Genomic DNA, 114689 nt, shown 5'->3' on the forward strand with positions numbered 1-114689 from the left:
CCTCCGGGCGGAGGGCGCCCCTCGTCGTCGTTCAGCCGGCCGGCCGGGGAGGCTTACGGGAACTTCCCGCCGTTGCCGTTCCCGCCGCCGTTCTCGTTGCCCTGGATGAAGCCCTCGGGGAGCGTGAACGTGGGCTGCGGGTCTGTGCCGCCGGTCGTGCCGCCGGTGTCCGTGCCTCCGGTGTCGGTGCCGCCGATCAGGCCGCCGATGAGACCGCCGTTGCCATGGCCGTTGCCCGGCTTGTCGTCGCCGTTGCCGCCGCCGTCGTGATCGCGCCCCTTGTCCTTGTCCTGCTCGGGGTCGGGGATGTTGATCAGGTTGAAGTCCGGCGCGGGCCGGCCGTCCAGCGCGCCGGCCATCATGCTCTTCCAGATCGGTCCGGGGACCTCACCGCCGTACACCTTGTCGTGCCAGACGCCGCCGATGGAGATCTGCTGCATCTTCCGGTCGTGGGCCGGGTCGCCGACCCACACCGCGCCGGCCATGTTGGGCGTGTACCCGACGAACCAGGCCGAGTAGCGCTCGTCCGTCGTACCCGTCTTACCGGCGCTGGGGCGGCTGCCGAGACCCGCCTGCCGGCCCGTGCCGTCCTCGACGACGCCCCGCAGGAGCGTGTTGATCGTGTCGGCGGTGGTCTCGGACATCGCGCGCGAGCAGGTCGACTTCGGGACCGGCAGCGACTTGGTCTGGTCGCCGATGCGCTGGCTGATCGACTCGATGGCGACGGGCGTGCAGTACATGCCGCGCGAGGCGAAGGTCGCATACGCGTTCGCCATGGTCAGGGGGGACATCACCGCGGTGCCGAGGGCGAGTGAGGGGCTCTGGTCCAGCGCGCGGCCGTCGGCCCGCTCGACGCCCATCTTCTTCGTCATGTCGATCACCGGGCAGATGCCGATGTCTCCGATCATCTCCACGAAGTAGGTGTTGACCGACTTGGCCATCGCCTCCTTCATGGCGTACGGGCCCGACTCGGACTCGTTCTCGTTGGTCAGGGTCTCGCCCTTGAGGTTCTGCCACGTCTTGCCGTCGCACGCCTGGACAGGGCTCGGGTACTCCATCTTGTACGGCGAGCCGTAGACCTTCGTCGCCGGCATGCCGCCCTCGATGGCGGCGGCGGCCACGAACGGCTTGAAGGTGGAACCGGGCTGGTACCCGATGCCGCCGCCCTGCGCCCGGTCGACCGAGAGGTTGATCTGCGTCTCGTTCTTGCCGAAGCCGTACGGCCGGGACTGGCCCATGGCGAGGATCTTGCCGGTGCCGGGCTCGACGATGCTGGCGGCGGTCGCCACCTCGTCGTCCTTGTAGACGTGCTCCTTGACCGAGTCCTGGAGCGAGTCCTGGGCCTGCGGGTCGAGGGTGGTACGGATGGTCAGGCCGCCCTGGTTCCAGATCTTGGCGCGGGCCGCGCGGGTCTTGCCGAAGACCGGGTCGGTGAGGAAGATCTCGCGGACGTAGTCGCAGAAGAAGCCGGCGCCCTTCACGGCGGTGATGCAGCCGTTCTTGGGCTTGCTGACCTTCAGGCCGAGCGGCTGCTTCTTCGCCTGGTCGGCGTCGGCCTGGGAGATGTCACCGACCTCGGCCATGCGCTGCAGGACGACGTTGCGCCGCTTGGTGGCCTCCGCCTCGTCGTTGACCGGGTCGTACCGGCTGGGGGACTGCACGATGCCGGCCAGCAGGGCGGCCTCGGGGAGGGTGAGGTCCTTGGCGTGCTTGGAGAAGTAGCGCTGGGCCGCGGCCTCGACGCCGTAGGCCTGCTCGCCGAAGAACGTGATGTTCAGGTAGTTCTCGAGGATCCGCTTCTTGCCCAGCTCCTCCTCGACCTGGATCGCGTACTTCAGCTCGCGGATCTTGCGGCCGATGGTCTGCTGGGTGGCCTGGGCGACCTTGGTGGGGTCGTCGCCGGCCTCCTCCACGAAGACGTTCTTCACGTACTGCTGGGTCAGCGTGGACGCGCCCTGGGCCACGCCGCCGCTCTGCGCGTTCTTGTTCAGCGCGCGCAGGACACCCTTGAGGTCGATCGCGCCGTGCTGGTAGAAGCGCGAGTCCTCGATCGCGACGATCGCCTTCTGCATGTACGGCGAGATGTTCTTCAGCGGCACGACCGTGCGGTCGCGGGAGAAGACCGTGGCGATCTGGCCGCCGTCGGCGTCGAGGATGGTGGTGCGCTGGCTCAGCGGTGGCGTCTTCATGTTCACGGGGAGCTCGTCGAAGCTCTCCACCGATCCCTTGGCGGCCAGGCCCAGCGCGCCGACGGCGGGCATCGCGATGCCGGCCAGCACCGCTCCGGCGAGCACACTGACACCGAGGAACTTGGCGGCCTGCTGCGTTGGCGACAGACCACCGCCCGAGCGCTTCTTTGGCATGAGGGCAGCCTAATCCGTACTCCAGAGCCTTCCGAAGGAGCGGTCGCTCCTCGGTATGTTCGCGACCGGTCGGCGGTGCGCCCACCGCTGCTACGTCTACCCCCTGGTCGGCGGCCATGCCGACGCCCGTGCTCCAATCGGCCCCGGCGGTCGGCGCGCCGCCCTCCGGCCCGCCCGGAACCGGACGTGTCCCGCCTCGCCGATGACGGCGCGGCAAAGTGAGGGCGGCGGGGTTCGCATTCGCCGGACACGCGTGCAGGCCTTGGCCTAAGCTGCTCTCAACTGTCACAGCAGTGCGGTCACGTATCAATACGTCCGGCGACCCCGAATCGTTCCGGAGGTACCCGACTTTCTGGTGGGGACGTGTCCGAATCCGCCTCGTGTGTCATCCGTCGTCCGTTGTGACGCGGCGCGACTGCCCCGTTTTGCCGGGATGATCACGCATGTCGCCACCTCACTCCCCCGGGTGATCTGCCGCTTACCCATAGTCCGTTCGGACCATTCAAGATTGGGCCCGCTGGGGGTGTTGCGCTGTCCCCACCTTCCGTAACGTCCTCAACTGGCGGCGGTGAATATGCCGCTGCCGCCGTGGGGGAGCCTCGATTCGGGAGAGGACGGCGCCGGTATGGGCTGGGTAACCGACTGGAGTGCGCAGGCGGCCTGCCGCACTACCGATCCGGATGAACTGTTCGTTCAAGGAGCAGCGCAGAACAGGGCCAAGGCGGTGTGCACCGGATGCCCGGTGCGGACCGAGTGCCTGGCCGACGCGCTGGACAACCGCGTCGAGTTCGGCGTGTGGGGAGGCATGACGGAGCGGGAGCGCCGCGCACTGCTGCGCAGGCGGCCGACCGTCACCTCGTGGCGCCGGCTCCTGGAGACCGCGCGCACGGAGTACGAGCGCGGCGTGGGCATCGTGCCGCTCGACGACGACCAGGTGTACGAGAACTACGCGGCGGTGAGCTGAGGCCACCTCTCGGCGTCCACGGGCTCGGCGACCGCCACGTCCGCGCGACGACACCGACACGCTTCGGCGCGGGTCCACGCCCGCGCAGCACCGCCGTACCCGCGCGGCACCGCGCGGGCGGTCACCGACGTGGGCTCACGCCCCCGCCCCGGCCGGGCCCTCGCTGCTTTCCGGCAGCTCCGGGCGGTTGGCCGCGAGGCGGTTTCCGATGTCCCGCAGGCCCGCGAGGTCGTGTACGTCGCCGGGCAGCGCGGCCACTTCGGCCACCGCGACCTCGGGGTGCAGCGCGGTGAAACGGTCACGGGTGCGCCGCTCGCGGGAGAGCAGCTGCATCCGCTCGGCGTGCAGCCGCAGCAGCCCCGCGGTCAGCTCGTCGACGCCGCCGTCCGCGCGGTCCGGGTGATCCGTGGCGCGCGTGCCGTCCGCCGTATCAGCCGCCGCATCGTCAGCTGCCGCGTCCGCAGCCGCCGTATCGTCCGCAGCCGTGTCAGCCGCCGTATCGTCCGCACGCTCCGTGGCCGCCTCCGTGGCGGGGGAGCCGGGGCCGGAGGTCGACGCGGGTGCGGAGGGTTCCGCGTGATCTGAACTGCCGTACGTGTCGGGAGAGTTACGAAGTCCAGCTTTCCCGCCGTCCTGATCCACAATGCGGCGCTCGTCAAGATTTTCCGCGGCGGCGAGCGCCCGCTCGGCCGACAGCTGGGCGGCGCCGCTGCCGTGCACCCGGTTGAGCACCAGACCGGCCAGCGGCATCCTCTCCGCCGCCAGCCGCTCGACGAAGTACGCCGCCTCCCGCAGCGCGTCCCGCTCCGGCGCCGCCACCACCAGGAACGCGGTCCCCGGCGCCTGGAGCAGCTTGTACGTGGCGTCCGCGCGGGTGCGGAACCCGCCGAAGGTGGTGTCCATCGCCGCCACGAACGTCTGGACGTCCTTCAGCAGCTGACCGCCGAGCAGCTTGCCGAGCGTGCCGGTCATCATCGACATGCCGACGTTCAGGAACTTCATCCCGGCCCGCCCGCCCAGCTTGGCCGGCGCGGTCAGCAGCCGGATCAGCCGGCCGTCGAGGAAGGAACCGAGCCGCTTGGGCGCGTCCAGGAAGTCCAGCGCGGAGCGCGAGGGCGGGGTGTCGACGACGATGAGGTCCCACTCGTCCCGCGCCCGCAGCTGCCCCAGCTTCTCCATCGCCATGTACTCCTGCGTGCCCGCGAAGCCCGCCGAGAGCGACTGGTAGAAGGGGTTGCCCAGGATCGCGGCGGCCCGCTCGGGATCCGCGTGCGCCTCGACGATCTCGTCGAAGGTGCGCTTCATGTCGAGCATCATCGCGTGCAGCTCGCCGCCCGCGGCGTCCTCGATGCCCTTCACCCGGCGCGGCACGTTGTCCAGCGAGTCGATGCCCATGGACTGGGCGAGCCGGCGGGCCGGGTCGATGGTGAGGACGACGACCTTGCGGCCCCGCTCGGCGGCGCGCAGGCCGAGCGCCGCCGCCGTGGTCGTCTTGCCGACGCCGCCCGAGCCGCAGCACACCACGATCCGGGTCTTCGGGTCGTCCAGCAGCGGGTCGAGGTCGAGCACGCGCGCGGGGGAGAGACGGTGACGGGTGCCCTCCCGCGCGCCCTCCTGGGCCAGGGCCGGCTCCGGACTCATGACATCCCCTGCTTCCGCAGCTCGGTGGCGAGTTCGTACAGGCCCGCCAGGTCCATGCCCTCGGCGAGCAGCGGCAGTTCGTGCAGCGGCAGGCCCAGCTCGCCGAGGACCGCCCGCTGCTCGTGCTCCAGCGCGTACCGCTCGGCGTATTCCTCGGCCTGGCGCAGCAGCGGGTCCACCAGCCGCTCCGCGTGCCCGCCGCGCCGCGCCCCGCCGAGCCCGGCCGCCGACAGCGAACGGGCCACGGCCGTACGAGGTGTGCTGCGGACGAGTTCCAGCTCGGCGGCGTCCAACACCTCCGGCCGCACCATGTTCACGATGACCCGGCCCACCGGCAGCCTGGCCGCGCGCAGTTCGGCGATGCCGTCGGCGGTCTCCTGGACCGGCATCTCCTCCAGCAGCGTCACCAGGTGCACGGCCGTCTCCGCCGACTTCAGCACCCGCATCACGGCCTGCGCCTGATTGTGTATCGGGCCGATCTTCGCCAGGCCCGCCACCTCGTCGTTGACGTTGAGGAAGCGGGTGATGCGGCCCGTGGGCGGCGCGTCCATGACCACGTAGTCATAGACGAAACGTCCTGACTTGTCCTTTCTGCGCACCGCCTCGCACGCCTTGCCGGTGAGGAGTACGTCCCTCAGTCCGGGCGCGATGGTGGTGGCGAAGTCGATCGCGCCGAGCTTCTTCAGCGCCCGGCCCGCGCCGCCCAGCTTGTAGAACATCTGGAGGTAGTCCAGAAGGGCCAGTTCGGGATCTATGGCCAGGGCGAACACCTCGCCGCCCCCTGGCGCGACGGCGATCTTCCGCTCCTCATAAGGCAGCGCCTCCGTCTCGAAGAGCTGTGCGATGCCCTGCCGGCCCTCGACCTCGACGAGAAGCGTCCGCTTCCCCTCCGTCGCGAGGGCCAGCGCGAGGGCGGCGGCGACCGTCGTCTTTCCGGTCCCGCCCTTGCCGCTGACGACCTGGAGCCTGCTCACGTCTTCGAGCGTAACCAGTCCGTGCCGCGCACGGACGGGAGGCTGTGGATAACACCCCAGGAACACCGCTCGCGGTCGGCCGGCTGCCCCACCGGCCACAGCGGCTACAGTCGCCCCATGAAGAAGTGGGAATACGCCACCGTGCCGCTGCTCGTCCACGCCACGAAGCAGATCCTGGACACCTGGGGCGAGGACGGCTGGGAGCTCGTCCAGGTCGTGCCCGGCCCCAACAACCCCGAGCAGCTGGTGGCCTACCTGAAGCGGGAGAAGCAGGCATGAGCGCGGTCGAGGCGAAGCTCGCCGAACTCGGACTGACCCTGCCGGAGGTCGTGCCGCCGCTGGCCGCCTACCAGCCGGCGGTCCAGTCGGGGCCGTACGTGTACACGGCCGGCCAGCTGCCGATGGTCGAGGGCAAGCTGCCCGTCACCGGCAAGGTCGGTGCCGAGGTCACGCCCGAGGAGGCCAAGGACCTGGCCCGCACCTGCGCGCTGAACGCGCTCGCCGCGGTCAAGTCCGTCGCCGGTGACCTGGACCGCGTCGCGCGCGTGGTGAAGGTCGTCGGCTTCGTCGCCTCCGCGGCCGACTTCACCGGGCAGCCCGCCGTCCTCAACGGCGCCAGCGAACTCCTCGGCGCGGTCTTCGGCGACAAGGGCGTGCACGCGCGCAGCGCGGTCGGCGTGGCGGTGCTGCCGCTGGACGCGCCGGTGGAGGTCGAGGTCCAGGTCGAGCTGGCCCCCTGAGGTCCCTTCCGGGGGCCCTGAGGTCCCTCCCCGTAGGCCCTGAGCGCCCCCGCTCTCGATCACCTCTCGAACATTCGCCCAGCACGGGATAGCCTCCGGCCATGGCGAATGGGCAGTGGTATCCACCGGAATGGCCGGACCGGATCCGCGCGCTCGCGGCCGGCACCCTCACGCCGGTCGCGGCCCGGCGCGCGGCGACGGTGATGCTCCTGCGGGACACCGACGGCGGCCCCGCCGTCCACATGCTGCGCCGACGCGCCTCCATGGCCTTCGCCGGAGGCGCGTACGCCTACCCCGGCGGCGGCGTCGACCCGCGCGACGACGACCATCTGGTGCGCTGGGCGGGCCCCACGCGCGCGTGGTGGGCGCAGCGGCTCGGTGTCGACGACGAGACGGAGGCCCAGGCCATCGTCTGCGCGGCGGTCCGCGAGACCTACGAGGAGGCCGGCGTCCTGCTGGCCGGCCCCGCCCCGGACACCGTCGTCGGCGACACCACCGGCGCCGACTGGGAGGCCGACCGCGCCGCCCTGGTCGCCCGCGAGACCTCCTTCGCCGAGTTCCTGGACCGGCGCGGCCTGGTGCTGCGCTCGGACCTGCTGGGCGCCTGGACCCGCTGGATCACCCCCGAGTTCGAGCCGCGCCGCTACGACACCTGGTTCTTCGTCGCCTCCCTCCCGGCTGGCCAGCGCACCCGCAACGCCTCCGGCGAGGCCGACCGCACCGTGTGGATCCGGCCCGGGGACGCCGCCGACGGCTACGACAAGGGCGAGCTGCTGATGATGCCGCCCACCATCGCCACCCTGCGCCAGCTCACGCCGTACGCCACCGCCGCCGAGGCGCTGGCCGCCGCACCCGCCCGCGACCTGACGCCCGTCCTCGCCCAGGCGCGTCTGGTCGACGGCGAGGTCGTGCTGTCCTGGCCGGGCCACGACGAGTTCACCAAGCACATCCCGACCGGGGGAGCCTCCGCATGACCGACGCCAGCGCACTTCCCGGCCGGCCGCGCGGCGGGGTCACCACCGGGCCCGTCACCGAGCGCGCGGTGAACGTCCTCGCGCCCAACCCGTCCGCGATGACCCTGGACGGCACGAACACCTGGATCGTCTCCGAGCCCGGCTCCGACCTCGCCGTCGTGATCGACCCGGGCCCGCTGGACGAGGGGCACCTGCGCGCGGTCGTCGACACCGCCGAGAAGGCCGGCCGGCGCGTCGCCCTCACCCTGCTCACCCACGGCCACCCGGACCACGCCGAGGGCGCCGGCCGGTTCGCCGAGATGACCGGTACGCGCGTGCGTGCCCTCGACCCGGCGCTGCGGCTCGGTGACGAGGGCCTGTCCGCCGGGGACGTGATCACGGTCGGTGGCCTGGAGCTGCGCGTCGTACCGACCCCCGGCCACACCGCGGACTCGCTCTGCTTCCATCTGCCGGCCGACCGGGCGGTCCTCACCGGCGACACGGTCCTCGGCCGCGGCACGACCGTCGTCGCGCACCCCGACGGCCGGCTCGGCGACTACCTGGACTCCCTGCGCCGCCTGAGGTCCCTCACGGTCGACGACGGCGTCCACACGGTCCTGCCGGGCCACGGACCCGTCCTGGACGACGCCCAGGGCGCCGTCGAGTTCTACCTCGCCCACCGCGCCCACCGGCTCGCCCAGGTCGAGACGGCCGTCGAGGACGGCTACCGCACGCCCTCCGAGGTCGTCGCCCACGTGTACGCCGACGTGGACCGCTCGCTGTGGCCGGCGGCGGAACTGTCGGTACGGGCCCAGCTGGAGTACCTGGAGGAGCACGGCCTGATCTAAGGGCGCTCTCGTCCGTCCCGGGGCGTCCCGTCCGCCGGGGGCCGCCTCTCGTCCGCCGGGGGCCCCTCGTCCGCGCGGAGCGCCTTGACGCCGTGCACGCGCGCGTACTCCGCCGCCAGCCAGGGCCCGAGGTCGTCGACGTACGACCGCAGGACCTCCGGGTCGCCGACGGGCTCGTGGCCGCGTACGGCAGCGGCGCGCAGCTGGCCGGCCCGCCGCGGGTAGTACGCCCCGAACACCTCGGCCATCTCGCCGAGGTCGCTGGTCCACCCGTTCCAGCGGGGCATGACCAGGGTGAACCCGGTGCGGACGAGGTGCCGTGACATGAAGCGCACGAGCGGGCGCCGGGCCTCCTCGGTGTCCCCGGCCGCGGCGATCCGCTCCCGCCAGCGCGGCAGGATCCGGCCGAGGTCGCCGTTGGTCTCGCGGGCGAGCCGGGAATCGGGCCGGTAGCGCGGCAGGCGCGCAGCGAGGTCCTCGCCCAGCAGCGGGGTGCACAGGCAGGCGACGAACCAGCCCAGGTCGTACCGCTCGGCCTCGCTCAGCAGCCGCGCCCGGCTGTACAGAAGCGTGCCGACGCCGTCGATCTGCGGGAACTCCCGGTCGACGGCCTCCCCGAGCGCCCGTACGGCGTCCCGGTCGGCGTCGGCCGGCTCCTCCCGCAGCGCGACCAGCAGGTCCAGGTCGCTGCGGCCCACGCGCGCGGTGCCGCGCGGGATCGAGCCGTACAGGTACGCGCTGTCCAGCCGCGCCCCGAACAGAGCGGTCAGCCGGTCACGCGCGACGGCGACCACCGGGCGGAAGGCGTGCGGCACGCGCGCGAGGGAGCCCTCCCGGGCGAGGAAGCCCTCGGGGTCGAGGCCTTGGGGGCGGGCGGTGTGGGGCATCGCCCCACTGTGCCGTGACGGCGGCCCGGCCGGGACTGATTTTCCCGCGCAGGCCGCCGCCCCTGTCGTACGCGTCAGCGCTTCGTCGTACGGGTCGGCACCTGTCGTCCGCCTCAGCGCCTCGTCGTCCGCGTCAGCGGCTTGCTGTCCGCGTCAGCGCCTTGTCGTCCGCGTCAGCGGGAACGCTTCGCGAGGCGCTCCACGTCCAGCAGGATCACCGCGCGGGCCTCCAGGCGCAGCCAGCCGCGCTGGGCGAAGTCGGCGAGCGCCTTGTTGACCGTCTCACGGGAGGCGCCGACCAGCTGGGCCAGCTCCTCCTGCGTCAGGTCGTGCACGACGTGGATGCCCTCCTCGGACTGCACGCCGAAGCGGCGCGACAGGTCCAGCAGAGCGCGTGCCACGCGGCCCGGGACGTCGGAGAAGACCAGGTCCGACATGGCGTCGTTGGTCTTGCGCAGGCGGCGGGCGACGGCGCGCAGCAGCGCGGCTGCCACCTCGGGCCGGGCGTTCAGCCAGGGCTGGAGGTCGCCGTGGCCCAGGCCCAGCAGCTTGACCTCGGTCAGCGCGGTCGCGGTCGCGGTGCGCGGGCCCGGGTCGAACAGCGACAGCTCGCCGATCAGCTCGCCGGGGCCCACCACGGCGAGCATGTTCTCGCGGCCGTCGGGGGAGGTGCGGTGCAGCTTGACCTTGCCCTCGGTCACCACGTACAGCCGGTCGCCCGGGTCGCCCTCGTGGAACAGGGAGTCGCCGCGTGCCAGGGTCACCTCACTCATGGAGGCGCGAAGCTCCGCGGCCTGCTCGTCGTCGAGAGCCGCGAAGAGCGGGTTGCGCCGCAGAACGTCGTCCACGAGTTCTCTCCTTGTCGACCTGCTCAGGGGATCTTGGTCCCCGGGGGTACAGGGGACCGTGGTGCCCATTTTGCCGGACGGTCCAAACAGTGTGATCTGTCACAAGGATGCCGTACACGCGTCCGGAGGTAAGCGGCAGGGGGCCAATTGGGCGCCGATCTTCCGGGTCCGGGGCGGATGTCGGTGCCGGGCTCTAGGCTGGCCGGGTGTCCAAATCGCCGGTGAGAGCACAGGCCAAGGGGGCTGAGCTGGTGGTTGTACGTCGGGATTCCGCTGTGGGCGAACAGGAGTCCGGCGGGGGTGAGAAAGCGGCGAAAGTCGCGAAGAAGACATCAGGGAAAAGGGCGGCACCTGTGAAGAAGTCGGCCGCGGCACAGAAGTCGGCCGCCACGAAGAAGGCCACGACGTCCAAGAAGGCCACAACGGCCAAGAAGGCGGCCACGTCCGCCAAGAAGGCCGCCCCCGCGAAGAAGGCCCCGGCGAAGAAGGCCGCGACCGCCTCCGCCAAGCTCAAGAAAGCCGTCGTCGCGCCCAAGAAGGCCACCGCCGCCGTCAAGGGCGTCGCCCCTGCGCAGCCCGTCTCCGCCTCCCGGCCCCGCAAGGAGGAGTCCCGTACGGCCCTCGTCCGCCGCGCCCGCCGGATCAACCGTGAGCTGGCCGAGGTCTTTCCGTACGCCCACCCGGAGCTGGACTTCGTCAACCCCTTCCAGCTGATCGTCGCCACGGTCCTGTCCGCCCAGACCACCGACCTGCGCGTCAACCAGACCACCCCGGCCCTCTTCGCCAAGTACCCCACCCCCGAGGACCTGGCCGCCGCCAACCCCGAGGAGGTCGAGGAGATCCTGCGCCCCTGCGGCTTCTTCCGGGCGAAGACCAGGTCGGTCATAGGGCTGTCCAAGGCCCTGGTGGAGGAGTACGGCGGTGAGGTCCCCGGCCGTCTGGAGGACCTGGTCAAGCTGCCCGGCGTCGGCCGCAAGACCGCGTTCGTCGTGCTCGGCAACGCCTTCGGCCGGCCCGGCATCACCGTGGACACGCACTTCCAGCGGCTGGTGCGGCGCTGGCAGTGGACCGACGAGACGGAGCCGGACAAGATCGAGGCCGCCGTCGGCGCGCTGTTCCCCAAGAGCGACTGGACCGACCTCTCGCACCACGTGATCTGGCACGGCCGCCGGATCTGCCACGCCCGCAAACCGGCGTGCGGAGCCTGCCCCATCGCCCCGCTCTGCCCGGCGTACGGCGAGGGCGAGACGGACCCGGAGAAGGCGAAGAAGCTGCTGAAGTACGAGAAGGGCGGCTTCCCCGGCCAGCGTCTGAACCCCCCGCAGGCCTACCTGGACGCGGGCGGGAAACCCGCCCCGCCACTGGGGGCCGGATGACGGAACGATCTCGGTGGGGCCGGGCGTTGGACAAGGTGGAACGGGGGTGGAGATGACGCGCGCGAGCGACACACAGGGCGGGCCGGTGACGTTGTCCAAGGAGGGCCTGCCCGGCTGGCTCGACCCGGTGGTGCGGGCCGCCGAGACGATCGAGCCGCTGCAGCTGAGCCGCTTCCTGCCGCCCGCCGACGGGGCGGGGCGGCAGTCCGCGGTGCTCATCCTGTTCGGCGAGGGCGCGCGCGGGCCCGAGCTGCTGCTGATGGAGCGGGCCGGGTCGCTGAGATCGCATGCCGGGCAGCCGTCGTTCCCCGGCGGCGCGCTCGACCCGGAGGACGGCGATCCGCACGGCGACGGGCCGCTGCGGGCCGCGCTGCGCGAGGCCGAGGAGGAGACCGGCCTGGACCCGGCCGGCGTGCAGCTCTTCGGCGTGCTGCCCAAGCTGTACATCCCGGTCAGTGGTTTCGTGGTCACCCCGGTGCTGGGCTGGTGGCGCGAGCCCAGCCCGGTCGGCGTCGTCGACCCGAACGAGACCGCGCGGGTCTTCACCGTCCCCGTGGCGGATCTCACGGACCCCGCCCACCGCGCCACCACCGTCCACCCCAGCGGCCACCGCGGCCCGGCGTTCCTGGTCGAATCGGCCCTGGTCTGGGGTTTCACGGCCGGTGTGATCGACCGCCTGCTGCACTTCGCGGGCTGGGAGCGCCCCTGGAACCGCGACCGGCAGGTCCCGCTGGACTGGCGGTCGTGACAGGGTTGCCCCCGTGCCGTGGTGTCCGGGGGCTGGAGTCCGTTTGCCGCTGAGCGGCGGGCCGGAGACCCCGGCCGACCTGGTGTGATCGCGTAGTGACGAGGCGAGGCTTGAAGCGGTGAACGTGCTGGACATCCTGTTGCTGATCGCGGCCGTGTGGTTCGCGGTCGTCGGCTACCGGCAGGGCTTCGTCGTCGGCATCCTGTCGGTGATCGGCTTCCTCGGCGGTGGCCTCGTCGCCGTGTACCTGCTGCCCGTGATCTGGGACGCCCTCACGGACAACTCCGAGGTCAGCACCACCGCCGCGGTCGTCGCGGTGATCGTCGTGATCGTCTGCGCCTCGGTCGGCCAGGCCCTGACCACCCACCTGGGCAACAAGCTGCGCCGCTACATCACCTGGTCCCCGGCCCGCGCCCTGGACGCCACGGGCGGCGCCCTGGTCAACGTCGTCGCGATGCTGCTGGTGGCCTGGCTGATCGGCTCGGCCCTCGCGGGGACGACCCTGCCGACACTGGGCAAGGAGGTCCGCAACTCCAAGGTGCTGCTCGGCGTCTCGCGGGCCCTGCCGGACGCGGCGGACACGTGGTTCGCCGACTTCTCCTCGGTCCTCGCGCAGAACGGCTTCCCGCAGGTCTTCAGCCCCTTCTCCAACGAGCCGATCACCGACGTCCAGCCGCCCGACCCGGCGCTCGCGGGCAGCCCCGTCGCCGCGCGCGCCCAGCGGTCCATCGTGAAGGTGATGGGCACCGCGCCGAGCTGCGGCAAGGTGCTGGAGGGCACCGGCTTCGTCTTCGCCGACCGCCGCGTCATGACGAACGCGCACGTGGTGGGCGGCGTGGACGAGCCCACCGTGCAGATAGGGGGCGAGGGCCGCAAGTACGACGCGACGGTCGTCCTGTACGACTGGCGGCGCGACATCGCCGTACTCGACGTGCCCGGCCTGAAGGCGCCCGCGCTGAAGTTCACCGCGAAGGACGCGGCCAGCGGCGACGACGCGATCGTGGCCGGCTTCCCGCAGAACGGCTCGTACGACGTGCGCGCCGCCCGCGTGCGCGGCCGGATCTCGGCCAACGGCCCGGACATCTACCACCGCGGCACCGTCCGCCGCGATGTGTACTCGCTGTACGCGACCGTCCGCCAGGGCAACTCCGGCGGCCCGCTGCTCACGCCCGACGGGCAGGTCTACGGCGTGGTGTTCGCCAAGTCCCTCGACGACGCCGACACCGGGTACGCGCTGACCGCGGACGAGATCAAGGAAGACATCGCCCGGGGTCGTACGGCGAACGAACAGGTGGACAGCGACAGTTGCGCCCTGTGAGGCGCCCGGCCGGGGACCCGGCGGGTCAGCCGCGCGGGTGACGCAGGCGCACCGAGACCCAGCGGGCCCGGCGGCGCAGGATGCGCGGGATCCCCACCCGCGGGTCGGTGCTCGTCATCTGCGGAGCACCACCGCGCTGATGGGAGCTCAGCCCGGCGGCCGAGCGGCGGTTGCGTGCTGCGTCACTGTAGTCGTGCGTCCAGCCCATACCCCGACGTCTGCCCCCGCCCCAAGGTCGATAACCGCTCCCACAGCCCCCAATTGGCCTATGCGCCGGGCAATTGGCCGTTCGTAGGACAGGTGTACGGCGTTCGGATACCGGGCGCTCCGGGGTGGTCACCGAACGGGATCGGAGGGCGGGCCGAGCGGCCCGCGGCGGTCACCGGTCGGGCTCGGGATCCTTCAGCCAGTTGACCAGTTCGGTGGAGAACGCGACCGGGTCCTCCTCGTGCGGGAAGTGCCCGAGCCCGTCGAACAGCCGCCAGCGGTACGGCGCTTCGACGTACTCCCCGGAGCCGGCCGCGCTGCGGGTGCGCATCACCGGGTCGAGGGAGCCGTGCAGATGCAGCGTCGGCACCCGCACCGGCCGCTTCATCCGCCGGTAGAACTGCACGCCGTCGGGGCGGGCGAGCGAGCGCACCAGCCAGCGGTACGGTTCGACCGCGCAGTGCGCTGTCGAGGGGATGCACATCGCCCGCTGGTACGTGCGCACCGCCTCCTCCTCCGGCGGGCGCGGCCCGGACCACTCCCGGATCAGACGGCCCACCAGCGCGCCGTCGTCCGCGGTGAGCTGCCGCTCGGGGATCCACGGCCGCTGGAAGCCCCAGATGTGGGATCCGGCGCGGGTCTGCTTGAGGTCGGCGAGCATCGCCGAGCGCCAGCGCCGCGGGTGCGGCATCGAGGCGACGGCGAGGCGCCGGACCAGCTTGGGCCGCATCACGGCCGCCGTCCACGCCAGGTATCCGCCGAGGTCGTGGCCGACCAGCGCGGCGTCCGGCTCGCCGAGGGAGCGGATCACGCCGGTGATGTCCAGGGCGAGGCCCGCGGGGTCGTAGCCGCGCGGGGTGCGGTCGGAGCCGCCGACGCCGCGCAGGTCCATGGCGACGGCCCGGTAGCCGGCGTCGGCGAGCGCGACCAGCTGGTGCCGCCAGGTCCACCAGAACTGCGGGAAGCCGTGCACCAGCATCACCAGCGGCCCGTCGCCCACTTCGGCGATGTGGAAGCGGGCGCCGTTGGCGGCGACGTCCCGGTGCGTCACCTCTCTCCCGCCGGGGATGCCGATGCGTACGGGGGAGGCCGGCTGCGCCGGAGGAGTGGCGGGGTCCGTCATGAGGACGAGCGTGCCACAGCCTCGATGGCCTCGGGCGCGCGCTCCTCCAGCGCGGGTCGCTCCGGGCGGGGGTGCGGCTTGGCGTTCTGCAGGACGCCCGCGGACTCCTTCATGGACGCGGCGACCTTCTGCGGGCCCTTGCCCTTCTGCGCCTTCTTGGCGAAGGAGACGCCGATCAGGGCGAGCAGGCCGGCGACCAGGACGTTCGCGGCGAAGGACAGCAGGAAGCAGACCGCGAGGTTCCAGTGGCTCCAGGTCCGGATGCCATACGCCAGCGCGAAGTTCAGCATCGGCAGGGAGAACACGAAGACGACGCCGGCCGCGGAGAACGCGCCGCCGCTCACCGCCCCCCGCTTGACGTCCTGCTTGAGCTGGGCCTTCGCCAGTGCGATCTCGTCGTGCACCAGCGCCGACAATTCGGTCGTCGCCGAGGCGAACAGCTGGCCGATGCTGCGTTCGGCGCCGACCGGGCTGCCGTCGGGTGCGCTCATCGCGGTCTCCCTCGTGTGCGTCGGTGTCCGTGCGCCTCCTGGCCGCGCGGGCTCCGTCCTTTTGTACCGTCCCGTCAGATCATGCCGGACGGTCGCCTTCCTTGCCCGCCCCGCCCGTCACTTCCGTGGGCGCGTGCCGCGCGGCGGTCATCTCGCCGGCGATCCTGCGGTGCTCGGCGGCCCTGCGCTCCAGGAGGTCGGCCATCCGCAGGTGGTACTCCGGCTGGTCCTCCTCGTAGATGTCCGGGATGCCGTCGCGGTCCTCGTCGCGCTCCTCGGTCTCGCACAGCTTGCGGTACTTGGCGTTCCGCATCTTCAGCAGGACCGTGGCGAGGACGGCGGCGATCAGGGAGCCGGTCAGTACGGCGGCCTTGACCTCGCCGGTCAGTACGGCGTCGCCCTCGAAGGCCAGCTCGCCGATGAGCAGCGACACGGTGAAGCCGATGCCGGCGAGCGAGGCCACCGCGAAGACGTCGGCCCAGGCCAGGTCCTCGCTGAGGGACGCCCGGGTGAAGCGTGCGGTGAGCCAGGTGCCGCCGAAGATGCCGACCGTCTTGCCGACGACGAGTCCGAGGACCACGCCGAGCGTCTCGGGTCGGGTGAACACCTCCGCGAGCGCGTGGTGGTCGACCGGCACACCCGCGCTGAACAGCGCGAACAGCGGTACCGCGAGCCCTGCCGACAGCGGTCTGACCAGGTGCTCGATGTGCTCGCCGGGGGAGTGCTCCTCGCCCTCGCGGGGCGTGCAGCGCAGCATCAGGCCCATCGCGACGCCGGCGATGGTGGCGTGGACGCCGCTGTTGTACATCAGCCCCCAGATCACCAGCGCGAGCGGCACGTACACGTACCAGCCGCGCACGCCCCACCGCAGCAGCGCCCAGAAGAGGGCGAGGCCGACGACGGCGCCCGCGAGGGCGAGGAAGTCGAGGTCGGAGGTGAAGAAGACCGCGATGATGAGGATCGCGAACAGGTCGTCGACGACGGCGAGGGTGAGCAGGAAGGCGCGCAGCGCGCTGGGCAGCGAAGTGCCGATGACGGCCAGCACGGCGAGCGCGAAGGCGATGTCGGTGGCGGTCGGCACCGCCCAGCCCGCGAGGGAACCGCCGCCGGCCGCGTTGGTGAGTGTGTAGACGAGCGCGGGCACCGCCATGCCGCACAGCGCCGCCACCACGGGCAGCGCGGCGGCCTTGGGATCGCGCAGGTCACCGGCGGTCAGCTCGCGCTTCAGCTCGATGCCGGCGACGAAGAAGAAGATCGCCAGCAGGCCGTCGGCGGCCCAGTGGGCGACGGACAAGTGCAGCCCTAGGGCCTCGGGGCCGAAGTGGAAGTGCGCGGTCTTCTCGTAGCCGGAGTGCAGTGCCGGGATGTTCGCCCAGACCAGCGCGGTGATCGCGGCGACGAGCAGGAGGACACCGCCGACCGTCTCGGTGCGCAGCGCGTCGGTGACGAAGGTCCGCTCCGGCAGGGAGAGCCGCCCGAGCACCTTGCGGTTGCCGCTGCGGGTGGTCGTACGGGGCGCGGTCACGGGGGAGACCTCCGGTCGATGGGCAGCACGGAACACATGCCGACCAGACTTCCCGGCGCACCTCGACTCACTGTTGTTTTGCTTAGGTTACCTAACGTGCGGCCACCGGGACAGGTGATCTTCACGCTATACGCAACGGGGGCACCCGGCATGGCGTCGCCGGGTGCCCCTCGGTGCGCTGTGCCGGGTCAGTCCTCGCTGGGCGCGGCGGGCAGCTTGGCCTGGATCAGCTCCATCACGGTGGAGTCGGTCAGGGTGGTGACATCGCCCAGGGCACGGTTCTCCGCGACGTCCCGCAGCAGACGGCGCATGATCTTGCCGGAGCGGGTCTTGGGCAGCTCGCCCACCGGCAGGATCCGCTTCGGCTTGGCGATCGGCCCGAGGGTGGCGCCGACGTGGTTGCGCAACTCGTTGACCAGGCTCTCGTCCTCCGACGCCGTACCGCGCAGGATCACGAAGGCGACGATCGCCTGACCGGTGGTCTCGTCGGCCGCGCCGACCACGGCCGCCTCGGCGACGGACGGGTGGGAGACCAGCGCCGACTCCACCTCGGTGGTGGAGATGTTGTGCCCGGAGACGAGCATGACGTCGTCGACCCGGCCGAGCAGCCAGATGTCGCCGTCGTCGTCCTTCTTCGCCCCGTCACCGGCGAAGTACCTGCCCTCGAAGCGGGACCAGTACGTGTCGATGAACCGCTGGTCGTCGCCCCAGATCGTGCGCAGCATCGACGGCCACGGCTCGGTCAGCACCAGGTAGCCGCCACCGCCGTTGGGCACCTCGTTCGCCTCGTCGTCGACGACGGTCGCCGAGATGCCGGGCAGCGGGCGCTGCGCGGAGCCCGGCTTGGCCTCGGTGACACCCGGCAGCGGGGAGATCATCATCGCGCCGGTCTCGGTCTGCCACCAGGTGTCCACGACCGGCGTGCGGTCGGCGCCGATGTGCTTGCGGTACCAGATCCACGCCTCCGGGTTGATCGGCTCCCCGACGGAGCCGAGGACGCGCAGGGAGGACAGGTCGAACTTGGCGGGGATGTCGTCGCCCCACTTCATGAACGTACGGATGGCCGTGGGCGCCGTGTAGAGGATGGTGACCCCGTACTTCTGCACGATCTCCCAGAAGCGCCCCTGGTGCGGGGTGTCCGGGGTGCCCTCGTACATCACCTGGGTGGCGCCGTTGGCCAGCGGTCCGTACACGATGTAGGAGTGCCCGGTCACCCAGCCGACGTCGGCCGTGCACCAGTAGACGTCCGTCTCCGGCTTGAGGTCGAAGACCGCGTGGTGGGTGTAGGCGGTCTGGGTGAGGTAGCCGCCGGAGGTGTGCAGGATGCCCTTCGGCTTCCCCGTCGTACCGGACGTGTACAGGATGAACAGCGGGTGCTCCGCCTCGAACGCCTCCGGGGTGTGCTCCGCCGGCTGGCGGTCCACCAGGTCGTGCCACCACTGGTCACGGCCCTCGGTCCAGGCGACGTCCTGGCCGGTACGGCGCACCACGAGCACGTGCTCGACGTTGCCCGCCTTCTCGATCGCCTCGTCCACGGCGGGCTTGAGCGCGGACGGCTTGCCGCGCCGCCAGCCGCCGTCGGCGGTGACGACGACCCGCGCGTCCGCGTCCTGGATCCGGGTGGCGAGCGCGTCGGAGGAGAAACCGCCGAAGACCACCGAGTGGGCGGCGCCGATCCGGGCGCAGGCCAGCATCGCGATCGCGGTCTCCGGGATCATCGGCATGTAGACGGCGACCCGGTCGCCCTTGCGCACGCCCAGCTCCAGCAGCGCGTTGGCCGCCTTGGAGACCTCGTCCTTCAGCTCGGCGTAGGTGATGGCGCGGCTGTCGCCGGGCTCGCCCTCGAAGTGGATCGCGACCCGGTCGCCGTGCCCGGCCTCCACATGGCGGTCGACGCAGTTGTACGCGACGTTGAGCGTGCCGTCCTTGAACCACTTGGCGAACGGCGGGTTCGACCAGTCCAGCGTCTCGGTCGGCTCCTTGGCCCAGGTCAGCCGGCGGGCCTGCTCGGCCCAGAAGCCGAGCCTGTCAGCCTTGGCCTGTTCGTACGCCTCTGCCGTGACGTTGGCGTTCGCGGCCAGGTCAGCGGGCGGCGCGAAGCGTCGCTCCTCCTTCAAGAGGTTGGCCAGGCTTTCGTTGCTCACGACATCTCCCTTTCCCAGGGTGTCCGTTGTGTCCCAGGCCACAGCTCATCAGACCCGGGGGGCCGATGACAAGGGTCGACAGGAAATTGGTTTAGACCTGTCGTGGATGCTGTTCCGTGGCGGTGTTCCGAGGTCATCCGTACCCACGGACCAGGCCGGGGGTGAGTTCAACGCCTGTAACGCGCTTCACACTCCTCCGTACGGCTGACCGGCCCGGGCCGGGGCTGGGGCGCCCCGAACCCGGGCCGTGCCGCGCCGACTGTTCGGCTCGCAGCGGCTGTCCGGTTCACACCGCCACGTCGTCTTCCTCCCTCACGTGATCGAACACCTGCTCCTCCTCGGCCCCGGTGAGCAGGTAGGCCTGCGCCTCGCCCACGTGGAAGTACATCCCGTGCAGCTCCAGCGCCCCGGCGGCCAGCGCCCGCGCCACCGACTCGTGCGCCCGCAGGTGCTCCAGCTGCTGCACCACGTTGGTCAGGCACAGCTGCTCCACCGCGTCGGCCGGCCGCCTCCCGGCCAGCCGGGCCCACGGACGGCTGTCGTCCGCCATCCGCTCCAGGCTCGGCCGCCCGTGCCGCAGCCACCGCCGCAGCGGCGTCTGCGCCCCGCCCGGTTCGGAGCCGAGCAGCGCCTGCATGGCCCCGCACCCGGAGTGCCCGCACACGGTGATGGACCGCACCTGCAGCACCTCGACGGCGTACTCGATGGCGGCCGCCACCGAGTCGTCGCCGCTCTCCGCACCCGGCAGCGGCACCAGGTTGCCGACGTTGCGTACCACGAACAGGTCGCCCGGACCACTGGAGGTGATCATCGACGTGACCAGCCGCGAATCGGCGCAGGTCAGGAAGAGCTGCGACGGCCGCTGTCCCTCCCGGGCCAGCCGCGCCAGCTCACCCCGCACCAGGGGCGCGGTGTTGCGCTGGAAGGCGCTGATGCCCCGGGCCAGCCGGTGCCCGCCCCGACCGGGGGTGGGGGGAGCGGCCGGGCGGCCGTCCGGCTGCTTGCCGGTGCCGGTGCCGGTGCTGGTGTCCGTGTCGGCGCCGGTGCCCGCGCCGGGGGTGGCTCCGGCGTCGGCGGTGGCGGGCAGTGCGGACTCCAGGGTGGTCGGCGGGCCCTCGCACTGGTGGTTGCGCCAGGGCGTCCAGGGTCGGCAGCGGCAGCCGGTGGCGGCGGACAGCCCGGCCGGTCCCGCCACCTCGGCCGGTCCGGTCACCTCGGTCATCCCGGAGGCGTCGGCTTGGTCCCCCGGCGTGAGGGAGAGCCCGCCACGGCGGCCGGTGAACTCGGCGGTGCCGCCCTGCGCGGTGTGCGTCTTCTGCCAGTCCTGCAAGGCCTCGTACGCCGCGTGGTCCATGAACGACCCGTCCAACTCCACGACGGCGTGGGCGCCATGGGGTACGAGATGCAGGGCCCGGCTCAGCCGTGGCACCGCGAGGAACGTCAACTGGCCTCGGACTCGGACGTGATGGACTCCTTCCTGCTCGTCATGGGTGATGCGGGTGCGGGTGAGGCGGTGCAGGGCGGTGGCGACGGCGACGGCGATCCCCAGCGCCACGCCCTGCAGGACGCCGAGGAGGACCACGCCGAGGGTGGTGGCGGCGTACACCAGCACCTCGCGGTGGCGCGTCACCGTGCGGATGTGGTGCAGGGACACCATCTGGATGCCGACGGCCATCACCAGGGCGGCGAGCGAGGCGAGCGGGATGAACTCCAGGACCGGGACCATCAGCAGCGCGGCGACTACTACGAGAACGCCGTGCAGCATCGTGGAGTTCCGGCTCACGGCACCCGAGTTCACATTCGCCGTGCTGCGCACCGCCACCCCCGCGACCGGCAGCCCGCCGAGCGCCCCGGAGACGATGTTGGCGGCGCCCTGACCGAGCAGTTCGCGGTCCAGGTCGGAGCGGTGGACCCGGACCGCGGGGCCCGACCGGGAGGCGACCAGCTTGTCCACGGCGACCGCGCCGAGCAGTGACTGCACGCTGCACACCAGCGTGATGGTGAGAACGGCGGCGACGAGGCCGAGCGCCGGACCCTCCGGGAGGCCGGCCAGGGCGTGGCTGCGCCAGGAGGGCAGCTCCACCCTGGGCAGGGTCAGACCGGTGAGCGACGCGGTCGCGGTGGCGCCGGCGACGGCGACGAGTGGCGCGGGCAGCTTGCGCAGCAGGCGTCCGGCCGGGCCGGGCAGCCGCGGCCAGAGCAGCAGCAGGGTCAGGGTCAGCGCGCTGACCGCGACCGCCGCCGGTTGCAGCTGGGCCAACTGGGCGGGCAGCGCCCGTACGTTGTCGAGCACGGAGCTCTGCGGGCTGCCGCCGAGGACGATGTGCAGCTGGGCGACGGCGATGGTGACACCGATGCCGGCGAGCATGCCGTGCACGATGGCGGGGCTCACGGCGAGCGCGGTGCGCGCCACCCGCAGGCAGCCCAGGCCGAGCTGAGCCAGGCCGGCCAGCACGGTGATGGCGCACGTCGTACGCCACCCGTAGCGCTGGATGAGGTCGGCGGTGACGACGGTGAGGCCCGCGGCGGGCCCGCTGACCTGCAACGGGCTGCCGCCGAGCCGTCCGGCGACGAGTCCGCCGACGGCCGCGGCGACGAGGCCGGCCTGCAGGGGGGCGCCGGTGGCGAGGGCGATGCCGAGGGACAGGGGCAGCGCGATCAGGAACACCGCGATCGAGGCGGACACGTCCTCGCCCGCGACGCGGAAGCGCCGGCGCGGGGCCGGGGGCGGGCTGTGCGGCGGGTGGGCGCGGTGGGTGGGGGTCGGGTCGGAAGGGCGTGTGGGGGTGCAGGCTGACATGTTCCCGTCTCCTCCGGGGCAGCGCGGTCGCGGAACTGGTGGGCCCCCGCGTGTCGGCGGGGGTCGGGTCGCGGCCGTGGGTCACGGCGTACAGCGGCGGGATGAATCAACGCTCGGTAAACGGATCGTAATGCAGAGTAAAGGCCGGGCATGGATTTTCGGTGCAAATGGGTTAAAAGCCCACTCCTTGGAGTGAAGCGGCAATTTGATCGGCTTGTCGTACTAATCCCTTCTCTCGTCCATGCGACCTTGACGGCGCTGTCGGCACGTCCCGGCACATCACCGACAAGACGCTTCACCGGCGTTGGCCTCGAGAGAAGGAAGAAGGTGGGCGGAAGATGGCCGCCACCGCAAGGATCGCCACGGGCGCCGTAATCGCCGCGGCAGTTGCCGCATCGCTGGCCGGTTGCACGACGGGGCCCGGTGGTCCCGGTGGCGCCGGGGACGGTGCTCCGGGGCCGCAGAAGGCGAAGCCGGCCCCCGCGCCGAAGCACGTGGTCCGGCTGATCGGCGACGGATCGACCGCGTTCACCGGGGCGCAGCCGCATCTGCCGAGGCCCGAGCGGCTGAAGCCGGGTCAGAAGCCCCCGCAGTTCGTCGTGTTCTCCTGGGACGGCGCTGGCGAGGACAGCCAGAAGCTGTTCTCCCACTTCCGCGAGGTCGCCAAGGAGAACAACGCGACCATGACGTACTTCCTCAGCGGGGTGTACATGCTGCCGGAGGAGAAGCGCGACCTGTACCGGCCGCCGCAGCACTCACCTGGCCGCTCCGACATCGGCTTCAACGACGAGCAGGGCATCGCCGACACCGTCAAGCAGCTGCGGCTGGCCTGGCTGGAGGGCAACGAGATCGGCACCCACTTCAACGGCCACTTCTGCGGCAAGGGCGGCGGCGTCGGCGAGTGGTCGGTGGAGGAGTGGAAGGACGAGATCGCTCAGGCCAAGCAGTTCGTCAAGACCTGGAAGACCAACACGGGTCTGACGGACGCGGCACCGCTGCCCTTCGACTACGACAAGGAGCTGATCGGCGCCCGCACCCCCTGCCTGGAGGGCCAGCGCAACTTCATGCGGGCCGCCCGCGAGCTGGGCTTCCGCTACGACACCAGCGGCGTCAACAACCAGGTCTGGCCGAAGAAGAAGGAAGGCCTGTGGGACCTGTCCATGCAGCTCGTGCCCTTCCCGGGCCACTCCTACGAGCAGCTGACCATGGACTACAACTTCATGGTCAACCAGTCCGGCACCAAGACCCAGGGCGACCCCGCCAAGTACGACTACTGGGGCCACCAGATGCGTGACGGCCTGCTCAGCGGCTTCCGGCGGGCCTACGACGGCAACCGCGCCCCGCTGGTCATCGGCAACCACTTCGAGTCGTGGAACGGCGGCACCTACATGCGGGCCGTCGAGGAGGTCGTCGAGACCGTCTGCAACAAGCCCGACGTGCGCTGTGTCTCCTTCCGGCAGCTCGCCGACTGGCTCGACGCCCAGGACCCGCAGGTCCTGGCCAAGCTGCGCAGCCTGCAGGTCGGCGAGGCCCCGAAGCAGGGCTGGGAGTCCTTCCTGTCGACCCGCCCCGCCCCGGCCCCGAAGGGCGCGCCCGGGGCGCCGGCGGGTCGGCAGTAGCGGGCGTCACGCCGGGGCGGTGACGCTCTCGCCGAGCACGAAACCGGGGTCGACCTGCGCCGCCAGGTCGGCTCCGGTGCGCTCGTTCCCCCAGGACCGGGCGTTCTTCAGGTGGAAGTGGACCATCTGGCGCGTGTAGCGGTCCCAGTCGCGCAGCTCGTACGTCTCGTCGACGGCCGTCTGCAGCCGGTGCAGGGCGCGGCGGTTGGCGTCCTCCAGCAGCTCGAACCGGGGCGGGCGGCCCTTCTCCATGGCGCGCACCCAGTCCGAGTGCCCGACGGTCACCAGCAGGTCGTCGCCGACCTCGGCGCGTAGGAAGTCGAGGTCGTCCTGGCCCTGCACCTTGTTGCCGACGACCTTCAGGGCGACGCCGAAGTCGCGGGCGTACTCCTTGTACTGGCGGTAGACGGAGACCCCCTTCCGGGTCGGCTCGGCGACGAGGAACGTGATGTCGAAACGGGTGAACATGCCGGAGGCGAAGGAGTCCGAGCCCGCCGTCATGTCCACCACGACGTACTCGTCGCGCCCGTCCACCAGGTGGTTCAGGCACAGCTCCACCGCTCCCGTCTTGGAGTGGTAGCAGGCGACCCCGAGATCCGCCTCGGTGAAGGGGCCGGTGACCATCAAACGGACGGCGTCGCCGTCGAGTTCCACCTCCCGGGCGCAGGCGTCGTAGACCGGGTTGGTCTCCCGCACCCGCAGCAGCCGCGAGCCCTCGCCGGGCGGCGTCGTCTTGATCATCGTCTCGGCGGAGGCGATGCGCGGGTTGGAGCCGCGCAGGTAGTCCTTGATCAGCGGCAGCCGCTCGCCCATCGCGGGCAGCCCGGCGGCCTCCTCCTCGTCCAGGCCGAGCGCGGCCCCGAGGTGCTGGTTGATGTCGGCGTCGATCGCGACGACGGGTGCGCCGGTGGTCGCGAGGTGGCGGATGAACAGGGAGGACAGGGTGGTCTTGCCGCTGCCGCCCTTCCCGACGAAAGCAATTTTCATGTTCACCAAGCGTAGTGGCGTGGTAGCTGTAGGTGGCAGCCGGACGTGAAGAAGACCACTCCTTCGTGGGGTGCGGGCCGGGGGTGCGTACTGTCGTACTCATGAGTACGACAGGCGCGACCGCCGACCCCCTCGCGGCCCTGGGCACCCTGCCCGGAGTGCCGGAGTCCGTGGAGTCCGTACGCAAGGCCGTGGACCGGGTCTATGGGCACCGGATCATGCGGCGCCGCAGCAACGAGATCACCTCCGAGGCGGCGCTGCGCGGGGCGCGCGGCTCCGCGGCGCTGTCGGGCGCCGACTGGGCGCTGGAGGAGGTGCGGCGGCGTAGCGACTTCTCCGGCGACGACGAGGCGCGCGTGGTGGGCGCGGCGCTCCGGCTGACCGCCGAGGCCGGCCAGCTGCTGTCCATCTGGCGGCAGTCGCCCCTCAGGGTGCTGGCCCGGCTGCACCTGGTCGCGGCGGCGACCCAGGGCGACGAGGTGGGCCGGCCCCGGCAGGAGGGCGAGAGCGTCGACGAGCCGCTGGTGGAGCTGGCGCTGCCGAACGCGGCGGAGGTCTCCGGGCGGCTGGAGGGGCTGGCCGAGCTGATCATCGCGGGCAGCTCCGCCCCGGCGCTGGTGACGGCCGCGGTCGTGCACGGCGAACTGCTCGCGCTGCGGCCCTTCGCCTCGCACAACGGGCTGATCGCCCGCACCGCCGAGCGCATCGTCCTGGTCGGCAGCGGTCTCGACCCCAAGTCGATCTGCCCCGCCGAGGTGGGCCACGCGGAGCTGGGCCGGGCGGCGTACCTGGCGGCGCTGGACGGCTATGTCTCCGGCACGCCCGAGGGCATGGCGGCCTGGATCGCCCACTGCGGTCGCGCCGTCGAGCTGGGGGCGCGCGAGTCGACGGCGGTCTGCGAGGCGCTCCAGCGCGGCGCCGCCTGACATCCCCGGGACGGAAAAATGCGGCGGTACGAATCCTCGTACCGCCGCTGGCATGCTCACCGGGGTACCAAGCGTCCTCGATTCATGCCCATCAGGTCGGGGTCTTTGCCCGTCACCTGGTGCGGCTGGCCCGTAATCGACGGGTCGACGTCGCGTGGGTGCCCGGTGTTCATGCTCGGTCCGTGGGGCCAGATGCGTTGGTGAAGGTGATCCTCTCGGATGTCCTTGGTCTCGCGGGCCGTTGAATCCTTTGTACTCCAGGACCCCGGCAAGCGAAAGCCCAGCCCGCGCTTCTTTACTTTTGCCCTCAAACACTGCCCAAACGGGACAGCTCACGCGCTCGCGGGGCGGCGCCGGCTCGCGTACCAGACGAGGCCCGCTGTCGCCGCCGCGGCCGCGACGGCGACCGCCGCGACGAGCGCGGGACGCGTCGGCACCGACAGTCCCGGAATGCGCTTCTTGAGCCGGACCGGGCGGTGGAAGTCGAGGATCGGCCACCCGCGTGCGACGGCCTCGCGGCGCAGCGCGCGGTCCGGGTTCACGGCGTGCGGGTACCCGACGGACTCCAGCATCGGCAGGTCCGTCGCCGAGTCGCTGTAGGCGTAGCAGCGGGCGAGGTCGTACCCCTCGGACGCGGCGAGTTCCTTGATCGCCTCCGCCTTGGTGGGGCCGTAGGCGTAGTACTCCACCTCGCCGGTGAAGCAGCCGTCCTCGCCCACGACCATGCGGGTGGCCACGACCCGGTCGGCGCCGAGCAGTTCGCCGATGGGTTCGACCACCTCCGCGCCCGACGTGGACACGATCACGACGTCCCGTCCGGCGGTGTGGTGCTCCTCGATGAGGGAGGCGGCCTCGTCGTAGATGATCGGGTCGATCAGGTCGTGCAGGGTCTCGGCGACGAGTTCCTTCACCTGCTGCACGTTCCACCCGCGGCACAGCGCCGAGAGGTACTCGCGCATCCGCTCCATCTGGTCGTGGTCGGCGCCGCCCGCGAGGAAGACGAACTGGGCATATGCGGTACGCAGCACGGCTCGGCGGTTGATCAGTCCGCCCTGGTAGAAGGACTTGCTGAAGGTGAGCGTGCTCGACTTCGCAATGACCGTCTTGTCCAGATCAAAGAAGGCCGCTGTGCGGGGCAAGGAGTGGTTTTCCACGCCCCTGAGCATAGGTGCAGCCCATTCGGCGTAAGGTGGGCGCGTGGGTTTGCCTGAGAGGCCTCTCGGGTACACCATGGAAGTCACGGATCGTTCGCGACCGTGCTAACCCGGTCCGACTCCTCCCCCCCCGAGTCGGCCGTGGAGACGACCCCCGCTCTCCCCCCCGGCGGGGGTCGTCGCATGTCCGGGTGGGTTTCTCATGGGGCTCCTCCCCCTCTCCGCAGTCCTCGCACGCGCCGGGCCACAGGGTCCGGCCCTTCCGTCATGCCCATGATCCCTAACGCTGTGTAGTCAGTGGGCTGCTCTGTGGAAGTCGTACACGCACCAGTACAGGGGTCACCGGTTTGGGTGACGGCGATATTCACAACCACCGAGTTGTCCACAGTTATCGACCAAGATCCACACGATTTCCGGGATCGCTGCACCGTGATTCCCAACGCGTCCGGCCGACGGCCAGTTCCGGCCGGATCCGATTGCCGGACGCGTATGGCCGGTTTCCGTCGGCCGTTCATATGGAGGCCGCTTGCCGGTTCTTCACACGTTTGGGAATCGCGGGGCCCCAGGGGCCGCGCGACACGCAGCGAAGGGGGAAGCAAACCGTGCCCGGAACCGTCACACACGACCCGCCGCCCGCCACCGGAGGCCGGCCCGGCCGGCCGCTGATCGTCACCGAGGACGCCGAACTCCTCGACGACCTGCTACGCCTGTGCGCGGCCGCCGGCGCCACACCCGAGGTCCACCACGGCCTGCCGGAACCCCGGGGGAACTGGGAGGCGGCACCCCTCGTCCTGGTCGGCGACGACGCCGCGGGCCGGGTCCGCGGGGCCGTCCGCCGCCGCGGCGTGGTGCTGGTCGGCCGCGACCAGGACGACTCCGGGGTCTGGCGCAGAGCGGTCGAGATCGGCGCCGACCACGTCCTGATGCTCCCCGACGGGGAGCAGTGGCTCGTCGACCGCATCGCCGACGTCGCCGAGGGCGTCGGCCGGCCCGCCCTCACCGTCGGCGTCATCGGCGGACGCGGCGGCGCAGGCGCCTCCACGCTGGCCTGCGCGCTCGCCGTCACCTCCGCGCGGGAGGGCCTGCGCACCCTGCTCGTCGACGCGGATCCGCTCGGCGGCGGACTCGACGTCCTGCTTGGCGGTGAGACCGCCGAAGGCCTGCGCTGGCCCGCCTTCGCCGCCTCCCGCGGCAGGGTCGGCGGCGGCGCCCTGGAGGAGTCGCTGCCCGAGCTGCACTCCCTGCGGGTCCTCAGCTGGGACCGGGGCGACCGCATCGACGTTCCGCCCCAGGCCGTACGGGCGGTGCTCGCCGCGGCCCGGCGCCGGGGCGGCACGGTCGTCGTCGACCTGCCCCGCCGCATCGACGGCGGCGTCACCGAGGTCCTCGCCCAGCTCGACCTCGCCCTCCTCGTCGTCCCCGGCGAACTGCGCGCCGTCGCCGCGGCCGGCCGGATCGCCTCCGCCGTCGGCATGGTCCTGCGCGATCTGCGCGTGGCGGTCCGCGCGCCCTACACGCCCGGACTCGACGACCGCGAAGTCGCCCGCCTGCTGCACCTCCCGCTGGCCGGAGAGGTACCCGTCGAGCCGGCCCTGCTGCGCCCCCGCGAGGGCAGCGCACCGCCCGGCGCGGCCCCGCGCGGCCCGCTCGCCCGCTTCTGCAAGGAGTTCTGGGAGCGCGCCCTGGTCGAGGCAGGTGGCGTATGACCGGCCTCACCCCCACGGCCACACCCGACCTGCTCGACGGCGTACGGCAGTGGCTCGCCGCGAGCGGAGCGGAACCCACCCCCGCGCGCGTGGCGCAGGCGCTGCGCGAACAGGGACGGGTGCTCGGCGACCGGGAAGTCCTCGGCACGGCCGAACGGCTGCGTTCCGAACTGGTCGGCACCGGCCCTCTGGAGCCCCTGCTCGCCGACCCGTCGGTCACCGACGTCCTGGTGACCGCACCGGACCGGGTCTGGACCGACCGCGGCGGCGGCCTGGAACGGGCCCCGGTGTCCTTCCCCGACGCGGCGTCCGTACGGCGCCTCGCCCAGCGCCTCGCCGCGGTCGCCGGACGCCGGCTCGACGACGCCCACCCGTGGGCCGACGCCCGGCTGCCGGACGGCACCCGGCTGCACGCGGTGCTGCCCCCGGTCGCCGTCGGCTGCACCTGCCTGTCACTGCGGGTGGTACGGCCGCGTGCCTTCACCCTCGCCGAACTGGTCGCGGCGGGCACCGTGCCGCCGGGCGGGGACCGGCTGCTGCGGGCGCTGGTCGACGCGCGGCTGTCGTTCCTGATCAGCGGCGGCACCGGCAGCGGCAAGACCACCCTGCTCAGCGCGCTGCTGGGGCTCGTCGGGCCGGGGGAGCGAATCGTCCTCGCCGAGGACTCCGCCGAGCTGCGCCCCGACCACCCGCACGTCGTCCGCCTGGAGACCCGGCCCGCCAACCAGGAGGGCGCCGGTCTCGTCACCCTGGAGGACCTGGTCCGGCAGGCGCTGCGCATGCGGCCCGACCGGCTGGTCGTCGGCGAGGTGCGCGGCCCGGAGGTCGTCCATCTGCTGGCCGCCCTGAACACGGGCCACGAAGGGGGCTGCGGCACGGTCCACGCCAACGCCGCGGGTGACGTGCCGGCCCGCCTGGAGGCGCTCGGCACGGCAGCCGGGCTGGACCGGGCCGCCCTGCACAGCCAGCTGGCCGCGGCCCTGTCCGTGGTGCTGCACCTCGTCCGCGACCGCACCGGACGGCGCCGCATCGCCGAGGTGCACGTCCTCGAACGGGACTCGTCGGGGCTGGTGCGGACGGTACCGGCACTGCGGTGGGGCGAGGAGGCGTTCGTGCGGGAGCCCCGCTGGGAGCGGCTGCGGGGGCTGCTTCGGGGGCAGGGGGCGGTGACGGTGGGCTCGGGAGAGGAGACGACGGGTTCGGGGGGCTTGCAGGGTTCCGGGGGTTCCGGGGGTGTCGGGGGCTCGCGGGGCTTGCAGGGTTCTGGGGGTGTCAGGGGCTCGCGGGGCGCTGAGGGCTCGGTGGGCTCTGCGGACGCGGCGGACTTGCCGGGCTCGGCGGGCTGGCCTCGCTCTGTCGGTGAGGAGCGGCGTCATGGATGAGACGCCGTGGGGCGCCGGACTGAGCGGTGCGGGTGCGGTGCCGTGGGGCGCCGGGGGGAGTGGTGCCGGGGTGTGGGGCGCGGGGGCCGGCGGTATGGCCGGGGCGTCCTGGAGCGCGGCCGTGGCGTGTCTGGGCGTGGCGGCGCTGCTGCTGAGCGGCGGCGGGTTCGGGGCGCGACGGGCGCGGCTGGTGCTGGCGGGCGGTGGTGTCGTGGTCCCCGGGCCGCCCACCTGGCCGGACGTCGCCGAGGAACTGCGGCGGATCCGCGGGCGCTGGCGCCCGGAGTGGTGGTCGGTCGTCGCCGGGCTGGTCCTCGCCGTGCTGGGTGCCTCGGTGCTGCCCGTCCTCGCGGGGATGGCAGGAGTGCCGTTGCTGAGGCGGGTGCGACGGGCCGCCGAGGCACGGCGCGCCCGGGAGCGGCGTGCCGACGCGGTCATCGCGCTCTGCGCGGCCCTGGCGGGGGAGGTGCGGTCCGGGCGGCAGCCGGGCGGCGCGCTGCTGCGGGCGGCGCGCGACTCCGGGGGCCTCGGCGAGGCCCAGGCGGCGGTGCTGGCCGCGGCACGGTTCGGCGGCGACGTCCCCGCCGCGCTCGCCCAGGCGGCGCGGCAACCGGGCGCCGACGGCCTGCTGGGCCTCGCGGCCTGCTGGCGGGTCGCCGTGGACCAGGGCGCGGGACTCGCGGCCGGGCTCGACCGGCTCGAAGCCGCCCTGCGCGCCGAGCGGGATCAGCGTGCCGACCTGAGAGCCCAGTTGGCGGGCCCGCGGGCGACCGCCGTGATGCTCGCCGCGCTACCGGTGCTCGGCCTGCTCCTCGGCACCGCGATGGGCGCGGACCCGCTGCACGTGCTGCTCCACACCCCGGCGGGCCTCGGCTGCCTGCTGGTCGGTGGCCTGCTGGAGGGCGCCGGGCTGTGGTGGGCGCTGCGGATCGTACGACGGGCGGAGGGCGTGGCATGAGCGCGGAAGTTGTCCACAGGCTGGGGGTGGCGGTGGGGATCGTGCTCCTACTCGGATGGGCGGCGTCGCGGCTGGAGGAGGCGCGGCGCAGACGACGGACACGGCGGCGCGTGGCCGAACTGCTCGGCCTGCGGACCGTCGCTGCCGGTCCCCGGCTGCGGGTGCGGGGAGGCGTGTGGCGGTGGCTGCCCGTGGTGGGCGTGGTGGGCGCCGGGTGGGTGCTCGTCGGCGGGGTCGCGGGCGTGGCGGTGGGAAGCGCCGGTGCCGTCGTACTCGGGTGGTGGCGCCAGCGTCAGGCGGCGGCCGACGGCTCCGCCGAGAAGGCCGACGCGCAGCGGGCGGCACGCCAACTCCCGCTCGCCGCCGATCTCCTGGCCGCGTGCATCGCCGCGGGCGCCGGACCGGTCGTCGCCGCCCGGGCCGTCGGCGAGGCGGTCGGCGGACCGGTGGGCGACGCGCTGGCCCACGGTGCGGCTGAGGTACGGCTCGGCGGCGAACCGGCCGAGGCCTGGCGAAGGTTGGGCGCCCTGCCGGGTGCCGAACCACTGGCCCGGCTGCTGGAGCGGGCCGGAGAGACGGGACTGCCCGCCGCGGGCCCGGTCGCCCGGCTAGCCGCCGACGCCCGGGCCGGCTGGACCCGCACCGCCACGGAACGCGCGAGACGGGCCGCCGTCACGGTCACCGCGCCGGTGGGGCTGTGCTTCCTGCCCGCGTTCATCGCGGTGGGCGTCCTGCCCGTGGTGATCGGACTCGCCGGTGAGGTGCTGGAAGGGGGTGGTGGATGACGTAGGCACCGGCCGAGGGCCGAGGGCCGAGGGCAGAGGGCAGAGGCGACAGCGACGTGTACAGCGACAACGACAGCGACTGAGAAGTGCGATAACGGCGAATCCCACGGGGGTTGAGATGTACAAGGCGGTACGGGCGCGGATGCGCGCCCTGGTGTGCAGGATGCGCGGGGCGCGGAGGGACGCGGGCATGGCCACGTCCGAGTACGCGATGGGGCTGCTGGCGGCGGTGGGTTTCGCCGCCGTGCTCTACAAGGTGGTGACCAGCGGACCGGTCGGCGAGGCGTTGCAGGCCGTGGTGAATCGAGCGCTCAGTGCGCAGGTGTGACCGGGGCCGGGACGCCGGGTTCGTGACGGCCGAGTCGGCGGTGGTGCTGCCCGTGCTGGTGCTGTTCACCCTGGGGCTGGTGTGGGGGCTGCTCGTGGCCGCCGCCCAGATCCAGTGCGTGGACGCGGCCCGCACGGGGGCCCGCGCGGCGGCCCGTCAGGATCCGCCCGAGGCGGTGCTGCGGGTGGCCCGCGAGACCGCCCCGCGCGGCGCGCGGATCACCGTCACGCGGGAGGGCGACCAGGTCCGGGTGGCGGTCGTGGCCCGCCCGCCGTTGCTGCACGGGCTCTCCGTCGAACTGCGGGAGGAAGCGGTGGCGTTGGCGGAGGAGACGGTGGGGGCCGGAGCATGACCCGCCTGCACGTGAGCGCTCGTGTGGCCACCAGATGGCGGTCGGACCGCGGCTCCGCCACCGTCTGGAGCGTGGGTGCGATCACCGTGCTCTGTGTGGTGTTCGGCGTGCTGCTCGCCCTCGGGCAGGCCGTCGTGGCCCGGCACCGCGCGGCCGGTGGCGCGGACCTCGCCGCGCTCGCCGCCGCCGACCACTGGGCGGAGGGCGGCACGGCGGCCTGCGCCCGGGCGGAGAAGGTGGCGCGGGCGCAGGGGGCGCGGCTGGTGCGGTGCGCGATCGTCGGGGAGACCTCGGAGGTGACGGCGGCGTCGGGACGGGGGCCGTTCGCCGCGGAGGTCAGATCCCGGGCGGGCCCTGCGGGGCCCGCCGACCCTGCGGCGCCCCCTCCCCCCGAGCCCCAGGCTCCTCCTGCGTACGGGGCGCCCCCGGCTCGTCCCGGGGCACCCCTGCCTCCTCCGCCGGGCCCCCCGGCTCGTCCCGGGGCACCCCCACCTCCTCCGCCGGGCCCTCCGGCTCCTCCACCGGTGCCCCCCGCAGCAGCACCGTGAGGAGCCGTACCGCCCCCCTCTTGTGCAGTGGGTCGTTGCCGTTGCCGCACTTGGGGGACTGGATGCAGGACGGGCAGCCGGCGTCGCACTCGCAGGAGGCGATGGCCTCGCGGGTGGCGGCCAGCCAGGCGCGGGCGGTGTGGAAGGCGCGCTCCGCGAAGCCCGCGCCGCCGGGGTGGCCGTCGTAGACGAAGACCGTCGGCAGGAGCGTGTCGGGGTGGAGCGGGATCGACACGCCGCCGATGTCCCAGCGGTCGCAGGTCGCGAAGAGCGGCAGCATGCCGATGGAGGCGTGCTCGGCTGCGTGCAGGGCGCCGCCGAGGATCTCCGGGTTGATCCGGGCCTCGTCGAGCTGGTCCTCGGTGACCGTCCACCACACCGCGCGGGTGCGCAGCGTACGAGGAGGCAGGTCGAGTTTCGTCTCGCCCAGGACCTCACCGGTGATCAGGCGCCGGCGGAGGAAGGAGACCACCTGGTTGGTGACTTCCACCGAGCCGTAGCACAACCGGCCCTCGCCCCAGGGCACTTCGACGTCCGTCTCCAGGACGGAGATGGACGTGGTGTCGCGGGCGACCGTCGAGTACGGCGGGGCCGCCTCCTCGACCAGGGCGACGGAGTCCTCCAGGTCCAGGGAGCGCACCAGGTAGGTGCGGCCCTGGTGGAGGTGGACGGCGCCCTCGTGGACGGTGGTGTGCGCGGCGCCGGCGTCGACGGTGCCGAGCAGGCGGCCGGTGCCGGACTCGACGATCTGCACCGGCCGGCCACCCTCGCCGCGGATGTCGGTGAGGTCGGCGGCCCGCTCCCGGCGGGTCCAGTGCCAGGCCTTCGTGCGACGGCGGAGCAGCCTCGCGGCCTCCAGCTGGGGGAGCAGGTCCGCGCAGGCAGGGCCGAACAGGTCGAGGTCGTCCTCGGTCAGCGGCAGCTCCGCGGCGGCGGCGCACAGGTGCGGGGCGAGGACGTAGGGGTTGTCCGGGTCGAGGACGGTCGATTCCACCGGTCGGTCGAACAGGGCTTCGGGATGGTGGACGAGGTAGGTGTCCAGCGGGTCGTCGCGGGCGATCAGGACGGCCAGGGCGCCCTGCCCGGCGCGGCCCGCGCGGCCGGCCTGCTGCCACAGGGACGCGCGCGTGCCGGGGTAGCCGGCGATCAGGACGGCGTCCAGGCCGGAGACGTCGATGCCCAGTTCCAGGGCGGTCGTCGCGGCGAGGCCGAGCAGCTCGCCGGAGTGCAGGGCGCGCTCCAGGGCGCGCCGCTCCTCGGGGAGGTAGCCGCCGCGGTACGCCGCGACACGCCGGGCCAGTGAGCGGTCGACCTCGGCGAGGCGTTCCTGGGCGATCACGGAGATCAGCTCGGCGCCGCGCCTGGAGCGGATGAACGCGACCGTGCGCACGCCCTGCACGGCGAGGTCGGTGAGCAGGTCGGCGGTCTCGGCGGTGGCCGTACGCCGAACGGGTGCACCTTTCTCGCCCTGCATCTCGGTGAGCGGCGGCTCCCACAGGGCGAACACCAGTTCACCGCGCGGGGAGGCGTCGTCGGCCACCTCGACGACCGGCAGACCGGTCAGACGGCGCGCTGCGACCGCGGGCTCCGCCGCGGTGGCCGAGGCCAGCAGGAAGACGGGGGAGGCGCCGTAGCGGGCGCACAGCCTGCGCAGACGGCGCAGGACCTGGGCGACGTGCGAGCCGAAGACGCCGCGGTAGGTGTGGCACTCGTCGATGACGACGTACTTCAGCGACTTCAGGAAGGAGGCCCAGCGGGGGTGGGAGGGGAGGATGCCGCGGTGCAGCATGTCCGGGTTGGTCAGCACGTAGTTCGCGTACTGGCGGATCCACTCCCGTTCCTCGAACGGAGTGTCGCCGTCGTACACGGCCGGCCGAACGGACGTGCCCAGATTTTGTGAAAGTTCTTTGACCGAGCGGCACTGGTCCGCCGCGAGGGCTTTGGTGGGGGCCAGGTAGAGCGCGGTGGCGCCGCGCCCGTTGGGGGCCTCGGCGCCGTCCAGGAGGGCGGAGAGCACCGGGACGAGGTAGGCCAGGGACTTGCCGGAGGCGGTGCCGGTGGCGACGACCACCGAGTCGCCGTCCAGGGCGTGCTCGGCGGCCTCTGCCTGGTGGGCCCAGGGGTGCTTGATCCCGCAGGCCTGCACGGCCGCGATGACCTCGGCGCGGATCCGGTCCGGCCAGACGGCATGGCGACCCGCCCGCGGGGGCAAGTGCTCCGTATGAGTGATGCGCGACGCCCGGCTCGGCCCGGACGCGAGCCGGTCCAGGACCGTGCCCGGTGCGGGGCTGGACACGGGTTCCGCCGAGGGCTGATCGGGTCGGTGATTCTTGGCCATCGGCACCGAGTGTGTCACTGGCGTGACGGACAATGGAGTCAAGGCGTCGTGCACGCCTGCCGGTAAGTGATTGAATGCCATCGCGGCTGGCGAACCGTCCTTGGGGCTGCAAGCCGAGGTGTCCCGAGGGACGACCGCTCGATAGCAAGGTGCTGGAGGATCCGTGGACCTGTCCCTGTCGACCCGTACCGTCGGCGATCGTACGGTCGTCGAGGTCGGTGGCGAAATCGACGTATATACCGCGCCCAAGCTGCGCGAGCAGCTGGTCGAGCTGGTGAACGACGGGAATTTCCACCTCGTCGTCGACATGGAGGGCGTGGACTTCCTCGACTCCACCGGGCTCGGCGTGCTGGTCGGCGGCCTGAAGCGAGTGCGCGCCCATGAGGGCTCGCTGCGCCTGGTCTGCAACCAGGAGCGCATTCTGAAGATCTTCCGCATCACCGGTCTGACCAAGGTGTTCCCGATCCACACCTCGGTCGACGAAGCGGTGGCGGCCACCGACTGACGACCGTGTCCCGGGCCTGGACCCGGGACGGCTGGTTGAAATCGCAGGGGGACCGGGCGTTCGGCGGCCCGGCCCTCCGACACCGCACGCCCGTAGTTCCGAGGGGGATGCATGGCCACCGTTGAACTCCGCTTCAGCGCGCTTCCCGAGCACGTCAGGACCGCCCGGCTGGTGGCGGCAGCGGTGGCGCGCAGGGCCGGAGTGGACGAGGCCGTCCTCGACGAGGTGCGGCTCGCCGTCGGCGAGGCATGCTCCCGTGCCGTCGGACTGCACCAGCTCAGCGGGGTCACCGCCCCGGTGAAGGTGGCGCTGATCGAGGAGGAGAAACAGTTCTCCATCGAGGTCGGCGACGAGGCGCCGCACCAGGTGCCGGGCGGTTCGGCCGACGACGGCGCCGAGGCGGAGGCCGAGGAGGACGAGATGGGCCTCGCGGTCATCAGCGGCCTCGTCGACGACGTCGAGGTCGCCACCGGCGAGCACGGCGGGCTGATCCGGATGACCTGGCCGACCACCCCACCCCCGGCGGCGGCGCTCGCCTGACCGCCGCCTGCGCCGCAGGACCACCCGAAGGGCCCCCTCGTGGGGCCCTTCGTCATGTGCGGATGTCAGTGCCCGCCCCTACAGTGGTTCATGGTGAGCCACCCGGGAAACAAGCCGTAATGGCCGCGATGCATTTCGTGAATTCCTTCACGATCAGTCGCGGTCATTTGATCAGCCGACAGCCGCGCTCAATGCTTTCAGGGCATTACTTGTACGCGGAGACTAATTCTGTTTACCGCGCCCTGTTTTGATCAGCGCGGGGTACCTACAATCCCGTGCACATCTTGAGCTCAGCCCAAGCGTCAAGGAGGACGAATGGCGGGGCTTTCCACCACAGATCAGTTGGGCCACTCCCCGGCCCTCGCAGCCGCCGTACTCACCGATGACAACCGCATCCTCGTGATGGTCATCGGGGTCGTGGCACTGGCCGCGCTCGTGGTCGCGGGCGTGCTCGTGCGCCAGGTGCTGGCGGCGGGCGAGGGCACCGACAGCATGAGGAAGATCGCGGCGGCCGTCCAGGAAGGCGCGAACGCCTATCTGGCCCGGCAACTGCGCACACTCGGCGTATTCGCCGTCGTCGTGTTCTTCCTGCTCATGCTGCTGCCCGCGGACGACTGGAATCAGCGTGCCGGGCGTTCCGTGTTCTTCTTGATCGGTGCGGCGTTCTCGGCGGCCACCGGCTATATCGGCATGTGGCTGGCCGTGCGCAGTAATGTGCGCGTCGCCGCCGCGGCACGGGAAGCGACTCCCGCGGAAGGCGAGCCAGAAAAGGATCTCACCACCGTCTCGCACAAAGCCATGAAGATCGCTTTCCGTACGGGCGGCGTCGTCGGCATGTTCACGGTGGGGCTCGGCCTGCTGGGCGCCTCCTGCGTGGTGCTGGTGTACGCGGCCGACGCGCCGAAGGTCCTGGAGGGCTTCGGCCTCGGCGCGGCGCTCATCGCGATGTTCATGCGGGTGGGCGGCGGCATCTTCACCAAGGCCGCCGACGTCGGCGCCGACCTGGTCGGCAAGGTCGAACAGGGCATCCCGGAGGACGATCCGCGCAATGCCGCGACCATCGCCGACAACGTGGGCGACAACGTCGGCGACTGCGCCGGCATGGCCGCCGACCTGTTCGAGTCGTACGCCGTGACCCTGGTCGCGGCCCTGATCCTCGGCAAGGCGGCCTTCGGCGACTCGGGGCTCGCCTTCCCGCTGCTGGTGCCCGCGATCGGCGTGCTCACCGCGATGATCGGCATCTTCGCGGTCGCCCCGCGCCGCGCCGACCGCAGCGGCATGAGCGCGATCAACCGCGGCTTCTTCATCTCCGCGGTGATCTCGCTCGCGCTGGTGGCGGTCGCCGTCTTCGTCTACCTGCCGTCGAAGTACTCCGACCTCGACGGCGTCACCGACGCGGCCATCCAGGCGAAGGACGGCGACCCGCGCGTCCTCGCGCTGGTCGCCGTGGCGATCGGCATCCTGCTGGCCGCCGTGATCCAGCAGCTCACCGGCTACTTCACGGAGACCAGCCGCCGGCCCGTCCGGGACATCGGCAAGACGTCCCTGACCGGCCCCGCCACCGTCGTCCTCGCCGGCATCTCCGTCGGCCTCGAATCGGCCGTCTACACGGCGCTGCTGATCGGGCTCGGGGTGTACGGGGCGTTCCTGCTCGGCGGTACGTCGATCATGCTGGCGCTGTTCGCGGTGGCACTGGCCGGCACGGGCCTGCTCACCACGGTCGGCGTCATCGTGGCCATGGACACCTTCGGCCCCGTCTCCGACAACGCGCAGGGCATCGCCGAGATGTCCGGCGACGTCGAGGGCGCGGGCGCGCAGGTGCTCACCAACCTGGACGCGGTCGGCAACACCACCAAGGCCATCACCAAGGGCATCGCCATCGCCACGGCCGTGCTCGCGGCGTCGGCGCTCTTCGGGTCGTACCGCGACGCCATCACCACCGGCGCGCGGGACGTCGGCGAGAAACTCTCCGGTGACGGCGCGCCGATGAGCCTGATGATGGACATCTCCCAGCCCAACAACCTCGTCGGCCTCATCGCGGGCGCGGCGGTCGTCTTCCTCTTCTCGGGGCTGGCGATCAACGCCGTGTCGCGGTCGGCGGGGTCGGTGGTGTTCGAGGTGCGGCGGCAGTTCCGCGAGAAGCCCGGGATCATGGACTTCACCGAGAAACCGGAGTACGGCAAGGTCGTCGACATCTGCACCAAGGACGCCCTGCGCGAGCTCGCCACGCCCGGGCTGCTCGCGGTGATGGCACCGATCTTCATCGGGTTCACCCTGGGCGTCGGCGCGCTCGGCGCGTATCTGGCGGGCGCGATCGGCGCGGGCACGCTGATGGCGGTGTTCCTCGCCAACTCCGGCGGTGCCTGGGACAACGCCAAGAAGCTCGTCGAGGACGGCCACCACGGCGGCAAGGGCAGCGAGGCGCACGCGGCCACCGTGATCGGCGACACGGTCGGCGACCCGTTCAAGGACACCGCCGGCCCCGCGATCAACCCGCTGCTCAAGGTCATGAACCTGGTGTCGCTGCTGATCGCCCCGGCCGTCATCAAGTTCTCCTACGGCGCGGACAAGAGCGTCGGCGTCAGGATCCTGGTCGCGGTGATCGCGCTCCTGGTGATCGTCGGCGCGGTGTACGTCTCCAAGCGGCGCGGTATCGCGGTCGGGGACGACAGCGACGCCGAGCGGTCGCCCAAGTCGGCTGATCCGGCGGTGGTTTCCTAGCCGGGGAGGACAGGACCCGGCCAACGGGCGGGCGTACGGCGCGGTTTGGTGCGCCGTACGCCCGCCGCTTGCTGTGTGCGTCGCGTCTCGCCGTGAGCCTTCTCTCGCAAGGGGTAAAGCGGGAGATAGGTGAGTAAAACGGTCATTTGTTCTAGGGTTGCGGCCGTGTCGGCGTGTATGTTCCGGGGCCGAGAGCCATGGAAGGGACCGATCCGGTGAACAAGAAGCTCGCGGCCGCACTGTCCGGCGGTGCGGTACTCGCAATGGCGCTGACGGCATGCAGCAGCGGCGAGAAGGACAACAAGGAGCTCGACGCCTGGGCCGCGAAGGTCTGCACAAGCGTGCCCGCGCAGCAGGCGAAGATCGAAGCGGCGTTCGACGCGCTGGCGAAGGCCGCCAAGGACGGCCCGCCCGCGGAACTCCAGAAGACCGACTCCAAGGCCTTCCAGGACCTGTCCGACGGCTTCAAGGCGCGCGCCACCACCATCAACAACGCCGGGGCGCCCCCCGGCGTGGAGGACGGCAAGACCAAGCAGCAGGACGCCGTCAGGAAGCTCACCGTCCTGTCCGCCTCCTACGCCGACCTCAAGAAGCAGGTCGACGCGCTCGACACCAAGAACCAGTCGAAGTTCGCCGCCGGCCTGGACGACGTCTCCGAGCGGATGAAGGAGGTCTCGGTGCAGTACAAGGGCGCCGTGGACGCCCTGCAGAAGCTGGAGGAGGGCGACGTCAAGGAGGCCGTGGCCAAGCAGCCGGGCTGCAAGAAGGCCACCCCCTCGGCGGCGGCCACCACCAGCTGAGACGTCCCGCGCGGGACACAATGGGGTGCGTGAGTGAGACCACCTCGTCCCCCCTGCCCTCCGCCGACCGCCCCGACATCGCCGTACGGCTGCGGGACGCCCTGCTCGGGGCGTCCTTCACCGCCGACGGCCTGCTCGACCTGCTCGGCGCCCCCGCGTACGCCGCGCTCGCCCGCAGCGAGACCGTTCCCGCGCTGCGGGCGACCCGCGGGGACACGCCGCTGGAGACCCTCGTACGGCTGTTCCTGCTCCAGCAACCGGTGCCCCACGCGCGCGTGGCGGACGTGCTGCCCGTCGACGCCTGCCTGGAGGCGGGCTGGCTGACGCGCACCGGGGGCGACGAGGTCGCCGCGACCGTGGACGTACGGCCGTACGGCGGACCCGGCGGCGAGGACTGGTTCATCGTCTCCGACCTCGGCTGCGCGGTCGGCGGGGCCGGCGGCATCGGCAGCCACGACGAGGGCGTCGTCCTCGGCGTCGGCGGCGCGTCCACGACGCTGGCCGGCATCACCGTCCGTACGCCCGTCGCCTCCGCACTCGACCTCGGCACCGGCTCCGGCATCCAGGCCCTGCACGCCGCACAACACGCCACGCGCGTGACGGCGACCGACCTCAACCCGCGCGCGCTGCACATCACCGCGCTCACCCTCGCCCTGTCCGGCGCACCGGCCGCGGACCTGCGGCAGGGCTCGCTGTTCGAGCCGGTCCGGGACGGGGAGACGTTCGACCTGATCGTGTCCAACCCGCCATTTGTGATCTCGCCCGGCGCCCGGCTCACGTACCGGGACGGCGGGATGGCCGGGGACGATCTGTGCCGCTCGCTCGTTCAGGAGGCGGGGGAACGGCTCAACGAGGGCGGGTTCGCGCAGTTCCTCGCCAACTGGCAGCACGTGGAAGGGGAGGACTGGCAGGACAGACTCAGGTCATGGGTGCCGCGGGGGTGCGACGCGTGGATCGTCCAGCGCGAGGTGCAGGACATCACGCAGTACGCCGAGCTGTGGCTCAGGGACGCCGGTGACCACCGCGGGGACCCGGCGGAGTACCAGGCGCGGTACGACGCCTGGCTGGACGAGTTCGAGGCACGCAAGGTCAAGGCGGTCGGCTTCGGCTGGATCACCCTGCGCAGGACCGGGGCCGCGGAGCCGACCCTGACGGTCGAGGAGTGGCCGCACCCGGTCGAGCAGCCGCTCGGCGACACCGTCCGCGCGCACTTCGAGCGCCTCGACTATCTCCGCTCGCACGACGACGCGGCGCTGCTCGCGGCGCACTTCAAGCTGGCCGGGGAAGTCGTGCAGGAGCAGGTCGGGCTGCCGGGCGCCGAGGACCCGGAGCACGTCGTGCTGCGCCAGCACCGCGGCATGCGCCGCGCCACCAAGGTCGACACCGTCGGCGCGGGCTTCGCCGGCGTGTGCGACGGCACCCTCAGCGCCGGCCGCATCCTGGACGCCATCGCCCAGCTGATGGGAGAGGACCCGGTCGTGCTGCGCGACCGCACACCGGCGCAGATCCGGCTGCTGGTGGAACAGGGGTTCCTGGATCCGGCGTAGGCGGAGGCGCCGCGGTCCACCTCCTCCGCGAGTCCCCGCCGTCCGTGTCTTCTGCCACACACCGCGCACTCGCCCGCCTGTGAGAGGTGGGGCGGGTGCGGTCGATGTGGCGTGACGGGACATGTGGGACCGCACGCCCGCCCTGGACACGCCCCGTAAGCCGATGATTTCGCGCCGTGTTCCACGGCCAGTGATCGCGTTGCCACACCCCCGCGTCGGAAGGTCTCCCGACGCCTCCCCGGTCGGTCACCGGCGCGTCGGTCCGCCGTTCACCTCCGGTTCGCCCGGGCGCCGCCCGCGCGTGTCACTCTCCCCGCGGCGGGGCACTCGGGGACGGAGAAAAAGGGGCACGGGGAGCCATGGAGAGCGGACCGGCGATCTTCACGGGCCTGGTGTTCGGCCTGTTCGGGGCGGGTCTGCTCGCCTGGACCGGGGCACGGCTGCGGCGACGGGAGCCGGTGGCCCACGGTGTGAACCCGATCGCATCGGCGACCCTCGCGGCTCTCGTCTCGGTGGCGGCGCTGACGCTCGGGGCGTGGTGCCTGACGCGGCTGTGAGCACGGCCGCGGTCGGCGACCGCCGTACCGCACGGCGGTAAGTGAGAGATCACGCTCCGGGCGGCCCGAAAAGTCCGCTGACCAGTCCGGGCGGCAGGAATGGTGGTAGTCGGGTTACCGTTCGAGTGGCCGTTGCGGGCTTTTCCCGTTTGACACGGGGGCGGGATGTACCGTCACACTCCGCAGCGTCACCACCGTCCGACCCCGGGACCAAGGCCTGGGGAGGCCCCAGCGTCGACCGGAGAGAAGAGCGAAGTTGTCCCCGACCAGCGAGACCGCGAAGGGCGGCCGCCGACTCGTCATCGTCGAGTCGCCTGCCAAGGCGAAGACGATCAAGGGCTATCTCGGCCCCGGATACGTTGTCGAGGCGAGCGTCGGGCACATCCGCGACCTCCCCAACGGCGCCGCCGAGGTGCCCGAGAAGTACACCGGCGAGGTCCGGCGCCTCGGCGTGGACGTCGAACACGACTTCCAGCCGATCTATGTGGTCAACGCGGACAAGAAGGCCCAGGTCAAGAAGCTCAAGGACCTCCTGAAGGACTCCGACGAGCTCTACCTCGCCACCGATGAGGACCGCGAGGGCGAGGCCATCGCCTGGCACCTCCAGGAGGTCCTCAAGCCCAAGGTCCCCGTCAAGCGGATGGTCTTCCACGAGATCACCAAGTCCGCCATCCAGGCCGCCGTCGCCAACCCGCGCCAGCTCAACCAGAAGCTGGTCGACGCGCAGGAGACCCGCCGCATCCTCGACCGCCTGTACGGCTACGAGGTGTCCCCGGTCCTGTGGAAGAAGGTCATGCCGAAGCTGTCGGCGGGCCGCGTCCAGTCCGTCGCCACACGGCTCGTCGTGGAGCGGGAACGCGAGCGCATCGCGTTTCGTTCTGCTGAGTACTGGGACCTGACGGGCACCTTCGCGACCGGCCGCGCGGGTGACTCCTCGGACCCGTCGTCGCTGGTCGCCCGCCTGCAGACCGTCGACGGCAGGCGGGTCGCGCAGGGCCGCGACTTCGACTCCCTGGGACAACTCAAGAGCGCGAACACCCTCCACCTCGACGAGGCGAACGCCCGCGCCCTGGCCGCCGCCCTGGAGAACACCCAGTTCTCCGTGCGGTCCGTCGAGTCCAAGCCGTACCGCCGCTCGCCGTACGCCCCGTTCCGTACGACGACGCTGCAGCAGGAGGCGAGCCGCAAGCTCGGCTTCGGCGCGAAGGCGACCATGCAGATCGCGCAGAAGCTGTACGAGAACGGCTACATCACGTACATGCGTACGGACTCCACGACGCTGAGCGACACGGCGATCTCCGCCGCCCGCGCCCAGGTCACCCAGCTGTACGGCGCCGAGTACCTGCCGGACGCCCCGCGCACCTACGCCGCCAAGGTGAAGAACGCGCAGGAGGCGCACGAGGCGATCCGCCCCTCGGGCGACCGCTTCCGCACGCCCGCGGAGACCGGCCTGACCGGCGACCAGTTCAAGCTGTACGAGCTGATCTGGAAGCGGACCGTCGCCTCTCAGATGAAGGACGCCACGGGCAACTCCGTCACCGTCAAGATTGCCGGTACGGCCGCCGACGGGCGGGACGTCGAGTTCAGCGCCTCCGGCAAGACGATCACCTTCCACGGCTTCCTCAAGGCCTACGTCGAGGGCGCCGACGACCCGAACGCCGAGCTGGACGACCGCGAGCGCCGCCTGCCGCAGGTCACCGAGGGCGACCGGCTCAGCGCCGAGGAGATCACGGTCGACGGGCACGCCACCAAGCCCCCGGCCCGCTACACCGAGGCCTCCCTGGTCAAGGAGCTGGAAGAGCGCGAGATCGGCCGCCCGTCGACGTACGCGTCGATCATCGGCACGATCCTCGACCGCGGCTATGTGTTCAAGAAGGGCACGGCCCTCGTGCCGTCCTTCCTGTCCTTCGCCGTGGTGAACCTCCTGGAGAAGCACTTCGGGCGGCTCGTCGACTACGACTTCACCGCCAAGATGGAGGACGACCTCGACCGCATCGCCCGCGGCGAGGCCCAGGCCGTGCCGTGGCTGAAGCGGTTCTACTTCGGCGAGGGCACCACCAACGGCACCGCGGCCGACGCCGGCAACGGCGACGGGGACCACCTCGGCGGCCTCAAGGAGCTGGTGACCGACCTGGGCGCGATCGACGCGCGCGAGGTGTCGTCGTTCCCCGTGGGCAACGGCATCGTGCTCCGCGTCGGCCGGTACGGCCCGTACGTCGAGCGCGGCGAGAAGGACACCGAGGAGCACCAGCGCGCCGACGTCCCCGCCGACCTGGCGCCGGACGAGCTGACGACCGAGCTGGCCGAGGAACTGCTGGCCAACGGCAGCGGGGAGCGCGTGCTCGGCACCGACCCCGAGCCGCCGCACCACCCGATCGTCGCCAAGGCCGGCCGCTACGGCCCGTACGTCACCGAGGTGCTGCCCGACGGCACGCCGAAGACCGGCAAGAACGCCGTGAAGCCGCGGACGGCCTCGCTGTTCAAGTCGATGTCCCTGGACACGATCACCCTGGAGGACGCGCTCAAGCTGATGTCGCTGCCGCGCGTCGTCGGCACCGACGCCGAGGGCCAGGAGATCACCGCGCAGAACGGCCGTTACGGGCCGTACCTGAAGAAGGGGACCGACTCGCGGTCGCTGCAGTCCGAGGAGCAGCTCTTCACGATCACGCTGGAAGAGGCGCTGGCGATCTACGCCCAGCCGAAGCAGCGCGGTCGCGCCGCGGCCAAGCCGCCGCTGAAGGAGCTGGGCACCGACCCGGTCAGCGAGAAGCCGGTCGTCGTCAAGGACGGCCGCTTCGGGCCGTACGTCACGGACGGGGAGACCAACGCGACCCTGCGCTCCGGCGACAGCGTCGAGACGATCACCCCGGAGCGCGGCTTCGAGCTGCTCGCCGAGAAGCGCGCCAAGGGCCCGGCCAAGAAGACGGCGAAGAAGGCGGCGGCCAAGAAGACCACCACCGCCAAGAAGACGACCACGGCCAAGAAGACCGCGGCGAAGAAGACGACCACGGCGGCGAAGAAGACCACCGCCAAGAAGACGACCGCGAAGAAGACCGCGGCGTCCAAGGCGACGGCCGAGGACTGACGGCCGAGGCTTGACGCCCGGGGACTGACGGCCAAGAAGCGGCGCGACACCCGGTCGGCACCGGACCGGCACCGGATCTTCACCGGGCCGGGTCGGCGCCGGTCCCGCGCTCCTCGCGGCACGTCCCGCGTGTTCGCAAAACGAACGCCCCGGTACCGAAGAGGTGCCGGGGCGCGCGCGTGTTCGGGCGGACCGCTCAGGCTGTCGGTACCGCCCGATAGGCTGAAAGCATGACCCGAGCCGAGCAGCCAACGGCCCACCACCCGGCCCCCGACGACGCCCTGGTAGCGGACTCCCGCGAGCGCGCCGTTCGCGCTCTGCTGCGCCATCCGCAGCTCAAGCGGTTGTGGAGCGCACAGCTGGTGAGCGGAGTGGGTGACACCCTCGCGCTGCTGGTGCTGGTCGTCCTCGCCCTGCAGGCGGCGCTCGTGCAGGGCTCCTTCGGCGGCGGTTACCGCGGCGTGGCGTTCGCAGTGGCGATCGTCTTCGCGGTGCGCATCCTGGCCACGCTGCTGTTCGGAGCGGTCCTCCTCGGGCCGCTCACCGCGCTGACCTCCCAGGAGGGCCCGCTCGACCGCCGCTGGACCATGGTCGGCGCGGACGGACTGCGGGCCGCGCTGCTCATCGTGGCGCCGCTGTGGATCGACTGGACACCGGACGACGCCCTCGCCTTCCTCCTGGTCACGGTCTTCCTCACCGCGGTCGCGGAGCGCTTCTGGACGGTGTGCCGCGAGAGCGCGGCCCCGGCGCTGCTGCCCGCGCCCCCGCTGGAGGGCGCGACGGTACGGCCGCTGCCGGACCACATGGACGCCCTGCGCCGCCTCTCCCTGCGCACCGGTTTCGTCGCGGTCCCGCTGGCCGCCGCCGCGCTCGTCGTCGCGGGACTGCTGAACAACCTGCTCGGCTCCGGCATCGACTGGTTCGCCCAGCACCAGGCCGCGCTCGGCTCGTACGTGGCGGCGGGACTGTTCGCCGCCTCCCTGTCCGTGCTGACCTTCCTGGAACTGCCCGGCACGCGCACCCCGCGCGCGCGGTCACCGCTGGAGGGGCTGCGCCGCCCGAAGACCGCCGCGGGCGTCGACCGGGGCCGTACTGGCGCGATCCCGCTGCTGGTGCTCGCCTGCGCCGCCGTCGCCGGGGCGGTCGCCGCGGCCGTCGGCGTGGCCGTGCTGCACGCCAAGGACCTCGGCGGCGGCCCGGTGCTGTACGGCCTGCTGGTGCTCGCCGTCACCGGCGGTGTCGTCGCCGGGATCCGTACGGCGCCCTCGATCGTCCCCGCGCTGTCCCGGCGCCGGATGCTGGCCCTCGCGATCGCCTTCACCGGCGTCGCCCTGCTCGCCGCCGGACTCGTCCCGGACGTCACCAGCGTGCTGCTGATCCTGGCGCTGGCCGGCGTCGGCGCGGGCGTGGCCGCCAACACCGGGCACACCCTGCTCGACCAGGAGGCCGAGGACCACCGCCGCACGCGCACCACCGAGCACCTGCACGCCGTCGTACGGGTCTTCGTGGCGCTCGGCGCGGTGATCGCGCCGCTGGTCGCCGCGCTCATCGGGCCGCACCGGCTGGAGAGCGGCAAGTTCGTCTTCGCGCACGGCGGCGCCGCCTTCACGCTGATGCTGGTCGGCGCGCTGCTGCTGCCGGTCGCCGCGCTGGTGCTGGCCAAGGTCGACGACCGTTCCGGCGTGCCGCTGCGGCACGACCTGCGCGACGCGTTGCTCGGCGGCGACGACCCGGTGCAGGCGCCCGCGGGCACCGGCTTCTTCATCGCCTTGGAGGGCGGCGACGGCGCCGGCAAGTCCACCCAGGCCGAGGCGCTCGCCGAGTGGATCCGGGGCAAGGGCCACGAGGTCGTCCTCACCCGCGAGCCCGGCGCCACGCCGGTCGGCAAGCGGCTGCGGTCGATCCTGCTGGACGTGTCGTCGGCGGGCCTGTCCCACCGCGCGGAGGCGCTGCTGTACGCCGCCGACCGCGCCGAGCACGTCGACACCGTCGTACGGCCCGCCCTGGAGCGGGGCGCGGTCGTGATCTCCGACCGGTACATCGACTCCTCCGTCGCCTACCAGGGCGCGGGCCGCGATCTGTCGCCGACCGAGATCGCCCGCATCAACCGCTGGGCGACCAACGGGCTGGTGCCGGACCTGACTGTGCTGCTGGACGTGGCGCCGGAGCAGGCGCGCGAGCGGTTCACCGAGGCGCCGGACCGGCTGGAGTCGGAGCCGGCGGAGTTCCACGCGCGCGTGCGCTCCGGTTTCCTGACGCTGGCCGCCGCCGACCCCGGCCGGTACCTGGTGGTCGACGCGGGCCAGGAGCCCGAGGCCGTCACCACCGTCATCCGGCACCGGCTCGACCAGGTGCTGCCGCTGTCCGAGGCCGAGATCCAGGCCCGCGAGGAGGCGCGCCGCAAGGCCGAGGAGGAGGCCCGCCGCAAGGCCGAGGAAGAGGCCGCCCGCAAGGCCGAGGAGGAGCGCCTGGAGCGCGAGCGCCAGGAGCAGCTCGCCCGGCTGCGCGCCGAGGAGGAAGAGCGCAAGCGGCGCGAGCTGGAGGAGGCGCAGCGGCGCGAGGCCGAACGGCAGGCCGAGGAGGCCCGGCAGCGGGCCGAGGAAGCACGCCGGCGCGCGGAGGAGGAGCGGCAGCGGCTCCTCGCCGAGGAGAAGGCACGCGCCGAGGAGGAGGCCCGCCGCAAGGCCGAGGAGGAGCGCCGCCGCCGGCAGGCCGAGGAGGAGGCGCGGCTGCGCGCCGAGGCCGAGGCCCAGCGCCTGGAGAAGCAGCGCAAGGCCGAGGAGGCCCTGCTGCGCGCCGAGGAGGCCCGCCGTGCCGCCGAACAGGCCGCGGCGGCGGCCCAGGCCGGCCCCAGGCCGCAGCCTCCGGCGGTGACGCCGGACGCGGCGACGGTGCCGACGCCGGTGGTGCAGCCGGAGGACCTGGCCCGGGAGACCGGCCCGGGGCGGGCCGCGGGCGCGTCCGGCTCGGCGGGTGCCGCCGACGGGACCCACGCTTTCCCCGGGGCGCCCACCTCCGCCGGCTCCTCGGACGCCGAGGTGACGGCCGAGCTGCCGCAGCCGCCGGTGCCGTCCGGCGCGGCGGACGAGACGGCCGTACTGCCGCAGGCACGGCCGGGTGCCGGGGGCGACGACGAGACGGCCGTGCTGCCGCCGGTGCCGCCCGGAGCGGCGGACGAGACGGCCGTGCTGCCGCCGGTGGCGCCGGGCGCGGCCGACGAGACCGCCGTACTGCCGCCCGTGCGTGGGGAGGACCCCGCCGACCGGGTGCCGCCGGGCTACTTCCGGGACGAACCGAGCGGTGCGGCACGTCCGGACGGCTCCGACGACCGCACCCGCGAGCTGCCGCAGATCGACCCGGACGAGGCGCCGCGCAGGCGGCAGCGGTCCGACTGGGCGGAGGAGACGCCGCTGGACGACCTGCCGACCCTCGCGGACGAACTGCTCGGACCGCACCGGGACGAGGACGAGTACGGCGACGACCGGCGGGGTCGCAGGCGCTGAGCCCCTCGGGTCGGCCGCGTGGTGGCCGGCAGTGGTCGGCCACCGCGGTTGTCAGTGCCACCGTCCACAATGGATCCCGCAAGGTGCGATGCGTGATCGCAGGGCTGTGTGTGCTGGAAGGGCGGCGTGACCCATGACCGTGTGGGACGACCTGGTCGGGCAGGAGCGGGTGAGTGAGCAGCTCGCCGCCGCCGCCCGGGACGCCGACGCGCTGGTCACCGCCGCCACGTCGGACGCGCCGCCGCCCGAGGCGTCGAAGATGACGCACGCCTGGCTGTTCACGGGGCCGCCCGGCGCGGGCCACATCCAGGCGGCGCGCGCCTTCGCCGCGGCGCTGCAGTGCGTGAGCCCCGACCGCGCGCTCGGCGGCGTCCCCGGCTGCGGCTTCTGCGACGGCTGTCATACGGCGCTGATCGGCACCCACGCCGACGTCACCACGGTCGCGGCGGTCGGCACCCAGATCCTCGCCGAGGACATGCGGGACACGGTCCGCAAGTCCTTCACGTCCCCCGCCACCGGCCGCTGGCAGGTCATCCTCGTCGAGGACGCCGAGCGGCTGAACGAGAAGTCCGCCAACGCCGTCCTGAAGGCGGTCGAGGAGCCCGCCCCGCGCACGGTGTGGCTGCTGTGCGCGCCCTCGATCGAGGACGTCCTGCCCACGATCCGCTCGCGCTGCCGCCACCTGAACCTGAGCACGCCGTCGGTGGAGGCCGTCGCCGACATGCTGGTACGCCGGGAGGGCGTCGAACCCGGCGTGGCCGCCGCGGCCGCCCGCGCCACCCAGGGCCACGTCGACCGCGCCCGCCGCCTGGCCACCGACCCGGCCGCCCGCGAGCGCCGCGCCGCCGTCCTCAAGCTGCCCCTGCGCGTCGACGACGTCGGGGGATGCCTCAAGGCCGCCCAGGAGCTGGTGGACGCCGCCGCCGAGGACGCCAAGGCGCTCGCGGAGGAGCTGGACGCCAAGGAGACCGAGGAACTGAAGGCGGCGCTCGGCGCGGCCCAGGGCGGCAGGCTGCCGCGGGGCACGGCGGGCGTGATGAAGGACCTGGAGGACAAGCAGAAGCGGCGCCGTACGCGCACCCAGCGTGACAGCCTCGACCTCGCGCTGACCGACCTCACCGCCTTCTACCGCGACGTCCTCGCCCTCCAGCTCGGCTCCCGCGTGGCCATGGCCAACACCGACGCCGAGGACGCCCTGGAGCGCATCGCCCGCTCCAGCAGCCCCGAGGCGACGCTGCGCCGCATCGAGGCGATCGGCGCGTGCCGGGACGCCCTCGACCGCAATGTGGCGCCGCTGCTGGCGGTGGAGGCGATGACGATGGCGCTGAGAGCGGGCTGAAGGCACGCAACGGTCCGGCGACCGGGCTGAAGGCGCGCACCGGTCCGGCGACCGGGCTGAAGGCGCGCACCGGTCCGGCGACCGGGCTGAGGAACGCGCCGGCCGGCGACCGGGCTGAGGAACGCACAGGCTGGCGATCGGGCAGAGGCATGCAGCGAGCCGTCGGCCTGCCTGCGCCGCGCCACCGGCACGCCGCCTCCCACTGACGGGTGGGTGAACCCGCCGCGATTGACGGCATCCCCCGAACGAGGCACGTTCTGCACGCAAAGCCATGGAGCGATTGCGGAGAGTTACGCTCGGGTAATGCACTCAAGGCTCACCCCCCGCAGGACCCGCACCGCAGCGGCCCTCCTGGCCGCCGCCTCCCTCCTCGTCTCCGCGTGCTCCGCCGGAGGCGCGGACGGCTCCACCGCCTCCACGGCGGCCCGGGCGGCGGCGCTGGCCGCGCTGCCCGCGGCGACGCCGAGCGAGCTGGCGGCGTACTACGCGCAGCGCCCGGCCTGGCGCAGCTGCGGCGTGCCCGGCTTCGAGTGCACCACGCTGAAGGCACCGCTCGACTACGCGAAGCCCGCCGCGGGCGATGTACGGCTCGCGGTGGCCCGCAAGAAGGCCACCGGCCCCGGCAAGCGGCTCGGCTCGCTGCTGGTCAACCCCGGCGGCCCGGGCGGCTCGGCGATCGGCTACCTCCAGCAGTACGCGGCGATCGGCTACCCCGCCGAGGTCCGCGCCCGCTACGACATGGTGGCCGTCGACCCGCGCGGCGTCGCCCGCAGCGAGCCGGTGGAATGCCTGGACGGGCGGGAGATGGACGCGTACACGCAGACCGACACGACACCGGACGACGCGCACGAGCGGGACCTGCTGGTCGACGCGTACAAGGACTTCGCGGAGGGCTGCGGCGCCGACTCCCCGCGGCTGCTGCGGCACGTCTCCACCGTGGAGGCGGCGCGGGACATGGACATCGTGCGGGCGGCGCTGGGCGATGCGAAGCTGACGTATGTGGGGGCGTCGTACGGCACGTTCCTCGGGGCGACGTACGCCGGGCTGTTCCCGGAGCGGGTGGGCCGGCTGGTGCTGGACGGGGCGATGGACCCGTCACTGGACGCGCGGCGGATGAACCTGGACCAAACGGCGGGGTTCGAGACGGCGTTCCGGTCGTTCACGCAGGACTGCGTGCGCCACCCCGACTGCCCGCTGGGCACGAAGGCGGCCGACGCGGGCCGTAACCTGCGGGCCTTCTTCGACAAGCTGGACGCCCGGCCCATTCCGGCCGGTGACGCGGACGGCCGCAAGCTCGGCGAGGCCCTCGCCACCACCGGGGTGATCGCCGCGATGTACGACGAGGGGGCCTGGGAGCAACTGCGCGACGCGCTGACCTCGGCGATGAAGCAGAACGACGGCGCGGGCCTGCTCGCGCTGTCCGACAGCTACTACGAACGCGACCCGAGCGGCCGCTACAGCAACCTGATGTTCGCCAACGCCGCCGTGAACTGCCTGGACCTCCCGCCCGCCTTCGACGGCCCCGACGCGGTGGAGAAGTCCCTCCCCGCCTTCGAGAGGGCGTCCCCGGTCTTCGGCGAGGGCCTCGCCTGGGCCTCCCTGACCTGCGGGTACTGGCCGGTGCGGGCGACGGGCGAGCCGCACCGCATCGTGGCGAAGGGCGCCGCGCCGATCGTGGTCGTCGGCACCACCCGCGACCCGGCCACGCCGTACCGCTGGGCACGCGCCCTGGCCGGCCAGCTGTCCTCCGGCCGCCTGCTCACCTACGAGGGCGACGGCCACACCGCCTACGGCCGCGGCAGCACCTGCATCGACTCGGCGATCGACACGTACCTGCTGCACGGCACACCCCCGGCGAACGGTAAGCGCTGCTCGTAGCGCAGGCCCGGGTGCCCCGCCCCGCCACGCACCAGCCCCGGAAGCGCCGGCACCGGGGCTGGTACGAAGCACCCCCGGAAACTGTGTAGACTTACCGACGTTGCTGATCGCACCATAGTGCGGACAGCGCGCCGCTTTAGCTCAGATGGCCAGAGCAACGCACTCGTAATGCGTAGGTCTCGGGTTCGAATCCCGAAAGCGGCTCCACTGGAACCCCAGGCCGGATCATCTCCGACCTGGGGTTTTCTCGTTCAGCGGATACGGCGACGCCGACGGGCGCGCTCTGCTCGACTGTCCGGGGTCTCACTTCGGGTCTCAGTCGCGTGTTCCGGCGAGGCATGAAGTGATCGCCGACGCGGCGCATCGCATCCTTCGAGAGGTGCGACCGTCCCTTCACGTACCGGCGGGTCTGACTGATCTGGGTGTGGCGCAGGATCTCCATGATCGTGGGCATGTCGACACCCAGCTCGTTCAGGATCGTGCCGGCTGTGTGGCGGCTGCCGTCGTACAGGCGGCGGTCGTCGATGCCCGCCTCTTCGAGCAGTTCCTTGAACTCCGCCCAGTCCTGTCGGGGGGTCGAGCGGGTGCCCGTCCGACCGGGAGAAGACGACGCCGTGGTCCTGCCACAGCTCGCCAGCCGCGGAGCGCAGCTCCTCCTGCTGCGCCTTGTGCTCAAGCAGGTAGGGGATGAACGGCGGTGGGATCGGTACGGCGTTCCGGCTCTCCTTCTTCCTGGGGCGAGTGAAGACCAGGCCACCGTCCTTGCGCTCGGGACAGGTCGACGTACGGCCACCGCAGCCCAGGTGTCTCGCCCTGACGGAATCCCATGCCGACCCCGACGCACCACCGCATGAAGGTGGGCCGTTTGGCGGCGGCTTCCAGGAACCGTTTTGCCGTGATGTCGGTCACATCGATGCTCTGTGTCGCCTTTCGTGGGGAGGCGTCGTCGGCAAACGGTGCAATCGAATGTCCGGGTGGCGCCTCGGCGGGGCTCTCTAACCGAGCCTTGAACCGCCTTGAGGCCTTGTGGCCGACGGGGCGCCCTGCCCGGCTCGCGACCTCGGGAAACGTGGCACCACTGCTTCTCGATTACATCTTTGTAAGCGCTAATGCCTAGCGTCTAAGTACCCCTAGTTACCCCTAGCTGGCTCTCCATTCATTCATGTAGCCTTCTTCGCTCAGGGGTTAGCGAACGTAAAATGCTCCCACCGGTCGGCGTAGTAGCAAGTGTCAACTTGCAGCGGTTCAGGGCTTTGTATTGCCGTCTCCCGCCTATGCTTGGGCCCGCGGTTCCTCCCTCAGAGGTCTTTCGAAGTCGTTCGCCAGTGGAGGCGAACCCCTGGGTTGTACTCAGGGCCACTTCGGGGACGGAAGGGAGAGGAACCAGATGACCGAGGAGGAATCCGTCGGCGGTCGCTGCACTCGGTGTGAACGCCGCCTGTCGATCCGGCAGGCGATCACGGATTGGGTGCCGGTGATCGCCGTGGTCATCAAGGAAGTGGTGCGGTACTTCTCGTCCTGACGAGAGGCCTGAACCCGGCGGTGGGCAAGCAACGAGCCCGACCGAATGGTGGCCGGCCGGGCTCGATCCGGACCCCTTGGGGCCTGACGCTGGTGCCACAGCGTCGGGCCCATCTTTGTCTCTTAAGACTTACAGGGTCCACTGCATCGTAGGCCATTGGCATGGCAATGCAATGCCCAGACCGCTACGTTTGCGGCGCCTGCCTCCGGGCTAGCTGCGTAAAACGACTCGCGCTCTCCGATACCTGGTGTCGGCCAGCCCGGCACCCTCCACAGCTTGGTCCAGCGTGAAACGACTCACGCTCCTCTTCCCGGAGCTGTCGACGATCCACCGCGAGAGGTCGCTGAGGTCGGGCGGGACCGAGCAGGCAGCGAACCTTGATCAGGCGAAGCGCTGGCTACCCCTCGCTAGGCGCATCTCGGGGCTAACAGTGCGAGATCAGCGCCAGTGGAGCTGGGCGGGACACCGCCACCCTGACCAGCCCACGTTCCAACCCCTGTGTTAGTACGCGTTGGCAAGATCTGCGGAGCATGGGTTCACAAGGAGCGTCATCATGCCGATACCGACAGTAGTCGGAGCGGTGATCACGCCGCTGGGCGGCTCAGGGGAGGGGCTATGGGGAGCATCACGCTGACTGTCGAGCAGGACCACGTTGAAGGCGTCGCCAAACTGAACGATCCGGTGGGCGCGGTGGTTGAGCTTATCTGGAATGCGTTAGACGCTGACGCGACTAATGTCGATGTGGCAATCGAGCGTGACGAGATGGGTGGCGTCAGCAAGGTGACCGTCACCGATGACGGCCATGGAATGCCTTCGTAATCCGTGGCATCTCATTTTGACAAGCTGGGCGGCTCATGGAAAAAGACGGCGCTTGTCTCTATGGGTAAGCGGCGAGCCATGCATGGCAGGAACGGACAAGGTCGTGTCCGCGCGTTCGCGCTCGGTCAGCAAGTCCGCTGGATTACTGTGGGTCAAGGAATCGATGGGACGGTGAAGACCGTAATCGAGGCTGGTCGGGCAGCGATGCGGGATTATCGAATCGATACAGTGGGATTGACGGATGAGCAGCCCGGCACCGTGGTGGAGGCTTGGGGCCAGGTTCCTCGCGTTGAGCGGTTGTTGAACGCATCAAACGTTATGGCGACGCTGACGGCCGAGTTCGCCCTGTATTTGGAAACCTATACTGACACGGCGATCACATACGATGGTGTTCGTGTGGATCCGAGTGCCGTGCAGATATATTCTGAGACGTACTCGCTTGAGAAGTTGAATGAGTTCCCCGCCCCTGAGCTGAAGGTCATCGAGTGGCGTAAAGGTGTTAAGCGCGAACTGGCTCTGTGTGATTCCAGGCAGATGCCGCTAGTGAAGCTCCGTCCAGAGATCCAGGCGCCTGGATTCAACTTCACGGCGTATCTCTCCTGGCGGGGATTCGAGGACCGCCCGCAGGATTTGGCTTTGGTGGACTGGGACGAAGACTCGCCGGCCTCTGCCGTCGTAGAACAGGCCCGAGGTCAGCTGCGCGAGCACTTCCGGAAAAGGGTTGACGATCGCCGTCGCGAACAGGTACTGGAGTGGCAGCGGGAGGATGTGTACCCCTACCAGGGGGTCGCTACAGAGCCTGCGGAAATCACCGAACGGGAAGCCTTCGCTACGGTAGCCACGACTGTAGCTAAACATATCCCGAAATCCCTTAAGGCGAAAAAGGCCACTCTGGGTCTCTTGAAGGAGACGCTCGCGGCCAAACCGGATCACACTCCGGAGATTCTAGAGAAGGTCTTCGCTCTGTCCCGCCAGGAGAAAGAGGAACTCGGCCTCCTTTTGCAGCGGACAAGCCTTACCTCGCTAATCCGCACCTCTACAGAGGTGACCGACCGTCTTGACTTTCTTCGTGCCCTGGAAATCCTTCTCTTCGACACCGAAGCTAAGAAGGTTACGCGGGAGCGTGATCAGCTCCATAAGATCCTGGAGAACGAGGCTTGGGTCTTTGGAGAGGAATACTCCTTGATGGTCAGCGAGCGTGGCCTCTCAGAAGTCCTGCGTAAACACCTTTCCATCTTGAGGGAGCCGGAGCCGGTCGACACCAGTGTACGTCTGCCGCACGGAAATGTCGGCAGGGTGGACCTTATGCTCTCCAAGACAACTGTGTGGGTGCAGAAGCCGCACCATCTCGTCGTAGAGCTAAAACGGCCTAGCGTTACGCTCGGGATGGCGGAGTTTAGTCAGCTCGTCAAGTACGCGACCACTGTGATCGGTGACGAGCGATTCAAGGCTACGGGCGCTAACTGGGACTTTTGGCTGGTCGGCAACAGTATGGACGAAAGCCTGCGCAGTCTGACCCGGCAATCTCACCTTCCTCCCGGTCAGGCAGCCGCGATCGGCGCTAACGTCCGGCTGTGGGTGCGTGAGTGGAGCGAAGTCATCCAGGAATGCAAGCAAAGGCTTCACTTCTACCGGGATTGGCTCGACTATCAGTCGACGGACGAACACGCCCTGGAGTACCTCGTACGCAAGTATCCGGGCGCGACGCCGACGCTTCTCTTGCCGGATGACGAGGACGGGGTGGATGAGCAAGCCACGAACGTTCCAGGCCCGCGCAGGGGGGACGCTGCCCTGAACCCAACGCAAAACGCGTAGGCGGCCTAAGGGTTGTCCCGTAACTGGCTGTTCATCGGATGTGGCTGGCGTGATCGAGGCGCCGCATCCTGGACGGCTGATTGCGTGGGCGGCATTGAGGAGCGGCAGTGGGCGACGTTCTTTCGCGCAGGCGACGGATTTCGGGATGACGATGCGCGTCGAGATAATCACTCACCAATAGGGTGGACCGTACCGGTGAGAGGGGTCAGCTCTGCTGTGAAGTCGTTGAAGTCCAAGTCGCCCCAGGAGTCATCCCACCGACCATTCGTATCTTGTACCTGCCCGCGCGACGCCGTCCATGGGAGGTCGTCGGAAGGGGCGCCCCGCTTGTGCCAACCGGCGACCGCAATCTCCTGATTGAAGGTTTTCTCCCCGATGCCAAACAGAGTCGGGCGACTGAAGTTTCCTATCTGTTCCGCCTGGCGTACTCCGTTGATGTAGACAATGCCAGCCTGTTCCCAGTCTGAGTTTCCGCCCGCGAAGAGAATTGCGGTCGAGTACGCCCGCACCGTACCGATACGTTGAAGTGTCTGGTCGTTGATGGGCTGATTCTTGCCATCAGGATCGCTAAGGTCCATGACCCTGCCTTTCTACGCGGCGGATCCTCTCTTTAAGTGTAGCCTCGGGTGGTCACGGTTGCTGAATGAGGAGGAGCCGTAGAAGCCGAGGTGAAAGGGTTGGGCGACTGGGTTACGAGGGCTCCAGCCCCCAGTCCGGTCCCGGCGATGATGTCGAGCTGCCGGTGTGCGGCGGTGATCAGTTCGGCAAAAAGGGGAGGACCTGGTCGAGACGGGGCCGGACTCCGCTGACCAAGGTTCGTCCGTCTTCGTAGCGTCGCCCTCGTCGGCCGAACCCAGAGCCAGGCAGGTCAGCAGCAAGCACGACCGTGATCAATTAGGGGACAGCGTTTAGAGACCCAAGCAAAGACACTGTCAGCCAGGCCCCAAGCCGAAGCCGGCCTGGGGCCGGTTGGCATGTAGGGGTGCTCAGGGGACAACGTGTGCCTTCGGCTGGGCGGTCTCAGTCCTGGTCTCGTTTGCGGTTGACTCCGAGGTGATCCCCTCGCATCCGTTAACGTCCCGGCAAGGCCATTGAGCAGGGAGGAGCCGCACGACAGACGGCGGCGGACACCCTCAGAATGAGATCGGGCAACTTGTAATGCGTAGGTCTCGGGTTCGAATCCCGAAAGCGGCTCCACTGGAACCCCAGGCCGGATCACTTCCGACCTGGGGTTTTTTCGTCCAGCGGATGCGACGACGTGGACGGGTCGCGCCGAGGAGGTGCTGGGCATGCCGGACGGCGGGGCACGGAGCGGTGGCGGATACGCCGGTACGCCGCTCGCCAGGAAGATCGGGATCAAGCCCGGGCACCGGGTACGGCTGCGGCACGCACCCGGCGGGTGGGTGATTCCCGGGCTGCCGGAGGGGGCCGTGGTCGACGCTGACGCCGGATCGGTACACGGCGGCGCCGGGGCGCGGGGTGCGGATGTCCTGATCGCCTTCTACCGGGAGCGCGCGACGCTTGCCGCCGAGGCGGCCGGGCTCGTCGGTGGTCTCGCGGATACGGCGATGCTGTGGATCGCCTGGCCCCGCAAGGCCGCCGGCCATGTCAGCGACCTCACCGAGGACGCGCTGCGGGAGCTCTTCCTGCCCCTCGGCGTCGTCGACGTGAAGGTGGCCGCGCTGGGGGAGGACTGGTCGGGGCTGAAGTTCGTGCGCCGAAGGGAAAATCGGCGCAAACGGGATGCAAAGTGATCCGGCGTCAGGACAACCCGCTCCCTTGAGGCAACATCTTGGTGAACGACGGGCGGCGCGCGCCAGGGACGCGTCGTCGTCGGCGGCCGGATGGGGTTGGTGAGGGACGTGCAGGAGCCGAGGATCGCGGTCGCCGTGGTGACCATGGGCAACCGGCCCGCGGAGGTCGACGCCCTGCTGGAGTCCGTGGCCAAACAGGACGTGCCGCCCGCCCGCATCGTGATCGTCGGCAACGGCTGCCGGCTGCCCGAGTTCGCGCGCCGCCTCTCCCTGCCCGGCGAGGTCACCGTCCTGGAGACCGACGAGAACCTCGGCTGCCCCGGCGGTCGCAACGTCGCCCTCGCCCGCCTGCGCGAGTACGGCGACACGGACGTCGTCGTCGAGCTGGACGACGACGGCCTCCTCGTCGACGCCGACGTCCTGCGCCGCGTACGCGACCACTTCGCCGCCGACCCGCGCCTCGGCATCGTCGGCTTCCGCATCGCCGACGAGAACGGCGAGACCCAGCGCCGTCACGTGCCGCGCGCGGGCAACGCCGACCCCCTGCGCGGCGGCTACGTCACCGGCTTCCTCGGCGGCGGGCACGCCTTCCGCATGGCGATGCTGAACGAGATCGGCGACTGGCCCGCCGAGTTCTTCTTCGCCCACGAGGAGACCGACCTGGCCTGGCGGGCCGCCGACGCCGGCTGGAAGATCCTCTACGCGCCCGAACTGCTGCTCCAGCACCCCAAGACCTCGCCCGCCCGGCACGCCATCTACTACCGCGTCACCGCCCGCAACCGCGTCTGGCTGGTCCGCCGCCGGCTGCCGCTGCCGCTGATCCCCGTCCACCTGGGCGTCTGGATCGCCGTCACGCTGCTGCGGACGCGTTCGCTCGGCGGGCTGCGGGCCTGGTTCGGCGGATTTCTGGAGGGCCTGCGCGAACCGGCCGGCGAGCGCCGGCCCATGCGCTGGCGCACGGTGTGGCGGCTGACCCGCCTGGGGCGTCCGCCGGTCCTCTGACCGGTCCGGTACGCCGCTCCGCTGCTGCGGGACAGGGACCCCGGCCGTTCACCTCGCCGACCGGAGCCCCCGTACGTCCCCCGGATCCGGCCGCGGCGGCGACACTCCCCCGAGCAACGCGATCAACGCGCGCACCGTCGGGACCGGAAACGGTGTAATGATCACATCAGATTCCGCCAACGGATCGCTAACATATGGCCAACGGTTCTGGGTGGCGGACAACCGCCGGAGCGGCGGGCGACCGCCGGGCGGCGCGATCCGGCGCGGGCGCGCGGGAAGGCAGTGGAGCGGCGTGAAGCGGTACGCGCTGCGGTTCGGCCTGCTGGGACCGCCCGCCCTCTACGGACTGCCCGAGCCGTCCGACGCTCCCTCGCGCGATATTCCTGCCCAGCGTGACGGCTCTCATGCCTGCACCCCCGTCCTCCGCCCCATCGGCAGCCCCAAGCTCCGCGCCCTGCTGGCCGCGCTGCTGCTGGAGGCCGGGCACGTCGTCTCCGTCGAGGCGCTCAAAGAGGCGCTGTGGGACGCCCATCCGCCCGCCTCCGCCCAGGCCTCCCTGCACAACCACATCACGCGCCTGCGCCGCCTCCTCGACGAACCGGACCGGCTGCGCTCCGTACCGCCGGGCTACCTGCTGCGCGTCGAGCCCGGCGAACTGGACGTCCGTGTCTTCGAACGCCACCTCACCGCGGCCCGCGGCGCCCATGCCGCCCGCGCCTGGGAACGCGTCCTGCGCGAGAGCGCCGCCGGCCTCGCCCTCTGGCGCGGCACTCCCTTCAGCGGGCTGCCGCACGAGCTGGGCGGTCACTCCCTCGTCCAGCGCCTCGAAGAGGCCAGGCTGCTGCTGCTCGAACTCCGGTACGACGCCGAGCTGGCCGTCGGCGGCGACCGGCTGGACGCCCTCGTACCCGAGCTGGCCGCGCTGGCCGCCGGCCACCCGTTGCGGGAGGCCTGCCACCGGCAGCTGATGCTCGCCCTGCACCGCACCGGCCGCAGCGCCGAGGCCCTCGCCGTCCACCGTGACCTGCGCGCCCGCCTGCTGGACGAACTCGGCGTCGAGCCGGGGCCCGCGGTGCGGGCGGCGCACCTGGAGGTGCTGCGGGGGGCGGAGGGGCACGGCCACGGCGAGATCGGCGGTGCGCGGACCGGTCCCTCGGCTCGCGTGTCTGCGCCGATGCCGGGCGCGCCGGACGCGCCGGTTACGCCGGGTGTGCCGGGTGTGCCGGGTGTGTCGGGTCTGCCGGTCCCGCCCGTTGCACCGGCCGCGCCGGTCGCGAGGGCCGCGGAGTCCCGGGAGGCCGCGGAGCCCCGGGAGGTCGCGGAGCCCCGGCCGGCCGCCACCGTCCCCGCCGGCCCCACCTCCTCCGTGCCGCCCGCCAAGCCCTCCCGCTTCCCCCGCCCTGCCCAGCTCCCGCCCCCACCCGCGCACTTCACCGGCCGCCGTACCGTCCTGGCCGACCTGCGTGCCGCGCTGACCGGCGCCGGGGTCGTCACCGTCATCACGGGTACGGCGGGCGTCGGCAAGAGCGCCGTCGCGCTGCACCTCGCGCATGAGCTGAGGGAACGTTTCCCCGACGGTCAGCTCTACGTCCATCTGCACGGCGCGACCCCCGGCATGGCCCCGCTCACCTCCGGCCAGGCGCTCGCCGCGCTGCTGCGGGACGTGGGCGCCGATCCACGTCGTATCCCCGAACACCCGGACGCCGCAGCGGCGTTGCTGCGCTCGCTGCTCGCGCCGACCCGCACCCTGCTGGTGCTGGACGACGCGGCGAGCGCCGCGCAGGTACGGCCGCTGCTTCCGGCCGGGCCGGGCTGCGCGGTCATCGTCACCAGCCGTTCCCCGCTGACCACCCTCGACGGCGCCCACCGCGTGCCGCTCGCCCCGCTGTCGGCGCAGGACAGCGCGGCGCTGCTGCGGGCGGTGTCCGGGCGGGACGGCCTGGACGCCGACCACCCGCTCGTCGACCTCACCGGCCGGCTGCCCCTCGCGCTGCGCGTCGTCGCGGCCCGGCTGGCGGCACGCCGCGCGCTGACCCCCGACGTACTGGCGGGCCAACTCGCGGCGACCGAGAGCCGGTTGCCGCATCTGGAGTACGACGACCTGAGCGTCCGCCGTTCCCTGGCGGTCGCCCACGACGCGCTCGCCGGCGGACAGCGGGAGGCCGACCGGGACGCGGCCGTCGCCCTGCGCCACATCGGCGCGCTGGACCTGCCCGCCTACGGTGCGCCCCTGGTGGCCCACCTGATCGGCACCGACGAACGCCGCGCGGAGGCCGCGCTCGACCGCCTGGTGGACGTGGCACTCCTGGAGGAGACGACGTACGGCCGCTACGCCCCCCACGACTTGGTCCGCGACTTCGCCCGCGAACTGTCGCTGCCGGGACCTGACCGGGCGGCTACGACGGCCTCGGCCGCCCATGATGCCGCTGACGCCGATTCCGATTCCGACTCTGCCCCTGATCCTGCTCCTGACCAGGACGGGCACGCCTCCGACGCCGCCCCCCTCTCCGCCCTCGACTGGTACGCGGCCGTCGCCGAGCGGGTGCTCGGGGCGATCGTCGAAGGGGGGCTCGATCTGGAGGACCGGCGGGCGCCGACCGCCGCGCAGCCGCCCGGGCACGCCGCGCGGGTGGCCGCCCTGGCGCCCTTCCCCGACGCCGCGGCGGCCTTCGCCTGGGCCGACGCCGAGTGGGAGAACATCGTGGCGCTGGTGAAGCGGAGCATGTACGCCCCCGCGGAACCCGCCGCCGCCCGTGTCTCCACGCTGCTGCGTCTTCTCTCCCCCTGCCTCCAGCGCGGCGGCCGGGTGGCCGAGATGGAGGTGCTCGGGCGGGCCGCGCTCGCCGCGGCGCGGCAGCTGCGGGACCCGGCCGCCGAGGCGCACGCCCTCGTCGACGTCGCGGGCCTGCACTTCCTGACCGGCCGGCACAGCGAGGCCCTCGCCCTCAACGACCGCGCCCTGCGCATCTGGCGCCGGCTCGACCACGTCTCCTGGATGCGGCGCTGCCTCAACAACCGCGGCCTGCTGCTCGAAGGCCTCGGCCGCTACGCCGAGTCGGGCGAGGCACTGAGGCAGAGCCTCGCCTACTCACGGGAGCTGGACGACCCCTACGGCGAGGCCGTCACCCGCAGCCACCTCGGCAACCTGTACGAGCACACCGACCCGCGCGCCGCCATCGAGCAGCACCGGCGCTCTCTGGCCATCGGGGACGCCATCGGCAACGTGATCGTGCAGCACTCGGCGCACTGCAACATCGGCCACGCCCACCTCTCCCTCGGCGAACCGGCCGCCGCCCTGCCGCACTTCGAGGAGAGCCTGCGCATCCTCGGCGACCACGGCGACTGGCACGGCGAGTCGCAGACCCGGCTCGGCCTGGTCCGCGCGCTGCGCCTGCTCGGCCGCGCCGACCGTGCCGCCCGGGAGTGCGCCGAGCTGCTGGCGCGTGCCGCGGCACGCGCCGACTGCTACTCCGGCGGTCTCGCCCGGCACGAGGAGGGTCTGCTCCTGCACGAGCAGGGGCGGACGGCCGAGGCGCGCGCCGCGTGGCGCACCGCCCTCACCGCGCTCGACGGGACGGACGAGAAGGCGGTCGTCGAGGAGCTGAGGGCTCTGCTCGACGGCGCTTCCGTCGGCTGAACCCGGCTCCTGGCCGGCTCACTTGGCGTCCCGGCCGCCCACCGGCTCTCACTTGGCGTCCGCATAACACTCCACCACCGCTGTCGTGAACGGGAACCGCACCGGCGTCTCGCCGAACGTCAGCCGCCCCGCCAGCTCCGCCGCCTCCCGGATCGCCGCGACCACCGCGTCGGCCTCCTCGGCCGGGCAGTGCACGATCACCTCGTCATGCTGGAAGAAGACCAGCTCGGCCGCCATGTCCGCGGTCCGCTGCCGCAGCGCGGCGAGCAGCAGCAGGGCCCAGTCGGCGGCGCTGCCCTGGACGACGAAGTTACGGGCGAAACGGCCGCGGGCGCGGGCGTTGGTGGAGGCGTACCCCGGCACCCAGGCGGTGTCGCCGTCCTCCTCGGCGCCGGTCCCGGCCCCGCTTCCGCCGGGCTCCGGGATGCCCGCCTCCTCCGCCGCGTCCTCCCGCGCCCCTGCTGCCGGCGGGCAGGTTCGGCCCAGCCAGGTGCGCACCAGCCGCCCCTCCTCGCCGGCCCGGGCCGCCTCGTCGACGTACGCCACGGCCTTCGGGAAGCGGCGTCTGAGGGCGGCGAGGTTCTTCAGGCCGTCCCCGGAGGTCTGGCCGTAGACCGCGCCGAGGACCGCCAGCTTGGCCTGGGCGCGGTCGCCGGAGAAGGCGCGGTCGGAGACGGACTGGTAGAGGTCGGTCTCCCGGCCGGCCACCTCCATCAGGCCGGGGTCCCGGGAGATCGCGGCGAGGACCCGCGGCTCCATCTGGTCGGCGTCGGCGACCACGAGCCGCCACCCGGGGTCGGCGATCACCGCGCGCCGGATGACCTTGGGGATCTGCAGGGCGCCGCCGCCGTTGGTCACCCAGCGGCCGGTGACCGTGCCGCCCGCGAGGAACTCGGGGCGGAACCGGCCCTCGCGCACCCAGTCCTGGAGCCAGCTCCAGCCGTGCGCCACCCAGATGCGGTACAGCTTCTTGTACTCCAGCAGGGGCTTCACGGCCGGGTGGTCGACCGACTGGAGCTCCCAGCGGCGGGTCGACCTGACCTTGATCCCGGCCTGGGCGAAGGCCTTGACGACGTCGGCGGGCAGGTCGGGGCGCACACGCCGCCCGAAGGCGGCGGAGACCTCGTCGGCCAGCTCGGCCAGGCGGCGCGGCTCGCCGCCGCCCGGATAGCGCTCGCCGAGCAGGTCGTGCAGCACCTCGCGGTGGACGTCGGCCCGCCAGGGCAGGCCCGTGTGGTTCAGCTCGGCGGCGACCAGCGTCCCCGCCGACTCGGCGGCCGTCAGCAGCCGCATCCGGTCGGGGTGCTCGGCCCGGTCGTGCCGCCGCTGCTGCTCGGCGTAGACCTCCAGCAGGTCGGCGAGCGGCAGGTGGACGCCCCGCGGCTCGAACAGGGAGGACTGGGCGCCCGGTTCGGCCGCGCGCTGGGGCGGATCGGGCGGTACGGGGGTGCCGCGCAGCCGGGCCAGGGCGGCCGCGGCCGAGCGCGGCTCCCCGTACCGCCCCTCGTGGCCCAGGAGGAGCGTCTCGGCGTCCTCGATGTCGTAGCACCGCTCCACTCGCACCCCCGTGGCGAGCAGGCGCGGATACACCTCGGCCGTCGAGCGCCAGACCCAGCGGGACACGTGCGGCCGCTCGCGCACCGCCCGGGCCAGGTCGTCCTCCCGGCGCACCGGACCGCCGGGCAGCCCGTCCGGACCGAGGGGGGCGATCTCCACGCCACCGTCCTCGGCCGGAGCGAGCGCCCAGCGGTCGGTCATGCTGCGAGTGTGGCAGCAGGGTCTGACAACGACCCCTCACGAGGCCACCGGCCCGCCCGGCGCGGACCTTCCCCGTCGGGCCGGCGTCGGCCCCGCTCGCAGGGACAACGTGGGCCCAGCTCGCCGCGTCGCGCCCCCGAGCCCTGCTTCAGCCCTGCTCGTCGAAAGCGATCTTGATACTCTCCAGCGCCGCGAGCACCCATTCCTCCGCCGGGTCCTTGGCGATGCCGAGGTCCGACAGGACCCCCGCGCCGTTCTCGAACTCCAGCAGGGCGAGGAGGAGGTGTTCGGTGCCGATGTAGTTGTGGCCGAGGCGCAGGGCCTCGCGGAAGGTGAGTTCGAGGACCTTCTTGGCGTCGGAGCCGTAGGGGACGAGGTCCGGGACCTCCTCGGCGGGCGGCGGCAGGGCGGCGGTGGCGGCCTGGCGCACGCTGTCCAGGAGGACGCCCTGCGCGGTGATCGCCTTGGCGGCCAGCGCCTCCGGCTCGGCCAGCAGGCCGAGGACCAGGTGCTCGGGGCGGCCCTCGGGGTTGCGGGCGGCGATCGCCTCGTTGTGGGCGGCCATCACCACGTTGCGGGCGCGCGGGGTGTACCGGCTGAAGCCCTGGCTGGGGTCGAGGTCGGCCGACTCCTTGGGCACGAACCGCTTCTGGGCGGCCTGCCGGGTGACGCCCATGCTCCGCCCGATGTCGGTCCAGGAGGCGCCGGAGCGGCGTGCCTGGTCGACGAAGTGACCGATGAGGTGATCGGCCACGTCGCCGAGGTGGTCCGCGGCGATCACCGCGTCCTGGAGCTGGTCGAGCGGTTCCTCGTGGACCTTCTTGATGGCCGCGATGAGGTCGTCGAGACGTACGGATGAGGTGACGTTCGGGTTCGTCGACATGTGTCAACCGTAGGTTGACAGCGCGCATGCGTCAACCCGTGGTTGACATCTCCGGGGCGCGGATACGGCGTTGTCGGTGCCCCGTGTCACGATCGACGGGTGAGCAGCACCGACAGCCCGACGGACACCGTCGACCGAGCCTTCGCGGCCGCCCTGTACGACGCGGGGGACGCCGGCCTCGACACCGGCGCGTCCCTCCTCGCGGCCGACCCCGCGGCGGACGCGGAAGTGGCGTTGCGCGGGCGGGAGTTCGTCGCGGCGGCCTGGCGGCGCGGCTGGCAGCCCGCCGACGTCGACCGCATCGTGCGGCGCGAACTGGACGACCCCCATGTGCGCCTCGCCGCGGCGCTGATCCGCGCGCAGGCGCCCGACGACCGCCCGCGCGGCCGGCGCTGGGCGGCGCAGCTCGACGCGCTGCCCACCGAGGAGCCGCCCCGCACCGACCGCTTCACCCACGCGACCACCGTCCTGGAGCTGTACCGCCTGCTGCTGCGGCTGCCCACGCTGGAATCCCTCGAGGAACCGCGCCGGCACCCGTCCCCGCACCGGAACGCCGCCGCGGACTCCCGCATGCTCACCCGCATCCGCGCACTGCTCGCCAAGGCGGAGGCGACCGGGTATCCGGAGGAGGCGGAGGCGCTCACCGCCAAGGCGCAGGAGCTGATGGCCCGGCACAGCGTGGACGAGGCGCTGCTCGCCGCGCGCGACGCCGACCCGGACGCGCCCGGCGCCTGCCGCATCGGCGTCGAGCCGCCGTACGAGCAGGCCAAGGCGGTCCTGCTGGACGCGGTCGCCCGCGCCAACCACTGCCGCGCGGTGTGGAACGAAGCGCTCGGCTTCTCCACGGTCGTCGGCCACGAGGCGGACCTGGAGGCCGTGGAGCTGCTGCACACCTCGCTCCTGGTACAAGCCCATACGGCGCTGACCAGGGCGGAGGCGGCGCAGCGCCGGGGCGGACGCAAGCGGACGAAGACCTTCCGGCAGTCCTTCCTGGCCGCCTACGCCCACCGCATCGGCATACGCCTGGCGGCGGCCGCCGAGGAGGCCGTCGCCGACAGCGGGGCCGGCGCCGAGCTGCTGCCGGTCCTCGCCTCCCGCGAGGTCGCCGTCGCCGCTGCGACCGACCGGATGTTCCCGGAGACGGTCGCGACCCGGCTGCGCGGCGTGAGCGACGCGGCCGGCTGGACCGAGGGCGCCGAAGCGGCCGACCGCGCCCAGGTGACACCCCGCCGCCGACTGCCCTGACCCCGGTACGGCTGTCCCGAGGCCGGCGGACAGGGGGCCCCGTCAGTCGCCCGCCTGCTGGAAGGCGCTCACCGACGCGTCGGGAACGCCCTTGCTGCCGGAGACGACAGGGCCGTACGTCCACGGGAAGCTCTGCGCGTCCGACGCGCCCGGCAGGCTCACGGTCAGCTTGTCGACCGGGAGGCTCGCGCCGGCCCCGCCGCGCACGTAGGTGATCGTGAAGGACGCGGTGGTGTCCTTGGCGAGCGTCAGCTGCTGGCCCTGCGCGGCCTTGTCCGCCGGGACCTCGGCGTCGGTGCCGGCCGCGGCGAGCGTGACCTGCGGGAAGCCGTCCAGCGTGCAGTCGGTGCCGCGGCCGGTGAGCGTGACGGTCACCGTGCCGGTGTCCCCGGCCGCCGGAGCGGCGCTGACCGGCCCGACCTCCAGGCCGACGTCACTGATCCGGCAGGCGGCGGTGTCCCCGTTCTTGCCGCCGCCGGACGCGGACCCGGACGCGGAACCGGAGCCGGACGGGTCGCCGTCGCCGCTCCCGCAGGCGGTGAGAAGGAGGGCCGCGGCTACGGCGGTGACACTGATCGGCAGGACGCGCATGAGTGGGTTCCCCTGAGGTCGTGGCGGTGCCTGAGGATCATCCCGCATTCCCGCCCGCCCCGCGCGCGTACCCTGCCGTTCAGCCGAACGGAGTATCAGCTGCCGAGGCTCGGCGTGGGCAGCCCCGGCGGCAGTTCGGCGCCCTCGGCCCGGGTGAACGTCTCCGTGCCGAGACCGCCCTTCCAGGTGATCTTCAGACTGCTCTTGCCGAGGGCGGCGACCGTGCCCGACGTACGGTCGGTGCTGCCGTCGTTGCACTTCAGACGGATCGTCCGGGCGCCGGACGCGGTTCCGGCGCTGCCGCTGCACACGGTGCCGCCGGTCGTGAACACCCCGGCGTCCGTGCCGGTGACCACCAGCACCACCGCCTTGCCGCCGGTCGTGGCGAGCCAGCTGCCCTCCAGACCGCCGCCGGACGCGCTCGGCGCCGCGGTGCCCCCACCCGTGTCGCCGCCCGTCCCGGCGGTCGCCGTCGACGAGGGGCCGGCCGTGGGCGAGCCGCCACCGTCGGCCCCGTCGTCCGAGCCGCCGCCGTCACTGCACGCCGACAGCAGCACCGCGCCCGCCACCGCGACACCGACGGCGAGGGCCGTACCCCGTACCCGCCGACGGGCCGCACCCCCCGACGGACGGCGGGACGGACGCGGGAAGATCACCGTGGTCACTTGGAACCCCCTAGGTGTGGTCGAACGGCCGCGACGGCCGGAAGTCCGCGGCAAGCCACCGGACCGAGTCAAGCAGACCGGACCCGCCCCAAGCCCCCGGCAAGCTACCAAGACGCCTTCCGCACCCCCGGCAGCCACCCCGCCCCGGATCCACGGGTAGGCGTTTCCCTACGTTTGACACGTAGGGAAACGCCTACCTATCGTCGTCGTATGACCATCACCCACGCCTCCTTCGTCACCCTTCCCGTCACCGACCAGGACCGCGCCCTGCGCTTCTACACGGACGTCCTCGGCTTCGAGGTCGTCGTCGACCGGCAGATGCCGCCCGGCCGCTGGCTCCAGGTCGCGCCCAAGGGTGCCCAGACCGTCTTCACGCTCTCCGGACCGGACATGGGCGGTTTCGAGCCCGGCTCGGCCCGGGGGATCATGTTGGTCACGACCGATGTCGACGCCGACTGCGCCCGGCTCACCGCGGCGGGCACCGCGGTTCAGGGCCCGGACGACGTGCCGTGGGGCCGGATGGCCTCCTTCACGGACCCCGACGGCAACGGTCTGATGCTGCTCACCGAGAAGGAAGGCTTCTGACGGGGCCATGAACGGGACGTCCGCCGCCGCCGAGGACCGTGTCTTCGCCGCGCTCGCCAACGCCACGCGCCGCGAGGTGCTGCGCCTGCTGCGCGACGGCGGGCCCCAGCCCGTGCAGGCCCTGGCCGACCACTTCGCCATGCGCCGGCCGAGCCTGTCCGAGCATCTGAAGGTGCTCAAGGACGCCGGCCTCGTCTCCGAGCAGCGCTCCGGGCGGCAGCGCATCTACCGCCTGGAGGCCGCGCCCCTGGCGGAGGTGCAGGACTGGCTGCACCCTTACGAGCGGTTCTGGCGCGACCGTATGAAGGGCCTCGGCGCCCTGCTCGACCGCATGCCCGACGATGACCGCCCATGAACACCCCGCCGCCCCCGGACGACCCGAACTCCCCACCTCCGGACGACCCGGACTCCCCACCCTCGGGCAACCCGGACTCCCCACCTCCGGACGACCTGAACGCCCGGCCCTCCGACGACCCGAGCGCCCGGCCCTCCGGCGACCTGAACGCCCCAGCCCCCGACGACGGTGACGACGACCTCACCACCATCCGCGTCGACCAGTTCTTCCCCCACCCGCCCGCCAAGGTCTGGCGCGCCCTCACTGACCCCGAGCTGCTCGCGCAGTGGCAGATGCCCGGCTCCGAGTACTTCCGGCTGGAGGTCGGCCACCGCTACCGGATGACCTCGGTGCCCCGGCCCAACTCCCGCTTCTCCGGCGTCGTCGAGGTGGAGGTCCTCGCCTACGACACCCCGCGGACGCTCTCCCTCCGCTGGGCCGACGCCGATCCGGCGAATCCCGCCGACTGGACGATCACGTGGACCCTGGAACAGGAAGGGCGCGGTACGCGTCTCTTCCTAGTACACGAGGGGTTCGATCCGGACGACCCGGCGCAGCTGATGGCGCGCCGGATCATGGGCGGGGGCTGGAGGACGCATGTCATGCGGTCCCTGGGGCAGACGCTGGAACGATTTCGGTAAAGCGTCCGTCAAAAGCTGTAACCGGAGGAACACCCCGCGTGCACGTGCATCTGCCCATGCATCTGCACGTGAACACAGCTATGATCCGGCTCAGTTGACCCATGCATTGACCACCGCACCAATGGCCACATCAGCCAGTGCACCACCGGGGAGCGACCTGTGGATCACGACGTGTACGACGCACACGACGCGTCCGGCGTGTACAACGGCATCGCCGCCACGCGGCTGCACGGGGTGGCCTGGCAGAAGAGCAGGCACAGCAACTCGCAGGGGTCCTGCGTGGAGTTCGCCCGGCTGCCGGGCGGTGACGTGGCCGTGCGGAACTCCCGGTTCCCCGACGGCCCGGCGCTCGTCTACACCCGGGCGGAGATCGAGGCGATGCTGCTCGGGGTCAAGGACGGGGAGTTCGACCACCTGATAGCGGGCTGACGCGCACGCCGCTCCGGCAGAGGGCGCAACGCCCGGTGACGATCGCACGACGCACAGTGACGCGCGTAGATCCGCGGCACCGGAACGTGCCGCGGATCGTCAGTCGCCGCAGGGATGCAGCCGGAAGAGGGCCCAGACCACCTTGCCGCCCAGCGTGCCGGCGAGCGGGTGCCAGCCCCAGCTGTCGCTGAAGGAGTCGACGAGGAACAGCCCGCGGCCGGACTCCGCGGAGAAGTCGTCGGTCTCCCGCGCGACGGGCGACTCCTTGCTGGGGTCGCGCACCGCGCACACCAGCCGCTCGGTCCACCGCATCAGGTGCAGCCGTACGGGAGGCTGCTGTTCGGGCACGCGCGCGTGGTGCGGCGGCAGGGCGTGCCGCAGGGCGTTGGTGACCAGTTCCGACACGACGAGGCAGACGTCGTCGAAGCGCTCGCCGAGATCCCACTGGTCGAGCGTTCTGCGGGTGAACTGCCGGGCGTCGCGCACCGCTTCGTAGCGGGCGGGAAGGGCGCAGGAGGCGGCGTCGGACACGGCCGCGGGATCCAGCGGCGGAAGGCCCTGCCGTAACGGCTCGAGCATGGTCGATCCATTCGTCCCCATGCGAGGCACTCCCGGGAATTCGCGGTCGGTGCGATGCGGCGGTGGCGCGGGACCATGGTTTCGGATGCGCACAACAGATGCAAGGGCAGATGCACGTGCACGTGACCGAATTGGACCCGCCCGTACCGCTTCTTGGCCATTTTTTCCGCCATCTTCTCGTGCAAGTCCCGCCGTCCCCTTACTCGTTCCCGACTCGTTCCCGACCCGTTCCGTGTCCGGGCGGGGTCCGATACAGAACGGACCCTTCGCCTTCTTTCCGTCTCTGTAATCGCGCGAGTACTGCTCGGAGTGTTTTAGTGGCAGACTTCGGGCCCTGAAGACGGTTGGAGAGGCAGGCGAACGTGAGCGCGGGAGAGCCCGGATCGGTGGTGCGACGCATGCTGCTCGGCTCGCAACTCAGGCGACTGCGTGAGGCGCGCGGGATCACCCGTGAAGCGGCGGGCTACTCGATCCGTGCCTCCGAGTCGAAGATCAGCCGGATGGAGCTGGGCCGGGTGAGCTTCAAGACGAGGGACGTGGAGGACTTGCTGACGCTGTACGGCATCACGGACGAGCAGGAGCGCAGCGCCCTCGTCGCCCTGGCCCGCGAGGCCAACGTCGCGGGCTGGTGGCACAGTTACTCCGACGTGCTGCCCAACTGGTTCCCCACCTATGTGGGCCTGGAGGGCGCGGCGTCCCTGATCCGCGTCTACGAGGTGCAGTTCGTGCACGGCCTGCTGCAGACCGAGGCGTACGCCCGCGCGGTCGTCCGGCGCGGCATGAAGGGCGCGAGCGAGGAGGACGTGGAGAAGCGCGTCGCGCTGCGCCTGGAGCGGCAGAAGTACCTCGTCTCGGAGAACGCGCCCGAGTTCCACATCGTCCTGGACGAGGCCGCCCTGCGCCGCCCGTACGGTGACCGTGCGGTGATGCGCGAACAGCTCCAGCACCTGATCGACATGTCCGAGCGGCCCAATGTGCGCCTGCAGGTCATGCCGTTCAGCTTCGGCGGCCACTCCGGCGAGTCCGGCGCCTTCACCATCCTCAGCTTCCCCGAGTCCGACCTGTCGGACGTCGTCTTCCTGGAGCAGCTCACCAGCGCCCTCTACCTCGACAAACGCGAGGACGTCCTGCAGTACGAGCAGGCGCTGAAGGAACTCCAGCAGGACAGCCCCGGCCCGGACGAGAGCCGCGACCTGCTGCGCGGGCTGCTCCAGCTGTCGTAGCCGGGCCCCGGCACCGGACCCCGTTCCGCCCTCAACTCGCGTAAAAGGTCAGTACGATGACGAGTGATCAGGCTGATCGGAGACGCCACCGGATTGAGGGATCGCATGTCGTCGTCCTGCTTCACCGACCTGGCTCAGCAGTACATCGACGGTGAGTGGCGTCCCGGCACGGGTTCCTGGGACATCATCGACTTCAACCCGTACGACGGCGAGAAGCTGGCGTCGATCCCCATCGCCACGGCCGACGAGGTCGACCAGGCCTACCGGGCCGCCGCGCGCGTGCAGCGCACCTGGGCCCGGACCAACCCCTACGCCCAGCGGGCCGTGTTCGAGCGGATGCTGCGGCTGGTGGAGGAGCGCGAGGCCGAGATCACCGAGGTGATCACCGCGGAGCTGGGCGGGACCAGACTCAAGGCCGCCTTCGAGATCGGCCTGGCCAAGGAGTTCCTGCGGGACGCCGCCCAGCTCACCCTGCGCGCCGAGGGCCGCATCCTGCCCTCGCCGGTCGCCGGCAAGGAGAACCGCCTCTACCGCGTCCCCGTCGGCGTGGTCGGCGTGATCAGCCCGTTCAACTTCCCCTTCCTGCTGTCTATCAAGCCGGTCGCCGCCGCGCTCGCCCTCGGCAACGGCGTCGTCCTCAAGCCGCACCAGGACACCCCGGTCACCGGCGGCACCCTGATCGCCAAGCTGTTCGAGGACGCGGGCCTGCCGCCCGGCCTGCTCAACGTCGTCCTCACCGACATCGCCGAGATCGGCGACGCGTTCATCGAACACCCCGTCCCCAAGGTCGTCTCCTTCACCGGCTCCGACAAGGTCGGCCGCCACATCGCCACCGTCTGCGCCGCCCAGCTCAAGCGCACGGTCCTGGAACTCGGCGGAAACAGCGCCCTGGTGGTCCTCGACGACGCCGACCTCGACTACGCCGTCGACGCCGCCGTCTTCAGCCGGTACGCCGACCAGGGGCAGGTCTGCATGGCCGCCAACCGCGTCCTGGTCGACCGTGCCGTCGCCGCGGAGTTCACCGCGAAGTTCGTCGCCAAGGTGCGCACCCTGAAGACCGGCGACCCGCGCGACCCGCAGACCGTCATCGGCCCGGTGATCAACTCCCTCCAGGCCAACGCGATCACGGCGACCGTCGAACAGGCCGAGGCCGAGGGCGCCACCGTCCTGATCCGCGGGAAGACCACCGACAACCTGGTCGGCCCCAGCGTCCTCACCGACGTCCCCGCCGACTCCTCCCTGCTGCGCAAGGAGATCTTCGGCCCCGTCGCCCTCCTCGTCCCCTTCGACGGCGAGGAGGAGGCCGTCCGCCTCGTCAACGACAGCCCCTACGGCCTCAGTGGCGCCGTCCACACCGCCGACGTCGAACGGGGCGTGGCCTTCGCCAAGCGCATCGAGACCGGCATGTTCCATGTGAACGACGGCACCATCCACGACGAGCCGCTGGTGCCCTTCGGCGGCGAGAAGAACTCCGGCATCGGCCGCCTGGGCGGCGAGTCCACGCTGGACGCCTTCACCACGCTGAAGTGGATCTCGGTACAGCACGGCCGCAGCGAGTTCCCCTTCTAGCCCCGGCGGAATTTCTTCCGGCTCGGGCTCCATCGAGGACAGGATCTGACCTCGATGCCCCGTACTTTCAGAGGTGTCAGGCAGAGAACCTCTCTGCCGCATGGACGAAAGGCGGCGGTCATGGTCACTCACGTTCCGGCGGAGGAGTACGGCGACGAGCGCGGCGCCCTGCTGAGCTTCCTGGCCGAGCAGCGCGGCGGCATCCGGCGGGCCGTGCTCGGCGTCACCGACGAGCAGGCCACCTCCCGGCCCACGGTCAGCGAGCTGTCCCTGGCCGGGCTGGTCAAGCACGCCGCCGAGGTCGAGCAGAGCTGGATCGCCCGCGCCAAGGGCGAGGAACCGGCGGTGTACCGCGACGAGACCAACTGGGGCGAGACCCACCGCCTGCTGGAGGGCGAGACGGTCGCGGAGCAGCTGGCGTACTGGGAGAAGGTCGCCGCCGAGACGGAGGCCTTCATCCGCTCCGTGCCCAGCCTGGACGACACCTTCCCGCTGCCCGACCAGCCCTGGTTCCCGCCGGAGGGCCGCGCGTCGATCCGCTGGGTGTGCCTGCACCTGATCCGCGAGACGGCCCGGCACGCCGGCCACGCCGACATCATCCGCGAGTCCCTGGACGGGAAGACGGCCTTCGAACTGGTGGCCCTGGAACAGGCTGGGTGACCCCGGGCCCTAGATCGGGCACGGCCTAGGCTGGGCCCATGTCTGCGATCCGACTCCTGGTGCTGGGCGCCGTCCGCCAGCACGGGCGGGCCCACGGCTACCAGGTGCGCAACGACCTGGAGTACTGGGGCGCGCACGAGTGGTCCCACGCCAAGCCCGGATCGATCTACCACGCCCTGAAGCAGATGGCCAAGCAAGGCCTGCTGCACGCGCACGAGATGGCCCCCTCCACGGCCGGCGGACCGCCCCGCGTCGAGTACGAGATCACCGGCGCGGGCACCGAGGAGTACGTCCGCCTGCTGCGCGAGGCGCTCGTCGACCGCGACGGCGGAATCGACCTCCTCTCCGCGGCGATCGGCTTCATGGTCGACCTGGAGCGCGCCGAGGTGGTCCGGCTGCTGCGGGAGCGGCTGCGGCGGCTCGCCGCGTGGCGCGCGTCCGTCACCGAGCACTACGTCCCCGAGGACGGCCCCGAGAAGCTCGGCCACATCGGCGAGATCATGAACATGTGGGTGCACACCGCCGACGGCGAGGCCGCCTGGACCCGCGGCCTCGTCGACCGCATCGAAGGCGGCGCCTACACCTTCGCCGGCGAAGGCGAACCCTTCGTCGGCGTCCTCGGGGAGGGCCAGGACAACCCGTACGCGACGGGGGAGCGGCACCCCGGCGACGACCGCTGAACCGCCCGCCCGGCCACCCCTCAGTGGTGGAAGCCGGTGGCCGCCGCCCGGTCCCGGGTCAGCGGACCGGGCTGCCGCCGCAGCTCGGGCAGCAGCCGCGTCAGGTCCTCCACGAACAGGTCCGCGAGGTCGGCGGAGAACCCGTTGCGGCACACCACCCGCAGCACCGACAGGTCCTCCCGGTTCGCCGGGAAGGTGTACGCCGGCACCAGCCAGCCCCGCTCCCGCAGCCGCCGGGAGACGTCGAAGACGTCGTACGCCGTCACGTCCTCCGCCGTGGTGAACGCGAACGCGGGCAGCTCGTCGCCACGGGTCAGCAGCCGGAAGTCACCGAGCGCCGCCACCCGGTCGGCGACCGAACGGGCCACGTCCCGGGTCGACTGCTGCACCGCCCGGTACCCCTCGCGGCCCAGCCGCAGGAACGTGTAGTACTGCGCGACGACCTGCGCCCCCGGCCGGGAGAAGTTCAGCGCGAACGTCGGCATGTCGCCGCCCAGGTAGTTCACACGGAACACCAGCTCCTCCGGCAGCGCCTCGGCGTCCCGCCACAGCGCCCAGCCGACCCCCGGATAGACCAGCCCGTACTTGTGCCCCGAGGTGTTGATCGACGCCACCCGCGGCAGCCGGAAGTCCCACACCAGGTCCTCGTCGAGGAAGGGCGCGATCATGCCGCCGGACGCCCCGTCCACATGCACCGGGACGTCCAGGCCCGTGCGCTCCTGGAGGGCGTCCAGCGCCGCGCACAGCTCCGCGACCGGCTCGTAGGACCCGTCGAAGGTGGAGCCGAGGACACCGACGACCCCGATGGTGTTCTCGTCGCACAGCTCGGCCGCCGCCCGCGGGTCGAGATGGAACCGGTCGCCCTCCATGGGCACCTGGCGCGCCTCCACCTCCCAGAAGGTGCAGAACTTGTCCCAGCAGACCTGGACGTTGACGCCCATCACCAGATTGGGCCGCGCCCCCGGGTACCGGTCGGCGTTCCGCCGCGCCCAGCGCCGCTTGAGCGCCATCCCGGCCAGCATGCACGCCTCGCTGGACCCGGTGGTGGAGCAGCCGACGGCCGCGGCCGGGTCCGGCGCGTTCCACAGGTCCGCGAGCATCGCCACACAGCGCCGCTCCAGCTCCGCGGTGCGCGGGTACTCGTCCTTGTCGATCATGTTCTTGTCCCGGCACTCCGCCATCAGGATGCCCGCCTGGGGCTCCATCCAGGTGGTGACGAAGGTGGCCAGGTTCAGCCGGGAATTCCCGTCCAGCATCAGCTCGTCCCGCACGAGCTGGTGCGCGGTCGACGGCGGCATGGGCGCGTCGGGCAACCGGTGCTTGGGCGGCGCCTCGGTCATGCCGGCCGCCGGGTTCGCCAGTCCGTAGAAGGGGTTCACGGACACGGGACGCTCGTCGGGCGCGTCCGGGCCCCGGTGCAGCGGCACGCCCTACTCCCGGGCCAGGACCACGGCCGTGCCGTACGCGCACACCTCGGTGCCCACGTCCGCCGCCTCGGTCACGTCGAAACGGAACATCAGCACGCCGTTCGCGCCACGCGCGCGTGCCTGCTCGACGAGTCGCTCCATCGCCTGGTTGCGGGTCTGCACCAGCGTCTTGGTGAGCCCCTTCAGCTCACCGCCGATCATCGACTTCAGCCCGGCGCCGATCTGGCTGCCCAGGTGCCGCGAGCGCACCGTCAGCCCGAACACCTCACCGAGCACCTGCTGGACGCGGTAGCCCGGCACGTCGTTCGTGGTGACCACGAGGACGTCGGGCTGCGGCCCCTGGCCGCCGCCGTAATCGTCAAGGCTCATGGCTCACAGCTTTGCCCCAGCGCGGCCACAGTGCATCCTGGGGACGCCCATGGAACCTGGGCCAAGGCCGCTGCGTTGATACGTTTGGGCAGCCAGCCCCTCGCCCGTCTCCCACCCGCAGGAGCCACAAACCCGTGACCACGCTTGCGCTCGGCCCCGAGTGGCTCAGCCCGGACTACCTGATCAAGACCTTCAGCCTGCCCGGCATCCTCCTGATCGTCTTCGCCGAGTCCGGACTCTTCGCGTTCCTGCCGGGCGACTCCCTGCTGTTCACCGCGGGCCTGTTCGTGGCCGAGGGGAACTTCATCACCCAGCCCCTGTGGCTGGTGTGCACGCTGATCGTGCTGGCCGCCGTCATCGGCGACCAGGTGGGCTACATGATCGGCAAGTTCTTCGGCCCGAGGCTGTTCAGCCGCCCCAACTCCAAGCTCTTCAAGCAGGAGAACCTGGACAAGGCGCACGAGTTCATGGAGAAGTACGGGCCCAAGGCGATCGTCCTGGCCCGCTTCGTCCCCATCGTCCGCACGTTCGCCCCGATCGTCGCGGGCGCCGGCCGGATGAAGTACCGCACGTTCATCACGTACAACGTCATCGGCGGCGCCGCCTGGGGCACGGGCGTCACCCTCGCCGGTTACTGGCTCGGTCAGATCGACGTCATCAGGAGCAACGTCGAGGCGATCCTCGTCCTGATCGTCCTGGTCTCCGTGGTGCCGATCATCATCGAGTACCTGCGCGAGCGCGCCAAGAAGAAGCGGGCCCCCCAGCAGCGGGCCCCCCAGCAGCAGGCTCCCGCGGCCCACCCCCCGGTGATGGACGACGCGACGACCCAGCTCCGCCGCATCGACCCCACGGAGCCCCACCCCTACCAGCAGCCGCAGCAGGGGTACGGCCAGGACCAGGGCGGCTACGACCAGTACGGCGACCAGGGCTACGACGGCCAGGGCTACGGCTACCAGCAGCAGCCGTACCACCAGGAGCCGTACGCCCCGCAGCAGCAGCCCCAGCAGCACTACGGGCACCAGTACCCGTACAACCAGGGCCGGCAGTAGCCCATCCGGGGCGTCAGTGGGCGCCCCCCGCTAGAAGCCCCGCGTCCGCTTCGCCGCCCGCCGCTTCTCCGCCGAGCCCACCCGGAGGAACAGCCGGGAGATCTCCGACCCGAGGTGCACCCCGATCGCGATGGCCATGGCCAGCGCCGCCGCCTTGGTCAGCGACACGAGCCCCTTGTCCACCTCGCTCTGCGCGATGGACAGCAGTCCGAAGTACGTCGACGAACCCGGCAGCAGCGGCCCGATCGCCGCGGTGGTGTACGGCAGCGCGGAGGCGAACCGGTACCGCGACAGCAACTGCCCGAACAGCCCCACCAGGCCCGCCGCGACGGCCGTCGAGGCGACTGGCGAGATGTGGCCGGTGTAGTGCAGCGCGCCGTACACCGACCAGGCGACACCGCCGTTCAGCGTCACGGCCAGCACGGTGGACCGCTCCTGCTGGAGCAGCACCGCGAAGGTGAGCGACAGCAGCATCGACGCGCCGATCTGCCACAGCGGCCGCTTCTCGATGCTCAGCGCCGCGTCGGGGTTGAGGTGCGCCCCCAGCTGCACGCCCAGATAGAGCACCACCAGCACGCCGATGACGATGCCGACGAAGAAGTACAGGACCTCCAGCAGCCGCGCCGACGCCGTGATGTAGAAGCCGGTCAGGCCGTCCTGCACGCCCGCCACCAGCGCCCGCCCGGGCAGCAGCGCGAACAGCCCACCGGTGATGACCGCGGACGCCTTCACGTCGACGTGCGCCAGCGTCAGCGTCACCCCGATCGCGGCTGGGGGCATCGCGGCCACCGTGAACTGGTAGAACTCCGGCAGCCCGCGCCCCGCGCACAGCCACGCCAGCCGGTCGCCGAGCATCGCGCCGAGCGCCGCCGCGAAGAAGACGATCACGTCACCGCCGACCAGCACGGAGGCCGCGGCGGCGAGCAGCCCGCTGGCCGAGGTCAGCACCCACGTCGGGTACGGGTGCCGGTTGCGCCGGATCTCCGCGAGCCGCCGGTAGGCCTCCTCCAGCGAGACATGGGTCTCCGGGTCGCTGAGGTCGTCCACCAGCCGGAACACTGCCGCCAGCCGCGTGTAGTCGGTGCCGCGCCGCCGTACCGTCCGGGACGCCGTCACCGGGTCCTCCACCAGCGACGGCTGGTAGGAGATCGCCAGCAGGGTGAAGGTGACGTTCGGCTCGCAGCGGTCCAGGCCGTAGGAGCGGCACACGGCGAACATCGCCGCCTCCACGTCCTCCGCGCCCTCGCCGCCCGCGAGCAGCAGCTCGCCGATACGCAGGGTCAGGTCGAGGACGCGCGGGACGGCCGGGCCGCCCTCCTCGGCCCGCTGCACGGGCTCGGGCGCCGGCCGCTCGGCCACCGGCATGCGCAGCATCGTGCGCATCCGGTCCTGCCACGGGATGTCCTTGGTGAGACTGACCGCCGGTATGCCGCCGGCCGGCGTGAACATCGGCGGGGCGCTCTTGGAGCTGTACGTGCTCGGCGGGCTGAACGCCGACCCCTCGGGCTCGGCCGCCGGCGGGTGCGGCACGTCCAGCCCCTTGGGCAGCGCGAACTCCGACGTCGTCTCCGACTCGCCGCCCGCCTTCGGCACCGCGAGCCCGTCCGGCACGGCGAACTCCGACGTGATCTCCGGGTCGTAGCTGCTCCGCGCCTCGTCCGACTGCGGCTTGCGGTCCTCCGCCTCCGTCACTTCCGCAGCACTCCCTCTACGACACCTGCGCCACGCCTCAGTATGCGCACAGACACCAGTACCCACCTGCCCCCGGATACGCGGACGGGCCGCACGCGTGCGCGTGCGGCCCGTCACACGGCCTGAGGCGAGGGGGGCTCAGTGGCCGCCCTGCTCCTTGAAGCGCTTGTACGACCGCTCGATCTCGGCCTCGGCGTCGGTACGGCCCACCCAGTTGGCGCCCTCGACGGACTTGCCGGGCTCCAGGTCCTTGTACACCTCGAAGAAGTGCTGGATCTCCAGGCGGTCGAACTCGGAGACGTGGTGGATGTCGCGCAGGTGCTCCACGCGCGGGTCCGTCGCCGGGACGCACAGCAGCTTGTCGTCGCCGCCCGCCTCGTCGGTCATGCGGAACATGCCGATCGCGCGGCAGCGGATCAGACAGCCCGGGAAGGTGGGCTCGTCCAGAATGACCAGCGCGTCGAGCGGGTCGCCGTCCTCGCCGAGGGTGTTCTCGACGAAGCCGTAGTCGGTCGGGTAGGCGGTCGAGGTGAAGAGTCGACGGTCCAGGCGGATCCGGCCGGTCTCGTGGTCCACCTCGTACTTGTTCCGCGAACCCTTCGGGATCTCGATCGTGACGTCGAACTCCACCGGTGGCTCCTCCATGATCAGCACATACTTCGGGTGATTAAGTGTCCCTCACGCAGGTGTGTGATCGCGAAAGGGGCTGGTGGTCGTGCCAGAACTGAGGCCTTGGCGGGTCGCGGGACCGCACGTGGCGCGGGTCGCCGCCGCCGTACGACCGCGTCTCGCACGAGCCGCGACGGTGGCCCGGCCGCGGGTCACACGGCTCGCGCAGGCCGCGAAACCGCAGCTCAGGCGGGTGACGCGGCCGAACACCATCAAGACCTGGCAGTACACCGCGGGCGCCGCCACCGCCGGTCTGGCACTGGCCGCCGGTGTGGTGTCCGCCGCGGGTCCCTGGGACGCCACGGGTCAGCGTACGGCCGAGCGGGAGTGGGCCGCCGCCCAGCAGCGCACGGGTGGCGCAGATCACGGCCGTACCCCCCGTACGAGCGCCGGGGGACCCCGGCCCGCCCCCAGCGCCCCCACGGTCCTCACCGGCCTCGGCGGCGCCACGACCGCCGTCCAGGCCGGCCCGAAGGCCCCGAACCTGCCCGGCGGCAAGGCCCTCGCGGGCGTCCTCGGCCCGCTGCTGAAGGACCCCGGCCTCGGCGCCCGCCACACCGCCTCCGTCGTCGACGTCGCCACCGGCCGGCCCCTCTACGGCGCGGGCGCCGACCAGGCGCTGATCCCCGCCTCCACCACCAAGATCGCCACCGCCGTCGCCGCGCTGTCCGCGCTCGGCGCCGACCACCGCTTCACCACCCGCGCCGCGCTGGAACCCGACACCCGGGAACTCGTCCTGGTCGGCGGCGGCGACCCCACCCTGACCGCCCGCCCGAACGCCGGCGGCTGGGCCGGCCTGCGCGCCCTGGCCGCGGACACGGCCGCCGCACTGCACAAGCGGGGCATGCGCCAGGTGACGCTGTCGTACGACACGACACTCTTCACCGGACCGCAGGTTCACCCCATCGGGGTCAACCCCAACCTCGCCCCCGTCACCGCCCTCACGGCCGACGAGGGCCGCACCGACGGCTCCAGCAGCGGACCGGCACCCCGGGTCGCCGACCCGGCGGCCGACGCCACCCGCAAGTTCGCCGACTTCCTGGCGCAGCACGGCATCAAGACCACCGCGCCCGGCCCCTCCAAGGCCACCGGCCGCGCCCAGACCCTGGCGACCGTCTCCTCGCCGCCGCTCTCCGCCCTCGTCGAGCGCATGCTCACCAACAGCGACAACGACATCGCCGAGGTCCTGGCCCGCCAGACCGCCGTGGCGACCGGGCAGCGCGCCGACTTCACCGGCGGCGGCCGCGCCGTCGAGGCCCAGCTGAAGAAACTGGGCCTCCCGCTGGCCGGCGCCGCCTTCCACGACGGCAGCGGCCTCGACCGCGCCGACCGGCTCACCGCCGGCCTGCTCACCGCACTGCTCGCCAAGTCCGGCGACCCCGCCCGCCCCGAACTCCGCCCGGTCCTCACCGGCCTGCCCGTGGCCGGCTTCACCGGCACGCTGAGCAGCCGCTACACCGACGGCGCGGCCGGCGTCGTACGCGCCAAGACCGGCACCCTGACCGGCGTCAACACCCTGGCCGGCACGGTCGTCGACCAGGACGGCCGCCTCCTGGCCTTCGCCTTCCTCTCCTCGGAGACGACGGACCCGGCGGCGGCCCAGAAGGCCCTGGACAAGGCGGCGACGACCTTGGCGAGCTGCGGCTGCCGGTGAGCCCGGCCGGCCGGCAACGCCGGGTGCGCGGCGGCATGTCGCGGCCGCCGCAGGCCGGGGGCCGCCGCCCCGGCCCCCGCGCCGGTCCACCGCCCCTCCACCGAACAGCTGAGCCACCCCCACGCCCCCGCAGCCCTGCCCCCGAGGCCGGTGCTCACGTACGGTTGACGCATGACGAGCATCGGTGGAGCCGAGATGGTCGACTGGAATCTCGCGGTGGCGACCGCGACCCGGCTCGTGCGGCCGGGCCCCGAGGTGAGCCGCGACGAGGCCCGGGCCGTCGTCGCGGAACTGCGCCGGCACGCGAAAGCCTCGGAGGAGCACGTCCGGGGCTTCACTCGTATGGGCACCGACATCGAACACGACACCCCGGTCCTCGTCGTCGACCGCCCCGGCTGGGTGCGGGCGAACGTCGCCGGCTTCCGGGAACTCCTCAAGCCCCTCCTGGAGAAGATGCAGGAGCGCCGCGGCAACAGCCCCGGCGGCGCGATGCTCGGCGCCGTCGGCGGCAAGGTGACCGGCGTCGAACTCGGCATGCTGCTGTCGTTCCTGGCCTCCCGCGTCCTCGGCCAGTACGAGACGTTCGCCCCCGACACCCGCGACCTGCCCGCCGGCGAGAACGGCGGCGGCCGGCTGCTGCTCGTCGCCCCCAACATCGTGCACGTCGAGCGCGAACTCGACGTACAGCCCCACGACTTCCGCCTGTGGGTGTGCCTGCACGAGGAGACCCACCGCACCCAGTTCTCCGCGGTGCCCTGGCTCCGCGACCACCTCGAGGGCGAGATCCAGTCATTCCTCGCGGAGACCGACGTCGACCCGATGACCGTGCTGGAACGCATCCGCGAGGCCGCCCAGTCGCTGGCCGGCGGCCGTCCCGAGGGCGAGGAGGACGACGGCGGCCGCTCCCTGGTCGAGCTGGTGCAGACGCCCGCCCAGCGCGAGATCCTCGGCCGCCTCACCGCCGTGATGTCCCTCCTGGAGGGCCACGCCGACTTCGTCATGGACGGCGTCGGCCCCGAGGTCGTACCGACCGTCGCCGAGATCCGCGAGAAGTTCCAGCAGCGCCGCGCCAAGGGTGCCTCCCGACTCGACCTCGCCCTGCGCAAGCTGCTCGGCCTGGACGCCAAACTGAGGCAGTACCGCGACGGCGAACGCTTCGTGCGGGCCGTCGTCGACGAGGTCGGCATGGACGGCTTCAACCGCGTGTGGACCTCGCCCAACACCCTCCCCACCAAGGCGGAGATCGCCAAACCGGCGGACTGGGTCGCACGGGTGCACCGCAAGCCGGAGGCGTGAACCGCCGGGCCACGGTCGTGAAACACATTCGGCCGACGGCAGGCGAACGCCCCTCCAATCACCCGTCCGAGGGACCGTGAGCCGTGGACAGGCGTGCAATGCTCAGGGAACCGCCCGTTTCTGTCACCATCTACACACTCTGAGTGACCGACACGGGCTCACCCCCCGAAAACTTCATGAAGGGAACCGGACATGGGTCCCCATCCTGCGGTCGCGGCGATACGCCTGGCGGTCCGCCGCGTCCTCCACGACCTCCTCACCGAACACAGCACCGAGCGCCACCGGGACCGGGGCAGCGCCCCCGGCAGCGCCCAGACCTCCCCCGAGCCGCCCCGCACAGCGCCGCACACGCCCCCGCAGCCGCCGCTCGTCCTCGTGGCCTGCTCCGGCGGCGCCGACTCCATGGCGCTCGCCTCCGCCCTCGCCTTCGAAGCCCCCCGGCTCGGCATCCGGGCCGGCGGCGTCACCGTCGACCACGGACTCCAGCCCGGCTCCGACACCCGCGCTGCGGAAGTCGTCCTGCGCCTGCGCGAACTCGGCCTCGACCCCGTCGAGTCCGCCGCCGTCACCGTCGGCCGCGACGGCGGCCCCGAGGCCGCCGCCCGGGACGCCCGCTACGCCGCCCTCGACGCCGCCGCCGAACGCCTCGGCGCCACCGCGATCCTGCTCGGACACACCCGCGACGACCAGGCCGAGACCGTCCTCCTCGGCCTCGCGCGAGGTTCCGGCACGCGCTCCCTGTCCGGAATGGCCGCGGTCTCGGGGGCCGGCGGCCGTTACCGGCGCCCCTTCCTCGAACTCGACCGGCAGACCGCCCGCAAGGCCTGCATGGTCCAGTCCCTGCCCGTCTGGGACGACCCGCACAACAGCGACCCCGCCTACACCCGCTCCCGGCTGCGCCACGAAGGCCTGCCCGCCCTGGAGAAATGCCTCGGCAAGGGCGTCGTCGAGGCCCTCGCCCGCACGGCCCAGCTCTCCCGCGACGACGCCGACGCCCTCGACGCCTGGGCCGGCCAGGCCGAGGCCACCGTCCGCGACGCCGCCGGCCTGCTCGAGTGCGCCAAGCTCTACGCCCTGCCGCCCGCCGTACGGCGCCGGATCCTGCGCCGCGCCGCCATCGAGGCCGGCGCCCCGGCCGGCTCCCTCTTCGCCCGGCACATCGAAGAGGTCGACCGGCTGATCACCGGCTGGCGCGGCCAGAAGGCCATCAATCTGCCCGGCAAAGTCGTCGCCCAGCGGCAGGGTGGCAGACTGGTGATTCGGCAAGGCTGAATCCGGAGCTCCCACCGGCCGCCCACTACGGGCACCGGAGGTCCGGGCAGGCCGGTGGGACGACCGACCGAAAGTGATGCGGGTGGACGCGAAAGACATGGGTGCCGACCTCAAGCAGGTACTCATCACCAAGGAAGAGATCGACGCGAAGCTGGCCGAGCTGGCCGCGAAGATCGACGCGGAGTACGCGGGCAAGGACCTGCTCATCGTCGGCGTCCTCAAGGGCGCGGTGATGGTCATGGCCGACCTCGCCCGGGCGCTGTCCACCGCCGTCACCATGGACTGGATGGCCGTGTCCTCCTACGGCGCGGGCACCCAGTCCTCCGGCGTCGTGCGGATCCTCAAGGACCTCGACACCGACATCAAGGGCAAGCACGTCCTGATCGTCGAGGACATCATCGACTCCGGCCTGACCCTGTCCTGGCTGATCAACAACCTCGGCTCGCGCGAGCCCGCCTCGCTGAAGGTGTGCACGCTGCTGCGCAAGCCGGACGCCGCCAAGGTCGCCATCGACGTCGAATGGGTCGGCTTCGACATCCCGAACGAGTTCGTCGTCGGCTACGGCCTGGACTACGCCGAGAAGTACCGCAACCTCCCGTTCGTCGGTACGCTCGCGCCCCACGTCTACGGCGGCTGACACCGTGATGTAGGCCGGTGTGCGGCGGTCGGGAACCCCGGCCGCCCGTGCACCGTTGGAGCATGCAGACGGGAATGCCAGCCCTACCGTGCGGCTTCGGGCCACAATGCTGGGGTACCGTCAGAAGAACTGTCTTATCAAACTCACTATGGCAGGAGGGACGGGGCGGCACCGCTCCGTGTGGATGGACGTGAAGCGATACTTCCGTGGGCCGGTCATGTGGATCGTGCTGGCCGTCCTTGCCGTGGTCGTGTTGATGCAGGTCGTCGGCTCGTCCGGCGGCTACAAGACGGTGGACACGGGTCAGGTTGTCCAGGCGATCAACCAGAACAAGGTCGAGTCGGCCAAGCTCACCACCGGCGACGAGCAGACCATCAAGGTCACCCTCAAGGACGGCTACAAGGTCAAGGGCAGCTCGAAGATCCAGGCGAGCTACATCGGCGACCAGGGCGTGTCCGTCGCCAGCACGCTGCAGAACAAGTTCGAGCAGAAGCAGATCCCGGACGGCTACACGGTCTCGCCGTCCAAGCAGAACCCGTTCGTCGGGATCCTGCTCTCCCTGCTCCCCTTCGTCCTCATCGTCGTCGTGTTCCTGTTCCTGATGAATCAGATGCAGGGCGGCGGCTCCCGGGTGATGAACTTCGGCAAGTCGAAGGCCAAGCTCATCACCAAGGACACCCCCAAGACGACCTTCTCGGACGTCGCGGGCTGCGACGAGGCCGTCGAGGAACTCCAGGAGATCAAGGAGTTCCTCCAGGAACCGGCGAAGTTCCAGGCCGTCGGCGCCAAGATCCCCAAGGGCGTGCTGCTCTACGGCCGCCCCGGTACCGGCAAGACCCTGCTCGCGCGCGCCGTCGCCGGCGAGGCGGGCGTCCCCTTCTACTCGATCTCCGGCTCCGACTTCGTCGAGATGTTCGTCGGCGTCGGTGCCTCCCGGGTGCGTGACCTCTTCGAGCAGGCCAAGGCGAACGCCCCGGCGATCGTCTTCGTCGACGAGATCGACGCGGTCGGCCGCCACCGCGGCGCCGGCCTCGGCGGCGGTCACGACGAGCGCGAGCAGACCCTGAACCAGCTGCTCGTCGAGATGGACGGCTTCGACGTCAAGGGCGGCGTGATCCTCATCGCCGCGACCAACCGGCCCGACATCCTCGACCCGGCGCTGCTGCGCCCGGGCCGCTTCGACCGGCAGATCGCGGTCGACCCGCCGGACCTCCAGGGCCGCCTGGAGATCCTCAAGGTCCACCAGAAGGGCAAGCCGGTCGCGCCCGACGTCGACCTCAACGCCGTCGCGCGCCGCACCCCCGGCATGACCGGTGCCGATCTGGCGAACGTGCTGAACGAGGCCGCCCTGCTGACGGCCCGCAGCAACCAGAAGCTGATCGACAACAAGATGCTGGACGAGGCGATCGACCGCGTCGTGGCCGGACCGCAGAAGCGGACCCGGATCATGTCGGACAAGGAAAAGAAGATCACCGCGTACCACGAGGGCGGTCACGCCCTGGTCGCGGCGGCCTCCCCGAACTCCGACCCGGTGCACAAGATCACCATCCTGTCCCGCGGCCGGGCCCTCGGCTACACGATGGTCCTGCCCGACGAGGACAAGTACTCCACCACCCGCAACGAGATGCTCGACCAGCTCGCCTACATGCTGGGCGGCCGTGCGGCGGAGGAACTGGTCTTCCACGACCCGACCACCGGCGCCGCCAACGACATCGAGAAGGCCACCAACGTGGCCCGCGCGATGGTCACCCAGTACGGCATGACCGAGCGCCTCGGCGCCATCAAGTTCGGCGGCGACAACAGCGAGCCCTTCCTCGGCCGTGAGATGGCTCACCAGCGCGACTACTCCGAGGAGGTCGCCGCGCTGGTGGACGAGGAGGTCAAGAAGCTGATCGAGAACGCGCACAACGAGGCCTGGGAGATCCTGGTCGAGAACCGCGACGTCCTCGACAACCTCGTCCTGGCCCTCCTGGAGAAGGAGACCCTGGGCAAGGAGGAGATCGCCGAGATCTTCGCCCCGATCGTCAAGCGCCCGCCGCGGCCCGCGTGGACCGGCTCCTCGCGGCGCACCCCGTCCACCCGTCCGCCGGTGCTCTCCCCCAAGGAGCTCGCCCTGACGAACGGCGCCAACGGCGCGACCGCGGCGATCAGCACCGCCAAGTCCACGGCGACGGAGTCGGCCCCGGCCGAGCCGGCCACCGAGGACCGCACGGACACCTGACGCCGCCCCGGTCACACCGGGCCCGGAATGGATGCCGCGCCCCCCTGGTTCTAGCCTGGGGGGCGCGGCATCGTCGTATGTCCGCAGTGAGGGCGCGTGACCCCTACGCGCGAAAGGCACAGGAACGAGGCACCAGATGACCGACCCCGTGACGCTGGACGGCGAAGGCCCCATCGGCGAGTTCGACGAGAAGCGCGCCGAGAACGCCGTACGCGAACTGCTGATCGCGGTCGGCGAGGACCCGGACCGCGAAGGCCTCCGCGAGACGCCGGCGCGGGTGGCGCGGGCGTACAAGGAGCTCCTGGCCGGGCTGAGGCAGCAGCCGGAAGAAGTTCTGACGACGACGTTCGACCTCGGCCACGACGAGATGGTCCTGGTCAAGGACATCGAGATCGTCAGTCTGTGCGAGCACCATCTCCTGCCCTTCCACGGTGTCGCGCACGTCGGATACATCCCCGCGGAGACCGGCAAGATCACCGGCCTGTCGAAGCTGGCCCGTCTTGTCGAGGTGTTCGCCCGTCGTCCGCAGGTGCAGGAACGTCTCACCACGCAGGTCGCAGACTCGCTGATGCGCATTCTGGAGGCGCGCGGGGCGATCGTCGTCATCGAGGCGGAGCACATGTGCATGTCCGTGCGCGGCATCCGCAAGCCTGGCGCCAAGACCACGACGTCGGCGGTGCGTGGCCAGCTCCGGGACTCCACGACCCGTGCCGAGGCGATGAGCCTGATACTCGCCAAGTGACCTGATTGTCAGTGGCGCCCGATACCGTCCTCGATCGGTGGATCATTCGCTGGTCGAGGGGGATCGCGCGATGTGGTGCGGGTTACCGAGCAAACAGACCGTGAACGTCGTGGGCGGGCGTCTGCGCGCGCGGGACGTGTCGGTGGGCTGCCGCGTCTGGACCATGGACGGATCACGCACCGTCCAGACCACGGTTGCGGAGGTGGCGGCCGCCGAAGCCCGTCACCTTGTGGATGTGGTGACCGACCACGCGACGTTCACGGTCGCTCCCGAGCAGCTGCTGGGCAGCCCGGACGGTTGGGTCCACGCGCACGACGCCGCAGGCACGGTCCTGGCCTGGACGCCCGCCCGGAAGCTGTGCCGCGAGCGACTGACCGTGAGACCGGGCTATGACCTCGGGTACCTCGTGGGGGCCACATGCTCCGACGGGACCGTGGGCAAGAACTACGTCTCGCTGGTGGTCAACGACCGGGCGTTCGCCGAGCGGTATGCGAAGTCCCTGCTCGGCGCCACCGGCCTTGCGGCCCGGGTGCAGGCCGTTGTTCGCCCCTCCGGGTATCTGCAGCGGGAGGCGCCGGGATTCCGCGTCCGTGTGGTGTCGTCGTATCTGGCCGATCTGATGCGGCAGTACACCGGTGGCGACGCCCACCATCAGCGGCAGCGGTTCCCCCGTGTCGTCCTGCACGACCGGGACACCTTCGAGGGCTTCCTGGACGGCTACACGGACGGTGACGGATTCCGGTCGAAACGGTGGTCCGGCCGGGTGCTCGTCAGTGCCAACGTGCCGTTCCTGGCCGAGCTGGCCGGTGTGATCGGTGCCAGGTTCACGCCCCGTACCGCCGGACTGGCATCCCACCTGGTCGTGGTCGACAACTGGCCGTCACGTGGCACGTTCCGGCCCGACCGGCACCCTCTGGAACTCATCGAGTCGTCCTGGACCGAGGTGCGGGAAGTACGGCCGCGCAGAGCCGCGGGAACCAAGCCGTTCACGCTGTACAGCTACCGCCTGGAGCCGTACCCGGACTTCCTGGTGCACGGCCACCTCGCCCGTCAGCCCTGGTGAGGTCACGCCGCGGAGGCCGCCCCCTTGTTGTGGTCGTCGTCGTCCTCGGGGAGCTTGCAGACGCGTTCCAGGAAGAGTGCCGCCGCTATCACCGCGATGCCTGCCAGGACCGAGAAGCCGGCGTAGATGGCCTGGTCGCGGCGGGTGGGGATGTCGAGGAACTCCAGCAGGAAGACGCCCGTGCCGCCGTACATGCCGGCGACGAGGGCCGCGACCAGGGCGCTGGCCTGGCCGAAGACGACCGCGCGGGCCGCCATCAGGGGGTCGACACCCTTGGCCTCGGGGCGGCGCTCGCGCTGGGCCTTCAGGCGGGCGCGCAGGGAGACGGCCGTGGCGAGCAGCACGACGGCGATCAGGGCGAGGACGATCGGGGCGGCCAGCGGGACGCGGGGGAGTGTCCCCACCGCGTTCCACAGGCGGGCGCCCGCCCAGGAGAGCACTCCGGCGACGACGAACACGCCGACCAGCACCCTGATGCGCAGCTCTTTCACGGTGTTCCTTCAGCTCCCCGGACGTGGTGGGTCGTCTTGACCTTAACGACTACTCGGGCAGCCGGAGTTCCAGGTCGGCGCGGGGCGCCACGCCCTCGCGGCCGACGGCGCCGAGCAGGTCGGCGACGGGGCCGCGGCCGGGCAGCTGGGCCTCGGGGTCCACGTCGTGCCAGGGGGCCAGCACGAAGGCGCGTTCGTGGGCGCGCGGGTGGGGCAGGGTGAGCCGCGGGTCGTCGGAGACGACGGAGGCGTACGCCACGATGTCGACGTCGAGGGTGCGCGGGCCCCAGCGCTCGTCGCGGACGCGGTGGAAGGCCTCCTCCACGGCGTGTGCCCGCTCCAGCAGGGAGGACGGGGGCAGGGTCGTCTTGAGGACGACGACCGCGTTGAAGTAGGAGGGCTGGCTGCCGGGCTCCACGCCCCACGGCTCCGTCTCGTACACCGGGGAGACCGCCTTGACGCGCACGCCGGGGGTGTCCTCAAGGGCGTCGACGGCGCCCTGGAGGTTCTCCAGCCGGTTGCCGAGGTTGGAGCCGAGCGCGATCACGGCCCGCTGCGGGTTCTGCAGGGTGGTGTCGGCGGCGTCGACCCTCTCGACGACGGAGGCGGGTACCGGCTGGACGGTCGGGTCGATGGGACCTTGCGTGAACGCGGTCATACACGGCTCCGGGTGATGGTGACGGTCACGTCGTCGAAGGGGACCGTGATCGGCGCGTCCGGTTTGTGGACGCGGACCTCGACCTCCTCGACCCCTTCGTGCTTCAGACAGGCCTGGGCGATGCGCTCGGCGAGGGTCTCGATGAGGTTGACGGGTTCGCCCTCGACGACCGCCACGACCTCCTCGGCCACGATGCCGTAGTGCACGGTCTTCGCCAGGTCGTCGTCGGCCGCGGCCGGGCGGGTGTCCAGGCCCAGGACGAGGTCCACGATGAAGGTCTGGCCCTCCTCGCGCTCCTTGGGGAACACACCGTGGTGCCCGCGGGCCTTCAGGCCGCGCAGCGCGACACGATCCACGCGAATCACTCCTGCAATCGTCGGTAGCGGCCGGTGCGTGCCGAGTGCGGGCGGCACTCCGGCCTCAGTCGAATCTACCTGCGGGCACTGACAGCGCCGGGCCACGGGGGCGGGGCGCCGGGCCGGGTCCGGCAGGGTTCATCGCGTGTTTCCCCTGGGAAACCCGGCTGCTCACGGGTTGGTAGCCGCCCATACCCCAGGGCCCGTGATTCCAACCACTTCCCGGTCCCGTTTGGTCCCTGTGGGCGGTACCTGTAGATCGTCTACCCACTCAGGAGGGTGACTCGTCGCTTTCGTCCTCGTCGTTTTCGGCCAGAACGGGGGAGGCGTGGTGGGACCAGAGTTTCCAGCCGTCGGGTGTGCGGCGGAACACGTTGGTGGCGACGACGAGCTGGCCGACGAGGGGGCCCAGCTCCTCGCCGTCGGAGGGCGGGCCGCCGCTGAGGATGTTCTCGGTGCAGGTCACGAGGGCGGTGTCGCCGGTGACGGAGACGTGCACGTCGGTGAGGAAGAACTGGATGTAGTCGGTGTTCGCCATGATCAGCGCGTACGACCGCAGGACCTCGCCGCGTCCGGTGAGCACCGGCCAGCCGGGGTGCACGCAGGAGACCACGCCGCTGTCGGCCGGATCGTGGTACTCCTCGTCGACGCCCAGGTCGGCCGGGGTGAGCCAGAGCCCGGACACCGCTTCGAAGTCGCCCCGCTCCAGTGCCTCGTAGAAGGCGGTGTTGGCGGCCTCGACCTGTTCGACGTCGGTGTGGGGGGCGCTCACCGGGCTCCCTCGGCGCCGCGCGCGGAGGCCGCGCCCAGCGCGTGGCCCGTGGCGCGCGCCTCTTCCACGGCGTGCGCGACGCGTACGGCGTCCGCGGTGGCGCGTACCTCGTGTACGCGTACGGCCCACGCGCCGGCGTGCGCGGCGAGCGCGGAGACGGCGGCGGTGGCCGCGTCGCGCTCCCGCGCGGGCGGTGGGGCGCCGTCCGGGCCCGCGAGGACGCGCCCGAGGAACCGCTTGCGGGAGGCGGCGACGAGCACCGGATGGCCGAGGCCGAGCAGCCGGTCGAGGTGGGCGAGGAGGGAGAGGTCGTGCTCGGCGTTCTTGGAGAAGCCGAGGCCGGGGTCGACGACGATGCGGTCGGGGGCGATGCCGCCGGCGAGGACGGCCTCCACGCGCGCGTGGAGTTCGTCGACGACTTCGCGGACGACGTCGTCGTAGACGCCCGCGACGTTGCCGCCTTCCAGGAAGCCGCGCCAGTGCATGACGACGAAGGGGGCGCCGGCGTCGGCGACGGCGGGGACCATCCGGGCGTCGGCGAGGCCGCCGCTGACGTCGTTGACGAGGGCGGCGCCGGCCGCGAGGGACCGCTCGGCGACGGAGGCGCGCATCGTGTCGACGGAGACGACGACGCCCTCGGAGGCGAGGCCGCGGACGACGGGGATCACCCGGCGCAGCTCCTCGGCCTCGTCCACGCGGGTGGCGCCCGGCCGGGTGGACTCGCCGCCGACGTCGACCAGGTCGGCGCCCTCGGCGACCAGGTCGAGGCCGTGCTTGACGGCGGCCGTCGTGTCGAACCAGCGGCCGCCGTCGGAGAAGGAGTCCGGGGTGACGTTCACGACGCCCATGACGGCGCAGCGGTCCCATTCCGGAAGGCCCGTGACGCTCCCGCGTCCGCTGTGGATGCTCATACGTTCAGCGTAGGCCCCCGGCCGTGGCCGTAACGCCGTACGGCCGGGGGCGGCCCGCTGTGGGGGCGGGCCGCCCCGGGGGCCGGTCAGGCGGCCCGCATGTCGCGCTCGGAGACCGCGTGGGCGCAGGGGCGGGCGCTGGGCGTGCGGCGGCGCAGGAAGCGCGGCAGCGGCAGGGCGAGGTTGACGAAGCCCTCCGCCTGCATGGCGGCGAAGCCGATGCGGGGCAGGTCGGCGGAGGCCCGGTAGACCACGAAGCGCGGTTCCCAGCGGGGCTGGAACTTGGCGTTGAACTTGTACAGGGACTCGATCTGGAACCAGCGCGAGAGGAACACGAGCAGTCCGCGCCAGGCGCGCAGCACCGGGCCGGCGCCGATCTTCTCGCCGCGGGCCAGTGCCGAGCGGAACATGGCGAAGTTCAGCGACACGCGCGTGATGGCGAATTTCGGTGCGGCCTGGAGGGCGGCGACGATCAGCAGTTCGTTCATGCCGGGGTCGGCGGCGCGGTCGCGGCGCATCAGGTCGAGCGAGACCCCGTCGGGGCCCCAGGGCACGAAGTGCAGGATGGCCTTCAGGTCGCCGTAGGGGCCGGGCTGCTCGTCGGCCTTGTGGGCGGTGGCGATGAGGCAGTCGCCGTCGGCGGGGTCGCCGATGCGGCCCAGCGCCATGGAGAACCCGCGTTCGGTGTCGGTGCCGCGCCAGTCCTCGGCGGCCCGCCGGATCCGCTCCAGCTCGGCGTCGCCGAGGTCACGGATGCGCCGTACCCGGGTTTCGTAACCGGCGCGCTCGATGCGCTTGACCATCTGGCGCACGTTGCGCATCGCGCGGCCGGCGAGCGAGAAATCCGCGACGTCCACCACCGCCTCGTCGCCCAGTTCGAGGGCGTCGAGGCCGGTCTCCCGGGTCCACACCTCGCCGCCGGTCTCCGAGCAGCCCATCACGGCGGGCGTCCAGGAGTGGGCGCGGGCCTCGTCCATGAAGCGTTCGATGGCGCCGGGCCAGGCCTCGACGTCGCCGATGGGGTCGCCGCTGGCGAGCATCACGCCGGAGACGACGCGGTAGGTCACCGCGGCCTTGCCGCTGGGGGAGAAGACGACGGCCTTGTCGCGGCGGAGCGCGAAGTGGCCGAGGGAGTCGCGGCGGCCGTGCTTGTCCAGCAGGGCGCGCAGCCGCTGCTCGTCCTCCTCGGTGAGGCGGGCGGCGGGGTGCTCGGGCCGGAAGGCGAGGTAGATGGTGGTGACGGCGGTGAGCAGGCCGAGCGCGCCGAGGGAGAAGGCGACGGTCCAGGAGGTGTTGCCCTGGTAGTCGACGGGGCCCTCGAAGCCGAACAGGCCGTAGATCACATGGGTGATGCGGTCGGCCAGGCTCGGGTTGCCGACCATGCGGTGCGGGTGGACGCTGACGATCACCAGCCCGAGCGCGAGGGAGCCGGCGCTCATCAGCACGAAGTTGGCGAGCGCGCGCCACCGGCTGCGCGGGTCGGGCAGGGCGGAGAACTGGTCGCGGTGGATGATCAGGGGCGCGAGCAGCGCGAGGGAGATCACCACCCCGAGGAACGAGTGACGATACGTGAACTGTGCCACCGCACCCGCGGGCAGCAGTGCCACGGCGGCCCGCCAGGCGCGGCGCTTGCCGCGCTTGAGGCCGTGGGCGAGCAGAAGCAGCAGTACGCCCGCGCTCAGCGACAGCGCCGCGGCGAACGGCCCGAAGGAGCCCGGCAGCACCTCCGCCATGGCGTGCATACGGCTGTGCCGGAAGCGCGGGAAGACGCCCGCGCCCACGTTCAGCAGGCCTACGAGTGCGCAGGCTCTGCCGACGAGGACGGGAACGGCCTCCGGGCGCGGGCCCCGGAAAAGGTGACGCACGCGGCTTGATCGGTTCGGAACCCCGCCCGACATTTCCCCATCTTCCCTGACAGACATCGCATCCCGTTAGTTCTGCGAGAGACCTTGGATCCGGTGCCCTTCCGGGCATCCGGCGACATTGCGCCCTCTAGGACGGTGTCTCGGGGGGAGAGGTTCACTCTCCCCGTCAAAGCCGGTTCAAAGGCCGGGGAAAGTCCGGGGCAAGCCCTCGCGAAGGAGCGGGAGGCGGCCGGGTCGGGACGGAAAGCGCAGGCAGGAACCCCATGGGTCTCATGAGCAATACGGTGCTGGTGCTGGCGATCTTCTTCGCCGTACTGCTGTTCTTCGGAACGGTGTGGCTGTGGCCACGCCTCGCGCGGCGCAACTGGCGTGCGGTCGGCGGGCGGGTCGGCCTGCTGCTCGCCACGCAGGTGGCGCTGTTCGCGTGCGTGGGGCTCGCCGCCAACCAGGCCTTCGGCTTCTACGCCAGCTGGGCGGACCTGTTCGGGCAGGAGACCGGGCAGGGCGTCGTCGTGGACCACACGCAGGGGCGCGGCCAGGACGGCCCGCTGCGCGTGGTCGAGACGCGGCGCGTGCCCTCCGGCAGCAAGCGGCCGGAGATCGGCGGGCAGGTGCAGAAGATCGCGATCGTGGGCCGTACGACGCACATCGCCACGCCCGCGTTCGTGTATCTGCCGCCGGAGTACTTCCAGGCGCAGTACCGCACCCGGACCTTCCCGGCGGCGGTCGTCCTCACCGGCTACCCGGGCACCGCGGGGGCGCTCGTGGACAAGCTGAACTACCCGAGCACGGCGCGCGAGCTGGCGAGCGACGGGCGGATGCAGCCGATGATCCTGGTGATGATGCGTCCGACGGTGGCGCCGCCGCGCGACACGGAGTGCGTGGACATCCCCGGCGGGCCGCAGACGGAGTCGTTCTTCGCCAAGGACCTCCCGGAGGCGATCTCCGGCCACTACCGGGTCGGTACCAAAGCGGGCAGCTGGGGCATAATCGGCGACTCCACCGGCGGTTACTGCGCGCTGAAGATCGCCATGCACCACCCCAAGGTGTACGCGGCGGGCGTCGGTCTGTCGGCGTACTACAAGGCGCCGATCGACCCCACCACCGGTGACCTCTTCCACGGCGACAAGCTGCGCCGCAACCGCGCGGACCTGTTCTGGTACCTCAAGCACGAGCCGGCGCCGGACACCTCACTGCTCGTCACCTCCAGCAAGCAGGGCGAGCCGAACTACAAGGAGACGCTGCGGTTCATCCAGCAGGTGAAGGCGACCGACCACACGCGCGTGTCGTCGATCATCCTCGACTCGGGCGGCCACAACTTCAACACCTGGCGGCGCGAGATCCCGCCGGCGCTCCAGTGGATGAGCGGACGTCTGTCGTGAGGGCACGGCGCCCTTGTTCCTGACGTCCTGTGAGGCCTTCTGCGTTGGCTGTCTTTTTACGGGGCCGGGCTCCACGATTCGCCTACGCGCGGTAAGTTTCTGGCCATGCCACGTGGACGTCACCGCCATTCCCCGCCCTTGCACAGGCTGATGCCACCTTCGGCGATCGCAGGCGTGTCACTGGTCTGCGCGTTCGGCCCCTGGGTGTTCACGGATACGACGCTGCTGCGCACCCTGGCGGCGGTCGCCGCGGCGACGGCGGTCGTCGGCGCGGCCGTCATGCGCCGCTGGGACGCGCAGGCGGGCAAGCAGGTGGCCGACCTCGCGCGCGCGCGTGCGAGTGACGAGTGGCGGCACGAGGAACGCGTCGCCGAGCTGGAGACCGACCTGGAGGAGTCGCGCGAGCTGCGCGCCAAGCTGGAGCAGCGGCTGCGCGCCAAGCGTGCCGAGCTGGCGGGCCTGCGCAACGAGCACGCGGCCCTGCTGCGCCGGTACGCCACCGCCGAGACCGAGCGGGCCAGCGCCCTGGAGGGCCGCCGGCTGCTGGAGATCGAGGCCGCGGCCCCGGTCGGCACGGCCCGGGCCCTGCCGCCGGCGCGGGTGGCGCCGGAGGTGGAGAGCGCGGCGCCCGAGGAGGCCTCCGAGACCGCCGGGGACCGGGCGGAGGAGACGCGGACGCCGGCGGTGTTCTCGCCGGAGGGCTCGAAGCTGTTCCTGCGGGCGCAGGCGGCGCTCGCCCGCTTCGACACCGAGGCCCGCGCGGAGCACCCGGACGACGCTGAGCGCACGGAGCCCGCGAAGCCCGCGGAGCGTCCCGAGGGCGGCACTGCCGCCGGGAACGCGCGGGAGGGCGAGACGCAGGAGGACGGCGCGCAGGGGAAGCCCGAGGCGGTCGACGCCCACGCGCGCGCGGCCGCCGACCCCCAGACGCCCGCCGGCGGTCCCGCCGCCCATCAGCCGGCCGCGGGGCACTTCGCGGTGCCGACCGCGGTGGCCGTCGTACCGGCCGCCCCGCCCGCACGGCGTCCGGCGGCCGAGGGCGGGTTCGACTTCTTCGGCACGAAGAAGGCACCCACGCGTGCCGCGCTGGAGGCGGTGCAGAACGAGGACCTGGCCGACGTGGTCGGCGAGGAGGCCTTCGCCCTGCACAAGGCGGAGGCCGAGGCCGCGTTCAAGCCGGCCGACGAGGAGTCGCGCGGCGTGGGCCAGGTGATCGACCTGACGGCACATGACGAGACCGAGCAGATCGACGTGCAGGGGCTGCGCAGCGCGGTGTCCTGACGGGCGTACGGAACAGCGATCGCGGCGGGGTGCTCCGAGGGGGGCGCCCCGCCGCAGCCGTTCCCGGCCACCCCGCACGCTCGTGGCCGTCAGGCCATCCACCGGTCCGGCCGCGCGTCCCTGCGCCCCGTCCGGGACCGTTCCGCCTGCCCGTGCAGCAGCTCGGCCGCCTCTCCCGCGTCCCGCAGACGCGCCGTGACGGTCCTGCCCGCCCCGGTGTCGACCCGGACGTCGGCAAGGCGCCACAGCCGCTGCCAGGGCCCCTGGGTGAGCCGTACGCTCTGCACCTTGGCGTGCGGCACGAGCGCCAGGCTGCGCCGCAGCAGCCCGTGCCGCGCCGCGAACACCGCGCCGGTGACGGCGATGCCGTAGCCGCGCCACCACACCGGCAGGCAGCGGCCCGCACGCCGGGGCGGCCGGGACAGCGACGCCGTCTCCGGCACGGTCACGCCGGGCAGCACCCGCGCGACGACCGCCGCGGCGACCTCCCGCGGGGCGACCGGGACCAGCACCGAGTTGTCCGACCCGGCCACGTCCAGCTCGACGCGCACCCAGCCGCGCCGCCGCCACAGCAGCGGCTCGACGATCCGCACCGTCTGCGCCCGGCCCGGCGGGACCGTCTCGTGGCTGCGGTCCAGCAGCCCGTGGTCGATGCGCAGCCCGTCCGGCGACTCGCCCACCGTCCAGTCGTACTCGCCGACGAACCGGCCCACGCTCGCCGCACCCGCCGCGCCCAGCAGCGGCAGCGCGGTCGCGAGGACCGTCCACACGCTCTCGGTGGCCAGCCACAGCACGGGCGGCACGACGAGCGCGGCGAGCAGCGAGCCCCAGGTGGCGCCCGTCAGCACGAGGGAGACGGCCAGCACACGCGGGGGCACGCGCAGCAGTTCGCGCGCCGGGGCCTCACCGACCTCGTGCGCCGTCTCGGGCGCGAAACCGGCGGCGCGCGCGAGGAGTTCCGCGCGCAGCGCACGCGCCTCGCGCTCCCCCAGAAAGGCCAGTTCGTCCTTCTTGTCGGCACCCACGACGTCCAGCCGCAGCTTCGCCACCCCCGCCACGCGCGCGAGGAGCGGCTGGGTGACGTCGACGGCCTGGATCCGCTCAAGCCGGATGTGCGCGGTACGGCGGAACAGCAGGCCGGTACGGATGCGCAGCTCGGTGTCGGTCACCGAGAAGTGGGTGAACCACCACGTCAGGAAGCCGTACAGGGCGGCGGCCGGGACGATCACGGCGAGCGCGACCAGCAGCGTGGTCGTCGTGAGCCGGCTCAGCTGGCGCTGCGTCTGGTCCGGGTCGTGCACGGCCCAGCCCACGAGCACGGCGATCGGCGCCCATGCCCGCCGCAGGGGGGTGACCGGGTGCAGCCGCCGCTCGGGGACGGCACCGGGAAGGCGGGATACGCCGTCGTCCGCGCCCGGCGTCGTCACAGTCCCGCCGATCGGGCCTCGCCCAGTTCGGTGAGCCGGTCGCGCAGCCGTTCCGCCTCGGCCGGGTCCAGGCCCGGGATGGTCGCGTCGGTCGCGGCGGCGGCCGTGTGCAGCTGGACGCTGGCCAGCCCGAAGTGCCGCTCGACCGGCCCCGAGGTGACCTCGACGAGCTGCATCCGGCCGTACGGCACGACCGTCTCCTCGCGCCACAGCACACCCCGGCTGATCAGCAGGTCGTCGGCGCGCTCGGCGTACCGCCAGGACCGCCAGTTGCGGCCGAGCAGCACCCAGCCCCACGCCGCCGCGGCGAGCGGCAGCAGCGCGAACGCCGCCCACGCGGGGCCGACGAGGAGGCCCGGCAGCAGCCCGGCGGCCAGCGCCAGCAGGCCCAGCCACACCACCAGCAGCATCCGGCGCATCCGCAGCAGCCCCGGCGGCAGCCCGGTCCACTCCGGCCCGTCCGCCGCGCCCCGCGCCACCGCTCCCGCCGCTCCCGCCGCGCCCTGTCCCACGCCCCGCGGGCTCCCCGTCTCCATACCGCCAGCGTACGTAGGAGAGACTGTGTCCATGACTCCTACGACGGAGACCATGGTCGGTATCGGCGGCGCCGCGGAGAGCACCGACATGGTGCTCAACATCGGGCCCCAGCACCCGTCCACGCACGGCGTGCTGCGGCTGAAGCTGGTCCTGGACGGCGAGCGCATCACGCGCGCGGAGCCGGTGATCGGCTATATGCACCGGGGCGCGGAGAAACTGTTCGAGGCGCGCGACTACCGGCAGATCATCGTCCTCGCCAACCGCCACGACTGGCTGTCGGCGTTCTCCAACGAGCTGGGCGTCGTCCTCGCCGTCGAGCGGATGCTCGGCATGGAGGTCCCCGGGCGCGCCGTGTGGACGCGGACCCTGCTGGCCGAGCTGAACCGGGTCCTCAACCACCTGATGTTCCTCGGCTCGTACCCGCTGGAGCTGGGCGGCATCACGCCCGTCTTCTACGCCTTCCGGGAGCGCGAGGTCCTCCAGAACGTCATGGAGGAGGTCTCCGGCGGGCGGATGCACTACATGTTCAACCGCGTCGGCGGCCTCAAGGAGGACCTGCCGGCCGGCTGGACGGCACGCGCGCGTGAGGCCGTCGCCGCCGTGCGCTCGCGCATGGACGTCTTCGACGACCTGGTGCTCGGCAACGAGATCTTCCGTGGGCGCACGCGGGGCGTGGGCGTGCTCACCCCGCAGGCCGTGCACGCCTACGGCGTGAGCGGTCCCCTCGCGCGCGCCTCCGGCGTCGACTTCGACCTGCGCCGCGACGAGCCCTACCTCGCCTACGGCGAGCTGCAGGACGTCCTGAAGGTGGTCACCCGCGAGGAGGGCGACTGCCTCGCCCGCTTCGAGTGCCTGCTGGAGCAGACGCACAACGCCCTCGACCTCGCCGACGCCTGCCTCGACCGGCTCGCCGAGCTGCCGCCCGGGCCGATCAACCAGCGGCTGCCGAAGGTCCTGAAGGCGCCCGAGGGCCACACCTACGCGTGGACCGAGAACCCGCTCGGCATCAACGGCTACTACCTGGTCAGCAAGGGCGAGAAGACGCCGTACCGGCTGAAGCTGCGCTCGGCGTCGTACAACAACATCCAGGCGCTGACCGAGCTGCTGCCGGGGACGCTGGTGGCGGACATGGTGGCGATCCTGGGGTCGATGTTCTTCGTGGTCGGCGACATCGACAAATAGCGCCACGTCACACCGTCACGCCTCCGCCAGCGGGTCCGCCGTGCCCACCGGCTGCACCAGCCACCCGAAGTCGCCCAGTCCGCCCTCGGCGGTGAGTTCGGCGGCCTCCCCGGCGCCCGCCAGGGCGCGCACGTAGCCCGCGGGGTCCGTGGACGCGAGGGCGAGCGGGGGGCGCGCGCCGGTGAGGCCGAGAGCGCGCAGGGCGTCGCGCTGGCGCATGAGGCGCGCGCGGGGGAGGGCGTGCACGCCCTCCGCGTGCGCCGCACACGCGTCCAGTGCCACATGCGCCGTGATGTCGCACGTCCCGTCGGGCACGGGTGCCGTCTCTCGGCCCGCCCGGAACCCTGTCAGGGTGCCGAACGGCGGGCGGGCGTCGGCCGTGTGGCCGTAGTCCACGGCCACCGCGAGCCCCCGCTCGACGCACCCGACCGCGGACGCCCACGCCTCGTCCCGGGGCAGCCCGATCTCCGCGCGCAGCCCCTCCTCGCCGGTCAGCGGCCACCAGCGCCGCAGCCACCGGGCGTCCGCCTCCGGCACGGGATCCCCGAGGCGTTCGGTTCCGTCCCGCCGTACCAGGACCCGCCGGGGCACACCGGCGGCGTCGGTCTCGGCGACGTCGAGGGGCACGTTGTCCAGCCACTCGTTGGCGAAGAGCAGGCCGGTGATCCCCCGGGGCGGCTCGGCCCGCCAGATGATCCGCGGGTCGAGGCCGCCGGGCCGGGCGGCGATCTCGACGGCGTACGCGCGCGTGCGTGCCGCCACCTCGGCGGGCAGGGCCTCCAGCACACCGGCGGTCAGCTCGCCGCGCCCGGCCGCAAGGTCGACGAAGTCCAGCCGACCGGGACGCCCCAGCGCCTCGTCGACGCGGCACAGCAGCCCTGCCACGGCCCGCGCGAACAGCGCCGACGCGTGCACCGACGTACGGAAGTGACCGGCGGGGCCCTCCGGGCGCCGGTAGAAGCCCTCCGGCCCGTACAGGGCCGCCTCGGTCGCGGCCCGCCAGCCGCACCACTCGTCCGCCGTCGCCTCGTGCACCACGGGGACAGACTAGGCGCACAGAAGATCGGCTCCTCCACCTTGCGGAGTACACGCATCGGATCCGGATCGGTCCTCCGGTTGACCCATGCACGCATCCGGCTTCCCTACTCTGGGTTACGTGCAGCGCCTCTATGACTTCCTCCGCAGACACCCGACCTGGGTCGACGGCTTCTGGGCCGTCTTCCTGTTCGGGCTCTCGCTCATGGCGGAGCTGACCGGTCAGGAGGCGCACGGCACCGACTCCCCGGCGCTCGTGCTGCCCGTCATGCTGCTGCTCTGCGCGATGATCGCGCTGCGCCGCCGGATGCCGGAGAAGATGCTGCTGCTGGCCGTCGGGCTCGGCGCCGCCCAGGTGGCGCTGGACGTGGAGACGCGCATCGCGGACTTCGCCCTGCTGGTGATCGTGTACACGGTCGCCGCGACCGGCGAGCGCTGGGCGTCCCGGCTGGCGCTGGCGACGGGCCTGAGCGCGGCGACGGTGGCACAGCTGCGCTGGCCCAACCACGAGACCAGCGCGCTGGGCAACGTGGCGATAGTGGTCTTCCAGACGGTGCCGTTCGCGCTCGCCTGGGTGCTCGGCGACTCCATCCGCACCCGGCGCGCCTACTACGCGCAACTGGAGGAGCGCGCGACCCGGCTGGAGAAGGAGCGCGAGGCGCAGGCGAAGGTCGCGGTCGCCGCCGAGCGCGCCCGGATCGCGCGCGAGCTGCACGACGTCGTGGCGCACAACGTGTCGGTGATGGTGGTGCAGGCCGACGGCGCCGCCTACGTCCTGGACGCCGCGCCCGACCAGGCGAAGAAGGCGCTGGAGACGATCTCCTCCACCGGCCGCCAGGCCCTCGCGGAGATGCGCCGCCTGCTCGGCGTCCTGCGCACCGGCGAGCACCAGGAGGCCGGCGAGTACGTCCCGCAGCCCGATGTGCAGCAGATCGAGGACCTCGTCGAGCAGTGCCGCGGCTCCGGTCTGCCCGTCGACTTCAAGGTGGAGGGCACCCCGCGCCCGCTGCCGAGCGGCGTGGAGCTGACGGCGTACCGCATCGTGCAGGAGGCCCTCACCAACACCCGCAAGCACGGCGGCCCGAACGCCGGTGCGAGCGTGCGGCTGGTGTACTTCGACGACGGGCTCGGCCTGCTGGTGGAGGACGACGGCAAGGGCGCCCCGCACGAGCTGTACGAGGAGGGCGGCTTCGACGGCCAGGGCCACGGCCTGATCGGCATGCGCGAGCGGGTCGGTATGGTCGGCGGCACCCTGGACGCGGGCCCGCGCCCCGGTGGAGGATTCCGCATCAGCGCCCTGCTGCCGCTCAAACCGGCGCACTGACGCCGCCGCACGCCCCCGGCTGACACCTGTAAGCCCCCGCAATAACCGCGCTAGCCCCATACGGCGTCCACAAGGACAGCGCCGCCACGGACACGGAAGAGGACCCGATGACGATCCGCGTGATGCTCGTCGACGACCAGGTGCTGCTGCGCACCGGGTTCCGGATGGTGCTCGCCGCCCAGCCGGACATGGAGGTCGTCGCGGAGGCGGGCGACGGCGTCGAGGCCCTCCAGGTGCTGCGCGCCACCTCCGTCGACGTCGTGCTGATGGACGTGCGCATGCCGAAGCTGGACGGGGTGGAGACCACCCGCCGCATCTGTTCCGAGCCGGACGCCCCCAAGGTGCTCATCCTGACCACCTTCGACCTCGACGAGTACGCCTTCTCCGGCCTGAAGGCGGGCGCCTCCGGCTTCATGCTCAAGGACGTGCCGCCCGGTGAGCTGCTGGCCGCGATCCGCGCCGTGCACAGCGGGGACGCCGTCGTCGCGCCGTCCACCACGCGCCGCCTGCTGGACCGGTTCGCGCCGATGCTGCCGAGCACCGGCAAGGAGCCGCAGCACAAGGAGCTGGAGCGGCTGACCGAGCGGGAGCGCGAGGTGATGATCCTGGTCGCCCAGGGCCTGTCCAACGGCGAGATCGCCGCGCGGCTGGTGCTGTCGGAGGCGACGGTCAAGACCCACGTGGGCCGCATCCTGACCAAGCTGGGCCTGCGCGACCGGGTCCAGGTGGTCGTCCTCGCCTACGAGACCGGCCTGGTCCGGGCCGGCGGACTGGGCTGAGCGCTGCCCTGGGGTGCGCGGCCGTCGGTAGGGTCTGCGCATGCTCCTGTGGATCAACGGCCCTTTCGGGGGCGGCAAGACACAGACCGCACACGAGATCCAGCGCCGGCTGCCCGGCAGCGTCGTCTGCGACCCCGAGCACGCCGGCTTCGGCCTGCGCCGCATGCTGCCGCCCGGCCTGCGCGGCGACTTCCAGGACCTGGCCTCCTGGCGGCAGGGCGTGGTGGAGGTCCTCGACCTCGCCCTCACCCACCACGACGGCGTGGTCATCGCCCCTATGACCGTCACCGACTCCGGGTACTTCGCCGAGACGGTCGGCCGGCTGCGCGAACTCGGTCATGACGTACGGCACTTCACGCTGCTCGCCGAGCGCGAGACCGTACTGGAGCGGTTGCGGGAACGGGGATTCGGACGGCTCCTGAAGGCCGCGGCCGGGAAGAACGCGGGCCGGCGGGAGAGTTGGGCCGTGCGGCAGCTCGACCACTGCCTGGAGCGGCTGCGCGAGCCGGAGTTCGCCGAGCACCTGTGGACCGACCACTCGACCGTCCCCAAGACCGCCGACCGGATCGCCGTCCTGGCCGGCCTGACCCTGCGCCCGAACACCGAGGGCCGCCTCCGCACCCGGCTGCGGCAGGCGGGCGTGGGGCTGCGGCACATACGGTTCGACTGAACCAGGGCATACGAGTCCGGGGTGGCGCCGTCGGGGGACCAGCCGACCGGGGCCTGCACTGCGTCGTGGGGACACCCTCGACGGCTCAGCGCAGGACGCCCTCGATGAAGTCGCTGCCCAGGCGGGCCACCGCCGACAGGTCCAGCTGGTGCTGGGCATAGCGGCCCCGGCGGCGCGTGGTGACCAGCCCGGCCTTCTTCAGCACGCTGAGGTGGCGGGATATCTCCGGGGCCGACATGCCGTGCGCGTCGGCCAGCTCGCTGGTGGTGTGCGGGGCGCGCGCCAGATGACGGCACAACCGCATCCGCACCGGATGCGCCAGCGCGTCCAGGCGGCGCGTGAGCTGCTCGACGGTCGGGGCCTGCGGGCGCGAGCCGCTGACCGGATAGGTGAGGGCCGGCTGCCAGCCGAACCGGTGCAGCACCATCAGATGCGGCCGGCCGAGGCTGGTCGGGACGAGGACGAGACCGCCGTCCCCGGTGGCCGTGTGCCCCTCCATGATCTTGTCGACCGTGATGAGACCGGCCGCCTCGTCCAGCGTCACCGCGCCTGACACGGCGGCCAGCGCCTCCTTGAGGCCCTTGCGGCGCAGCAGCTCGGTCTTGTGCCGGGCGTCCGCGGCGAGCTGCGGCTGGATCCGCGCCCAGGTGTCCGCGAAGAACGCCTCCTCGCAGTCCCGCAGGAGCTGCCGCAGCCAGCCCCGCACGGCCGGCGGATCGGTGAGCAGCCGGCGCGTGAACCGCTCCTGGACGCTGCCGCGCGCGGCGGCGAGTTCCAGCGCGCGCTGCCGCAGCGCCGGGTCGGCGAGCGGGCCGGGCTCCGGCAGGTCGTACCGCAGCTGGCAGGTGAACTCCAGGGCGGCGTTGACGAACTGCTCGTCCGTCAGCTTGTCCAGCAGGTCCAGTTCCTCGGCGAGCGTGGCACCCGGCAGGGCGCGCCGGCCGGGGAGGCCGGCGAACGGGGCGAAGACGTCCGAGAACGTCGTCCGCCACAGGAACTCCGCCTCGCACAGCCGGTCGGCCAGGTCCGGCTCCAGCCGGGTGGAGACCGCGGTCACCCAGCCCTGGAGCTGCGGATGGTGGCCCGGCTCGCTGAGCGCGTGCAGGGCCATGCCCAGCTCGGCGAGGGGCGAGGGCACGACGGAGATCCGCTCCGGCGGCAGGCCCGCGATGTCGATGCGCACGCTCATGCCCCCATGGTGCACCCCGCCACCGACAACGCCCCCGTCGTTTGACGCCGCCCGTCAATCGACGGGACATGCCGGGTGACCAGGAGCAACCTGGAGCCCCCGGGGCAGCCGCGGAGCCTTCCGGAAACCACCCACCCCGTTGCGGAAGAGGCCAACCCGTCATGAGCGTCACCCAGCAGTACCTCCTCGACGTCCACCGCGCCCGGCGGCTGGGCGAGCCCGCCCCGCCCGCGCCCGGCCTGAACGACTGGCAGGTCGTGCGCGAACTGCGCGACCGGCGCCGCTTCGAGGCGGTCCTGGCCGGCCGCCCGGCCCGCGGGCGGCTACGGCACACCCTGCGCCGGTGGCTGCACTGGCGACCCCAGCCCGGTCACTGACGGGCGGCCGTAGCCGGGTCATTGACAGGCGGCCGTAGCCGGGTAACTGACAGGCGGGCCCGTTCCGGTCACCGACAGGCGGGCCCGTCCCGGTCAGCGACTGTCGGCGGGCAGGCGCCCCACGAAGTCCGCGACCGCCGCCCGGACATCGGCGGCGGTCCACTCCAGGCCGGCGGCCCGGATGCCGACCTCGGTGAAGGAAAGCCCCGGCCCGCCCCGCGACCAGGCGCCCGCGAACAGCAGCGTCCCGGTCTCCTCGGCCTGGCGCACCGCGGCCTCCTCCAGGACGTCGGCGTCGTACGGCAGCCACACCTGGAACTCGTGGGTGTGCGGCACCCGCGGGTGCACGCGCGCCCACGCCGGGCCCGCCTCGGCGAACCCCTCGCGCAGCGCGGCGGCCACCACGCGCGCGTGGGCGACGTACTCCGGCAGCCGGGGCAGTTCGCGCTCCAGCCCGATCAGCGCCGACAGCACCGTGGGGAACTGCTGGAAGACCATGCCGCCGTACCGGTGCCGCCAGGCCTTCGCCTCCTCCACCAGCGTCCTCGGACCGGCGAGCGCGGCGCCGCCGAAGCCGCCGAGGGACTTGTAGAACGACACGTAGACGCTGTCCGCCAGGCCCGCGATCTCGTCCAGGGGGCGGCCGAAGTGCGTGGTCGTCCCCCACAGGCGCGCGCCGTCGAAGTGCACCACCGCATCGCGCTCCCGCGCCGCCTCCACCACCTCGGTGAGCTCCTCCCAGGAGGGCAGCACGAAACCGGCGTCCCTGAGGGGTAGTTCCAGCATCAGCGCGCCGAAGGGCTCCTCGAAGGACCGCACCTCCTCGGCCGTCGGCAGCCGCGGCTCGCTCGTCACGCGCACCGGGCGCAGGCCGCTGACCGTGCTGAACGCGTCCCGTTCGTGCACCTCCGGGTGGGCCAGCGCGTGCAGCGCGACCACCGGGTTGCCGGTGCGGCCCGCCCAGCAGCGCAGCGCGATCTGCTGCGCCATGGTGCCGGTCGGGAAGAACGCGGCCGCCTCCGTGCCCAGCAGCGCGGCGACGCGCTCCTCCAGGGTCTCGACGATCCGGTTGCCGTACATGTCCGGCGGCTGGTCCAGGTCGTACACCTGGGGTGCCGCCTCCTGGAGCAGCTCCAGCCGCTCGCGGACGGTGCCGCGGAAGCCGCCGCGGGTCAGTGCGCGCCGCGCCTGCTGGTAGGCGGCCCACCGCCGCTCCTGCAAGGTCTTGTCCGCCGTCCGCCCCGCGGGGTCGCCGCCGTGGTCCTCGGTGTCGCTCATGCGGCGGATCATGCCGTGTGCCGTGCGGCGCGGGCACCCGGGTTTCCGATCCCGGGCCGTACGCCCGGACGTGCGAAAGCCCACAGCCTGTGGACAACCGGACGCCGCCCTGACCGATAGCGTTAACATGACGAGAAATCGTCCGGTACCCCGAGCGGACTGGAACGGAAGGCCGCCGACGCGTGAGTACAAGCCAACAGCCAGATCCCAGGGACCGCCCCGCGCGGCTCACCGTCGGCGTCGTCGGCGCCGGACGTGTGGGCCCCGCGCTCGCCGCGTCCCTCCAGCTCGCCGGGCACCGCCCGGTCGCCGTCTCGGGGGTCTCGGACGCCTCGCGGCGACGCGCCGCGCAGATGCTGCCCGACGTGCCGCTCGTGCCCCCCGCCGAGGTGCTCCAGCGCGCGGATCTGGTCCTGCTGACCGTCCCCGACGACGCGCTGCCCGGCCTGGTCGCGGGCCTCGCCGAGACCGGCGCCGTACGCCCCGGGCAACTGCTCGTGCACACCTCCGGGCGGTACGGCGCACGCGTCCTCGACCCCGCCGTGCGCGCGGGCGCGCTGCCGCTCGCGCTGCACCCGGCGATGACCTTCACCGGCACCCCCGTCGACGTGCAGCGCCTGGCCGGCTGCTCCTTCGGCGTCACCGCGCCCGAGGAGCTGCGGCTGGCCGCGGAGGCCCTCGTCATCGAGATGGGCGGCGAGCCCGAGTGGATCGCCGAGGAGCGCCGCCCGCTCTACCACGCGGCGCTCGCCCTCGGCGCGAACCACCTGGTCACCCTGGTCGCGCAGTCGATGGAGCTGCTGCGCGAGGCCGGCGTCGAGGCCCCCGACCGGATGCTCGGCCCGCTCCTCGGCGCCGCCCTCGACAACGCCCTGCGCTCCGGCGACGCCGCCCTGACCGGCCCCGTGGCGCGCGGCGACGCGGGCACGGTCGCCGCCCATGTCGAGCAGCTGCGCAGGCACTCGCCGCAGACCGTCGCCGGATACCTGGCGATGGCACGCGCGACCGCCGACCGGGCACTCGCCCACGGACTGCTGAAGCCGGAACTCGCCGAGGACCTGCTGGGCGTCCTCGCCGACGGGACCGGAAGCGGCACCTCTGCAACCGACGGCAGCGACGGCACCGAAGGGGATGCCCGATGACCACCACCCTGCTGCGCACCACCGGCGAACTCCACGCACGCGCGCGTACCGGCCGCCGTGCCGTCGTGATGACCATGGGCGCCCTGCACGAGGGCCACGCCACCCTGGTCCGCACCGCGCGCGAGATCGCCGGCCCGGACGGCGAGGTCGTCGTCACCGTCTTCGTCAACCCCCTGCAGTTCGGCAAGGGCGAGGACCTGGACCGCTACCCGCGCACCCTGGACGCCGACCTGAAGGTCGCCGAGCAGGCCGGCGCCGACGTCGTCTTCGCCCCCGCCGTGGACGAGGTCTACCCGGGCGGCGAACCCCAGGTCCGGATCAGCGCGGGCCCCATGGGCGAGCGGCTGGAGGGCGCCTCCCGCCCCGGCCACTTCGACGGCATGCTCACCGTCGTCGCCAAGCTGCTCCACCTCACCCGTCCCGACGTGGCGCTCTACGGCCAGAAGGACGCCCAGCAGCTGGCGCTGATCCGCCGCATGGTGCGGGACCTGAACTTCGGCGTCGAGATCGTCGGCGTGCCCACCGTGCGCGAGGCCGACGGGCTGGCCCTGTCCAGCCGCAACCGCTACCTGTCCCCGCAGGAGCGGCGCACCGCGCTCGCCCTGTCCCGCGCCCTGTTCGCCGGCCGCGACCGGCACGCGGCGCAGGAGGCGCTCGCCGCACGCGCGCGTGAGGTGCCCGCCACGCACGCGCGTGCCGAGGCCCTGAGCGCCATCGGGGAGTCCCGCGCCGCCGCCGACGCCCACGCCGTCGCCAAGGCCTCCCCGGGCGGCCCCGCGGCCGTACGCGCCGCCGCGCGGGCCGTCCTCGACGAGGCGGCCCGCCTGGACCCGCCGCTCGAACTGGACTACCTCGCCCTCGTCGACCCGTCCGACTTCACCGAGATCGGGGCCGACTTCACCGGCGAGGCCGTCCTCGCCGTCGCCGCCCGGGTCGGCACGACCCGGCTGATCGACAACCTTCCCCTCACCTTCGGAGCCGCCTCGTGACCAGCACAGGCATACGACTGCACGCGCCCGCGCCCGGGTGGTCCATCGACGCCGACGTGGTGGTCGTCGGCTCCGGCGTCGCCGGCCTGACCGCGGCCCTGCGCTGCGAGGCGGCCGGCCTGAACACCGTCGTGGTCACCAAGGCCCGCCTCGACGACGGCTCCACCCGCTGGGCGCAGGGCGGCATCGCCGCGGCCCTCGGCGAGGGCGACACCCCCGAGCAGCACCTGGACGACACGCTCGTCGCGGGCGCGGGCCTGTGCGACACCGAGGCCGTGCGCACCCTCGTCACCGAGGGCCCCGGCGCCGTACGGCGGCTGATCGCGACCGGCGCCCACTTCGACGAGTCCTCCGAGGGCGGTCTCGCGCTCGGCCGCGAGGGCGGCCACCACCGGCGCCGTATCGCGCACGCGGGCGGTGACGCGACCGGCGCGGAGGTCTCCCGGGCGCTCGTCGAGGCGGTCCGCGCGCGCGGGCTGCGCACCATCGAGAACGCGCTCGTGCTGGACCTGCTCACCGACGCCGCCGGCCGCACCGCCGGCGTCACCCTGCACGTGATGGGCGAGGGCCAGCACGACGGCGTGGGCGCGGTGCACGCGCCCGCGGTCGTCCTCGCCACCGGCGGCATGGGCCAGGTCTTCTCCGCGACGACCAACCCGTCCGTGTCCACCGGCGACGGCGTGGCGCTCGCCCTGCGCGCCGGCGCGGAGGTCTCCGACCTGGAGTTCGTCCAGTTCCACCCGACGGTGCTCTTCCTCGGCCCCGAGGCCGAGGGCCAGCAGCCGCTCGTCTCCGAGGCGGTCCGCGGCGAGGGCGCCCACCTGGTCGACGCCGACGGCGTGCGCTTCATGCTCGGGCAGCACGAACTGGCCGAGCTGGCGCCCCGCGACGTCGTCGCCAAGGGCATCCTGCGCCGCATGCAGGAGAAGGACGCCGAGCACATGTTCCTCGACGCCCGGCACTTCGGCGCCGAGATGTGGGAGCAGCGCTTCCCGACGATCCTCGCCGCCTGCCGCGCCCACGGCATCGACCCCGTCCACGAGCCGATCCCGATCGCCCCGGCCGCCCACTACGCCTCCGGCGGCGTCCGCACCGACTCCCACGGCCGTACGACGGTCCCGGGTCTGTACGCGTGCGGCGAGGTCGCCTGCACCGGCGTGCACGGCGCCAACCGGCTCGCCTCCAACTCCCTGCTGGAGGGCCTGGTCTACGCCGAGCGCATCGCCGCGGACATCGCGGCGGGCCGCACCGCCGAGGCCCTGCACGCGCGCGTACCGGAGCCGGTGTCCCACCCGGAGCGCCCCGCGCACCCGCTGCTCGCGCCGGAGACCCGGTTCGCCGTCCAGCGGATCATGACCAACGGCGCGGGCGTGCTGCGCTCCGCCGAGTCCCTCCGCAAGGCCGCCGAGCAGCTCCAGCAGCTGCACGCCGAGGCGCGCGACGCGCTCGACGAGAACGGCAAGACCGCCGAGCCGGGCGTGGACACCTGGGAGGCCACCAACCTGATGTGCGTGGCCCGCGTCCTGGTCGCCGCCGCCCTGATGCGCGAGGAGACCCGCGGCTGCCACTGGCGCGAGGACCTGCCCGAGCGCGACGACGCCCACTGGCGCCGCCACATCGTCGTACGGCTGAATCCGGACCGCACCCTGGCCGTGCGCACCACGGACACCGCAGACTTCCCCCCGACCCAGCGTCCCCAGGAGCAGTGACTGAAGTGAGCAACGACCTTCCCCTCGTGCCCAGCGGCGGCTGCGGCGACGGCTGCGGCTGCGGTGCCGACGGCGACGAGGAATACCTGGAGTGCGGCCTCGACCCCGCGCTCGCGCAGCTCCTGGCCGACGCCGGCCTCGACCCCGTGGAGGTCGAGGACATCGCCAACGTGGCCATCCAGGAGGACCTGGACCACGGCGTGGACGTGACGACCGTCGCGACCATCCCGGAGGACGCCGTCGCCACCGCGGACTTCGTCGCCCGCGAGGCGGGCGTCGTGGCCGGGCTGCGGGTCGCCGAGGCGATCGTCTCCGTGGTGTGCACCGACGAGTTCGAGGTCGAGCGGCACGTGGAGGACGGCGACCGCGTCGAGGCCGGGCAGAAGCTGCTGTCGATCACCTCGCGCACCCGCGACCTGCTCACCGCCGAGCGCAGCGCGCTGAACGTCCTGTGCCGCCTGTCGGGCATCGCCACCGCCACGCGCGCGTGGGCGGACGCGCTGGAGGGCACGAAGGCGAAGGTCCGCGACACCCGCAAGACGACGCCGGGCCTGCGCTCGCTGGAGAAGTTCGCGGTGCGCTGCGGCGGCGGCGTCAACCACCGCATGTCGCTGTCGGACGCGGCCCTGGTCAAGGACAACCACGTGGTCGCCGCGGGCGGCGTCGCGCAGGCCTTCAAGGCCGTACGGGAGGCCTTCCCGGAGGTGCCGATCGAGGTCGAGGTGGACACGCTGCACCAGCTGCGCGAGGTCGTCGACGCGGGCGCGGACCTGATCCTGCTGGACAACTTCACGCCGGACGAGTGCGCCGAGGCCGTCGGCATCGTCGGCGGCCGGGCCCTGCTGGAGGCCTCCGGCCGCCTCACGCTCGACACCGCGCGCGTATACGCCGAGACCGGCGTGGACTACCTCGCCGTAGGCGCCCTGACCCACTCGTCGCCGATCCTGGACATCGGCCTGGACCTGCGCGAGGCGGAGTAAGGGCGATGCTCCTCACGATCGACGTGGGCAACACGCACACCGTCCTGGGCCTCTTCGACGGCGAGGACATCGTCGAGCACTGGCGGATCTCCACCGACGCGCGGCGCACCGCCGACGAGCTGGCGGTCCTGCTCCAGGGCCTGATGGGCATGCACCCGCTGCTCGGCGACGAGCTGGGCGACGGCATCGACGGCATCGCCATCTGCGCGACCGTGCCGTCGGTGCTGCACGAGCTGCGCGAGGTGACCCGCCGCTACTACGGCGACGTGCCGGCCGTGCTGGTCGAGCCCGGCGTGAAGACGGGCGTGCCGATCCTGACCGACAACCCCAAGGAGGTCGGCGCCGACCGCATCATCAACGCGGTCGCGGCGGTCGACCTCTACGGCGGTCCGGCGATCGTCGTGGACTTCGGTACGGCGACGACGTTCGACGCGGTCTCCGCGCGCGGGGAGTACGTCGGCGGGGTCATCGCGCCCGGCATCGAGATCTCGGTGGAGGCGCTGGGCGTCAAGGGCGCCCAGCTGCGGAAGATCGAGGTGGCGCGGCCGCGGAGCGTGATCGGCAAGAACACGGTCGAGGCGATGCAGGCCGGCATCGTGTACGGCTTCGCCGGGCAGGTCGACGGCGTGGTCAGCCGGATGGCGCGCGAGCTGGCGGACGACCCGGACGACGTGACGGTGATCGCGACGGGCGGACTGGCGCCGATGGTGCTGGGCGAGTCGTCGGTGATCGACGAGCACGAGCCGTGGCTGACGCTGATCGGGCTGCGGCTGGTGTACGAGCGGAACGTGTCGCGGATGTGAGCCCGCCCGGGGCCGCGGCCGGGCGAGAGTGGGTCGCGGGCCGCGGCGCCGGTGAATGCCCGGCGTGCTGCCGGGCGGGTGGTCGGGGCGTGGCGCAGCCGTACCTTGTGTCGGTTTTGTCTGATTAGCGCGTATGGTCGCGTGCATGCCCACGCCATACGGATCCCGCGGCGGCATGGCGTTCGGCGTGGAGGAGCTGCGTGTGCTCCGCCGCGCCCTCGCCCTCGCCCTTCACCCCGGTACCGCCTCAGCCGAGGACGTCCAGGACTGCCTCAGGCTCGCCGAGTCGCTCGACGAGGCGGTGCGGGAAGGGGCCAGGATGCGCGCCTTCCTGGTGGCCGACCTCGGCCGCTACCGCGCCGCCCTGCCCGGCACCGCCGCCGGTTACCTCACACTCCTTCAGGAGGCGCTGGGCGCCGGATACCGGCCGGTCGCGGACGACCTCGCCGCGCTGCGGGCGCTGCGCGGCAACCCCACCGCGGCCGCCCTCCTCGACCGCTGCCAGATCCTCGCCGAACAGGACGTACGCGCGCGCCTGGCCCGCGGCGCGGCCCGCACCGCACCGGACGCGGCCGAGGCGGCTCCGGGAGCCCCGCGCGCGGTCCCGTTCGTGCCCGCCTCGCGCACCCGCCTGCTGGCCCTCCCCGGCGGCCTCGCGGCCGACCGGCCCGACCGGGACCGCGGCCCCGAGCGACAGCCGGCCGACAAGCCCGGCCCCGTACCCGCGCCCGCTCCCGCCCCCGCCGCGCCGAAGCCCGCGCCCGCCCGGCGGCCCGTGCCCACCCCCGGCGAGGTCTTCCCGCGCCGCAAGCCGGCCCCGCCGCCGGCGCAGCCGTCCGAGCGGCGCGCCGCGGGCTGAAACGCCCACCCCGCCCCACCCCGCACGAAATCCCCCGCCCCGCGTGGCTACTCTTGAGCCATGGACTACGTCTCCGCGCTCGTGCCCCCCGTCGTCATGGCCGTCTTCTTCGTCGGCGTGATCCGGGTGATCGTGAAGACCCAGGGCGGGGCCAACAAGGCCAAGGAGGACGCGGCGGTCGACGCCGCGCTCGCCCGCGCCGAGGGCACCCGCCAGGCCACCGCCGGCACCGACGCCTGACCCGGCGCCGGGGCCCAGGGCCGGTCTCGAAGGGCGTACGACGACGTCGTACGCCCTTTTTGGTCCCATTTGGCACTGAACGTGCACGTCCGGCACGCCAATGCCGACTTCTCCCAGTACTGTGCTGAGGTGTGCCTCGCCCATTGGGAGAACTCGAAGACGCGGTCATGACGCGGGTGTGGAAGTGGAACCGCCCCGTCACCGTTCGAGAAGTCCTGGAAGACCTTCAGCAGGAACGGTCGATCGCCTACACCACGGTCATGACCGTTTTGGACAATCTCCATCAGAAGGGCTGGGTCCGCCGCGAGGCCGAAGGCAGGGCCTATCGATATGAGGCCGTCTCCACCAGGGCCGCCTACGCGGCCGCGCTGATGAACGACGCCTGGGCGCAGAGCGACAACCCCGCCGCCGCTCTCGTCGCCTTCTTCGGCATGATGAGCGAGGAACAGCGGCAGGCCCTGCGCGACGCACTGCGCATCGTCGGCGACGGCGAAACGACACCCGAACCTGCACCCGCCGGGGAAGGCGCGGAGGAGAACCCCGGCTCGGCATCCGGGGGCGGCGGGCGATAGCGTCCGCTCATGTCAGCAGAGAGCCCCTCCGCCGAGAGCACCGAAGCCACCGCTAAAGCCATCACCGTCCGGCGGGCCCGCACCAGCGATGTCCCGGCCGTCCGCCGACTCCTTGACGCGTACGTCCGTGACGGCATCCTGCTCGACAAAGCGACCGTGACCCTTTACGAGGACATCCAGGAGTTCTGGGTCGCGGAACGGGACGACAACGCCGAGGTGGTCGGCTGCGGCGCCCTGCACGTGATGTGGGAAGACCTCGCGGAAGTGCGCACTCTCGCCGTGAAGCCCGGCCTCAAGGGGGCCGGCGTCGGTCACCAGGTGCTGGAGAAGTTGCTGCAGACCGCGCGCTGGCTGGGCGTTCGCCGCGTTTTCTGTCTGACCTTCGAAGTCGACTTCTTCGGCAAGCACGGCTTCGTGGAGATCGGCGAGACGCCCGTCGACACCGATGTCTACGCGGAGCTGATGCGTTCCTATGACGAGGGCGTCGCGGAGTTCCTCGGCCTCGAACGAGTGAAGCCGAACACCTTGGGCAACAGCCGGATGCTTCTGCATCTGTGATCGCCGAGGACGCCCGGCTATTCCACGGACCGCCCCTGCCCGGGTTCCCTATGTCCGAAACGCGCATGTTTCCGGTCGGGGGTCCGGGTCCGGTCTCCGTCGGGGGTTTGTGTTTTTCCAGCAAAAGCGGTTTGCTTTCCGACGTACTGCAGTACTGCATATAACAGGGGGCGGCGAATCGGCGGACGCCGCGGACCCCAGGCCCCTCACGTTATCGATGAAAGGAAATCCGGTGGCACAGAAGGTTCAGGTCCTTCTTGTCGACGACCTCGACGGCGGCGAGGCGGACGAGACCGTGACGTTCGCGCTGGACGGCAAGACCTACGAGATCGATCTCACGACCGCCAATGCGGACAAGCTGCGCGGCCTTCTTGAGCCCTATGTGAAGGGCGGTCGTCGCACCGGAGGCCGCTCTTCTGGCGGGCGCGGAAAGGCGCGTGCCGCTTCCGGCGGCAACCAGGACACCGCGGCCATCCGCGCCTGGGCGAAGGAGAACGGCTACGAGGTCAACGACCGCGGCCGAGTTCCGGCGTCCATTCGCGAGGCCTACGAGAAGGCCAACGGCTGAGCGCACGCGCTCCGCAACCGGATCCGGTGGCACTGTGTGGCCACCGTCTCCACCAGCCGTGCGAGATCAGGGGCGCCCTCATGGCCCCCGAGCGCCGTCAGTGACGGCAGCGAGGCCTCGACCTCGTACCCCGGTACGGGGGGCCGCAGCCATACGGCGGCCCCCTGCGACGTGCCCGTCGGGCGCAGGGCCGGCGTCCCCGGTTCGGGGGAGCCGGACGCCGCCCCGGGCCCCGAGGGGACGGGCGGCGCCGAACGCGGCGCCCGCGCGCCCTCGTCCGCCGCGAGGCCCGGCCCCGCGCCGGGCGCACGCGGGGCGCACACGCGCGGCCCGGACCGCGCGGGCGGCAGCGGCGCCTGCAGCGTCGCCCCCGCGCCCAGGGCCGTCAGGTCCAGCGGCAGGCCGCCCCACTCCAGCCACTCCAGCAGGCCCGGCAGCTCCTCCGCGCTGCCCGCCGCCACCAGCAGGGCCATCCGGTCGCCCCGCACGGCCACCGGGCAGCCCGGCGGCAGCCGCCTGAGCGCCGCGCGGCCCGCCTCGGCCGGCACGTCCAGGACGTCGAAGCGCACGCCCAGCGAAAGTCGTACCGGCTCGCCGGGCACCGTGGGCCACGCCAGTTCGTTCTCGTACCAGCGCCGGACCTGATCGCTCGCGTCGAGCGGCCGGCGGGGAAGGGGGACCGTGGGCCATGGGGGGACTGCGCCAACCATGCCAAGCGCAACAGCCGGAAAGCCCTCCGGGTTACGCTGGGTGGTCCGGTGTGTG

Annotated in this window: 102 protein-coding genes, 1 tRNA gene and 2 pseudogenes; 68 read left to right on the forward strand and 37 right to left on the reverse strand. The window is 72.2% G+C overall.

What is annotated here, in order from left to right:
- Positions 1–53: 53 nt before the first annotated feature.
- Positions 54–2363, reverse strand: coding sequence for a transglycosylase domain-containing protein (locus tag IE308_RS25915; protein WP_190219743.1), 2310 nt, complete (start codon positions 2361–2363; stop codon positions 54–56).
- Between the two features lie 625 nt (positions 2364–2988).
- Between IE308_RS25915 and wblA the strand changes: the two genes are divergently transcribed.
- Positions 2989–3327, forward strand: a complete 339-nt coding sequence (gene wblA, locus IE308_RS25920; protein ID WP_067240880.1) for a transcriptional regulator WblA — start codon at positions 2989–2991, stop codon at positions 3325–3327.
- A gap of 135 nt (positions 3328–3462) precedes the next feature.
- On the opposite strand, the gene bagB is transcribed toward wblA, so the two are convergent.
- The gene (bagB, locus tag IE308_RS25925) at positions 3463–4968 is read right to left on the reverse strand and encodes an ATPase BagB (protein ID WP_190219744.1); all 1506 of its coding nucleotides are present in this window, start codon (positions 4966–4968) and stop codon (positions 3463–3465) included.
- Positions 4965–5942, reverse strand: coding sequence for an ATPase BagA (gene bagA / locus IE308_RS25930; RefSeq protein ID WP_110629496.1), 978 nt, complete (start codon positions 5940–5942; stop codon positions 4965–4967). The genes bagB and bagA overlap by 4 nt, the downstream gene beginning before the upstream one ends.
- A 117-nt stretch (positions 5943–6059) precedes the next feature.
- On the opposite strand from bagA, the gene sp36 reads away from it, so the two are divergent.
- The 4 genes from sp36 to IE308_RS25950 all read left to right on the forward strand — a co-directional run bounded on the left by sp36 (position 6060) and on the right by IE308_RS25950 (position 8483).
- On the forward strand, positions 6060–6221 hold the full coding sequence (sp36, locus tag IE308_RS25935) for a Sp36 family protein (RefSeq protein ID WP_110629497.1): 162 nt from the start codon (positions 6060–6062) through the stop codon (positions 6219–6221).
- Positions 6218–6682, forward strand: coding sequence for a RidA family protein (locus IE308_RS25940; RefSeq protein ID WP_110629498.1), 465 nt, complete (start codon positions 6218–6220; stop codon positions 6680–6682). Before sp36 ends, IE308_RS25940 begins: the two co-directional genes overlap by 4 nt.
- Positions 6683–6783: 101 nt before the next feature.
- Positions 6784–7656 (forward strand): NUDIX hydrolase, encoded by an 873-nt coding sequence (locus IE308_RS25945; RefSeq protein ID WP_190219745.1) that lies wholly within the window; start codon positions 6784–6786, stop codon positions 7654–7656.
- Complete coding sequence (locus IE308_RS25950; protein ID WP_190219746.1) at positions 7653–8483, forward strand: MBL fold metallo-hydrolase; 831 nt, start codon at positions 7653–7655, stop codon at positions 8481–8483. The genes IE308_RS25945 and IE308_RS25950 overlap by 4 nt, the downstream gene beginning before the upstream one ends.
- On the opposite strand, the gene IE308_RS25955 is transcribed toward IE308_RS25950, so the two are convergent.
- The gene (locus tag IE308_RS25955; protein WP_190219747.1) at positions 8480–9370 is read right to left on the reverse strand and encodes a nucleotidyltransferase domain-containing protein; all 891 of its coding nucleotides are present in this window, start codon (positions 9368–9370) and stop codon (positions 8480–8482) included. The genes IE308_RS25950 and IE308_RS25955 overlap by 4 nt on opposite strands.
- 173 nt (positions 9371–9543) lie before the next feature.
- Positions 9544–10218 (reverse strand): Crp/Fnr family transcriptional regulator, encoded by a 675-nt coding sequence (locus IE308_RS25960; protein WP_029382547.1) that lies wholly within the window; start codon positions 10216–10218, stop codon positions 9544–9546.
- Positions 10219–10571: 353 nt separating this feature from the next.
- On the opposite strand from IE308_RS25960, the gene nth reads away from it, so the two are divergent.
- From nth to IE308_RS25975, 3 genes are all read left to right on the forward strand, one after another.
- Positions 10572–11594 carry an endonuclease III gene (gene nth, locus IE308_RS25965; RefSeq protein ID WP_190219748.1) on the forward strand — a complete coding sequence of 341 codons (1023 nt, stop codon included), beginning with the start codon at positions 10572–10574 and terminating at the stop codon, positions 11592–11594.
- Positions 11595–11646: 52 nt separating this feature from the next.
- The gene (locus IE308_RS25970) at positions 11647–12342 is read left to right on the forward strand and encodes an NUDIX hydrolase (protein WP_190219859.1); all 696 of its coding nucleotides are present in this window, start codon (positions 11647–11649) and stop codon (positions 12340–12342) included.
- 118 nt (positions 12343–12460) lie between these two features.
- Entirely contained in the window at positions 12461–13660 is a 1200-nt protein-coding gene (locus IE308_RS25975) for a MarP family serine protease (RefSeq protein ID WP_110629503.1), read from the forward strand.
- 25 nt (positions 13661–13685) lie between these two features.
- On the opposite strand, the gene IE308_RS25980 is transcribed toward IE308_RS25975, so the two are convergent.
- From IE308_RS25980 to IE308_RS26005, 6 genes are all read right to left on the reverse strand, one after another.
- The gene (locus IE308_RS25980) at positions 13686–13868 is read right to left on the reverse strand and encodes a hypothetical protein (protein ID WP_110629504.1); all 183 of its coding nucleotides are present in this window, start codon (positions 13866–13868) and stop codon (positions 13686–13688) included.
- 171 nt (positions 13869–14039) lie between these two features.
- A complete protein-coding gene (locus IE308_RS25985) occupies positions 14040–14990 on the reverse strand; it encodes an alpha/beta fold hydrolase (RefSeq protein ID WP_110629505.1) in 951 nt (316 codons plus the stop codon).
- The gene (locus IE308_RS25990) at positions 14987–15481 is read right to left on the reverse strand and encodes a phage holin family protein (RefSeq protein WP_110629506.1); all 495 of its coding nucleotides are present in this window, start codon (positions 15479–15481) and stop codon (positions 14987–14989) included. The genes IE308_RS25985 and IE308_RS25990 overlap by 4 nt, the downstream gene beginning before the upstream one ends.
- Before the next feature lie 79 nt (positions 15482–15560).
- Positions 15561–17006 carry a Na+/H+ antiporter NhaA gene (gene nhaA, locus IE308_RS25995; protein ID WP_190219749.1) on the reverse strand — a complete coding sequence of 482 codons (1446 nt, stop codon included), beginning with the start codon at positions 17004–17006 and terminating at the stop codon, positions 15561–15563.
- 188 nt (positions 17007–17194) lie between these two features.
- Positions 17195–19150: an acetate--CoA ligase gene (gene acs / locus IE308_RS26000; protein WP_190219750.1), complete on the reverse strand. Its 1956-nt coding sequence runs from the start codon at positions 19148–19150 to the stop codon at positions 17195–17197.
- Between the two features lie 286 nt (positions 19151–19436).
- Complete coding sequence (locus IE308_RS26005) at positions 19437–21950, reverse strand: bifunctional SulP family inorganic anion transporter/carbonic anhydrase (RefSeq protein ID WP_190219751.1); 2514 nt, start codon at positions 21948–21950, stop codon at positions 19437–19439.
- A 338-nt stretch (positions 21951–22288) separates the two neighbouring features.
- Here IE308_RS26005 and IE308_RS26010 point away from each other — a divergent pair, with 338 nt between their 5' ends.
- On the forward strand, positions 22289–23569 hold the full coding sequence (locus IE308_RS26010; protein WP_190219752.1) for a polysaccharide deacetylase family protein: 1281 nt from the start codon (positions 22289–22291) through the stop codon (positions 23567–23569).
- Positions 23570–23575: 6 nt separating this feature from the next.
- Here IE308_RS26010 and IE308_RS26015 read toward each other — a convergent pair whose 3' ends face one another.
- Positions 23576–24556, reverse strand: a complete 981-nt coding sequence (locus tag IE308_RS26015) for an ATP-binding protein (protein ID WP_190219753.1) — start codon at positions 24554–24556, stop codon at positions 23576–23578.
- Positions 24557–24657: 101 nt separating this feature from the next.
- Here IE308_RS26015 and IE308_RS26020 point away from each other — a divergent pair, with 101 nt between their 5' ends.
- The gene (locus IE308_RS26020; RefSeq protein ID WP_190219754.1) at positions 24658–25482 is read left to right on the forward strand and encodes a Fic family protein; all 825 of its coding nucleotides are present in this window, start codon (positions 24658–24660) and stop codon (positions 25480–25482) included.
- Positions 25483–25814: 332 nt separating this feature from the next.
- Here IE308_RS26020 and IE308_RS26025 read toward each other — a convergent pair whose 3' ends face one another.
- Positions 25815–26648 (reverse strand): HAD family hydrolase, encoded by an 834-nt coding sequence (locus IE308_RS26025; RefSeq protein WP_110629513.1) that lies wholly within the window; start codon positions 26646–26648, stop codon positions 25815–25817.
- Between the two features lie 590 nt (positions 26649–27238).
- Between IE308_RS26025 and ssd the strand changes: the two genes are divergently transcribed.
- The 7 genes and pseudogenes from ssd to IE308_RS26060 form a co-directional block, all read left to right on the forward strand.
- Complete coding sequence (ssd, locus tag IE308_RS26030; protein WP_190219755.1) at positions 27239–28342, forward strand: septum site-determining protein Ssd; 1104 nt, start codon at positions 27239–27241, stop codon at positions 28340–28342.
- Positions 28339–29724: a TadA family conjugal transfer-associated ATPase gene (locus IE308_RS26035; RefSeq protein WP_229909087.1), complete on the forward strand. Its 1386-nt coding sequence runs from the start codon at positions 28339–28341 to the stop codon at positions 29722–29724. The genes ssd and IE308_RS26035 overlap by 4 nt, the downstream gene beginning before the upstream one ends.
- Before the next feature lie 94 nt (positions 29725–29818).
- The gene (locus IE308_RS26040) at positions 29819–30682 is read left to right on the forward strand and encodes a type II secretion system F family protein (RefSeq protein ID WP_190219860.1); all 864 of its coding nucleotides are present in this window, start codon (positions 29819–29821) and stop codon (positions 30680–30682) included.
- Positions 30679–31467, forward strand: a complete 789-nt coding sequence (locus IE308_RS26045) for a type II secretion system F family protein (RefSeq protein ID WP_190219756.1) — start codon at positions 30679–30681, stop codon at positions 31465–31467. The genes IE308_RS26040 and IE308_RS26045 overlap by 4 nt, the downstream gene beginning before the upstream one ends.
- A gap of 118 nt (positions 31468–31585) precedes the next feature.
- Positions 31586–31795 carry a DUF4244 domain-containing protein gene (locus tag IE308_RS26050; RefSeq protein WP_110629517.1) on the forward strand — a complete coding sequence of 70 codons (210 nt, stop codon included), beginning with the start codon at positions 31586–31588 and terminating at the stop codon, positions 31793–31795.
- A complete protein-coding gene (locus IE308_RS26055; RefSeq protein WP_190219757.1) occupies positions 31782–32147 on the forward strand; it encodes a TadE family type IV pilus minor pilin in 366 nt (121 codons plus the stop codon). Before IE308_RS26050 ends, IE308_RS26055 begins: the two co-directional genes overlap by 14 nt.
- A pseudogene (locus IE308_RS26060) lies at positions 32144–32443 on the forward strand (Rv3654c family TadE-like protein); the annotation flags it as partial. The gene IE308_RS26055 and the pseudogene IE308_RS26060, both read left to right, overlap by 4 nt.
- Positions 32444–32483: 40 nt before the next feature.
- On the opposite strand, the gene sftH reads toward IE308_RS26060, so the two are convergent.
- On the reverse strand, positions 32484–35114 hold the full coding sequence (gene sftH, locus IE308_RS26065) for a DEAD/DEAH box helicase (RefSeq protein WP_229909089.1): 2631 nt from the start codon (positions 35112–35114) through the stop codon (positions 32484–32486).
- A gap of 82 nt (positions 35115–35196) precedes the next feature.
- Here sftH and bldG point away from each other — a divergent pair, with 82 nt between their 5' ends.
- The 11 genes from bldG (at position 35197) to IE308_RS26120 (ending at position 51715) form a co-directional block, all read left to right on the forward strand.
- Entirely contained in the window at positions 35197–35538 is a 342-nt protein-coding gene (gene bldG / locus IE308_RS26070) for an anti-sigma factor antagonist BldG (RefSeq protein WP_009189842.1), read from the forward strand.
- A 111-nt stretch (positions 35539–35649) separates the two neighbouring features.
- The gene (locus tag IE308_RS26075; RefSeq protein ID WP_110629520.1) at positions 35650–36078 is read left to right on the forward strand and encodes an ATP-binding protein; all 429 of its coding nucleotides are present in this window, start codon (positions 35650–35652) and stop codon (positions 36076–36078) included.
- A 315-nt stretch (positions 36079–36393) separates the two neighbouring features.
- The gene (locus IE308_RS26080; protein ID WP_190219759.1) at positions 36394–38799 is read left to right on the forward strand and encodes a sodium-translocating pyrophosphatase; all 2406 of its coding nucleotides are present in this window, start codon (positions 36394–36396) and stop codon (positions 38797–38799) included.
- Between the two features lie 197 nt (positions 38800–38996).
- Positions 38997–39599 carry a small secreted protein gene (locus IE308_RS26085; RefSeq protein ID WP_190219760.1) on the forward strand — a complete coding sequence of 201 codons (603 nt, stop codon included), beginning with the start codon at positions 38997–38999 and terminating at the stop codon, positions 39597–39599.
- 20 nt (positions 39600–39619) lie between these two features.
- The gene (locus tag IE308_RS26090; protein WP_229909091.1) at positions 39620–41146 is read left to right on the forward strand and encodes a DUF7059 domain-containing protein; all 1527 of its coding nucleotides are present in this window, start codon (positions 39620–39622) and stop codon (positions 41144–41146) included.
- Positions 41147–41505: 359 nt separating this feature from the next.
- Positions 41506–41703, forward strand: coding sequence for a hypothetical protein (locus IE308_RS26095; RefSeq protein ID WP_190219762.1), 198 nt, complete (start codon positions 41506–41508; stop codon positions 41701–41703).
- Between the two features lie 256 nt (positions 41704–41959).
- Complete coding sequence (gene topA / locus IE308_RS26100; RefSeq protein ID WP_190219763.1) at positions 41960–44788, forward strand: type I DNA topoisomerase; 2829 nt, start codon at positions 41960–41962, stop codon at positions 44786–44788.
- Positions 44789–45018: 230 nt separating this feature from the next.
- Positions 45019–48291, forward strand: a complete 3273-nt coding sequence (tmk, locus tag IE308_RS26105; RefSeq protein ID WP_190219764.1) for a dTMP kinase — start codon at positions 45019–45021, stop codon at positions 48289–48291.
- A gap of 133 nt (positions 48292–48424) precedes the next feature.
- Positions 48425–49630 carry a DNA polymerase III subunit delta' gene (locus IE308_RS26110; protein WP_190219765.1) on the forward strand — a complete coding sequence of 402 codons (1206 nt, stop codon included), beginning with the start codon at positions 48425–48427 and terminating at the stop codon, positions 49628–49630.
- 303 nt (positions 49631–49933) lie between these two features.
- Positions 49934–51508 carry an alpha/beta hydrolase gene (locus IE308_RS26115; protein ID WP_190219766.1) on the forward strand — a complete coding sequence of 525 codons (1575 nt, stop codon included), beginning with the start codon at positions 49934–49936 and terminating at the stop codon, positions 51506–51508.
- 130 nt (positions 51509–51638) lie between these two features.
- Positions 51639–51715, forward strand: a tRNA-Thr gene (locus IE308_RS26120).
- A gap of 44 nt (positions 51716–51759) precedes the next feature.
- Here the strand turns inward: IE308_RS26120 and IE308_RS26125 are convergent.
- Positions 51760–52432 (reverse strand): annotated as a pseudogene (locus IE308_RS26125) (tyrosine-type recombinase/integrase); the annotation flags it as partial.
- Positions 52433–52895: 463 nt separating this feature from the next.
- Here IE308_RS26125 and IE308_RS37270 point away from each other — a divergent pair.
- From IE308_RS37270 to IE308_RS26135, 3 genes are all read left to right on the forward strand, one after another.
- Positions 52896–53030, forward strand: a complete 135-nt coding sequence (locus IE308_RS37270) for a hypothetical protein (RefSeq protein ID WP_268256493.1) — start codon at positions 52896–52898, stop codon at positions 53028–53030.
- A gap of 615 nt (positions 53031–53645) precedes the next feature.
- Complete coding sequence (locus IE308_RS26130; protein ID WP_190219767.1) at positions 53646–53849, forward strand: ATP-binding protein; 204 nt, start codon at positions 53646–53648, stop codon at positions 53847–53849.
- A gap of 171 nt (positions 53850–54020) precedes the next feature.
- Positions 54021–55664 (forward strand): histidine kinase, encoded by a 1644-nt coding sequence (locus IE308_RS26135; protein ID WP_190219768.1) that lies wholly within the window; start codon positions 54021–54023, stop codon positions 55662–55664.
- 167 nt (positions 55665–55831) lie between these two features.
- Here IE308_RS26135 and IE308_RS26140 read toward each other — a convergent pair whose 3' ends face one another.
- Positions 55832–56242: a hypothetical protein gene (locus tag IE308_RS26140; RefSeq protein WP_190219769.1), complete on the reverse strand. Its 411-nt coding sequence runs from the start codon at positions 56240–56242 to the stop codon at positions 55832–55834.
- Between the two features lie 711 nt (positions 56243–56953).
- Between IE308_RS26140 and IE308_RS26145 the strand changes: the two genes are divergently transcribed.
- The 3 genes from IE308_RS26145 to IE308_RS26155 all read left to right on the forward strand — a co-directional run bounded on the left by IE308_RS26145 (position 56954) and on the right by IE308_RS26155 (position 62057).
- On the forward strand, positions 56954–57418 hold the full coding sequence (locus tag IE308_RS26145) for a DUF3052 domain-containing protein (RefSeq protein WP_190219770.1): 465 nt from the start codon (positions 56954–56956) through the stop codon (positions 57416–57418).
- Between the two features lie 108 nt (positions 57419–57526).
- Positions 57527–58420 (forward strand): glycosyltransferase family 2 protein, encoded by an 894-nt coding sequence (locus tag IE308_RS26150; RefSeq protein ID WP_110629531.1) that lies wholly within the window; start codon positions 57527–57529, stop codon positions 58418–58420.
- 292 nt (positions 58421–58712) lie between these two features.
- Positions 58713–62057, forward strand: coding sequence for an AfsR/SARP family transcriptional regulator (locus IE308_RS26155; RefSeq protein ID WP_229909093.1), 3345 nt, complete (start codon positions 58713–58715; stop codon positions 62055–62057).
- 48 nt (positions 62058–62105) lie between these two features.
- On the opposite strand, the gene IE308_RS26160 is transcribed toward IE308_RS26155, so the two are convergent.
- Together IE308_RS26160 and IE308_RS26165 are read right to left on the reverse strand one after the other, a co-directional pair.
- A complete protein-coding gene (locus tag IE308_RS26160) occupies positions 62106–63815 on the reverse strand; it encodes a bifunctional 3'-5' exonuclease/DNA polymerase (protein ID WP_190219772.1) in 1710 nt (569 codons plus the stop codon).
- Positions 63816–63963: 148 nt separating this feature from the next.
- Positions 63964–64698 (reverse strand): Clp protease N-terminal domain-containing protein, encoded by a 735-nt coding sequence (locus tag IE308_RS26165; RefSeq protein ID WP_190219773.1) that lies wholly within the window; start codon positions 64696–64698, stop codon positions 63964–63966.
- A 99-nt stretch (positions 64699–64797) separates the two neighbouring features.
- Between IE308_RS26165 and IE308_RS26170 the strand changes: the two genes are divergently transcribed.
- A complete protein-coding gene (locus IE308_RS26170) occupies positions 64798–65943 on the forward strand; it encodes a DUF2786 domain-containing protein (protein WP_110629535.1) in 1146 nt (381 codons plus the stop codon).
- Positions 65944–65985: 42 nt separating this feature from the next.
- Here the strand turns inward: IE308_RS26170 and IE308_RS26175 are convergent, their stop codons facing one another.
- Both IE308_RS26175 and IE308_RS26180 read right to left on the reverse strand, forming a co-directional pair.
- Complete coding sequence (locus IE308_RS26175; RefSeq protein ID WP_190219774.1) at positions 65986–66534, reverse strand: DUF4232 domain-containing protein; 549 nt, start codon at positions 66532–66534, stop codon at positions 65986–65988.
- A 95-nt stretch (positions 66535–66629) separates the two neighbouring features.
- Positions 66630–67199, reverse strand: a complete 570-nt coding sequence (locus IE308_RS26180; protein ID WP_229909095.1) for a hypothetical protein — start codon at positions 67197–67199, stop codon at positions 66630–66632.
- Positions 67200–67409: 210 nt separating this feature from the next.
- Between IE308_RS26180 and IE308_RS26185 the strand changes: the two genes are divergently transcribed.
- The 4 genes from IE308_RS26185 to IE308_RS26200 all read left to right on the forward strand — a co-directional run bounded on the left by IE308_RS26185 (position 67410) and on the right by IE308_RS26200 (position 69188).
- Positions 67410–67784 (forward strand): VOC family protein, encoded by a 375-nt coding sequence (locus tag IE308_RS26185; protein WP_110629538.1) that lies wholly within the window; start codon positions 67410–67412, stop codon positions 67782–67784.
- Positions 67785–67791: 7 nt separating this feature from the next.
- Complete coding sequence (locus tag IE308_RS26190; RefSeq protein WP_110629539.1) at positions 67792–68139, forward strand: ArsR/SmtB family transcription factor; 348 nt, start codon at positions 67792–67794, stop codon at positions 68137–68139.
- 143 nt (positions 68140–68282) lie between these two features.
- Entirely contained in the window at positions 68283–68759 is a 477-nt protein-coding gene (locus tag IE308_RS26195; RefSeq protein ID WP_229909140.1) for an SRPBCC family protein, read from the forward strand.
- Between the two features lie 159 nt (positions 68760–68918).
- The gene (locus IE308_RS26200; protein WP_110629541.1) at positions 68919–69188 is read left to right on the forward strand and encodes a DUF397 domain-containing protein; all 270 of its coding nucleotides are present in this window, start codon (positions 68919–68921) and stop codon (positions 69186–69188) included.
- A 99-nt stretch (positions 69189–69287) separates the two neighbouring features.
- On the opposite strand, the gene IE308_RS26205 is transcribed toward IE308_RS26200, so the two are convergent.
- A complete protein-coding gene (locus tag IE308_RS26205; protein WP_190219776.1) occupies positions 69288–69788 on the reverse strand; it encodes an ATP-binding protein in 501 nt (166 codons plus the stop codon).
- 365 nt (positions 69789–70153) lie between these two features.
- Here IE308_RS26205 and IE308_RS26210 point away from each other — a divergent pair, with 365 nt between their 5' ends.
- From IE308_RS26210 to IE308_RS26225, 4 genes are all read left to right on the forward strand, one after another.
- Entirely contained in the window at positions 70154–70990 is an 837-nt protein-coding gene (locus IE308_RS26210) for a Sco1979 family transcriptional regulator (RefSeq protein WP_494518354.1), read from the forward strand.
- A 105-nt stretch (positions 70991–71095) separates the two neighbouring features.
- The gene (locus tag IE308_RS26215) at positions 71096–72559 is read left to right on the forward strand and encodes an aldehyde dehydrogenase family protein (protein ID WP_110629545.1); all 1464 of its coding nucleotides are present in this window, start codon (positions 71096–71098) and stop codon (positions 72557–72559) included.
- 120 nt (positions 72560–72679) lie between these two features.
- Complete coding sequence (locus tag IE308_RS26220) at positions 72680–73219, forward strand: DinB family protein (RefSeq protein WP_190219777.1); 540 nt, start codon at positions 72680–72682, stop codon at positions 73217–73219.
- A 38-nt stretch (positions 73220–73257) separates the two neighbouring features.
- Positions 73258–73899: a PadR family transcriptional regulator gene (locus tag IE308_RS26225; RefSeq protein ID WP_190219778.1), complete on the forward strand. Its 642-nt coding sequence runs from the start codon at positions 73258–73260 to the stop codon at positions 73897–73899.
- 20 nt (positions 73900–73919) lie between these two features.
- On the opposite strand, the gene gad is transcribed toward IE308_RS26225, so the two are convergent.
- Entirely contained in the window at positions 73920–75326 is a 1407-nt protein-coding gene (gad, locus tag IE308_RS26230) for a glutamate decarboxylase (protein ID WP_190219779.1), read from the reverse strand.
- Positions 75327–75329: 3 nt separating this feature from the next.
- A complete protein-coding gene (locus IE308_RS26235; protein ID WP_110629549.1) occupies positions 75330–75695 on the reverse strand; it encodes a YbjQ family protein in 366 nt (121 codons plus the stop codon).
- A gap of 134 nt (positions 75696–75829) precedes the next feature.
- Between IE308_RS26235 and IE308_RS26240 the strand changes: the two genes are divergently transcribed.
- A complete protein-coding gene (locus IE308_RS26240; RefSeq protein WP_190219780.1) occupies positions 75830–76744 on the forward strand; it encodes a DedA family protein in 915 nt (304 codons plus the stop codon).
- Positions 76745–76774: 30 nt separating this feature from the next.
- Here the strand turns inward: IE308_RS26240 and IE308_RS26245 are convergent, their stop codons facing one another.
- Together IE308_RS26245 and IE308_RS26250 are read right to left on the reverse strand one after the other, a co-directional pair.
- A complete protein-coding gene (locus IE308_RS26245) occupies positions 76775–78436 on the reverse strand; it encodes a threonine/serine exporter family protein (RefSeq protein WP_190219781.1) in 1662 nt (553 codons plus the stop codon).
- Positions 78437–78574: 138 nt separating this feature from the next.
- Positions 78575–79066 carry an inorganic diphosphatase gene (locus IE308_RS26250; RefSeq protein WP_029381130.1) on the reverse strand — a complete coding sequence of 164 codons (492 nt, stop codon included), beginning with the start codon at positions 79064–79066 and terminating at the stop codon, positions 78575–78577.
- A gap of 79 nt (positions 79067–79145) precedes the next feature.
- On the opposite strand from IE308_RS26250, the gene dacB reads away from it, so the two are divergent.
- From dacB to IE308_RS26285, 7 genes are all read left to right on the forward strand, one after another.
- Positions 79146–80759, forward strand: a complete 1614-nt coding sequence (gene dacB, locus IE308_RS26255) for a D-alanyl-D-alanine carboxypeptidase/D-alanyl-D-alanine endopeptidase (protein ID WP_190219782.1) — start codon at positions 79146–79148, stop codon at positions 80757–80759.
- Between the two features lie 171 nt (positions 80760–80930).
- On the forward strand, positions 80931–82055 hold the full coding sequence (locus IE308_RS26260; RefSeq protein WP_110629553.1) for an Rv3626c family coenzyme F420 biosynthesis-associated protein: 1125 nt from the start codon (positions 80931–80933) through the stop codon (positions 82053–82055).
- A 192-nt stretch (positions 82056–82247) separates the two neighbouring features.
- On the forward strand, positions 82248–83327 hold the full coding sequence (tilS, locus tag IE308_RS26265; RefSeq protein ID WP_110629554.1) for a tRNA lysidine(34) synthetase TilS: 1080 nt from the start codon (positions 82248–82250) through the stop codon (positions 83325–83327).
- 76 nt (positions 83328–83403) lie between these two features.
- Positions 83404–83964 (forward strand): hypoxanthine phosphoribosyltransferase, encoded by a 561-nt coding sequence (hpt, locus tag IE308_RS26270; RefSeq protein WP_110629555.1) that lies wholly within the window; start codon positions 83404–83406, stop codon positions 83962–83964.
- A 184-nt stretch (positions 83965–84148) separates the two neighbouring features.
- Positions 84149–86185, forward strand: a complete 2037-nt coding sequence (gene ftsH, locus IE308_RS26275; RefSeq protein ID WP_110629556.1) for an ATP-dependent zinc metalloprotease FtsH — start codon at positions 84149–84151, stop codon at positions 86183–86185.
- A gap of 136 nt (positions 86186–86321) precedes the next feature.
- On the forward strand, positions 86322–86927 hold the full coding sequence (gene folE, locus IE308_RS26280) for a GTP cyclohydrolase I FolE (RefSeq protein ID WP_110629557.1): 606 nt from the start codon (positions 86322–86324) through the stop codon (positions 86925–86927).
- A 109-nt stretch (positions 86928–87036) separates the two neighbouring features.
- Positions 87037–87990, forward strand: coding sequence for a hypothetical protein (locus tag IE308_RS26285; protein WP_229909097.1), 954 nt, complete (start codon positions 87037–87039; stop codon positions 87988–87990).
- A gap of 2 nt (positions 87991–87992) precedes the next feature.
- Here IE308_RS26285 and IE308_RS26290 read toward each other — a convergent pair whose 3' ends face one another.
- From IE308_RS26290 to IE308_RS26315, 6 genes are all read right to left on the reverse strand, one after another.
- A complete protein-coding gene (locus IE308_RS26290) occupies positions 87993–88481 on the reverse strand; it encodes a DUF3180 domain-containing protein (RefSeq protein ID WP_110629558.1) in 489 nt (162 codons plus the stop codon).
- A gap of 49 nt (positions 88482–88530) precedes the next feature.
- Entirely contained in the window at positions 88531–89139 is a 609-nt protein-coding gene (gene folK / locus IE308_RS26295; protein WP_110629559.1) for a 2-amino-4-hydroxy-6-hydroxymethyldihydropteridine diphosphokinase, read from the reverse strand.
- On the reverse strand, positions 89136–89495 hold the full coding sequence (folB, locus tag IE308_RS26300; protein WP_110629560.1) for a dihydroneopterin aldolase: 360 nt from the start codon (positions 89493–89495) through the stop codon (positions 89136–89138). Before folB ends, folK begins: the two co-directional genes overlap by 4 nt.
- Before the next feature lie 271 nt (positions 89496–89766).
- Positions 89767–90267 carry a nuclear transport factor 2 family protein gene (locus tag IE308_RS26305; RefSeq protein WP_190219783.1) on the reverse strand — a complete coding sequence of 167 codons (501 nt, stop codon included), beginning with the start codon at positions 90265–90267 and terminating at the stop codon, positions 89767–89769.
- Complete coding sequence (gene folP, locus IE308_RS26310) at positions 90264–91178, reverse strand: dihydropteroate synthase (RefSeq protein ID WP_110629562.1); 915 nt, start codon at positions 91176–91178, stop codon at positions 90264–90266. The genes IE308_RS26305 and folP overlap by 4 nt, the downstream gene beginning before the upstream one ends.
- Before the next feature lie 86 nt (positions 91179–91264).
- Positions 91265–93076, reverse strand: a complete 1812-nt coding sequence (locus tag IE308_RS26315) for a phosphatidylglycerol lysyltransferase domain-containing protein (RefSeq protein ID WP_110629563.1) — start codon at positions 93074–93076, stop codon at positions 91265–91267.
- A gap of 230 nt (positions 93077–93306) precedes the next feature.
- Between IE308_RS26315 and IE308_RS26320 the strand changes: the two genes are divergently transcribed.
- Both IE308_RS26320 and IE308_RS26325 read left to right on the forward strand, forming a co-directional pair.
- The gene (locus tag IE308_RS26320) at positions 93307–94425 is read left to right on the forward strand and encodes an alpha/beta hydrolase (protein WP_110629564.1); all 1119 of its coding nucleotides are present in this window, start codon (positions 93307–93309) and stop codon (positions 94423–94425) included.
- 105 nt (positions 94426–94530) lie between these two features.
- Complete coding sequence (locus IE308_RS26325) at positions 94531–95706, forward strand: hypothetical protein (protein ID WP_190219784.1); 1176 nt, start codon at positions 94531–94533, stop codon at positions 95704–95706.
- An 89-nt stretch (positions 95707–95795) separates the two neighbouring features.
- Here the strand turns inward: IE308_RS26325 and IE308_RS26330 are convergent, their stop codons facing one another.
- Positions 95796–97133, reverse strand: a complete 1338-nt coding sequence (locus IE308_RS26330) for a PH domain-containing protein (protein WP_190219785.1) — start codon at positions 97131–97133, stop codon at positions 95796–95798.
- Positions 97130–97669 (reverse strand): PH domain-containing protein, encoded by a 540-nt coding sequence (locus tag IE308_RS26335; protein ID WP_373314592.1) that lies wholly within the window; start codon positions 97667–97669, stop codon positions 97130–97132. Before IE308_RS26335 ends, IE308_RS26330 begins: the two co-directional genes overlap by 4 nt.
- A 31-nt stretch (positions 97670–97700) precedes the next feature.
- Between IE308_RS26335 and IE308_RS26340 the strand changes: the two genes are divergently transcribed.
- Entirely contained in the window at positions 97701–98852 is a 1152-nt protein-coding gene (locus IE308_RS26340; protein WP_110629568.1) for an NADH-quinone oxidoreductase subunit D, read from the forward strand.
- A gap of 15 nt (positions 98853–98867) precedes the next feature.
- On the opposite strand, the gene IE308_RS26345 is transcribed toward IE308_RS26340, so the two are convergent.
- Positions 98868–99890, reverse strand: coding sequence for an SAM-dependent methyltransferase (locus tag IE308_RS26345; RefSeq protein ID WP_373314593.1), 1023 nt, complete (start codon positions 99888–99890; stop codon positions 98868–98870).
- 118 nt (positions 99891–100008) lie between these two features.
- Here IE308_RS26345 and IE308_RS26350 point away from each other — a divergent pair, with 118 nt between their 5' ends.
- The 3 genes from IE308_RS26350 to IE308_RS26360 all read left to right on the forward strand — a co-directional run bounded on the left by IE308_RS26350 (position 100009) and on the right by IE308_RS26360 (position 102660).
- Positions 100009–101211: a sensor histidine kinase gene (locus IE308_RS26350; RefSeq protein WP_110636865.1), complete on the forward strand. Its 1203-nt coding sequence runs from the start codon at positions 100009–100011 to the stop codon at positions 101209–101211.
- Between the two features lie 107 nt (positions 101212–101318).
- Positions 101319–101990 (forward strand): response regulator transcription factor, encoded by a 672-nt coding sequence (locus IE308_RS26355; protein ID WP_190219786.1) that lies wholly within the window; start codon positions 101319–101321, stop codon positions 101988–101990.
- 40 nt (positions 101991–102030) lie between these two features.
- Positions 102031–102660 (forward strand): AAA family ATPase, encoded by a 630-nt coding sequence (locus tag IE308_RS26360; RefSeq protein WP_190219787.1) that lies wholly within the window; start codon positions 102031–102033, stop codon positions 102658–102660.
- A gap of 85 nt (positions 102661–102745) precedes the next feature.
- On the opposite strand, the gene IE308_RS26365 is transcribed toward IE308_RS26360, so the two are convergent.
- Entirely contained in the window at positions 102746–103849 is a 1104-nt protein-coding gene (locus tag IE308_RS26365; RefSeq protein ID WP_190219788.1) for a DUF5937 family protein, read from the reverse strand.
- Positions 103850–104010: 161 nt separating this feature from the next.
- Between IE308_RS26365 and IE308_RS26370 the strand changes: the two genes are divergently transcribed.
- Entirely contained in the window at positions 104011–104226 is a 216-nt protein-coding gene (locus IE308_RS26370) for a hypothetical protein (protein ID WP_190219789.1), read from the forward strand.
- A gap of 93 nt (positions 104227–104319) precedes the next feature.
- Here the strand turns inward: IE308_RS26370 and IE308_RS26375 are convergent, their stop codons facing one another.
- Positions 104320–105504, reverse strand: a complete 1185-nt coding sequence (locus IE308_RS26375) for a threonine aldolase family protein (RefSeq protein WP_229909113.1) — start codon at positions 105502–105504, stop codon at positions 104320–104322.
- 182 nt (positions 105505–105686) lie between these two features.
- Here IE308_RS26375 and IE308_RS26380 point away from each other — a divergent pair, with 182 nt between their 5' ends.
- The 10 genes from IE308_RS26380 (at position 105687) to IE308_RS26425 (ending at position 113924) form a co-directional block, all read left to right on the forward strand.
- The gene (locus tag IE308_RS26380; protein WP_110629574.1) at positions 105687–106646 is read left to right on the forward strand and encodes a Rossmann-like and DUF2520 domain-containing protein; all 960 of its coding nucleotides are present in this window, start codon (positions 105687–105689) and stop codon (positions 106644–106646) included.
- The gene (panC, locus tag IE308_RS26385; RefSeq protein WP_190219791.1) at positions 106643–107635 is read left to right on the forward strand and encodes a pantoate--beta-alanine ligase; all 993 of its coding nucleotides are present in this window, start codon (positions 106643–106645) and stop codon (positions 107633–107635) included. The genes IE308_RS26380 and panC overlap by 4 nt, the downstream gene beginning before the upstream one ends.
- Positions 107632–109344 carry an L-aspartate oxidase gene (locus IE308_RS26390; protein ID WP_110629576.1) on the forward strand — a complete coding sequence of 571 codons (1713 nt, stop codon included), beginning with the start codon at positions 107632–107634 and terminating at the stop codon, positions 109342–109344. The genes panC and IE308_RS26390 overlap by 4 nt, the downstream gene beginning before the upstream one ends.
- Positions 109341–110324: a carboxylating nicotinate-nucleotide diphosphorylase gene (gene nadC, locus IE308_RS26395; RefSeq protein ID WP_110629577.1), complete on the forward strand. Its 984-nt coding sequence runs from the start codon at positions 109341–109343 to the stop codon at positions 110322–110324. Before IE308_RS26390 ends, nadC begins: the two co-directional genes overlap by 4 nt.
- Before the next feature lie 5 nt (positions 110325–110329).
- Positions 110330–111127 (forward strand): type III pantothenate kinase, encoded by a 798-nt coding sequence (locus tag IE308_RS26400; RefSeq protein WP_110629578.1) that lies wholly within the window; start codon positions 110330–110332, stop codon positions 111125–111127.
- A gap of 175 nt (positions 111128–111302) precedes the next feature.
- Positions 111303–111986 (forward strand): hypothetical protein, encoded by a 684-nt coding sequence (locus tag IE308_RS26405; RefSeq protein ID WP_190219865.1) that lies wholly within the window; start codon positions 111303–111305, stop codon positions 111984–111986.
- A 60-nt stretch (positions 111987–112046) separates the two neighbouring features.
- Positions 112047–112226 (forward strand): hypothetical protein, encoded by a 180-nt coding sequence (locus IE308_RS26410; protein ID WP_190219792.1) that lies wholly within the window; start codon positions 112047–112049, stop codon positions 112224–112226.
- Positions 112227–112393: 167 nt separating this feature from the next.
- Positions 112394–112798, forward strand: a complete 405-nt coding sequence (locus IE308_RS26415; RefSeq protein ID WP_110629581.1) for a BlaI/MecI/CopY family transcriptional regulator — start codon at positions 112394–112396, stop codon at positions 112796–112798.
- A 9-nt stretch (positions 112799–112807) separates the two neighbouring features.
- The gene (locus IE308_RS26420) at positions 112808–113356 is read left to right on the forward strand and encodes an amino-acid N-acetyltransferase (RefSeq protein ID WP_110629582.1); all 549 of its coding nucleotides are present in this window, start codon (positions 112808–112810) and stop codon (positions 113354–113356) included.
- Positions 113357–113588: 232 nt separating this feature from the next.
- Positions 113589–113924 (forward strand): histone-like nucleoid-structuring protein Lsr2, encoded by a 336-nt coding sequence (locus IE308_RS26425; RefSeq protein WP_110629583.1) that lies wholly within the window; start codon positions 113589–113591, stop codon positions 113922–113924.
- On the opposite strand, the gene IE308_RS26430 is transcribed toward IE308_RS26425, so the two are convergent.
- The gene (locus IE308_RS26430; protein ID WP_190219793.1) at positions 113903–114634 is read right to left on the reverse strand and encodes an SCO3374 family protein; all 732 of its coding nucleotides are present in this window, start codon (positions 114632–114634) and stop codon (positions 113903–113905) included. The two genes, IE308_RS26425 and IE308_RS26430, sit on opposite strands and share 22 nt — an antisense overlap.
- Between the last annotated feature and the right edge of the window lie 55 nt (positions 114635–114689).

This window comes from Streptomyces griseosporeus (assembly GCF_014656055.1).
Lineage (GTDB): Bacteria > Actinomycetota > Actinomycetes > Streptomycetales > Streptomycetaceae > Streptomyces > Streptomyces griseosporeus.

Coding starts and splice junctions, on each gene's coding strand:
- IE308_RS25915 (WP_190219743.1), bottom strand. CDS start 2,363: ATGCCAAAGAAGCGCTCGGGCGGTGGTCTGTCGCCAACGCAGCAGGCC.
- wblA (WP_067240880.1), top strand. CDS start 2,989: ATGGGCTGGGTAACCGACTGGAGTGCGCAGGCGGCCTGCCGCACTACC.
- bagB (WP_190219744.1), bottom strand. CDS start 4,968: ATGAGTCCGGAGCCGGCCCTGGCCCAGGAGGGCGCGCGGGAGGGCACC.
- sp36 (WP_110629497.1), top strand. CDS start 6,060: ATGAAGAAGTGGGAATACGCCACCGTGCCGCTGCTCGTCCACGCCACG.
- IE308_RS25940 (WP_110629498.1), top strand. CDS start 6,218: ATGAGCGCGGTCGAGGCGAAGCTCGCCGAACTCGGACTGACCCTGCCG.
- IE308_RS25945 (WP_190219745.1), top strand. CDS start 6,784: ATGGCGAATGGGCAGTGGTATCCACCGGAATGGCCGGACCGGATCCGC.
- IE308_RS25950 (WP_190219746.1), top strand. CDS start 7,653: ATGACCGACGCCAGCGCACTTCCCGGCCGGCCGCGCGGCGGGGTCACC.
- IE308_RS25955 (WP_190219747.1), bottom strand. CDS start 9,370: ATGCCCCACACCGCCCGCCCCCAAGGCCTCGACCCCGAGGGCTTCCTC.
- IE308_RS25970 (WP_190219859.1), top strand. CDS start 11,647: ATGACGCGCGCGAGCGACACACAGGGCGGGCCGGTGACGTTGTCCAAG.
- IE308_RS25980 (WP_110629504.1), bottom strand. CDS start 13,868: ATGGGCTGGACGCACGACTACAGTGACGCAGCACGCAACCGCCGCTCG.
- IE308_RS25985 (WP_110629505.1), bottom strand. CDS start 14,990: ATGACGGACCCCGCCACTCCTCCGGCGCAGCCGGCCTCCCCCGTACGC.
- IE308_RS25990 (WP_110629506.1), bottom strand. CDS start 15,481: ATGAGCGCACCCGACGGCAGCCCGGTCGGCGCCGAACGCAGCATCGGC.
- IE308_RS26005 (WP_190219751.1), bottom strand. CDS start 21,950: ATGTCAGCCTGCACCCCCACACGCCCTTCCGACCCGACCCCCACCCAC.
- IE308_RS26010 (WP_190219752.1), top strand. CDS start 22,289: ATGGCCGCCACCGCAAGGATCGCCACGGGCGCCGTAATCGCCGCGGCA.
- IE308_RS26015 (WP_190219753.1), bottom strand. CDS start 24,556: ATGAAAATTGCTTTCGTCGGGAAGGGCGGCAGCGGCAAGACCACCCTG.
- IE308_RS26020 (WP_190219754.1), top strand. CDS start 24,658: ATGAGTACGACAGGCGCGACCGCCGACCCCCTCGCGGCCCTGGGCACC.
- IE308_RS26025 (WP_110629513.1), bottom strand. CDS start 26,648: ATGCTCAGGGGCGTGGAAAACCACTCCTTGCCCCGCACAGCGGCCTTC.
- IE308_RS26035 (WP_229909087.1), top strand. CDS start 28,339: ATGACCGGCCTCACCCCCACGGCCACACCCGACCTGCTCGACGGCGTA.
- IE308_RS26040 (WP_190219860.1), top strand. CDS start 29,819: ATGGCCGGGGCGTCCTGGAGCGCGGCCGTGGCGTGTCTGGGCGTGGCG.
- IE308_RS26045 (WP_190219756.1), top strand. CDS start 30,679: ATGAGCGCGGAAGTTGTCCACAGGCTGGGGGTGGCGGTGGGGATCGTG.
- IE308_RS26050 (WP_110629517.1), top strand. CDS start 31,586: ATGTACAAGGCGGTACGGGCGCGGATGCGCGCCCTGGTGTGCAGGATG.
- sftH (WP_229909089.1), bottom strand. CDS start 35,114: ATGGCATTCAATCACTTACCGGCAGGCGTGCACGACGCCTTGACTCCA.
- IE308_RS26075 (WP_110629520.1), top strand. CDS start 35,650: ATGGCCACCGTTGAACTCCGCTTCAGCGCGCTTCCCGAGCACGTCAGG.
- IE308_RS26080 (WP_190219759.1), top strand. CDS start 36,394: ATGGCGGGGCTTTCCACCACAGATCAGTTGGGCCACTCCCCGGCCCTC.
- IE308_RS26085 (WP_190219760.1), top strand. CDS start 38,997: ATGGAAGGGACCGATCCGGTGAACAAGAAGCTCGCGGCCGCACTGTCC.
- IE308_RS26090 (WP_229909091.1), top strand. CDS start 39,620: ATGGGGTGCGTGAGTGAGACCACCTCGTCCCCCCTGCCCTCCGCCGAC.
- IE308_RS26095 (WP_190219762.1), top strand. CDS start 41,506: ATGGAGAGCGGACCGGCGATCTTCACGGGCCTGGTGTTCGGCCTGTTC.
- tmk (WP_190219764.1), top strand. CDS start 45,019: ATGACCCGAGCCGAGCAGCCAACGGCCCACCACCCGGCCCCCGACGAC.
- IE308_RS26110 (WP_190219765.1), top strand. CDS start 48,425: ATGACCGTGTGGGACGACCTGGTCGGGCAGGAGCGGGTGAGTGAGCAG.
- IE308_RS26115 (WP_190219766.1), top strand. CDS start 49,934: ATGCACTCAAGGCTCACCCCCCGCAGGACCCGCACCGCAGCGGCCCTC.
- IE308_RS37270 (WP_268256493.1), top strand. CDS start 52,896: ATGACCGAGGAGGAATCCGTCGGCGGTCGCTGCACTCGGTGTGAACGC.
- IE308_RS26130 (WP_190219767.1), top strand. CDS start 53,646: ATGGGGAGCATCACGCTGACTGTCGAGCAGGACCACGTTGAAGGCGTC.
- IE308_RS26140 (WP_190219769.1), bottom strand. CDS start 56,242: ATGGACCTTAGCGATCCTGATGGCAAGAATCAGCCCATCAACGACCAG.
- IE308_RS26145 (WP_190219770.1), top strand. CDS start 56,954: ATGCCGGACGGCGGGGCACGGAGCGGTGGCGGATACGCCGGTACGCCG.
- IE308_RS26160 (WP_190219772.1), bottom strand. CDS start 63,815: ATGACCGACCGCTGGGCGCTCGCTCCGGCCGAGGACGGTGGCGTGGAG.
- IE308_RS26165 (WP_190219773.1), bottom strand. CDS start 64,698: ATGTCGACGAACCCGAACGTCACCTCATCCGTACGTCTCGACGACCTC.
- IE308_RS26175 (WP_190219774.1), bottom strand. CDS start 66,534: ATGCGCGTCCTGCCGATCAGTGTCACCGCCGTAGCCGCGGCCCTCCTT.
- IE308_RS26185 (WP_110629538.1), top strand. CDS start 67,410: ATGACCATCACCCACGCCTCCTTCGTCACCCTTCCCGTCACCGACCAG.
- IE308_RS26190 (WP_110629539.1), top strand. CDS start 67,792: ATGAACGGGACGTCCGCCGCCGCCGAGGACCGTGTCTTCGCCGCGCTC.
- IE308_RS26205 (WP_190219776.1), bottom strand. CDS start 69,788: ATGGGGACGAATGGATCGACCATGCTCGAGCCGTTACGGCAGGGCCTT.
- IE308_RS26215 (WP_110629545.1), top strand. CDS start 71,096: ATGTCGTCGTCCTGCTTCACCGACCTGGCTCAGCAGTACATCGACGGT.
- IE308_RS26220 (WP_190219777.1), top strand. CDS start 72,680: ATGGTCACTCACGTTCCGGCGGAGGAGTACGGCGACGAGCGCGGCGCC.
- IE308_RS26225 (WP_190219778.1), top strand. CDS start 73,258: ATGTCTGCGATCCGACTCCTGGTGCTGGGCGCCGTCCGCCAGCACGGG.
- IE308_RS26235 (WP_110629549.1), bottom strand. CDS start 75,695: ATGAGCCTTGACGATTACGGCGGCGGCCAGGGGCCGCAGCCCGACGTC.
- IE308_RS26260 (WP_110629553.1), top strand. CDS start 80,931: ATGACGAGCATCGGTGGAGCCGAGATGGTCGACTGGAATCTCGCGGTG.
- tilS (WP_110629554.1), top strand. CDS start 82,248: ATGGGTCCCCATCCTGCGGTCGCGGCGATACGCCTGGCGGTCCGCCGC.
- hpt (WP_110629555.1), top strand. CDS start 83,404: ATGCGGGTGGACGCGAAAGACATGGGTGCCGACCTCAAGCAGGTACTC.
- ftsH (WP_110629556.1), top strand. CDS start 84,149: ATGGACGTGAAGCGATACTTCCGTGGGCCGGTCATGTGGATCGTGCTG.
- folE (WP_110629557.1), top strand. CDS start 86,322: ATGACCGACCCCGTGACGCTGGACGGCGAAGGCCCCATCGGCGAGTTC.
- folK (WP_110629559.1), bottom strand. CDS start 89,139: ATGACCGCGTTCACGCAAGGTCCCATCGACCCGACCGTCCAGCCGGTA.
- folP (WP_110629562.1), bottom strand. CDS start 91,178: ATGAGCATCCACAGCGGACGCGGGAGCGTCACGGGCCTTCCGGAATGG.
- IE308_RS26315 (WP_110629563.1), bottom strand. CDS start 93,076: ATGTCGGGCGGGGTTCCGAACCGATCAAGCCGCGTGCGTCACCTTTTC.
- IE308_RS26320 (WP_110629564.1), top strand. CDS start 93,307: ATGGGTCTCATGAGCAATACGGTGCTGGTGCTGGCGATCTTCTTCGCC.
- IE308_RS26325 (WP_190219784.1), top strand. CDS start 94,531: ATGCCACGTGGACGTCACCGCCATTCCCCGCCCTTGCACAGGCTGATG.
- IE308_RS26335 (WP_373314592.1), bottom strand. CDS start 97,669: ATGGAGACGGGGAGCCCGCGGGGCGTGGGACAGGGCGCGGCGGGAGCG.
- IE308_RS26340 (WP_110629568.1), top strand. CDS start 97,701: ATGACTCCTACGACGGAGACCATGGTCGGTATCGGCGGCGCCGCGGAG.
- IE308_RS26355 (WP_190219786.1), top strand. CDS start 101,319: ATGACGATCCGCGTGATGCTCGTCGACGACCAGGTGCTGCTGCGCACC.
- IE308_RS26360 (WP_190219787.1), top strand. CDS start 102,031: ATGCTCCTGTGGATCAACGGCCCTTTCGGGGGCGGCAAGACACAGACC.
- IE308_RS26365 (WP_190219788.1), bottom strand. CDS start 103,849: ATGAGCGTGCGCATCGACATCGCGGGCCTGCCGCCGGAGCGGATCTCC.
- IE308_RS26370 (WP_190219789.1), top strand. CDS start 104,011: ATGAGCGTCACCCAGCAGTACCTCCTCGACGTCCACCGCGCCCGGCGG.
- IE308_RS26375 (WP_229909113.1), bottom strand. CDS start 105,504: ATGAGCGACACCGAGGACCACGGCGGCGACCCCGCGGGGCGGACGGCG.
- panC (WP_190219791.1), top strand. CDS start 106,643: ATGACCACCACCCTGCTGCGCACCACCGGCGAACTCCACGCACGCGCG.
- IE308_RS26400 (WP_110629578.1), top strand. CDS start 110,330: ATGCTCCTCACGATCGACGTGGGCAACACGCACACCGTCCTGGGCCTC.
- IE308_RS26405 (WP_190219865.1), top strand. CDS start 111,303: ATGGCGTTCGGCGTGGAGGAGCTGCGTGTGCTCCGCCGCGCCCTCGCC.
- IE308_RS26410 (WP_190219792.1), top strand. CDS start 112,047: ATGGACTACGTCTCCGCGCTCGTGCCCCCCGTCGTCATGGCCGTCTTC.
- IE308_RS26415 (WP_110629581.1), top strand. CDS start 112,394: ATGACGCGGGTGTGGAAGTGGAACCGCCCCGTCACCGTTCGAGAAGTC.
- IE308_RS26420 (WP_110629582.1), top strand. CDS start 112,808: ATGTCAGCAGAGAGCCCCTCCGCCGAGAGCACCGAAGCCACCGCTAAA.
- IE308_RS26430 (WP_190219793.1), bottom strand. CDS start 114,634: ATGGTTGGCGCAGTCCCCCCATGGCCCACGGTCCCCCTTCCCCGCCGG.